Raw genomic sequence first — 115,343 nt, 5'->3', positions numbered from 1 at the left:
CTTAACGGAACCATTTCCATTAATATTAATAACCAAAAGCTCAGACAACCTAAATGGCAAGCACCGTTAGCAGCGCTTACTTATCATAAAGGTGGAGCCGCGATTGCGACCGTAAACGAAAATAATATTCAATTTCAAAAAATAAACATCGTTTCACAATCAACCGAACGCTTTATATTTGTTAGTGAAATTCGTCCTAACAACACGGTGATACTCAACCCGAACGCCTTATTGGACTATATAACTCTCTGATATTTTAGATCTTGTACATCAATTATTTAAGTATTAGTTTAATAGTCCGTAGCCATAATGAACAATTTAAAGCCAAAAGCATATATTCTTGTAGCGATAGATTAATGTTGCTTTTGGTATCGAAACGAAATGATTTTAAAGGTAAATCAATCCAAAAAATGTCCGCTGAAGGCTCATAGTGACTGCTAGATATATTGATTCAGCTCTTAATTTATGACCGCTTACAGCCCAAAAGATGTCGATAGGTGCTAAAACCTTAGGTCTTCAAAGTGGCAAAAGTGAATGTTCAGATACGAGTCGTCAACGGCAGCTTTGAGCTTGCAGGAGCCATTAAACCTCAAACCCTGAGACTATCCCTTTGACAGGCGAGTTAGCCACCAAACCCGTCATTGAGACTTTAAATTAAAGTGACAACCCTTCCGATAAAGCAGCACTACAGGAAATCTTAAAGTCGTTCCAGTTTCTCAGCGTGAAGTTTGAACACTTAATATTTAATATTGATTTAAATTACCGAAAGCGGACATTCAATTCACATGATTCTTATGTACTAAACCTTTAATAGTACTATGCCGGTTTGGGGCACATTGCGCCACAGGATTTAGGAGCACTTTGTGCGCAAATCGGAAGTAATATTTTGAAATTGAGAGTGTTTGTCGAGATCAACTTAGTACCAGTTAGTTGACCTAATATAACCGACAGCAGAATTGAAAATTGAAAATTATTGGAAAAGCGGACGTTCCTAAAATCGGTTTGAAATAAACGGCTTAAAATATTCATTTAATAACCAAAGGAAAACCATTAAAAGGCAACAATTGATGTTGGTGCGGTAAGTTTTTACCACACCATAACTTATGTCACTTGACCAGAACGTCTTGGCTAATGATATATCGTGTTAATACGAGATACTTGAGTGTTGATGCTTATTAATGTTGTGACAGAGACTTTTTTATTTGATTTCAACTACGCTTTTAACTGTAAAATTCGACGAGCACCACTTAATACAACAAGGGCAATTATAAATCCAATAACAAGATCTGGATAACGCGATCCTGTCAGTGTTACCAGTAGTCCTGCTAATATAACGCCAACATTTGCAATAACATCATTAGCTGAAAAAATCCAACTAGCCTTCATATGAGCGCCATTTTCTTTACTATCAGATATTAAAAACAAACATGTAACATTGGCAATTAACGCAAGTGCACCAAAAATCATCATTAAATTTGATACGGGTTCACTTCCGTATATAAATCGCCTTAACACTTCACTTAAAGCACCTAACGCAAGGATAACTTGTAGCAATCCCGATATGTGGGCTGCTTTGAGTTTCATCTTAATACTTTTCCCAACCGCATATATCGCTAATCCATATACAGCAGCATCTGCAAACATATCTAACGAGTCAGCAATCAGTCCAGCGGATTGAGCAATCCAACCCGCGATGAATTCACAAAAAAACATGAACCCGTTAATGATCAGTAACCACTTAAGAATAATGGTTTCTTTCCCTTCATTTTCTTTAGCAGATACTTTGGCTTGGGTTGCTTCAACACTGCAACTTTCTCTGGTTATTTCTAACGTAGCACCTAAATTCAATGATTGAAGCTTCGTAGTTATCTCATCCAAATGAGCATCATGAAAAACTTTAACTAGCCGATTAGGAATATCAAATTTTAATCCAACAGATGGCTCAATACCGTCGAGCGCTAACCTTATCAATCGTTCTTCAGAAGGACAATCCATCTTAGGCACTTTATAATCAGTGGTGAAACGCCCATCAAAAGCATCAGTATTTTTAATACTAGAGTCAGTAACAACTGACTCACATTGGCCACTACATTTATTTGACATAAAAAACCTTGCTAAACACATTTTTACAAAGTATAAAGTCTATGGTAACTATAGAGTCAACAAAGAAATTTAATATTATGAAAATTGGCGAACTAGCAAAATTAACAGATTGTTCAGTACAAACGATCCGTTATTATGAAAAAGAACAACTCTTGAAATCCCCAGAGCGAAGTGAAGGAAATTTTCGTTTATATAATAAATCGTCACTTAAACAATTGATGTTTATTAAACAATGCAGAACGCTCGATTTAACCTTATCGGAAATTCGTCAACTGCTTGAGTTACAAAGTTCACCCTCGATTCAATGCAACTCAGTTAACAACATGATCGATAGTCATATTCAGCAAGTTGAACAACGTATTAAAGAACTTAATAGCCTAAAAGAACAATTAAATTACTTAAGTAACACATGCTCAAATAATGGAACAATTGAGCAGTGTGGTATTTTACAAAAGCTTACCAGTGACGTAGCTAAAAATGTTTAGATACAATGCTGATCTTAAATCATTATTTGTTTTCTTCTAGATCTATACATATAGGCTATAAATAAAACCAATATTGTCAACTGTGCCATTATGCCTTCCCAAGTAGACCCAACACCAATCCAATCAACCTCTACAGTAATTGGCAATGGAGAAATTCCAATAATGGCAGCCTCTTGTAATGCTGAAACTGCTTTTCCCATCAATATAAATGACAGTGCTAATAAGAGATATGTTGTTGTTGAAAAGAAACGAGCAATTGGCAATTTTACAGAATATTTAAACATTCCCCATGCAATAATCGATAACACAGCTATCCCGAATAAAAGTCCACCGATAACAAATGAGTATTGAGTCGTTGAGGCTTGTGTTAACAGTGATTGATAGAATAAAACCGTTTCAAAAACCTCTCGGTAAACAGCGATAAATGAGAGCACGGCTAATCCCCAAAGTGTACCTGCTTCTAATTGTGTATTAATGTGCTTTTGAATGTATGCCTGCCAGTGTTCAGCATTCGTTTTGCTATGCATCCAGATCCCCACATAGAACAACATTAACGCTGCAAGCATTGCAGCAATACCTTCCATGACTTCTCGACTTGCACCACTGATATTGATCATTGACTGGGCTACCGCCCAAGTAGCAAAACCCGCTAGTAGCGCACTGAGCCAACCAAAATGGACATATTTTAAGGCATCATGACGTTTAGTTCGAATTAACACTGTTATCAAAGCCAGCACAACCAGCAAGGCTTCTAAACCTTCTCTTAGCAAAATAACTAAGCTTGCAGTAAAAAGAGCCTCATTTGATAAAGTGGTTTCTGTCAGAAGTTTTTCCGCGTCATTGAGTTGCCTCACAGTAATTTCCATAAGGCTTTCAAGTTGATTAACCTGTTGTGCGTTACTTAACACTTGACGAAGCTTAATCAAGTTTCCTTCGATGCTTTTACGTAAATTTTTGTCTCGTGCATCCAAACTATTTTCAATTAATTCAAAACCATCTAGATAAGCACTCACAGCAAGTGTTTTGGCCTTCTCATACTCTTCATTTTTATACGCAATGCTTGCGGCAGCTAATTGAGTTTTGGTTATAGCTAAAGGACCACTTTGATTGGTAAACAATAATTTTGGATCGGCTCTTAACCCTTCAATTTCATTTTTCGTTAATCCGTCAGTTTCTGTAGATAATTTTAATGGACTATAATTTATCCAGTTTTGTAATGAAATTGATTGCGATGGTTTGATGAATTCGCTTGATGATTGGAATGCCAAACCACCGACATAAAATGCAAGGGACCATTTCTGCTGTTCTTTTAGTTGTGTAAATGCAGGCATAGCCGTATCATCAAGCCCATTAGATATGGCATCAAACAAGCCTAAAAGTGAACGGTTTTCTGCACGGTTTTTATCGGTAAAATCGGTAGGTGCAGGCTCTAATCCCGATGCTAAAACACCATTTCCTTGACCTGAAAGACCGTGGCAACTCGCACAGTTATTTTCAAATAAAGAAAACGTCGCCTCTTTAGACAGTAATCTTTTAGGGAGAGGTAACTCAGGCATCATAGCCAATAATGAAATTCGCAGTTCAGAAGTAAATTGCCTGACAATATTTACATTTTCTTTAGTTGAAATAGCCTTTTGTAAGGCCGATGCTTTCTCATTGAGAGAGTGCATAACATAATTATCACTTGACGTTTTATCAACTATCAATTGAGAGAATTCAAGCATTTCCTGATATTCATCATCGTTAATTACTTGGCCATTATCAACCGCTGATGCGTAATCGACCCCCACATATTCTGCCAACTGTGCTATCTGGCGTAGTTGAGCAACCTCATCAACCGTTGACGCTATACTCAATGTCGAAAATAAAATAGTCGCCATCAACACTAAATAGAATGATGATTTTATTCCTATATGTTTTTGACTTATTAATCGCACGTTCCAAAAAAATTGCATACTATGAACCTTAAATATTACAGCCTAAATGATAATTATTATCAATTGCAATACCTGTAGTTACTATAGAGTAAAGTATTAAAAAATATTTTTATAACTGGGTGTTATCAATGAAAATGTAGAGAACATTAGAAAAATCGCTGACTAATGGTTTTAAAATGAACATTGAAAATATCTATCTAGCTAATTCTGTCAATTCATCCTTGACCCTATAGTTACTATAGAGATTATAGTGTTGATGTGTTGACCTATAAGCTGTTAATAACAAGATAAATAACGAGCATATATTAATGACTATTGCTCGTTTTAGCCAGCAACTGAATTAGTAAAGCAGAATCCTATGAAATCACATATATATTTAAAGAAATCGAATATTCTAGATTACGATACCCCTCTAATTACAGACTTGATTAAAAATAGAGGCTGGAATTCTCTTGATGATTTTGAAAAAATAGGGGCTGCTTACAGTTTTGTTAAAGATGAAATAAAGTTTGGGTATAACAGTCGTGATGATATAAGTGCGAGCTTTGTTTTAGCTGATGGGTATGGTCAATGCAATACTAAAGGAACTCTTTTAATGGCTTTATTAAGAGCATTGGATATTCCTTGTAGATTTCACGGATTTACTATTGAGAAAAGCTTACAAAAAGGTGCTATACCCAATTACATTATGTGGCTTGCTCCAGAATTCATTATTCATAGCTGGGTTGAAGTGCTTTTTGAAGATAATTGGATCAATCTAGAAGGCTTTATTATTGATGACCCATATCTAAAATCTATTCAATCTAAGTTTAAAAATGTGAAAAATAATTTTTGCGGATATGGTATTGCAACAAAGTGTTTATTAGATCCACAAGTGGAATGGTCAGGCAAAGATACGTTTATTCAAAAAGAAGGTATACATGATGACTTTGGTATTTTTAACACCCCAGATGAATTCTATGAGAAATATGGCACTAATTTGTCTGGCATTAAAAATTGGCTATATAAAAATGTCATTCGACATCTAATCAATAAAAATGTAGAAAGCATTAGAAAACTAATTAAATAATCATTATAAAATGAAAAAAGGGTTATCTAGCTAATTCTGAAAATATTTCTTGACTCTATAGCTACTATAGATGTTATTGTTGTGCGGTTATTTTGAATATTCTTAAATTTAATTATTTTCTAAATACCTTCTCAATAAATTTGTGTTATGTATCCTTAAAGGTCTTTGCTGTGAAAAATGTGCTTTTGAATTTTACTTTAGTCATTTTGATTGTATTACAATCATTTGTAGCTATTGCAAATTCACAAGAAATTCATGAAATTGATATTCAGCATATCCAAATTGAACATTCACATGAATCTGATCGCTTTGTAGCTGACAAAGAATTACCAACAGACAATGAACATAATGCTAAAGATTGTCATCATTGTGGTCATTGCCATGGATCTCATATTCAGTGGCTCGTTCAAGCTCAAACCTTTACTGAGCGTCCAAATCAAATAGGACATCAGTATGGGTATTTATTTCAATATTCAAGCCCTCCTCACGATAACCCAATAATCCCCCCTATAAGTTAACTCTATTAGAATAGCTCAGTTTAGCTGAGCATCTTTATATTCGTGTCTACTACGATTTCACTGTCGTTAGTTAACACTATTTAAATAAATATGAGTTTAATTTATGAAAATATTTTTTCAAAAAAATATTGGCGCTGTGCTATGCGTCAGTATGTCTTTGGCTATTTTAATTAATATACAAAGCGTAAATGCACAAACAACATCGACATCTTGGTTATCGATGCAAATAAACAAACATCCCGATATTATTGCCGCCAAAGAAGAAATGAATGCTGTTTTTTCAAATGCTGAAGGAAACAAGCAACCACTTTATAATCCTGAATTAGAGACAGGTTATGAACGAGAAGGTGACGCTAATAATTATTCTATTGGTATTAATCAAACGATTGATTGGTGGGATAAGCGAGAAACGAAAGAGCAACAAGCTAACTTTAGTTTAACCCAAGCAAGCAAACACTTTGACTTTCTTGTTCAAGAAAAGACAGCGCAAGCTTTACAAGCGTTAATTACTTGGCAAGCAGCTAAAAAACAAGCGGTTATTGCCCAAGAGCAAGAAAAGCAGTTAGAAACCTTACTTGATATCGTTAAAGACCGTCAAAAAGCAGGAGATCTAGGGCAAGTAGATGCCGAACTTACTTTTTTAAGTTTATCCCAAATGTTGAATGTTACCGCAAAGGTACAAGTTCAATTAAAACAAGCCGAAGCCCAAACCAAAGAGCTATTACGAGATTGGACGCCAGATAAAGAGGTTATACCTGCGCAAGGTTTAACTATCACTAATTATCAACTTTCACCTCAATGGCTTGAACAACATCCCTTAGTCTTAGCGGCAAAAGCACAGTGGCAAATAACTAGAAGTGATGCTCAACTAGCTTTGTTAGAAACTAAAGCTGACCCAACTATAGGTTTTAACGCAGGAAAAAATGATAGGGAAAACGTGTTAGGCGTAACTTTTTCAATGCCTTTGAATATCCGTAACAATTATTCAGCACAAGCAAGAGCTGCGAATCAACAAGCAATAGCTGCTGAAGCAAATTTTCGCTCCGTTATGCGCAAACAGAGATTTGCTATCCAATCAAGCACTGACACCTTAATCACTTATCAAAAAAACTATCAACGATGGCAACAATTGATGGATGGAAGAGGAAAACGTAGTGGCGATTTACTGCAAAAGCAATGGCAAAGCGGTGATGTAAGTACTACCGAATATTTACTTGCATTACAACAACGTGCTGAAGGTCTTAATGCTGGTATTGAATTACAAAGTCAATTTCAATTAAGCCAAATCGACTGGCTATTACAGGTAGGCCAAATTAAGGCCGCGACTCTGCAATTATCTCAGCTTTGAATATTAAAGGCATTATCAAGAATCAATTAATAGTCAATGAACCAATTTTGGAAAAACATATGAATAAGCAAATTAAATTAATAACACTTGCCGCACTATTTTGTGGAATAACAACCATAAGTACTTCGACATTTGCAAATGTTCAATCAGCAGAAAAAACCGAAAAGCATGTTGAAGCAAAAGATGATGGACATGGGCATGAAGATAAAAATGAGCACGAAGAAGAAAAAGACGATGGGCATGGACATGAAGGTAAAAATGAACACGAAGAAGAAAAAGACGATGGGCATGGACATGGAGGTAAAAATGAACACGAAGAAGAAGGTGCGGGAGTTAAACTTTCAAAGGAACAATTAAATTTAGCTGAAATTAACATAACCGTACTAGAGCCTCAGGCGATGACTTACAGTATTTATGCTCAAGGAGAGATAAAAGCGAATGACTATACCAGTTATTTGGTCTCGCCAAGAGTAGATTCGGTGATACTAAAACGCCATGTTGCTTTAGGTGATCATGTTGAAATCAATCAACCGTTAGTCACCCTATTTAGTGAGTCAATGGCTGAAGCACAAGCCAGCTATAGGCTCGCTGATTCAGAATGGAAAAGGGTTCAAAAACTTGGTCGAAAAGCAGTAGGTGATAAACGCTTTATAGAAGCTCAGACCGATTTTGAGGCTGACTTAGGACGATTATATGCGTATGGCTTATCTGCTGACGCTATTACCTCTTTGGCTACCAACACTAAAAAACTTGGACAATACACCCTAAACGCAGAGACTTCTGGCGCTGTATTATCTGATAATTTCCGTCAAGGACAACGCATAGAATCCGGCGGTACTTTATTTGATCTGGCTGATGAGGATACGTTATGGGTTGAAGCACGTTTAGCGCCATCAATGGAATTGGACTTACCCAAAAATTCAAAGGCGCAAGTAAATGTAGGTAACAATACATACATAGCTACGGTCACTCAAAAAGCTCATACCATAGACCCAGTAACTCGCACACGCATTATACGTTTACAGGTTCAAAATGACGGCCATAAGCTTCATCCAGGATTATTTGCCGATGTCTATTTTTCCCTTGAAACTGACAAAAAGGTCCTGGCTGTACCTGAAGAAGCATTAATGCGAGGTAGTGATGGTGATTGGATGGTGTTTGTTGAAGAAAATGGCGAATTTAAAGGTGTTGAAATCGAATTGGGACGACAACTGGGAATATTACGTGAAATTCATGGTTTGCCAGCAGGCTCAAAAATTGTCACAACTGGTGCTTTTTATGTTGCCGCGGAAATTGCCAAAGGCAGTTTTGACGCACATAACCATTAATTTATTGATAATTGGAGAACTAACACATGTTAAATCGTTTGATTGACTGGTCTGTCGCTAACCGATTATTGGTGATACTTGCCTTGGTTGCGTTAACGGCTACGGCCATTTTTACTATTCCACGTTTGAATTTGGATGCATTTCCAGATGTTACCAACGTGCAAGTTGCCATAAATACTGAAGCACCTGGTTTAGCTTCGGAAGAAGTAGAGCAACTAATTACTTTCCCCATTGAAGCGGTAATGTATGCATTACCTGATGTTGAAGAAGTACGATCTATTTCTAAAACAGGGCTGTCTGGTATTACGGTTGTCTTCAAAGAAGGCACCGATATTTATTTTGCTCGTCAATTGGTTTTTGAGCGATTGCAATCAGCAAAAGAATTAATACCAGAAGGTGTTGGAACACCTGAAATTGGTCCAAACACCTCTGGTTTGGGGCAGGTATATCAATACTTACTACTCGCTGATGAAGATTCTGGTTATGACAGTACGTCACTTCGAAGTCTAAACGATTGGGTGGTTAAATTATTGTTAATGCCTGTAGATGGTGTTACAGATGTCTTAGCATTCGGCGGAAATGTTAAACAATACCAAGTAAATATCAACCCTTCTCGTTTACTTGCTTACCAATTGACCCAAGAAGATATCGCTAACGCATTAGAAGACAATAATGATAATGCGGGTGGTTGGTATATGGATAGAGGCCAAGAGCAACTAATTATACGCGGTGTCGGTTGGCTAAGTAGTGATGAAAAAGGTATTGAAGAACTAAAACAAATCCCTGTTAAAACAATTGAAGGTACTGTTGTCTACCTTTCTGATGTGGCAACTGTTGAGTTTGGAAGCGAAATTAGACAAGGCGCTGTCACAATGACTAAACGTGTCGGTGCTAATGGTAGTAAATTCCTAGGTGAAGTTGTTTCCGGTATTGTTTTAAAACGTATGGGCGCAAATACTAAAGTTGCCATTGATGGCATAAAAGACAGAATCCCGCTCATTCAACAAGCCCTGCCAAAAGGTGTAACGTTTGAACCTATTTATGACCAAGCAGATTTAATTGAAAAAGCAGTTAGCACAGTCGCTCAAGCATTGACAATGGCTTTTATCTTTATTGTTATTGTATTGGTACTTTTCTTACTCAATGTACGCGCAGTTTTACTGGTTCTTATTTCTATTCCACTTTCTGTTGGTATGGCATTAATGATCATGGCTTACAATGGCTTGTCTGCGAATTTAATGTCTCTGGGTGGTTTAGCGGTTGCGATTGGAATGATGGTCGATGGTGCAGTGGTGATGATGGAAAATATTTTCAAACATCTCAGTCAGCCCGATCGTCGTCACGAACATAGTCATGAAGGAATGCATGACAGTGAGAATCCTTTTGATGTCGAAAAAGATGTCGATGTTAGTTTACGCATACAAATTGCCGCTAGAGAAGTAGCTAAGCCAGTATTTTTTGCAGTAACAATTATTATGGTGGTTTTTGCCCCTTTATTTAGCTTAGAAGGGGTTGAAGGCAAACTATTTCAGCCGATGGCTATTAGTATTATGATTGCAATGGTTGCGTCTTTAGCCGTATCACTCATTGTTGTACCTGCGTTAGCCAGTTACCTGTTTCAACGAGGTTTTAAAGCTCGAACCAGCCCTTTCGTTAGTGTGCTAGAAAAGCTTTACCGTAGTAGTTTAACAAAAGCGATGAACGCTAAAAAAGTAGTTCTTATCGGGGCTGGAGCCTTGCTTGTTGGTACGTTATTTTTAGTGCCAAATTTAGGCACTGAATTTGTGCCAGAGCTTGAAGAAGGCACTATTAATTTACGTGTAACCATGGCCCCATCAACCAGCTTAGCGACTGCCCTTTTAGTATCCCCTAAATTGGAAAAAATATTACTTGAATTTCCTGAAGTAACTTATGCTACCAGTCGTATTGGCCGAGCAGAAATTGGTGGTGATCCTGAGCCAGTGAGTAACATTGAAATCTATATTGGTCTCAAACCAGTTGTAGAGTGGACCAGCGCTAAAACACGCCATGAACTACAAGGTTTAATGGAAGTAAAACTTGAGAAATTCCCCGGTTTACTACTGAATTTTTCTCAACCTATCGCAACAAGAGTAGATGAATTACTTTCTGGTGTTAAAGCGCAGTTAGCCATAAAACTATTTGGTGCTGATCTCGATGTCCTTGCTCAGCAAGGTCAGGCTATAGTTAATGCTATTCAAGGTGTTGATGGTGCAAGGGATGTCGCTATGGAGCCAATCGCAGGTGAATCTCAGTTAGTCGTTAGACCAAACCGTCGTCAATTATCTCGATACGGCTTATCGGTTGGTGATGTAATGAGACTTGTGCGAAATGGTATCGGTGGTCAGGAAGTAGGACAAGTCATTAATGGTAATGAACGTTATGATATTTATCTACGGATAGACAAAGAGTTTAGAGATCAGCAACAAACTATTGCTGACTTACGGCTACAAGCTCCAACAGGTGCATGGGTACGGTTAGGTGATGTTGCAGATATTGCCATTGAATCGGGTCCCCCTCAGGTACGCCGAGATGATGTCCAGCGACGCGTCGTTATTCAAGCCAACGTACAAGGACGAGACATGGGGAGTGTCGTTAAAGATATTAGAGCAGCAATTGCAAGTAAGGTTGATTTACCTCCCGGTTATTCTGTTGATATCGGTGGCCAATTTGAAAATCAACAAAGAGCACAGCAAAGACTTGCTATCGTTGTTCCACTTTCTATTGGTATTATTGCGTTGCTACTATATTTTGCTTTTACTAGTGTTGGTCAAGCTATGCTCATACTCGTCAATTTACCCTTAGCTATGATTGGTGGAGTTGTCGCCTTGTATATTTCTGGTCAATACTTATCTGTCCCAAGTTCAATTGGTTTTATTACCTTATTTGGTGTCGCTGTTCTCAATGGTGTGGTTATGGTTGAAGCGATTAATCTACGCATTGAAACAGGTATGGAAAGTATTGCCGAAGCCGTTTACGAAGGCGCTATATCAAGGCTTCGCCCTGTATTGATGACAGCGATTACCTCCGCTCTTGGTTTGATACCTATTATCATGTCAAATGGTGTAGGCTCTGAGATACAACGACCATTAGCCACTGTAATTGTTGGTGGTTTGGTTACAGCAACGTTCCTTACTTTATTTGTCCTCCCCGTACTTTATGGTTGGTTTTCTAAAGGTCGGATTGAAGAAATGAGAAGGTAGTGCTGTTTGGCTAAAGCAAATATGACGGTTTGCTTTAACTCGATATCCCGTAGGTATTCGCTGCGGGATATCAATTTATAGGAGAAAGTAATGTCCGACAAATTACATCAACATCCAACTAGCGATGGACACAGTCATATTCCTAAAGATATGTCTTCAAGTCGTATTGGCTGGGCATTTATACTAAATGTTTGTTTTACTATTATCGAATTTATTGGCGGCTGGTTAACCAACAGTACCGCAATCATGGCGGATGCGGTTCACGATTTAGGAGATAGTTTATCCATCGGTCTCTCATGGGTATTAAATAAACTCAGCAAGAAAAACCATGATGAAACGTTTAGTTACGGCTACCACCGTTTTTCTTTACTTGGTGCGCTTATTAACGGCGTTGTCTTAATAGCGGGGTCAATTTATGTGTTAACCATTTCATTCCCTCGATTGTTATCGCCAGAGATGCCTGATGCTCAAGGCATGTTATGGTTAGCGATATTAGGGGTGATTGTTAATGGTTATGCTGCCTTCAAATTAAGTGACGGGAAAACATTAAACGAACGTGTACTTAATTGGCATTTACTGGAAGACGTTTTAGGTTGGGTAGCTGTGCTAATTGTTGCTATCGTCTTAATGTTTGTCGAACTGCCAATACTTGATCCCATACTTTCAATCGGATTTACCTTATTTATTCTTTTTAATGTCTTAAAAAACCTCCGTACTGCAATACGTCTGTTTTTGCAGGCAACACCAGAGCAAGCCATTCAAGAAAAAATAAAAATTGAATTATCAACATTGAAATTTATTGAAGATATTCATCATTTTCATTTGTGGTCCCTTGATGGTGAAAGGCATGTACTTACTGCTCATTTAGTAGTGAACCATTATTTTGATCAACAGGAATATATTGCAATAAAGCATGAAATATCAACACGACTAAGCCCGTTTCATCTTGAACATACAACGTTGGAATTTGAGTTTGTAAACGAAATATGTAGAGATTCAAAAAACAATTAGAAATACTTTCAAAGATGAAAAGACATTTTAACCAAACCTGTTGCAGGCTCGTTTTTTTGAGAGACCCCATTTCTCTTACTAGTGCGGAAGCCTTTAGTGTTACTACAGCGGAATGCTGACAGATTTATTTTACGTAAACCCAAATCTGACGGATGACTATGATGATTAGCTATTACAGCAATCTTGTCCTTCTTGAATTGGTGGGCATTTAACAGTTCCAAAAGAACAGAAAACGCAGCAATCACCTTTTAAAGGCTTTAATAATACTTTGCATGATTCACATTTATAGAACCACTGACAGGCATTGGTTGGCATTTTTTCTGTTTTACTATGACCACACTCAGGACAAGTTATTGTTGAGTTTAATTTTATACTTTGCATACTCGCACCTTTATAGGTTTTACAATATCTAATACTGACATTACAATCATTAAACTTATGCCAAAGTAGAATAAATAGGTACTCCAACCATATTGCCAGAGAAGATAGGGGTTTTGTGACCATCCCCTCGATATTAACCTTACTTGCGGTAAGGTACTGAAAAACCTAGTGACCTTGGGTTTAATATGAAATTAGCTAGTTTAGTCAAAACTCTTATAGCATTTTGATAATTTAATTATGAGAGCACTTTTGATACATATTTATTGCCAACATCATTAAGTAAACCTTTTAATAATTGTTTACCCCTCAAATTACTGTTTAAAAAACAGGCTTAAGGTTAATTTCGAGGGGATGGGCAACAAACCTCTAGTTTGACACCAAACTTACTACAGATTTAAATCTACAGAGCCTTTTCCGTTGCTATTTCCAAATTACGCAAGTCCAAAATAGTTTTCACACAGCCTGAGCTTGAAGGGGGCGCTAACTCTCTTGGGGGGCGAAAGCGCCTTAGACTTAATACTCTAAATTCGTTTGAAACTTGAATAATGGAAATGTCCGCTTTGGGAATTTGAGATCTAGCTCCATGCAAAAGTGTTAGGTAAAACTTCAGTTGTAAATGGATGTAATTTTTTAAGTGAAAATTGCAGTTTTAGGCTCAAATTTCACATCAAGTAATGAAAGTTCAACGGCAGCTATGAGCTTGAAGCAGTCATACAATGTAAAAAATACGACTGACCGCTTATCGCTCAAAGCCGACCTATAGAGTAATTACTTTAACACGTCTTGGGGCAAAAGCTTGTTAGAACAAAAGGCAGACTGCGACAAATAGCATCGAAAAGTTTCGAACTTTATTGTCATGGTTTTAGTATTTATTGTCGAGTTTCATACTTTAATGTCCTCCGACATTTGAGCTTATTAATGGCTCAATTTACTCTCATAGTAGCATTGTGCCAATTATAATCTTTGGACCTTAATAACAAGACTATAGAATAACTCCAACAGCCAAAATCAATTAAAAATCGGGTTCTTGAATCAACTCTGAGCGCGCTTTTAAAACATTAAGCAATGCATTTAGAGCTCATAATAGACAGTTTTTCTTAAAAAATAGAAATTCTATATCTTCAACGTTCAATTAAACGCCAACTGTTTTTGTTCTTGTTTAATTTCTCGTTAGGTTTTTACTCACGTACATGGGTTCTTAGCAAAGCTTTACTGCCATCTAAGTTTTTAACTAAGAATGGTAATATTGCATCTGTTTCTTTATCCATTAGTTTTTTCGCTTTATCTGCTGGGCAGCCTAGGATTTTGCAACCATCAAGTTCAATAACTAATTGACCAACTTTAATCCCTGCTTTTTCTGCAAGGGATCCAAAATGAACTTTATAAATTTTAAACTTGGTTATTTTAATTTTAGGGCTAAAGAATCCATCAACAGACACACCGACGGCAATCCCAAGTTTTCCTTTTGCGAAAGCAACAAATAGAAAAAATAAACTAATCGCCGTTTTAAGCGGCTTGCAATTGTTTGCTAAAATATGAAACGAAGTAGAATCGGTTAAAAGTCTGACTTGAAAACTCTATAGCTTTTTCCTTTTTCCCGACAAAGGCCTTACTTTAACTTGTAAAGTAGTTTAAAGACCGGCTAATACAAAAATGTTTTTATTAAAAAAGCAAACGCGACACCCATTGTCGGTATTACCCACTAAACCTTACCTTCTAATTTAATTAGTATCGAAAATACAGATTGAAAGTTGGCACTGTAAATTCACAGTGCCAATTTTAATAAGATTAGAAGTCGTTCTTCGATTTTACATCTAGTAGCTGACCATTTTTAGTTATTTTGAAATAAACCTGTTCATCGTCATTTAACGCTTTAATAACATAATAATTATCGCCCTCACTTACGACTGAGAACACTTCTGAAGAAATATTTTTCCAAGAATCATTTAGCTTTCCAACTTCAAAACCATAGTCTTTAAAAGTCAGTTTTTTTATTGATTTAGCTGCGATGCTAATCGCTTGCTGATCACTAACGTGACCATGATCGCTATGTGCTAAAACACCTGTACTCATTAACGTAATACATACTAATACTATTGAGATTAATTTATTCATTATTTTCTCCTGTTAAATTTTAAGTTTATTTTTTTAAACCAATTACTTTATATTGGCCTTTTACTAAAAGCTGTATAGCCACGGGGTTATTTGAGTTGTTTTTCCAGTACCAGCCATGCGAGCCCGCAAATGGGGCGGTAAAGCTGCCCTTCATTTCGCTTAAACTGGCAATTGTATAGCTTTCGAAATAACCGGTTGTGTCTCCTGCTGGCTCTCCGTGTAAATCAAAATGTAAAGAAGCGCCATCGGTCATCCATTCGTAGGTCATTTTTTCATATTGTTGCATCTCAAATTTATATTCAATCCCGCGATTTGCAGGGATAGTAACTTCAATTGTTTGAAACTCATCACTGCCCACTTGCAGTGAGTCTGGTGCTTTAACTGATTTTTGCGCTGATGCTTGGGCTATTTTAGTAACGCCTAGTTGTTTACCGAGTCCGGTTGGATCAATGTTATATTCGGCCGGAAGAATAAATAGCACAAGGACGATTGTCGCGACTAATAAAGCGGTGATACTGGCTTTTATAAGTGTTTTTGAACTAACTGTATGTTGCATATATTTCTCTAAATTAATTAATCATATAACCGGTTAACTGAAAGCCGACTAGCATTAAACCGGCACTCATTAATACACCGTTGGTGAATGTTGAAAAACGTTGAAATGACGGCAGTTTACGCCATGCATTAATGGCAATTAAAATAACTGCGAGCGCTAAAAATTGGCCAAGCTCTACACCAATATTAAAGGCGATTAGGTTTGTCAGTAATCCATCTTCGGGTAATTGAAACTCTTGCAGCTTAGTTGCTAGACCAAAGCCATGAAACAAACCAAAAACAAGCACCGCCATTTTTGTATTTGGCTGCCAATTAAAACAACGCTTAAACCCACCTAAGTTATCAAAGCCTTTATAAATAACTGAAAAACCGATAATAGCGTCAATTAAATAGGCATTAATCTGAATATCGCCAAGCACACCTAATAGTAACGTTGTGCTGTGGCCGATGGTGAACATAGTTACATACAGCAAAACCTCTTTACTGCGATACAAAAAGAAGATCACACCGATTAAAAACAATATATGGTCGTAACCGGTGATCATGTGTTTTGCACCAATATAAATAAATGGTACAAACTGTACGCCTTGGTTTTGTTCTAAAAAAGCGCGAGTGCTGTCATCAACTCCATGTGCCAATGTCTCAAAGCTCAGAAAAGCCAAAACAAGCACCGTAATCATTATGCTAACGTTTATTATTTTAGTTGGCATCATGTTGCTCCAACGTTTCACTTTCAGTCAAAGTATACTCCTTTTCATTGTGTAAAAGTCGATACAGCGCGGGGATCACAAATAATGTTAGTAAGGTCGATGAAATAATGCCACCAATTACCACGGTTGCTAAAGGTCGCTGTACTTCTGAGCCAATCCCTGTATTAAGTGCCATAGGAATAAATCCTAATGAGGCAACCAATGCTGTAGTTATCACTGGGCGAAGACGTGTTAATGCCCCCTCTGTTATCGCTTGATTAAGGTCCATTCCTGAGCTGCGTAATTCACGAATAAACGATACCATTACCAAGCCGTTTAATATGGCAATTCCGGATAAAGCAATAAAACCGACCGCTGCAGATATTGAAAATGGAATATCACGTAACAGTAGTGCTGCAATTCCGCCGGTAAGCGCTAAAGGCACACCGGTAAAAATAATCGCAGCATCTTTAAGTGAGCTTAAAGCTAAAATAAGCAAGCCTATAATCATTAACAATGTAACGGGCACAACCACACTTAAACGCTCAGAGGCCGATTGTAACTTTTGATACGTTCCTCCGTATTCAATCCAATAACCAGCAGGAATAGTGACTTTATCTTCAATAATTGTTTGAATATCTCCAACAAAGCTCCCTAAGTCACGTCCTCGTACATTGGTAGTCACTACAATACGACGTTTAGCATTTTCGCGATTAATTTGACTTGCGCCATTAGTGAGTTTGATTGTTGCTAACTCTTGGAGCGGCACAGCGCGACCATTAGGTAAATTAATAGGTAAGTAACCTAGCTCTTGCACATTATTACGCTGCTGCTCTTCTAAACGTACAACAATATTAGAGCGGATATCCCCTTGATAATACTTACCTGCAATAGTCCCCCCTAATGCGGTGGCTAACTGTGACTGAATGTGTGCTTTGCTGATACCAAACTGGCTTAGTTTTTCAACATTGGGCACAATTTCAAGCATTGGCAATCCCGTTGTTTGCTCAACCATTAAATCAGCTACACCGTCAACATTTCCAATAGCAGATTCAATCTCTTTACCTAACGCAGCAAGCGTTTCAAAGTCATCACCAAATACTTTAATTGCCAGCTCAGCGCGTACACCTGCTAATAATTCATTAAAGCGCATTTGAATTGGTTGTAAAAACTCATAGCGGTTACCTGGAATTGGCTTAACTAAGGCTGCTAACTCTTCAACAATTTGTATTTTTGACTTGTCAGGGTTTGGCCATTGTTCTCTTGGTTTTAAAATAATAAAGTTATCAGCTACGCTAGGTGGAACTGCATCTGTTGCTACATCTGCTGTGCCAATTTTTGCAAATACGCGTTCTACTTCAGGCATCTGCGTAATTTTTTCTTCCAACACTTTTTGTAGCTCAATCGCTTGACTTAATGATGTACCAGGAATACGAAGCGCATGCATGGCAATGTCACCTTCATCAAGATTTGGTGCAAACTCGCTGCCTAAGCGTGTTGCTTGATAGCCAAAAAATGTTACGAGTAAACAAGCTATTAGCACCACAGTCCAGCGGCCTTTTAATGCTAATACGAGTACTGGTTTATAAATATAGCTTAACCCAAGCATAATATGATTAGGTTTTTCTTTAACCGGTTTCTTAAATAATAAAGCCACCATTGCGGGCACAAATGTGATTGAAAGCGCCATTGAGCAAAGCAGAGCGATCACAACGGTTATTGCCATCGGATGAAACATTTTACCTTCGACACCTTCCAGCGCAAAGATAGGTAAATAAACTACGGTGATAATAAATACACCAAATAAAGCGGGTCGTATGACCTCGCGCGTTGCTGTAAAAACGACCTCCAAACGCGCTTTTAACGAAAGAGGTGCATCGCCTTTCATCCCTAAACGCCGTAAGCAATTTTCGACTATAATTATCGTACCATCAACCAGCAGACCAAAATCTAAAGCTCCTAAACTCATCAAATTTGCACTGACACGCGTGTGTACCATACCAGTTATTGTCATTAACATTGCAAACGGGATAACTAAGGCCGTTAAAAATGCGGCTCTAAAATTACCCAGTAATACAAATAATACAACAATCACTAAAATGGCTCCTTCGAGCAGATTAGTCTGAACGGTTGAAAGTGTTTTATCTACAAGTTTGGTGCGGTCATACACCGCTTTTGCGACAATGCCTTCGGGTAAACTGCCATTGATTTCTTTTAACTTTTCACCAACGCCTTGTGCAACTGTGCGACTGTTCTCACCTATTAACATGAACACAGTGCTCATCACCACTTCGCGGCCATTTTGTGTAGCAGCACCAGTACGCAACCCTTTACCATCACTTATAGTAGCAACATCTTTAATAAACACTGCACTGCCGTCTATAGTTTTGATGGGTAAATTAGTGATTTCAGTTAAACCAGCAACCTGACCTGGGACACGAATTAACCATTGCGCACCGCTTTTTTCAATAAATCCGGTGCCTTGGTTTTGGTTGTTTTGACCAATAGCATCAACAACATCTGCTGAGGTAAGATTATAAGCCAGTAGTTTTTCAGGTTTAAACGCAACGAGAATTTCACGCTCGTAACCACCAATAGGGTTTACTTCAACAACACCAGGCACCCGCATTAATTGAGGGCGAATTGTCCAGTCATGTACTGTTCGTAAATCAATGGGGGTTACATCACTACCGTCGGGATTTTTAGCGCCAGGCACAGCATCAACCGTAAACATAAAAATCTCACCTAATCCAGTAGCAATGGGGCCAAGCTCAGGTAAAAGGTTTATCGGTAACTCCGAACGTGCACTAGACAGCCGCTCATTAACCAACTGACGAGCAAAGTAAACATCGGTATTATCAGCAAAAATAGCAATAACCTGCGATAAACCATAACGAGACACTGAGCGTGTGTTTACAAGTCCTGGTAGCCCCGCAAGTGCGTTTTCAAGTGGAAAAGTAACTCGTTGTTCAACCTCTAACGGCGTATAGCCTGGCGCTTCGGTGTTGATCATAACCTGAACATTGGTTATATCAGGTACTGCATCAATAGGCAGTTTAGTAAAATTCCATAAGCCTAATCCTGCAATGGCAAATACCATCACAAGGACAAAAATATTGCGCTTTATAGCAAAGCGTAAAATCGATTCTAACATTACGCTCTCCTAGTGATCATGTGACGCGCCAGATTTTTCAATATCGGCTTTAATGACATAGCTATTCTCAGTAACATACTCAGTACCTACGGGCAGTCCACCCAGTACTTCTATCCATTTCGCATCTGAGCGACCCAGCTCAAGCATCCTGACTTCATATTCATCGCCTACTTTTGCATACACGACCGTAAAATCACGAAAGCTCTGTAAGCCTATTTTCTTTATCGCTAAAGGAACTTCAAAAGAAGCCGTTTCAATATCGGCTTTAACAAAACTCCCTTCCAGCAAAGGCTCAGTCTGTTGTGCCAACGTCACCCACACCATTCTTGCCTGATCGTTTCTAACTTTTGGCTCTATAAATGATATCTTACCAGTAATATTTACAAGACTACCTTCTGGTTTAATGCTCACTGGAGTGCCTTGAGATACTTTGCTGTAATCGCTCGGGTAGACTGCTAATTTAACGACAGATTGACTCGCGTCTGTGATAACAAGCAGTTCACGGTTATTCGTTTGCTCACCTGAATTAGCCATTTGTTTTGCGACAAAACCAGCAATAGGCGATTTAATCTCATAGGGGTTTAAACTTTCATTACTTTCAATCGTCATTAAAGTTTGGCCTTTATTTACTTTATCGCCTAGCTTCACATTTAAGTGTGTAATAACACCTTCAAAACGAGCAAAAACAGTGCGATACGCACTCGGCGGCAACCAAACCTGCCCATAAGCCGGGATCGTTTGATGGAGCACTTGCGGCTTTGCAATTGCGGTTTTAATTGCCATTGCATCTGCTACTGCGGGTTCGATTTTTGTTCGCCCCTCTAGATTGTCGTATTGCCAACGATATGTTTTGCCTTGGTAGCTCGCATTTACTGTGACAATAAAAGAGTGCGGTTCGTAAATTTCCATATCCCCACGTAAAAAGTCACTTTGGCTAGTAAAGTTAATATTATCAATCACATCACCTAATCGGGTTAACGTAACCGTTAATTCAACATCGTCGGGGTTAATTGGGTTTTTATTATCAGTTAACCACACTCTAAACTCGGGGGGAACGCCCGTTTCGAATATAGCTAACTCCAGTGCGAAGTTCCCTTCACGAAGCATGCGACCATTATGCGGTCCTTTTTCAGGCTCTGCTTGTTCAATAGCAGGCTTTGATACTGCACTGGCGGGTAAGTGCACCCCAGCGCTAAGGCCGAGCAATACGGCAACGGTTATAGATGGAATAAAATTTGTCGTTTTCATAAATAATCTCATTGTTCTATTGATGCGCCAGTAAGACGCTGAATTTCAATATGCTGTAAATGTAAGCTTTCATAAGCGCTAAGTAGTTCTGATTGCGCGCTTAATTGCGCCTGACGCACGCTGCTCCACTGGTTGTAGTTCAATTTACCAACGTTAAATGCTTGTTTTGCTTGCGTAAGCGCGGTTTCTAGCGTGGGAATGATTTTATTTTTTGAGGTAGCAATCACATGAGCAGAATGCTTAACTTCTTGAAGTAGGACATAAAGCTGGCTATTAGTTTGTTGAGTTAAACTATTCGCTTGCGCTGTTAATACATCTTGTTCGGCACGTAACTTAGCGACCGTTCCAGCATTACTGTCAGATGAACCCCATGGAATAGAAATACCAGCCACGAGTCCATAGTCATCCGTTGATTCATAACGGCGTAACCCTGTTGTAAATTGCCATTGCGGTTTTGCTTCAATTTGAGCTAATTCAATATATGACTGTGCAATACGCTTTTGACTTACTAACTGCATTAAGCGGGGCGCATTTTTAAAACGCTCGAACTGTGATTGAAAATCTACAATTTTAGGTAACTGTAATAAGTTACCTGCAAGTGTAAAGTCAGTGCGAGGCTCTGCCCACAAAGCAGAAAGTTGATATTTTCCGCTGACTATTTCATGCTCAAGATCTTCGACGAGTAATCTTTGTTTAATTAATTCAGCTTCGGCTAAATATTTATTAATTAACAAAGACTTACCTATACGGACCCGTTTATCAATTGCATTAACAACCTCACTCGCTTGCCTTACTGCCATTTTATTGAGCTTTAGTGCCTCTTCTTTCACCAGTAATTGAATAAACTGCTTCGCGGTCATCGCAGCTAAATCAAGTACTAGAATTTGTTTCTCTATACGTAATTGCTCAAGTTCAGACTGACTTGCTTTTACGCGACTATCAATTTGCTCTTGTTGCATCAGCCAAGAGAACGTTAAAGTTGATTGCATGTTTTGCAAACCACTGTGCTCACCTGTACCAAAAGCATCTTCAATCATTAAACCTATTTGTGCTCTTTGGCCTATATTTGCTTGCTTTATCCTACCTTGCTGCGCTTTGTCGCGATAAAAAAAACCTTGTAATTGTGGATTGTTAGCAAGCGTGAATGAGATGGCTTGTTTTAGGTTTAATGTTTGATAAGCCTCAGAACTTGCAAAACACGGCAACGCTGAGAAAGCCATAAATAGGCCTACAAAAAACCGATTGCCAATCGGTTTTTTGTAGGCAAAATGACGACTGAATAATTTCATTTTAATCCTTACTTAGTGGATGAAAAAAGTTTCTATAAGGTGGTGAACACTATCGACAGTCGACAGTGTGAATAAAGTGATAACCACAAAACTAAACAACGTGACAATTAAAAGTAGTTTAGGCGTAGTGGGAATTGGTGTTAACAATGTTTGTATACGCTGAGTTATTTGCTCATTACTAAAATGACTCATATATATATTGTCATTAATGCTATGTTGTTGTCGTTGAAATCGAGCAACATTAATAAGCGCTTGAGCCACATCTAAACCATCAAAATGCTGCGTGGCACCGACATCAGCAATTTGCTCTGTTAAAGCCGTATAAGATTGCTGTAACGCCGCGCGCGTTGGCGCAGGGAAACACCAACAAAATAAACTAAACAGAGTTTTAAAAAGCGGATCTCGGGCTTTTAAATGTGCTAGTTCATGCTGTACGACTATTTGTACTGTTTTTTCATCGAGTACTTGTAAACCACTGGTTATATAAACTTTTGGATTGAAAAAACCTACAGTAAATGCCTCTGGTACAAGGTGTTCAATAACGTACACAGACTGGTTTGGATAATCTCTGTGAGGTTGAGCGTTTGATAAAGCCAATAGGCTGCTCATTGCTGTACGATGCCTATTAAGACTAAAGAATGCATGTAAGCTAGCACTTGTCATCAAACAAACAACCGATATAAGCAATACCGAATGCCAACTATATACAGAGAAAACCTCAAGGTGATGCCAGTGAGCTACTCCTTGCCACCAATTAGACATTGGATTTTGTTGTACCTGAAAAAACACAAGCGTAGACAATAATGAGATCCACCAAGGGCAGCTAATAGTTAACCAAAGCATGAATTTACGATCGGTAAATTGGAAAATGGCAAGTTTTTTACAAAGTGATGTGTGAAAAAAAGAAATCAATACGACTACACAGATAAAAGCGGTTACCGCTGCGCTTGCTAAATTTAAAAAAACGGCCCAATTTCCAACAATCATGTTTACACTTTTCCGCTTCGTAGTTTTCGCTGTCGTTCTATGAGTCTTTCTAGCTCATCTAACTGTGTATCATTAAAATTAGTAGAAGTAGAAGAAAATGCAGCAATTAAACTGTTTTCACCTTCTTCAACAAAGTCAGCCGTAATATCATTTATTAAAGTAGCCATAAGCGAGTTACGATCAACTTTAGTGCGGTAATTATAAGCATGACTCTGCTTAGTTCTGCTAAGAAGTCCTTTTTTATAAAGTCTTTCAAGGGTGCTTTGAATAGTATTAAGGGAGCAACCACGTGCTTCACCTAAACGACTGTGCACATGCTTTGCATCAGCTTCTTTATAAGACCACAAGTATTGAAGTACTAATTTTTCTAATTCACCTAACTGCATAGTTAAATATCTCTTAACAACGTAGGAATATAGTGGCAGAAAAAAAACCGACTGGCAATCGGTTTTTATTCTTTTATTTACACAGGTGAGTAAAATATGGGTTGGATAATTTTTAAATACTTAGTAACTGCAGCAATTATAGTGGCGGCTTCAGAGGTCGCAAAGCGCAGCGATAAACTTGGCGCTTTAATTGTGGCACTTCCATTAGTGACTATTTTAGCAATGATTTGGTTGTACGTTGAAAAACAACCAACGGAGAAAATTGCGAGCCATGCTTGGTACACCTTTTGGTATGTCGTGCCTACCTTACCGATGTTTTTAATATTTCCATCATTGCTGCACCGATTTGGTTTTTGGCCATCTCTTGGTCTTAGCGCCTTAATAACTTGTTTTCTCTTTGGTGTGTTTGCATTCGTCGTTAGTAAATTTGGAATAAATTTAATACCCTAAAAGGTTGTTCCTGAAATTTGTAGTAAGCCCTAAATATTTTGCTTAGAACGGTTATTTTTCCTACCCCGTCTGTTATTAAAGCTTATCGCATTGTTCAAACATGTTGTGGGCCATTTAATCTGTGGTTGGCGATAGCTTCTACAAGCTTATCTGTATCATCAAATGGCATACCAAAGGCGATTAATAGATACGGATTTTCTTTAATAGCAACAATGGAGTTTGCGTTAAGGTGCTTTAGTCGTCGCTGTTGTGTGGATGAAGGGTTATAACATTCTGACATTCAGCTACACACACTTAGATAATAGCTAATAGGGAGCAGAATGAGAAAAGTATATAGTCAAAATTTATATGCTTTTATAATAGAAATGGCAATCGATCTAATAAATAAAAGTGTATGTAATAATAGTATGTAGTATTTATGATGTTAATAATGGTTAGGTGTTTGTTTTTGTTCGCATTTATAATGGTCTACATAAAGATATTACATTTTCAAGCTTCTTATAACTATAATTGATTCACTGCGTGAGCCAATGGAAACCGGTACGGTTACTATTTCACGTGCAGCTAGGCAAATGGAGTTTCCGGCGCAGTTTCAGCTTATTACAGCATTAAATCCAAGCCCAACAGGGAGTCATACAGATAAGCGGGCAACTCCCGATCAAGTTATGCGTTATTTATCGCGTGTGTCGGGGCCTTTTATTGACCGTATTGATTTGCAAATAGAACTACCTCGTTTAACGAGTGTTGAACTACAAAGTACTCAGCCGGAGGAAAGTAGTGCTGAGGTTAGAGCAAGAGTTGAAACGGCTTATTACCTACAACTAAAACGTCAAGGTAAGGTTAATGCGAGGCTTAATAATAAAGAAATGAGTGTGCACTGTGTACTAGCGCCAGCAGAGTTGCAGTTTTTAGCCAGAGCAAGCGAGAAGTTGTCTTTATCGCCACGCTCTTATCATAGAGTGATTAAAGTGGCGCGTACTATTAGTGATTTAAAAGGCGCTGAAAACATTAGTTTAAATGAGCTTAAAGAGGCACTTAATTACCGCGCATTTGAGCGCCTTATTGCGCAATTAACTAAGTATTAAATAGAAAGCATATACCCTTTACCGCGTACGGTAACAATGCGTTTTTGATCTTTTTCGTCATTTAATTTTTTACGTAAACGACCAATCAGCACATCAACAGTACGATCGTTTGGACTCCAATCGGGCTGGCCTATTTCTTCTGATATTTTTTCACGGGATGTGGCTTTACCCGCATTACTAATTAAGCAAATAAGCACTTTATGTTCGGCTTCAGTTAAGCGTGATTCAACGCCTGCAGCAGTAATTAGTGTGCGGTTATCGGGGTGAAGCTTAAAGTCAGCATATTCTATAAATTCTTCGCTTTCGTCGTCTTCTAGGTTAACGGCAACACGCTTATAGAGCGCGCGCATGCGAAGTTCTAACTCAAGTAAATCGACAGGCTTACAAATATAGTCGTCAGCACCTTGTGCAAGGCCTGCAATACGATCGGCTTGGGAGTCACGACTCGATAATACAATAACGCCAATATCGGTAAGTGTGTTTAATTCTTTTGCCAGCTGAAGCCCATCACGCTTTGGCAAAACAATGTCAATTATGGCTAATGATATAGCACCGCGCAGGTTTACCCGCTGCCTTACAATGTTAAGTGCATCAGCGCCAGTTGGGTCTACCTCTATTGTAAACTCGGTATCTGCAAAGTGATTTTGGATGCGTTTAACGAGTAGTTCATCGTCTTCAACCAATAAAACATTAATAGCCATAGTACTTTATTTTGAATGCTTATAGCTCTGTATGGTAGCACCATTAGGTAAATGCTGAGAAGGGGGTTTATTAGTTTTAAGTAACTTAATATTTCAAAGGTGTATAAGACGTTATTAGAGGATGAGGTTAGCACCTTTAAACTAATTAAAAGGTGCTAAATAATTAATACTACTATTAATAAATCTGTATTAAGTCGTTATTTTAAAGGTTCAGGCTCAGTCATTTTTATACATTGAGTCCCACCATTGAGGTTCATCTTTTAGCTTTTTATCAAAGTATGCGAGCATGGTGTTCCACCAATCAAATCGTTTATCGCGTGCAAAAATTTGGTGGTCGGCGCCTTTGTATTCTATCAACTCTACGTCCTTATTAAGCAGTTTAAGCGCAGTGTACATTGTTAAGCTTTCGCCAACAGGTACATTGGTATCACTATCACCATGAAGAAGTAGCATAGGTGTTGTTACTTTGTCGGCATGAAATACAGGGCTATGTTGGCTGTAAAGCTCAGGGTTATTCCATGGGAAGCTATTTTTTGATGCTTCGCCAGAATATAAGTAGCCCCACCAACCTTCACCCCAATACGAGGTAATATTAGAAATACCCGCATGAGCTATTGAAGCACTAAATATATCGGTTTTAGTTGCCAATAACATGGTCATGAAGCCACCGTATGATGCCCCTAAATTCCCTACCTTTTCACTATCAACATAGTTGTATTTTTTTAAAAAGGCTTGCGTGCCTTCGATGATATCGTCTGCGGTGAAGTCGCCCCAGGCATTAACATGTTGCGCTGAAAACTTTTGTCCAAACCCTGTTGCGCCAGTAGGTTGTACTACATAAACAACGTAGCCATTTTCTGCCCATAAGTTAAACGGGTAACGACCTGTAAAACCACGCGTAACTGGTGAAGTACCGCCGTAGTAATACACGAGCGCAGGGTGCTTTTTAGTTTTATCTAAGTTGCTAGGAATGTACACACGACCAGTTATTTCGACACCATGTTTATTTTTAAAATTAAACTCTTCTAATGTAGGGAGTCGTGTATTTGCATAGCTACTTGGTTTTGAATCCCATATTAAATCTGTTTTATTTTTACTTACGTTAAGGCGCTTTAGTTGTTGTGGAGCTAAAGCGTTGGTACCACCTAGTAAAATTTCGGTATTACGGTCGTATGAGTAACTAAATTGTTCAACAATATCCAATCCCGTACTTAACTTTTTAAAGCGCTGTTTACTTAAATCAAATAGGTAAAGTGGTTGAGTGTCTTGCTCTGTTACTTTAATGAGCGCATCGCCGTTTTCTAAAACTTGCAGTTGGCCAATAGCGGGGTCGAACTGTTTACTAAGTGCTTTTACGTTTTTACCGCCTTCAGTAAGTAGATAAAGTTGCCCGTCGTAGTTATTGGCAAGCATTGCTTTTGGTAGAGCTCTGCCTGCGCCATTTTTAAAATCGGGGCCTGCAACTACATAAATGTCTTTATTTGCATATTTAGCTAAATTAAACGTTTTAAATTTACCAAGCGATGAAAGCTTATTTGATTTTAAATCGAGTTCGACTAACTCTGTTTCAGGGTGGGTTGATGCTTGTATTGCCATTACTGGGCGGCTCATTAATATTTTGCCACGGTTACTATTTGAATCTTCAAGGCTGTAAGAAAGAGGACCTTGGCTAAGTGCTTTTGTTAAACCACTTTTAGTATCAAACATATAAATTTGGCTGGTGGTACGTGCATACGACCAGCGATCTTGTAGACCTTTATAGTGCTTAGTTAAGCTGTTAGTGCTCTCAGGTGATTTGGTCCAGCTAAACAAAAGGCTGGTGTCGTTATAAAAGGTAAAGCCATTGGCTCCTTCTAAATCGTTTGCTAATGTTTTTATTGAGAAGTTTTTACGGCTAAGTTGTTTAAGCTCACCATTTAACAAATACACTAAATATTGGTTATCTGGACTCCAAATAATGTTACTTGGTTGGCCTGCTTCGAAGCGATAAAGCATTTGATTATCTGAATCTTTAAGTACTGTAACTGTATTTGCTTGGTTTTGTGTTTTATCGCTATAAGTGCGAGTAGTAGTAACGTACTGCTTAGCATTAGGTGCGAGTGATAATTGGCTGATTATAGGGGCATCAAACAATTGTTTTGCAGATAAGCGTTTTGTTTTTGAGGCGCTAAGCGTAATTTTATCAACGTCGCTTTTAGGTGCAAAATCAAGCATTACGTCGTGCCAATTAGCTACTTGTTGGGCTACTATTAAAATAGAGTGAGTACTGTTATTTAAAGCTAACTTATAGCTATTTTTATCGCCTGTTTGTAGTTCGCCATTAATAAATAACTGACCTTGCTCAATCCCTTTTAAGGTAAGCGTACCTTGTGTAAAGCGGGTTGTTTCAATATTAAATTTTAGTGCCTGTAACCCACCTAAAGTGAGCGCATTGATTTTATTAAACGGCTGCCAGTTTTGTTTTTTCCCAAATACAGAAAAACTATCTGAGTCTGCTTGTAGTTGCGGCAATAGGTTATTAATAATGGCATTGCCATGAGGTGTTTGAAAAGGCTTTAACTGCATGTCTTCGGCAAGTGGGCCGATAAACTGAATTTTTGATTTATCCAATGGTGCAGCTATTGCAGCAAAGCTTAAGCTGCTAAGCGTTAAAAGAGTCGCTGCATGCTTAAATAGCTTATTTTGATGACACCATGGTGCGCTAAATTTCATTATTATGCCTATTATTATTGGAAGTTTGGCCAAATATAGCATGTATTGATACCATGCTCACATATCCAATATAGAGGAGAGAAAGTGACTTTACTGATAGTTTATATGGTAGTGGCGATTGTTATTTCGTTTTTATGTTCTGTGATGGAGGCTGTGTTATTAAGTATTTCGCCCAGCTATGTTGCATCACTTAGGAAAGAGCACCCTGAGCTGGCTAAACAGCTCGAAAAGCTTAAAAACAATATAGATCAGCCTTTAGCTGCTATTTTAACTTTAAATACGGTTGCCCATACTGCGGGTGCTGCTGGGGTAGGCGCACAGGCAGCTGTCGTGTTTTCCGATGCGGCTGTAGGTATTGCATCAGCCATTATGACATTCCTCGTATTAATACTTTCTGAAATTATCCCTAAAACCTTGGGGGCTAATTACTGGCGAGCTCTAACGCCAAGTGTTACTTACGCTTTGCGGTTTTTAGTTATATCGCTAAAGCCTTTTGTATGGTTTGCACAAAAGCTAACAAATTTAATGGGTCCAAAGCACGATGAGGCTTACTATATTCGTCAAGAGATAGAGGCAATGGCTGATATAGGTACGGAGTCGGGTGCATTACATCAGGATGAGTCCGAAATAATTCGTAATTTATTGCATTTTAGGCATGCAAAATTATGCGACTTAATGACGCCTCGAACTGTAATTTTTAAAATCCACAAAGACTTAACAGTGAATCAGTATTTAAACGATCACGGCTCGTCGTCATTTTCTCGTATATTGGTATTTGATAAAGACAGCGACGATATTGTTGGGTTTGTGCATAAAAACGATATTATGCTGGCATTTCACCGTTTAGGTACCGATTACAAAATTAGCAAATTGATTAAGCCTATTTATACGGTGCCGAGTTCTCAAAATGTATCGTCGTTACTGCAAACTCTTTTAACAAAGCGCACGCATATATGCCTAGTTGTAGATGAGTACGGTGACGTGCAAGGTATTGTAACGCTAGAGGACATGATTGAAGCTTTAATGGGGCTAGAGATTGTAGATGAGCGTGACCAATCTACTAATATGCGCGCAGTAGCAAGGCAGCGTTGGCACAAACGTTTAGCAAGTAGTGCGCATATAGTCAGTGAAGAAGATAAACACACTCGGGGTGATAATTAGTTAACCAGCCCCGATTAAATATTAATACCTCTTTAAGCTGGACTGCCATCAGTTTTCAGCCAATCTTTAGCCCAAGATATAAATTCGTCTTGTGGTTTAGGGCGGCTAAATAAAAAACCTTGTATGGCTAGTTTTCTTTTATAATGCCTTAAATAAACGAGCTCTTCTGGTCGTTCAACACCTTCTGCCACTAAATCTAAATTATCTTTACTCGTAATGTTAAATAACGAACTTACAACCACTTGAGAAAATAAATCTGTTTCTATATGGCTAATGAGTGAGCGGTCTATCTTAATTTCAGTAAAAGGAAGGTTCCGAAGTTGATTCATATTAGTAAAACCAACACCAAAGTCATCTAGCGATATACCAAAGCCATGCATTCTTAATCTGTTTAGTGTTTCTAATTGCATGAGGCTTGAGAGTGCATGTTGTTCTGTTATTTCTATAATTATATTACTAGGCGTGAGTTGATTTAGTTCTAAAATGAGCAGTAATTTATTAGGGCAGTTTAGGTCGTCGAGCTGAGTTGGCGATAAGTTAAATGCCATCTTAAAATCATGACCTAGTTGCGCTTTCATATTTTTGAATTCGCTGGTGGCCTTTTCAAAAAGAGAAAATGTAATTTGATTAATTAAGTTATGTTGTTCGGCAATACCTATAAAACGGTTAGGTAAAATAATATTGCCGTCTTTACTTGATAAAATACGTGCTAAGACTTCAACGCTTTCAATTTTATTGTTATCAGCGTTTATTTTTGGTTGGTAAAAAGGCGTTATTTCATCGTTTTTTAATGCATCAATAAGCTCATCTTTTGAAATGGCCGACTCTTTTAATAAAGTGTGACTGTTTAATTGCGCCACTTTAATAAGTAACCTACTAACCTGAGACAGTTGCACTGGCTTTGAAATATTACCAATGAGGTGAGCGTTATGTTGTTTCGCGAGATTGGCAGCTAAGCTAATAACTTTATGGTCCATTTCAGAAACAATTATAATACCGCCTTGATAATGTAGCCCTCCTAAGTGGCGGATTAATTCCATACCATCCATTTCGGGCATATTAAGATCAGTAAAAATAGCATCAAAGTAGTTTATATCAGAAGCAACTTTTTCGAGGGCTTCAGCAGCACTCAAGCAGGTGACTACATTATCAGACATATTTAATTCATTTAATATGGCTTCCATAACAATCAAAATCGCTTTTGAGTCGTCAACAACTAAAATGTTAGGCACTATTTTGTTCACTGTTATCCCTTTCAATGTATAGCTTATGGTTACTATAAAAGTAGTAGTGTTTTTTTATTTTGTCAGTATCAAATGCTTTTATTTTGAAAATAGTTATAGAACACCTTTACTCGTGTTTTTAAGTTGATTAGGTATACTAGCGCCATTATTTTAAATGGTCTTAATTATGATAAGAATAGATCTTACTTTAGCCGAGCAGCCATTTTCGCTTATGGTGTCTGGGCAAAAAATTGTGCAGGTGTTTCATGCACAACAAGCCATTACCTTTGAAAACACTCGTGAAAACTACTATCAGTTTACTCACGACAATAAAATAATAGGTATTGATACAACGGCAGTCGAAGAGCAAAGCATTTCGCTCTTTGTTGATGATCAATTTGCAACACAACTTGCGCTACAAGCACCTACAAATGGCTCACCTAAAAAAGGCTTTTTAGGTCTGGCTGCATTAGGTTTTAAGCTTTTTAAAAGCGCTAAGGTAATTAAAGTAGTGCTTGCAGGTGCCTCTGTGGCAGGCTATGCGTGGTTATTCAGTATTGAATTTGCACTAATGCTAATTGGTTGCTTAGTTGTACACGAATACGGCCATGTGCGAGCAATGAAATACTTTGGCATAAAAACCAAAGGTATTTACTTAATCCCGTTTGTTGGAGGGCTTGCTGTCAGTGACGATAAAATAACGACTCGTTGGCAAGATGTAGTTATATCGCTAATGGGACCTGCATTTGGTTTAATTACCTCGGTACTGGGTGTCGTTTTATACTACGCCACCGAGATGGAGATATTTGCAGGTGTTGCGGTGCTTAGTGCGTTATTAAATTTATTTAACTTGTTACCAATTTTACCGCTTGATGGCGGGCATGTATTAAAAAGTATTAGCTTTTCAATGCGTTCATGGATTGGTTTAAGCGTATGCTTATTAGGCGTACTATTTGGCTTATGGCTGAGCTACACCTTTGGCTTAATGTTATTGGTATTCTTTTTGTTTGTAGGTGCGCTGGAAATTGTATTTGAGTGGCGAGGCCGTCACTATTCACATTTAATGCCACTAGATAAATATGGCCAAGGCTTTTCAGCGGTTATGTATGCAGTTGTAGTAGCTGGGCATGTAGCTGTAATGATGCACTTTGCCGATTCAGAAAATCCAATATTGAGTCTGCCGATGACTATTTTATCGAGCTAGTATTTTTATTTTTTCTAACTAAATAAGTTCATTTTTTGCATTAATATTTTATTTTTTGACTTTTATGTTTATTTATTGTTAACTGAATTCTAGTGTAATATAAATTAGAACAATCTTAGCGGATCAACTGGATGTTATTTAGAAAGGAAGCTGTCGCTCAGCAAAGAGAGCGTTTAACAGGAGTGATTACGCTCGCACAACCACTATCAATAAAACTTACCGTATTTATTTTGGTATGTATTTCGATTGTAGTGATAGCCTTTTTATTTACAGCAGAATATTCACGCAAGGAAACAGTTCGGGGGTTTTTAATACCCAATAAAGGGATAATCCAAAGCTTTGCTAATCAAGGTGGTATGATTGAGCAGCTATTTGTACAAGAGGGTGATGCCGTTGCTAAAGGTCAGCCGCTGGCGACCATTATTGTGCAGCAAAATAACAGCCAAGGCATAGCTTTGAGTACCCAGCTTGTTGAGCAGCTAAGTATGCAAATACAGTTGCTCAATGATGAGATAACACAAAACCATACCCTAAAAAAGCAAGAGTCACTTAACTTGCAAGCGCAAAAACGTGCACTTACTAATGAGCAAGCTGCATTACAAAGTCAACTAGCTCTGGCTGATGAAAAATTAGGGCTACTTAACCGCCAACAAAGCAACCTTAATCAACTTAATAAAAATGGCTTTTTATCAAACATCGAGCGAGAGCAACAGCAGCAAGCCCTGTTAGATGCTAAGCAAGAAAAACAAAACCTAGCGCGCTTGCTGATGCAGCAAGAAAACCAATTAAGTCAACTTAGCTTTAATATTGCCAATGTGCCCCAGCAGTATACTTTGCGTATAAATAGTCTTAGACGCCAACAAGCGGATATTCAAAACCAGCTCACACAAATTAAAAGTAACTATCAATATACCATAACAGCCAGTAACAGCGGTGTTGTCACCGGCATTCAAGTAGTAGAAGGTGAAACACTCACTCAAACTAAACCACTACTACATATTATTCCCGAAGGTTCCGAGTTGGTGGCTGAATTACTATTACCTACACGTTCAGCAGGTTTTATTGCGCTTGGTAACGATACGCGCCTGCGTTTTGATGCTTTCCCTTATCAACGCTTTGGTTTTATTAACAGCAAAATTATCCGCATCGACAAAGCACTCATTACCCCAAATGAAATACGTTTGCCCATTGCACTGCAAGAGCCTGTGTACCGTTTGCGAGCAACACTCAGTCAACAGCAAATGCAGGCCTATGGTAAGGCGTTTGAGCTGAAAAGCGGCATGTTGTTTGAGGCGGATATTATGTTGGAGCAACGCACATTAATCGAGTGGTTACTCGAGCCACTGTACAGCCTAAAAGGGCGCGTAAGTTAAGTGTAGCGTTTTATAAAATAAAGAAAAATTTGAAAGTTTTGGTGGTTTGCTAAATGCAAACAACCGAAAAAGACGGCCAGCTTTAGTTAACTTTAGCGAGCAGCTAAAGCTAGCCTATTAACCGCTCACCTTTATTGAAGGGGAGCATATTAACAACCCGATGACTTAATTAAAAAGCATCGGATTTATGGAGTATAACATTATGCGTGAATTAAACGTAAATGAAATTAAAGACGTAAATGGTGGTAATCCTATAGTTGTAGCACTTATTGCTTATAGAATTTATAAAATAGTTAAAGCAGGAACGAAAGCTACGGCTGCTGCTACAGCTTTAGGCGGTGCTGGTGTTGTAGGTAACGAAGTTGGAAAAGCTTTAGCTAATTAATAAGGGACTAATTATGAGAGAGTTAACCAAGAAAGAGCAAAGTAATGTTAGTGGTGGTTTTCCTATATTAGGAGCTATAGCTGCTACTTTTATTGCAGGGGTTATTGTTGGCTATGCACATGAAAAGTACAAACAATACCAAAGTTCTAAAGAAACAAAACAAGCAGGGTGTGAACCGACCTGTTAACTAGCATATTTAGCTGAAAGAGGTAATAGAGTAGCTTTTTAAAGCTGCTCTAAAAAGCCGCAGGAAAATGTATGAATAATATTCAAAAAATTATCTTATCTTTACTTTATATTTTATTAATTCATTTGATCTTTAATATTTATGAAAAAATAATAAGTCCTGATTTATATTATCCATTATATATAATATTTTTAATGATCCCATCTTATTATTTATATGAATATTTAAAAAATATTAGAAAATAAAACTACTTTAGTTTCGTTGGCAGTTACTAAGAGGAGTTTTATCGTAAAGGTTGAGGCTATTAATGATACTTTTTCAGCTAGACAGAGGGATTAGAAAGTATTTCTAATCTGAATACACGTGTCGCCAAAATAGATATTTTAGTTGTAATTATTGAGATAGCGTCAGTTTTTATTTGTGCATACATATCTAGAAGAAAGTAAAACTATATAGAAAACTTCTTAGTTGTACTTCCATTCTGCCATCTTATTTATAGTGGTAATAATATTAACAACGGAAAATTTACCCTTTATCATGCAAGCTACAATAGAATTTAAAATAAACATGTCAGTTCCTCTAATTCTCCAATCCGAAATAGCTGAATGCGGCCTAGCCTCTGTGGCAATGGTGGCAAGCTATCATGGTCATAGGCTGGATATGCCAGCCATGCGTAAGCGCTTTTCGGCTAATTTAAAGGGGATGAACTTACAACAGCTGATTGAGCTGGGTGATAACTTGGGGCTCGCCAGTCGTGCATTGCAATGCCCTATTGATGAAGTCCATAAACTACAAACTCCGTGTATTTTACATTGGGATATGAATCACTTTGTGGTATTGACCAAAGTCTCTGGCAAAGGTGCAAAGGCTAAATTTGCTATTAACGACCCTGCTGTTGGTAAGCGTAGTTTAAATAGTAATGAGTTTAGTAAACACTTTACCGGTATTTGTTTAGAGCTGACTCCAACCAGTCAGTTTGAAGCCAAACAAGAACAAGCACAGATGAAGTTTACCCAACTTTGGAGCTCAATGAAGGGCTTAAAAGCAGGGCTAATAAAACTGATTGCGTTGTCACTGGTATTGCAATTATTTGCTTTGATGACCCCTTATTATATGCAGTGGGTGGTGGATGAAGTACTCATTAGTTTTGATGAATCGTTATTAACGGTACTTGCCATGGGTTTTGCTCTGATTGCGATAATTTCAGTGGTGACTAATGCGGTACGAAGTTGGCTAATTTTACGGCTTTCGAGTTTGCTCAATATGCAAATGGGCGTGAATTTGCTCAGGCACTTATTGCGCTTGCCAATGAACTATTTTGAGTCCCGCCATATTGGCGATATTGTCTCGCGCTTTGGCTCATTAGCGCAAATACGGGAGCGCATAACTACAGGGTTTGTAGAAACACTGGTCGATGGCGTAATGGGCATTACCGTATTGATTATGATGCTAATTTATTCGCTAAAACTCACTGCGGTAGTTGTTGGTGCAATTGTGCTGTATACCTTGGTACGTTTAGCGCTGTATCGTCCACTACATCAAGCCACCGAAGAAATGATTCAATCATCTGCCACAGAGCAATCGAACTTTTTAGAAAATATTCGGGGTATGCAAACTATAAAATTGTTTGGTAATGAATCGCAGCGCCAAGGTATTTGGCAAAACCGTTATGCAGAGGTAATAAACAGTGAAATTCGTTTAGGGCGTTTAAACATTAGCTTTGATTCATTTAATAAGCTGTTATTTGGCCTTGAAAATGTATTGGTGATTTACTTTGCTGCATTGCTAGTTATGAGCAATAGCTTGTCTGTTGGTATGGTACTGGCGTTTATTGCTTATAAAAACCAGTTAACCAGCCGCTTTGCCAACTTAATTGAGCAAATTATTCAATTCAAAATGATGCGGTTACACTTAGACCGTATTGCAGATATAGCACTCACGAAACAAGAAGCTAATCGTGACGGTGAAATGGCCTATACAGGTGATGACGAAGGTAAAGTGAGAGGTCAGCTTACGCTCGAAAATATTTGCTTTAGTTACAGTGAAGAGCAAGCGCCTATTTTAAACACCGTTAACTTAACCCTGAATACCGGTGACTCGATTGCGATTACGGGTCCATCTGGTGCGGGTAAAACTACGTTGATGAAAATAATGCTAGGGTTATTACAGCCAACCTCAGGGACTGTGTTGCTTGATGGCAAAGATATCACTCAGCTTGGCCTTAAAAACTACCGCAAACAAATAGCTGCAGTAATGCAGGATGACACATTGTTAGCTGGCTCAATCGCCGATAACATCAGCTTTTTTGACCCACAGCCCAATTACTTAAAAATAGAGCAATGTGCCCGACATGCGGCTATTCATGATGATATTACCAAAATGACTATGGGTTATAACTCATTAGTAGGTGATATGGGATCAAACTTATCTGGCGGTCAAGTACAGCGTTTACTCCTTGCTCGCGCATTGTATCAATCGCCCTGCGTGTTGTTTATGGATGAAGCAACCAGCCATTTAGATAAGGATAACGAGGCGAAAATAAGTGAGCAAATTCAGCACTTACCCATCACACGGATTATGATTGCTCATCGCCAAGAAACCATTAACATGGCCAGCAAAGTCTATCAACTGAAAGAGGGTAGGTTGGTGGAGCTACAACAGCAGAGCGAGAGTGCATAAAATGACCAGTACTTGTGTTTTACACGCCTTTTTATTATGTTTACATTTAATAAAAGCTCAATACCAGCGATATAAAAACCCCTGTCACAAACAACTGCACAACACAAAACCCCATAATATCTTTTGCTTTTAGGCCTGCTATAGCCAATACGGGCAACGCCCAAAAAGGTTGAATTAAATTAGTCCAGGCATCACCCCATGCAACAGCCATTGCAACGCGCGATATATCAGCACCTAGCTCTTGTGCTGCAGGTATTACAATAGGTGCTTGTACAGCCCATTGGCCACCGCCAGAGGGAACAAACATATTAACGAGCCCTGCACTTATAAAACTAAAGAATGGCAAGCTATCAGCATCTGCAACGGCAATAAAGCCACGTGATATCTGTTGTGCTAATCCGCTATCAACCATTACCGCCATGATGCCGGCATAAAAAGGAAATTGAATAACAATGCCAGCCCCGCTTGGAATTGCTTGTTGCAGACTGTTAAGTAAATTATGGGGTGTTTGATGCAGCGTAATAGCTAAAAACAAAAATACGGCAATAACGCTATTAAGGTTTAAGTTTCCGCCAGCAATAAAAAAGTAATAACCTAAATATGCCAAACCTAATAAGCCAATTGTCATACCGAGTAGTTTACTTTGTTCCAAATGTTGGGCGGGTCTGGTTATTGTTGTGGGCTTAGGTGTTGTCTCTTGTAAAAGAGCTGGGTCGATATATACGCTTTCTTGCTCGCTTGGCAGCATATAGCGATTAACGAGCGGCATAATAATGAATAAACCAACTAATATGGCTATATTAAAGCCCGCAAATAAAGTGTGCTCTGTACTAATAATACCAATGCTGGCCTCTGAGAAGTGACCATCGGTTGCGATAGTTAAAGGAATCGAACCGGCTAATCCGCCATGCCATACAACAAAACCTGAGTAAGCGCTGGCTACTAATAATCGATAATCAACACGAGTATGTTTAGCAATTGCCTTGGCAAAAAGGGCACCAATAACTAAGCCAAATCCCCAATTTATCCAGCTCGCTAAAAGCGAAATAAGCGTTACCAATATAATTGCTTTAGGTGCTGTATTTGCGAGTGTTGCTAGTTTTTCTAATAACTTACTTATAGGCGGCGTACTTGCCAATATGTAGCCTGTAATTAACACTAGTAGCATTTGCATAGCAAAACTTAATAAGTTCCAAAATCCACCTCCCCACGCTTGTAATACTTCAATGTTGGTTGCGGTTGTAAATAAGCTCGCACTAATAAGAGTAATTATTGTAAGTAAAATTACAAATATAAAAGGGTCGGGAAGATAGCGCTCTACAATTTTAGTAAAAGGGCGGGCTATTTTATTAAGCATAAGCACAACTGTTTTGGTTATTATTTTAACGCTAATTAATCATGAAAAATCACCATTGGCAAACAGCATTTAGTCTTATATTTGTGGTTAAAAGCTTAAACATTGCTTAAAAGCATCGCTTACAGTAACGTACTGTTTATAGATAATTTACTAACGAAGACTTTGTATTATGCCGGTGATATTTAAAAGGCTAGCGTTACTTGTTCGCGCTCATATAGATCAGTTGAGTTGGCAAGCAGTGGCATTAGCTATTTTGACTCATATGCTATTAACATGGAGCTTACTATTTATAGCGAATGAGAAAGCGTTAACCTCGCTTACTACCTTTTTTTACTATTACACGGTAACAACATCAACAGTGGGATATGGTGACTTTAGTCCAACTACTGATCTTGGTCGTTGGGTGGTAGCATTAATACAAATTCCATTTGGTTTAGCTTTATTTGGTGTTTTGCTAGGAAAAGCAGGACAAACTGTTACTTACTTAATTAGGCGCGCTATGACTGGTGATAAAAACTTTGCCCACAGTAACCACCATATTATTATTTTTGGTTGGCACGACACTCGTACAAAAAAGATGATTGATTACATTTTGGCAGATACGAAACGTACTGACCGTCGTATTTTACTCGCGGTAACAGAGCAAATGGATCATCCTTTTTTAGCTAACGAAAGCGTTGATTTTGCACGTTTAACGAGTTTTACTAATTTAGCTGAACTAGAGCGGGTAGCTATTCGTAGTGCTGATAAGGTGATTATTGATGGTCAAGATGACGACCAGACATTTACGACAGCCCTGCGCATAAGTCGCTTAGTAAAAGATGATTGCCATATAAGTGCTCACTTTTTAGATGAAACTAAAGTTGAGATGATGTTAGAGCATTGCCAAAATGTAGAATGTAGTAGTGCAAAATCAGCTGAGATATTAGTACGCTCAATGCAAGATCCAGGTTCGAGCCGTGTGCAAGAGGAGCTGCTATCTACTTTGCACGGCGATACACAATTTAGCTTGAAAGTACCAAGTGGCTGCAAAGATATGGAGTTTGGTACTTTGTTTCATCATTTTAAGCTTGAGCATGATGCAATACTGTTAGGTGTTGCTCATAATTTAAGTGCGCAAAATATGGATTTAAACCCACCATTAGATTACAAAGTAAGTGAAGGCGATATTTTGCACTATATATCGGTAGATCGAGTATTAAGTAGTGAAGTAGACTGGTCGAGCCTAGAAAAATAATGAATGAAGTTGTATTTTTAATTGTTGTTTTAAGTGCTTACATATTACCTGTCGTTATTGTACTTAACAGTAAGCGTACACAGGGTCATGAAAAGAATGGCTGGCTAATGGGAATCATTATATTTTCTTGGTTAGGTTTAATGATGTACTTTACCATTGTGCCCAAGCATAGGCACAAAAAGAAAAAGGCTAAATAGAGTAGTTAGCCTTTATAGCCGTTTTCGTTGGAATAATTACTCTTCCAACTGTTTGAGTTTATGCTCAATTAGAGGGTCGTCAGGTAGAAGTTGCTGGGCGACTTCTAATAGCTGAATAGCATCATTAGGGTGCTCATCTTGGTGCTTAAGTGCCACATCTATTAATGGCTGAATATCAATTTTTGCTTGATGCTCTTGCACATACACTTCTTTTTCATCAGCTAAAATTTTATGCGCTGTACTCAATAATGCTAAACGATGAGGGGAGTCTGCATTAGCCGTATTGAGACTTTGATAATAATCTTCTTTTAAGCGTAAGGTTTTGGTTTGCAGGCGAAACTGTGCAATATCGATTTGCTGATGTTGAATGAAATCAACGGCTACTTGCTTATAAAACCCAAACTTATTCAAATATGTAGCGTGTGTGCCATGTCCCATACCAAATACTCGCAAGTGAGTTAACTGCTTATAGCGCTTGGCGTGCATTCGGTCTATACGATTCGTAGGATCGTAAATAATATAGCCTTGAGCATCTCCTAAATCTAGATCGTGATAATCTTGTTGCCAGTCAAACTGCTGAGCTATATCGGTACTAGAGCGGTCATCCCACGGTACTAATTCTTTATTTTTAGTACTTACCGGGTGAAAGAACAGTACTTGGTTTAGCTTTAATAGTTTAGCAAAAGCGCCAACAGCAAATCCGCCACGACTTAAACCATAGCCAAGTCGACAGTCAAATGGAGTGATTAATGTTGATAATTGCTCGAGAAAAAAGATTAAATTACGATTACGAAACCAATTACTTTTACCTAAATGCTGAAAAGCGATTACGTTTACGTTTTGTTTTTGAGCTAAGTGATAACCCCATGGTGCAAAATCAGGATTGAGATCTTGTTCTTGCACATTAGTACCAGCAGGAGAAAAAGTAAAAAGCAGGGGCTTATTAACGTCAACAAATTCATACTTAACAAATACATCGCCGAGTAAATCACTACCCGTCATGGGTAATCGAGTTTGTTGCTCATTGCGCGGGAGAGCCAACCATTCATCTAACCAATACAGTAATTTCATTAATCCTCCAGCTATAAGTCAGCATAGATCATATCAAACTCAATGAAATTAGGTCAAACCGAGAGGGTGTTACTGCGCCATTTTGATTATTTCATCCCAGTCATTTTTAGTAACAGGCATTATTGATAGTCGTCCGCCTTTTTTAAGTGCGATTTCAGTAATATTATTATTGGCTTTAATATCTTTAAGGCTAATTAATTTTTTTAAATGGCTTTGGTAAGTAACCTCAACAACAACCCAGCGTGGTTTGTCGCTGGTGGCTTTTGCATCGTAATAGTCGCTACTTAAATCAAACTGAGTAGGATCTGGGTAGGCATCGTGTGCCACTTCGGCAATACCCGCTACACCTACGTGTTTACAGCTTGAATGGTAAATCATCACTGAATCACCGACCTTAACGCCATCACGCATAAAATTGCGTGCTTGATAATTACGCACGCCTTCCCAAAGAGTCGTTTGTTTTGGTGCGTTTTTTAAATCATCTAATGAAAACGCATCGGGTTCAGTTTTAAATAGCCAGTAAGCCATAACAGTATTCCTAACAAATATTTACTTCCCACTATTGTATAGTATCATTTGCATACTAGGGTAATGAGGAAGAAGTAATGAGCCAAGTATTAGATGATTTATTGTCGTTGTTAACACTTGAAGAAATTGAGCAAGGTTTATATCGAGGACAAAGCCAAGATTTAGGCTTTGGTGCTGTGTTTGGCGGTCAAGTTATGGGGCAGGCGCTTTCTGCCGCTAAAGAAACTCTACCTGAGGGGCGTATAGTTCATTCATTGCATTCTTACTTTTTACGCCCAGGCGATCCAGCTAAACCGATTGTTTATGATGTAGAAACTATTCGCGATGGAAAGAGCTTTAGTACTCGCCGAGTAAAAGCGATTCAGTACGGTAAGCCAATCTTTTATATGACAGCGTCATTCCAAGGTGAAGAAAATGGTTTGTCGCATCAAGCAACAATGCCTGATGTACCCGCACCTGAAGAGTTACGTTCATCACTTGAGTTTTATCAAGATAACGCTTCGCATATCCCTGAAGTCATTCGTAATAAGTTTACGCGTGAAATGCCAATTGAAATGCGACCAGTTACTTTTCATAACCCATTTAAACCAGAAGTTATGGAGCCAGTAAAGCATATTTGGTTTAAAGCTAATGGTGAAATGCCAGACGATCAGCGCATCCACAATTACTTATTAGCATACGCCTCTGATTTTGAGTTTTTACCAACAGCATTGCAGCCTCATGGTGTATCGTTTATGCAGTCAAATATGCAAGTAGCTACTATAGATCATGCAATGTGGTTTCATCGCCCATTTAGAATGGATGATTGGATTTTGTATTCAATTGATAGTCCAAGTGCGAGTAATGGGTGTGGTTTGGTACGCGGGCAGTTTTTTGATCGCCAAGGCAACTTGGTTGCCTCAACAATGCAAGAAGGGGTTATGCGTCAGCGCTAACCCCCTTTTATGGATAGAGTACTAGTTACACTGATCTTGTACTATATCGCTGATTGACTGCCAGACGCGTGCTGGCAGTAATGTTTTAAGGTGTGCGTAGGTTTCGCAAAGTTGTGTACTGCCTACTAAGCCTTTATCACCATCTGTTATTAACGACTCGCCACGTAAGTTTTCGATAAAACTAACAAGTACTTTTTTATCAAAAAATTCAGGTGTTTTAATACCATGCAGTGTGCCTAAACGTTGTGCAAGCACTTGGCTCTCTCGTTCTAATTCTGCTTTTTCAATGCCATCACTTGTTTGAATAAAACCAATCACAATAGCGTAACGTTGTAGAGTAAAACTAAGTGCTCGTCCAAGCATTTCTAGCTTAGCTAAGCAGTCATTACTGTTCGTTATATGAATGTTATCGCCATCAAACTCAATTAAATTTTGATCAGCAAAATTAGCTAAAATACGCGTTATATAGTTTTCATCAAGAGGCTGTAAATACCATTCTTTAGCAAATAACGGATAAAACGTTTTTACAAGTTGCTGGCATTGCTCAATAGTTGTGCTGTGTTGTTTGAATAGATGTAGTGCAATTAAGCTTGGTACTGCAAACAAGTGCAAAATGTTGTTTCGGTAGTAATTAAACAGTACTTTTTCTTTATCGCTAATAGTAATAATTTCGCCAAATTCATCACTGATAACTTCAAACTTATTCAGCTTTAATGCATGCGTTAGTAATTGCTCTGGTGTTTCGTCTGGCGCGGTTACTTTATCGCTATAGCTTGCATCGCGCTGTAAGCGCAGATAAAAATCAAGTTGTGCTAATAGCTTTGGTTTACTCAATGCTTGTTTATCGTTAACCAGCAATATCATCGCTAGTAAGTTAACCGCATTAAGCGCGGCCGCATTATTAATTTTAACCATTACTTGGTCGGCAAGTTTAGTTACTTGTGGCGCTAACCATTGTGGCTTTTGCACATCGGTAGGGTGTATTGAATCACGCCAATCAGGTTGGTTATCGTTTAAGTATTGGTTAATCGAGATTGGATCACCAAAGTTTAAATTACCACGACCGTAGTTTTTAAGGTTTTTGATTGCCTTAAAAATACCAAATATAGATTCGCCTTTTTTATCTTTTCCATCCAGCTCTTTAAGGTAGGTGTTAATTTCCATGACGTGCTCGTAGCCAATGTACACAGGAACGATAGATATTGGTCTGTCTATTCCGCGTAGCATTGCTTGTAATGTCATAGATAGCATACCTGTTTTAGGTGGAAGTAAGCGCCCAGTTCGGCTTCGACCGCCTTCCGTGTAAAACTTAACAGAGTAACCTTTAATAAACAGTTGGCTTAAATACTCTTTGAATATGGCAGAATAAAGTTTATTGCCTGCAAACGAGCGACGAATAAAAAATGCCCCGGAGCGTCTAAATATGCCACCGGCAGGGAAAAAATTAAGATTTATACCTGCCGCTATATGTGGTGGAACTAAGCCTAAATGATAAATAGAGTAAGTAAGCAGTAAGTAATCCATATGACTGCGATGACAAGGCATATAGATTATTTCATGGCCTTTATCTGTTAGTTCATGAATTTGTTCTGCGTGTTTAATATCAATACCGTTATAGAGCTTATTCCACAACCAAGTTAAAAATCGCTCGGCCACACGTATCATTGCTTCAGAGTAATTAGCAGCTATCTCATCAAGTAGCTTAAGTGCATTTTGGCGGGCTTCTGTTTGGCTAATGTTTTTAGCTTTAGCTTCATCTTGAATTGCTTTTTTTATTGTAGGTGACGCTAATAATGAATTAAATAATTGTTCACGAGAGGGCATTTTAGGGCCTGTAGCAGCTAGCTTTTGGCGCTTAAAGTGAACACGTGCTACACGTAATAATTTATGTGGTAACTCGCTTACATCGGCTTTTTCATTAACTAAAAGCGATAAGTCGAGTGGTTGGCTAAAGCGAATAAAGTTGTCGCGTCCTGAAAACAACACCACAAAAAACTTTCTAAACCAGCTAGGAGTTAGAGAGTGCGTAATTAAAGTTCGTAGCCCCGGCTTTTCTTTACCCGGGTCGCGACCCCATAAAATAGTAACCGGAACCACTTGTACGTTTTGCTGCCCACTTTGTATTAGGTATTCAATAATTTGTTTACCTTGAGCTAAAGCATTGGTTGGCTTAGCTTCATCACCAAACAGTGGTGGTGGATTTTTAATACCAATAAAACGGTCTAAATCTTGGTTACCTAATACTTGCTCTTCAGTTGGGCTAGGTAGACCATTTTTTTTACACGCATGTGCGAGAGCCGCTAAATCAAATCGTGAATTTAAACGCACTATATAAAATGTAGGATACTCAGGGTTTAGATCATACTGTTTAATAGGATTTTCTGGCAGCACTTTGCTTTTTACAAATAAGCGGCTAAATCCAGCAGACATAACATTTAAACAATAATTAAAAATACGCATCGACTCACCATATTGAGAGTATTAAGGGCAAAATTAGCGCAGTAGGATACCATAATATCTAAAAATCACTTAGTTTGCGTAATTAAGGTGTTAACTTGTTTATTGACTAGCAAGTAGAGCTATTAGTTCAAGTATAGCTAATAAGCATGTATGGGCGCTTATTTAATCAAATTTACAGCCATTGTATTGTTTCTAAATAGTTGTTGCATTTATCACCAATACCTCTATAATACGCAGGCTTTCAAAATTCCTCTGGGAATTAGAAAGGATAAATTAAGCTTGGATTTCAAGCTAATAAACAGGAGTTCCGATTTGGAACTCAACGTAGATATAATCAAACAGCCGACATCTTAAGTTTTAAGATTGTTTCGGTCGTTTTTTTATGCTCTTTTATATGCTCTTTATATTGAGGTTAAGAATGTCAAATCAACGCATTCGTATTCGCCTAAAAGCTTTTGACCACCGTTTGATTGACCAATCAACGGCAGAAATCGTGGAAACTGCGAAACGCACTGGCGCACAAGTACGTGGTCCAATCCCACTACCTACACGCTTTGAACGTTTTACTGTACTAACTTCACCGCACGTTAATAAAGATGCGCGTGATCAGTACGAGATCCGCACCCATAAACGTCTGATAGACATCGTAGAACCAACTGACAAGACTGTAGACGCGCTTATGCGTTTAGATCTTGCTGCTGGTGTTGATGTTCAAATCAGCCTGGGTTAATCGAAAGATTAGAGAGGTTTTAGGAAAATGGCATTAGGTCTAGTCGGTCGTAAAGTGGGTATGACACGAATCTTCACTGAAGATGGTGTATCTATCCCTGTGACAGTTATTGAAGCGACACCTAACCGCATTGCTCAGATCAAATCTGACGCAACAGACGGTTATAACGCGCTTCAAGTAACCGCAGGCACTAAAAAAGCAAGTCGTGTAAACAAAGCTAAAGCGGGTCATTTCGCTAAAGCTGGTGTTGAAGCGGGTCGCGGTCTGTGGGAATTCCGCCTTAACGGTGGTGAAGGCGATTTTGAAGTAGGCGCTGAGCTTACTGTTGAATTATTCAACGAAATCAACAAGGTTGACGTAACCGGTACTTCTAAAGGTAAAGGTTTCCAAGGTGGTGTTAAGCGCTGGAATTTCAGCATGCAAGACGCTACACATGGTAACTCTCTATCTCACCGTGCTCCTGGTTCAATCGGTCAAAACCAATCACCTGGTAAGGTGTTTAAAGGTAAGAAAATGGCCGGTCATATGGGTGCTGAGCGTGTAACGACTCAAAACTTAGAACTAGTTCGCGTTGACGCTGAGCGTAATTTGCTTTTAGTTAAGGGTGCAGTACCTGGAGCTATTGGCGGTGACGTTATCGTTAAACCAGCTGTTAAAGCATAAGTCCTGGAGATTTAGTGATGGAATTAGCAATTAAAGACGCTTCTGGCGGTCTTGAAGTTTCTGAAGCTACTTTTGGACGTGAGTTTAACGAAGCATTAGTACATCAAGTAGTTGTTGCATACGCAGCAGGTGCTCGTCAAGGTACTCGTGCTCAGAAGACACGTTCTGAAGTAAGCGGTGGTGGTAAAAAACCATGGGCTCAAAAAGGTACTGGCCGTGCACGTGCCGGTACAATCCGTAGCCCAATTTGGCGTTCAGGTGGCGTTAGCTTTGCAGCTAAACCACAAGACCACAGCCAAAAAGTAAACCGTAAAATGTACCGTGGTGCGATTAAAAGCATCTTATCTGAATTAGTTCGTCAAGAGCGTTTAATCGTTGTTGAAAGTTTTGCTCTAGCAGCACCAAAAACTAAAGAACTAGTTGCTAAGCTTAAAGAACTTGAGCTTAAAGATGTTCTTATCGTGACTGAAGAAGTAGATGAAAATCTTTTCTTATCGGCACGTAACCTTTATAAGGTTGACACACGTGATGTAGCTGGTATCGATCCTGTAAGCTTAATTGCTTTCGATAAGGTACTTATTACAGCCGCTGCTGTTAAGCAACTTGAGGAGGCGCTAGCATGATTCGCGAAGAACGTCTTTTAAAAGTGATCCTTGCTCCACATATCTCTGAAAAAAGCACAATTGCTGCTGAAGAAAACAATACTATTGTTTTTAAAGTAGTAAATGACGCAACTAAAGCTGAAATTAAAGTAGCAGTTGAGAAGCTTTTTGAAGTAGAAGTAACTGGTGTTCGCACACTTAACGTTAAGGGTAAAACAAAACGTACTGGCGCACGTTTCGGTCGTCGTAGCGACTGGAAGAAAGCTTACGTTACTCTTAAAGAAGGCAGCGAGCTAGACTTTGTCGGCGGCGCCGAGTAATAAGGGGATAGAATTATGGCACTTCAAAAGTGTAAGCCTACTTCTGCGGGCCGTCGTCACCTAGTTAAAGTGGTTAACTCTGATCTACATAAGGGTAAGCCATACGCACCACTTTTAGAGAAAAACTCTAAATCAGGTGGTCGTAATAACAATGGTCGTATTACGGTTCGTCATATCGGTGGTGGTCATAAACAACACTACCGTTTAATCGATTTTAAACGTACTAAAGATGGCATTCCAGCTACTGTTGAACGTTTAGAATACGATCCAAATCGTAGCGCAAACATCGCTCTTGTATTATATGCAGACGGTGAGCGTCGTTACATTATCGCACCTAAAGGCTTAAAAGCTGGCGATGCAATCCAGTCTGGTGTTGATGCACCAATCAAGCCTGGTAATGCATTACCAATGCGTAATATGCCTGTAGGTTCGACTGTTCACAACGTAGAATTAAAACCAGGTAAAGGTGCTCAAATCGCACGTTCTGCTGGTGCATACGTTCAAATCCTTGCTCGTGATGGTCAATATGTAACATTACGTCTTCGTTCAGGCGAAGTTCGTAAAGTTGAATCTGATTGTCGTGCGACTCTAGGTGAAGTAGGCAATGCTGAGCATATGCTTCGTTCACTTGGTAAAGCAGGTGCAAATCGCTGGCGTGGTATTCGTCCGACAGTTCGTGGTGTTGCCATGAACCCGGTAGATCACCCACACGGTGGTGGTGAAGGTCGTACATCTGGTGGTCGTCATCCTGTGTCTCCATGGGGTAAACCGACTAAAGGTGCGAAGACGCGTAAGAACAAGCGTACGGATAAATTTATAGTACGTCGTCGTACTAAGTAATATTGAGGAATAGCCATGCCACGCTCTCTCAAGAAGGGTCCTTTTATAGACCTACACTTGCTGAAGAAGGTAGAGAAAGCTTTGGAAAGCGGTGAGAAAAAGCCAATTAAAACTTGGAGCCGTCGTTCAATGATCATACCTAACATGATCGGATTGACCATTGCTGTCCATAATGGTCGCCAGCACGTACCAGTTTTCGTTTCTGACGAAATGATCGGTCACAAACTAGGTGAATTTGCACCAACTCGCACTTACCGTGGCCATGCTGCGGATAAGAAAGCGAAGAAACGATAAGAGGGGAAGATAAATGCAAGCATTAGCTAAACATAAATTCGCCTCTGGTTCGGCGCAAAAAGCACGTCTAGTTGCAGATCAGATCCGCGGGTTACCTGTAGATCGCGCACTAGAAATCCTGGCGTACAGCCCGAAGAAAGCGGCTGTATTAGTTAAGAAAGTACTTGAGTCTGCTATTGCTAACGCAGAGCATAACGAAGGTGCTGACATTGATGAGCTTCGTATAACAACGATCTTTGTGGACGATGGTCCTACAATGAAACGTATTATGCCTCGTGCTAAAGGACGCGCAGACCGCATCCTTAAGCGTACAAGCCATATCACTGTTATGGTTTCAGATAGCTAGGAGTATAAGTAATGGGACAAAAAGTTCATCCTACTGGTATTCGCCTAGGTATATCTAAACCTTGGGTTTCTACCTGGTACGCGAGTTCAAAAGATTTCTCTGCACAGCTTTTTGGCGATCACAAAGTTCGTACATTCCTTACTAAGGAATTGAAAACGGCTTCTGTGTCTAAAATCGTTATTGAGCGTCCAGCAAAATCAATCCGTGTAACAATTCATACGGCTCGTCCGGGTGTTGTTATCGGTAAAAAAGGCGAAGACGTAGAAAAATTACGTCAAGCGGTAACTAAAATCGCTGGTGTACCTGCTCAGATTAATATCTCTGAAGTACGTAAACCAGAACTAGATGCACAACTAGTAGCAGACGGCATTGCCTCTCAACTAGAACGTCGTGTTATGTTCCGTCGCGCTATGAAGCGTTCGGTACAAAATGCAATGCGCATCGGTTCTAAAGGGATTAAAGTTGAAGTTAGCGGTCGTCTTGGCGGCGCTGAAATCGCACGTTCAGAATGGTATCGTGAAGGTCGTGTACCTCTACATACTCTTCGTGCTGATATCGATTACGCAACTTCTGAAGCCTTAACCACTTATGGTATCATTGGTGTTAAAGTTTGGATCTTCAAAGGCGAAGTTATTGGTGGTTTACCACTAGTACAAGAGCAAGAGAAGCCAGCTAAACGCGCACCAAAGAAAGCCAAGAAAAGTGCTAAGTAGAGGTAGCGACTAATGTTACAGCCAAAACGTACAAAATTCCGTAAAATGCACAAAGGCCGCAACCGCGGTTTAGCGCAAAACGGTAACAAAGTAAGCTTCGGTACTTTCGGATTGAAAGCAACTGGCCGTGGCCGTATGACTGCTCGTCAAATCGAAGCAGCTCGTCGTGCTATGACGCGTCACGTGAAACGTCAAGGTAAAATCTGGATTCGTGTCTTCCCTGACAAACCGATTACAGAAAAACCTCTTGAAGTTCGTATGGGTAAAGGTAAAGGTTCTGTTGAATATTGGGTTGCTGAAATTCAGCCTGGTAAAGTACTTTACGAAATGGAAGGTGTTTCAGAAGAGCTTGCTCGTGAAGCATTCGACCTTGCTGCTCGTAAATTGCCATTCAAAACAACTTTCGTAACTCGGACGGTAATGTGATGAAAGCTAGCGAACTAAAAGACAAAAGCGTAGAAGAGCTTAATGCTGAACTTCTAGGACTACTTCGTGAGCAATTTAATATGCGCATGCAAGCTAGCACTGGTCAGTTAGCTCAGACACACACGCTAAGAACAGTACGCCGCGATATCGCGCGTGTAAAAACAGTTATTAACCAGAAGGCAGGTCAATAATGAGCGATAAAATTCGTACTCTTCAAGGCCGTGTAATCAGCGACAAGATGGAAAAATCTTTCACTATCGCTATCGCACGTTACGTGAAGCACCCAATCTATGGGAAATTCATTAAACGTACGACTAAGTTACACGTACATGACGAAAATAACACAGCAAAAGCGGGTGACGTAGTTACTATCCGTGAATGCGCACCAATTTCTAAGAATAAATCTTGGACTTTAGTAGACGTTATTTCTAGTCCAAAACAAGCTTAATTTTTTAATTAAGTTAGTTTTTTAAAAAAGCCTCGGCATTAGCTGGGGCTTTTTGTATTTAAAGCACCTGCAAACAGTAAACTAGGGTGAGCGGGTCACCTGGATTAGTCTTCTATCTGAAAATACAAAGTTATCTTGGGGAGTAGTTGAGAGTTTCATGTACCAGTTACTTTTTTGCTAGCAGAACCATCTACTGAATCAGAAGAAGTTAGATAATAAACTTACATATCTCAGTTAATTTAATGCCAACATGGGGTCATCTAATTCGTGGTGTTACTTTTCTTTTACAGTCTTTTAGTTTGAGAACTCACTTACCTTATTTTATTACAATGATACAGTTTCAAAGTATCGAAAATAGACATCCATACACAACTTTCATCATCAGCTTATCTGGTTTTTTTATGTCTAAAACCTCAATTTATCGCCTTAAATTAATATTCTGGTATGATTAGCAAATATGCGCTTTTGAATGAATTTTTGAGGTAGTAATGACGCGTAGTTTTGAATTTCATTTGACTGATGAAGTAGCCACGGTTGCAATGGGTAATCGCGTTGCTGATATTATAGAGCAAGGTGCGGTTATTTATTTACATGGTGATTTAGGCGCTGGTAAAACAACGTTTACAAGAGGGCTAGTGCAAGGCTTTGGACATACAGGCAAAGTTAAAAGCCCAACGTATACACTTGTTGAACCTTATGAACTCGAGCGCGCAAATGTTTATCATTTTGATTTATACCGCTTAGGTGACCCTGAAGAACTAGAATACATGGGAATACGCGATTATTTTTCACCAGATGCAATTTGCGTTGTTGAGTGGCCTGAAAAAGGTGGTGAATTTATTCCTGTGCCTGATTTAGATATTACTCTAAGCTATATGGGTAACGAACGTAAAATTGTTATTAATAGCGCCAGTGAGTGTGGTGTAGCAATTGTCGAAAAACTAAATAACAAATAATAATATAGTTAAGGCAGTAATTATCAAATGAGCCGAGGTGTAGTTAAACTCTTTATTTACCTTATGGTTATTACCATAAGCTTGCCGCTGTGGGCCAAAAATACAATTAATAGTGTACGCGTATGGCCGTCCCCTGATAGTACGCGTGTGGTATTTGATTTAAATGATAAGCCTGACTTTAGCTATTTCATGCTTAAAAACCCAAGCCGCCTAGTAATTGATTTAGAAAACACTAGCGAGTTAAAAATACTACCAGGTGTACCACCAAAACATCAAATAGTGAGCAAGCTACGCTACTCAAAACCTAAAAATAAGCACAGTGTTCGGTTAGTGTTTGAATTAAACGCACCAGTAAAGCCAGTTGTATTTGCTTTAGCGCCTACAGGCCCTTATAAAAACAGGCTCGTTGTTGATTTATACAATAAAAGCCAAGCTGCCACAGTTGTTTCTCCTGCTCAAACAGCAGCTAAAAACCGCCAGTTAAGCCAAGAACGCGATATTGTGATTGCAATTGATGCGGGTCATGGCGGCGAAGATCCAGGTTCAATTGGTCCCTCTGGCACGTACGAAAAAACAGTAACACTGCAAATTGCAAAACGTTTAGAGCGCATGATTGATGGCGAACGTGGGATGATTTCGCGCATGGTACGAAGCGGTGACTACTTTGTAAAACTTAATACGCGTACCAATCGTGCTCGTGAAAAAAAGGCCGACTTTTTTGTCTCTATTCATGCTGATGCATTTACGAGCCCGGGACCAAATGGTGCCTCTGTTTGGGTGTTGTCGTTAAGGCGTGCTAATTCAGAGATAGGTAAATGGATAGAAGATAAAGAAAAGCACTCTGAGCTTTTAGGTGGCGCTGCGGATGTAATGAAAGATGCCGCTAACGAAAAATACTTAGCGCAAGCATTACTTGATATGTCGATGGATCACTCTATGAAAACCGGCTTAAACGTAGCTGACGAAGTGGTTAAAGAGCTACGTAAAGTTGCTAAGCTGCATAAAAAAGATCCCCAACATGCGAGTCTTGCTGTACTTAAATCACCAGATATCCCATCAATTTTAGTAGAAACAGGGTTTATATCTAACCCACGAGAAGAAAAGCTGCTTAAAAGTGCAAACCATCAAGAGCGTTTGGCTAAAGCTATATTTACTTCAATTAAAAATTACTATTTAAAAAATCCACCTGATGACTCTTTATTTGCTAAATTAAAGTCGCAATATCCCACAAAGCACAAGGTACGCCCGGGTGAATCTTTAAGTATGTTGGCGAGTCGCTATGGCATTACAGTCACTGAATTAAAACAAGTTAATAAGCTTAGCTCTAATACTTTGTTTATTGGGCAAGAGCTCGATATACCACAAAGTTAGTCATTATTATTAGCGCAATGCTTGCTAGGAAATCTCATGAATATTGAAATATTACCCGCGCGTTTAGCTAACCAAATTGCCGCAGGCGAAGTGGTTGAGCGCCCAGCGTCGGTAGTAAAAGAGCTAGTCGAAAACAGTTTAGATGCTGGCGCTACACGTATTCAGATAGATATAGAGCGTGGCGGTCATAAGCTTATTCGTATACGTGATAACGGTTCAGGGATAAGTAAAGATGAGCTAACGCTCGCGCTTTCTCGTCACGCTACGAGTAAATTAAAATCTCTAGATGACCTTGAAAATATTTGTTCACTTGGTTTTAGGGGGGAAGCGCTTGCGTCAATTAGCTCTGTATCGCGTTTGACGCTGAGCTCAAAACCAAAAGATCAAGAAGCTGCTTGGCAAGCATTTGCAGAAGGTCGCGATATGGCCGTGCAAGTGAAGCCAGTAGCGCACCCTGATGGCACAACCATTGAAGTAAAAGATTTATTTTTTAACACCCCAGCTCGTCGTAAATTCTTGCGTACCGAAAAAACTGAATTTAGCCATATTGATGAGTTGATAAAGCGTATTGCGCTTAGTCGCTTTGATGTCTCTATTACACTAACTCACAACGAAAAAGTAGTAAGGCAGTATCGTGCGAAGACAGATCCCTCTCAGGCTATTACACGTGTAGCGCAAATTGCAGGTAAGGCTTTTGCTGAGCAAGGTTTGCATATTCAATCAGGAGAGGGTGGCTTACAGCTGCATGGTTGGGTGCTACCTGTAGGTTCAGCTAATACGACTCAGTATACTTATGTTAATAATCGTATGATGCGCGATAAACTTATTCTGCATGCTATACGCCAGGCATTTGAAGAAGTAAGCGGAACACAAGAATTACCCGGTTTTGTCATTTATATTGATATAGACCCTCGGCAGGTTGATGTAAATGTTCATCCAGCTAAGCATGAAGTGCGTTTTCATCAAGGGCGCTTAATTCATGACTTTATATTACAGGCTATTAAGCAAGTGGTAGTGCCGCTGCAAGGTGAGTTTACGAATGAACCGCTTAGCTCTGAGGTGGAATCTGCGCCTGTGTTTATGGGGTCAGCGCATAGTAGTTCTAATGATACAAAAGCGGATGGAGTATTTGATTACCCTAAATCGCAATTACAGCCCTCTTACTCTGGAAGTGCTGGTAGTTCGTCATCAGGTACTAGAAGTGTTGGCGGTGGCGGGGCATACCGTGCTACACCAAGTACAAGCCATCATGATGTAAACGCGTTTTATCAAGGTGTGAGTGAGCAACACGCTGCGCATTTTGATAATGTAGCAAACATACCTATAGCACAACACCAGTTAGAGTCTGCGCATAATGTTTTAAAGACAGTTTCAATCATCAGTGTTAATGAAGGTGCGTGTGTATTTAGTGTTGAGCAGCAATTGTATTGCTCACATTTCAAATATGTATTGGTAGATGATTGGCATAATCAAATTAAAGAGTCCGGAAGTTTAGAAGGGAAAGCCCTTTTGCTGCCCGTAAGAGTAAACTTATCAAAAGAAGATTGCTTACTTATAGAAGCTCAGCAATCGTGGTTTACTTTACTTGGTTTTGAACTCGTAATAGAAAAACAGTTTGTAATGGTTAAAAAATTGCCAGCGTGCTTATATTTACTTGATGTAAGTACAGCGATAGGTGAGCTACTTGATGGGTGTAAAGCAGGGCTTGAAAATATAGAGAATTGGTTAGAGTGGCAGATAAAATGTGTACCTCCCCGGTTTTATTTAAGCAATGTGTTTTTAGCGCAACAAATGCGCTTACAAAATAATCCGCAAACTATTGAACGCTTACGCGAAAAAGCAGTTAAAATAGAGCTAAATCACTATTTAATGCAATTAGATTAAGGTATCAGTGTTGAGTAATTTACCAGTCATATTTTTAATGGGTCCAACTGCTGCTGGTAAAACAGCATTGGCAATCTCACTGTGCGAGCATTTAAATACAGAAATAATCAGCGTTGATTCAGCGTTAGTGTATAAAGATATGAACATTGGTACTGCAAAACCCGATGCAGAAGAACTTGCTAAAGCTCCGCATCATCTGATCGACTTACTTGACCCGAGTGAAACATATTCAGTTGCTGATTTTAGGCGCGATGCAGTACAAAAAATTGACGAATTTCATAGACAAGGTAAAGTACCTGTATTAGTTGGAGGTACAATGTTGTACTTCAAATCTTTAATTGATGGTTTATCGCCTTTGCCTGAAGCAGATACAGTAATAAGATCAGAGCTAGAAGCACAAGCTAAAGAATTTGGCTGGCCTCATTTATATAAAGAATTAGTTAAAGTTGACCCAAAAGCAGCCGAAAAAATAAGTGAAAATGACTCACAAAGAATTAATCGAGCTTTAGAGGTTTACAGGTTAACTGGTAAGACCATGACTGAGTTGCAAAAGCAAAAGCAGCCGGCTTTACCTTATACTTTTCATCAATTTGCGATTGCACCGCAAGAACGCAGCGAATTACACAGCCGAATTGAAGAAAGGTTTAAAATAATGATTGATCAGGGGTTTGAAAATGAAGTTTCGACCCTATATCTACGTAAGGATTTACACCCCAATATGCCTTCTATTCGTTGTGTTGGTTATAGACAAATGTGGGATTACCTTGCGGGTGAAACAAGCCATGATGAAATGGTTTTTCGTGGCATCGCAGCAACACGTCAATTGGCAAAACGTCAGTTAACGTGGCTTCGTAGCTGGCCTGATGTTACTTGGTTAACAACAGGTGACGAAGAAAACTTGCATCGTGTAGTAAGTTCGCTAAGCTAGTAGTAGTTGAATGTTTTTTTATCAAATAAGTTCAGCCACTTAATTATAATAACACCTAGAACGAAGGAACAATAACATGGCAAAAGGCCAATCGTTACAAGACCCATTTTTGAATGCACTACGACGTGAGCGCATTCCAGTATCAATCTTTTTGGTAAATGGCATAAAATTACAAGGCAAAATTCAGTCATTTGACCAATTTGTTATTTTACTAGAGAACACCGTAAATCAAATGGTTTATAAGCATGCAATTTCAACAGTTGTCCCTGCTCGCGCAGTTAACTTCCAAGCAGTTCAAGGGAGTGAAGAAACTGAAGAGCCAGAAGCTGGTAACTTTTAATTAGGAGCATAATGTTTGTTTGACCGCTATGAATCCGGCGAACAGGCAATTTTAGTTCATATCGACTTACCTAAAGAAGGGGATCGTGAAGATCTTCATGAATTAGAAATGTTGGTATCTTCTGCTGGTGTTAGTAGTTTGGCGGTTGTGCAAGGCAGCCGTCAAGCACCACATCCGAAACTATTCGTCGGTACCGGTAAAGCAGAAGAAATAGCTGAGATTGTCAAAATCCACAATGCAGATGTCGTAATTTTCAATCATCAACTCAGACCGTCACAAGAGCGTAATTTAGAGCGTGTTTGTCAGTGTCGTGTGCTTGATAGAACGACGCTAATTCTTGATATTTTTGCCCAACGTGCACGTACCCATGAGGGTAAGCTGCAGGTTGAATTGGCACAACTTCGCCATATGTCTACTCGATTAATTCGGGGCTGGACCCATCTTGAACGCCAAAAAGGCGGGATTGGTTTACGTGGACCTGGTGAAACCCAACTTGAAACAGATAGACGATTACTTCGTGCCCGAATTCAAAATATCCGTGCGCGTTTAGCTAAAGTAGCAGTGCAACGCGAACAAGGTAGGCGAGCTCGTACTCGTAACGAAATACCTACGGTATCGTTAGTTGGCTATACCAATGCGGGTAAATCTACATTATTCAATCGAATTACGAATTCAGATGTATACGCGGCCGATCAGTTGTTTGCAACGCTTGACCCGACTCTACGTAAGCTTGAATTAGGTGATGTTGGTCCTGTTATCTTAGCTGATACAGTGGGCTTTATTCGTCATTTACCGCACGACTTAGTTGCTGCTTTTAAAGCAACGCTAACTGAAACTCGTGAAGCTGATTTACAGTTACATGTAATTGACGCAGCAGACTCTCGTCTTCAAGAGAATATTGAACAAGTACAATCGGTGCTTAAAGAAATTGAAGCCGATGAAGTACCACAGCTATTAATTTATAATAAAATTGATGCGCTGGATAACGTAAGCCCACGTATTGATCGAGATGACGAAAGCCAACCTATAAGAGTATGGCTTAGCGCTCAGACTGGTGAAGGGTGTGAATTACTTAGTGAGGCTATTAGTGAACTACTTGCTAAGAAGATGTTTAACGAAACATTATTTCTTACGCCATTGTATGGTCGCCTAAGAGCTGCATTGTTTAGTTTAAATGCAGTACATGAAGAGCGATTTGATGAGCAAGGTAATTGGCTGTTAGATGTTAGAATGCCAATGGTTGAGTGGAATCGTTTAATTAAAGAATTTGGTCCTGAAATTGCTGGTTTTATCAACCGTAATTAAAAATTGACGTTTTAATGTCGGTTTTTGTATGAGAAACGCGGTAGATTTGTTAGATTTAACACAATTTCCTAATTTATTTAGATAACAATGGAGTATAGCTATGGCCTGGAATGAACCGGGTAATAATGGCAATGACAAAGATCCGTGGAATAATAAAGGCGGACGTGATCAAGGCCCACCTGATTTAGACGAGGTGTTCCGCAAGTTTAGTAACAAGTTCGGCGGCTTATTTGGCGGGAAAAAATCCGGCAATGGTAGCGGCGGTGGACTTGGCGGAGCCGGTATTTCATTCATACTTATTATCGCCGTTATTGTATGGGCGTTAAGTGGTATTTATACGGTTAAAGAAGCCGAGCGTGGTGTGGTTCTTCAATTTGGTAAATATGACCGAATTGCTGATCCTGGTCTGCGTTGGAAAATGACGTTTATTGAAACGGTAATCCCAGTAGATATTGAAGCAGTTCGTTCATTATCGGCTTCTGGTTTTATGCTTACTGAAGACGAAAACGTAGTGAGCGTTGAGTTTCAGGTGCAATACCGTGTTATTGACCCATACCTTTATGAATTTAGCGTAACTAACGCTGATAGTAGCTTAGAAGAAGCACTAGATAGTGCACTACGTTACGTTGTGGGCCATGCAAAAATGGACCAAGTATTAACTAATGGCCGTGAGGTTGTGCGTCAAAATACATGGGATGAGCTTAATAAGATTATCGAACCATATAACTTAGGTTTAATTGTTACTGACGTGAACTTTAAAGACTCTCGTCCGCCAACTGAAGTTAAAGATGCATTTGATGATGCGATTGCTGCACAAGAAGATGAAGAACGTTTCATTCGTGAAGCAGAAGCATATGCTCGTGAAATTGAACCGCGTGCTCGTGGTCAAGTAACGCGTATGACTCAAGAAGCGGAAGGTTACCAAGAGCGTATTACATTAGAAGCACAAGGTGAAGTAGCTCGTTTTGAAAAGCTATTACCTGAATATCAAGCAGCTAAAGAAGTTACTCGTGAGCGCTTATACATTGATGCAATGGAAGAAGTGTTAGGGAGTAGTTCTAAAATATTGGTTGATGTTAAAGGCGGTAATAACATGCTTTATTTACCACTTGATAAGATCATGGATAAGCAAGGGACAGCAACACGTGTTGCACTTCCAAGCTCTAGTGATATTCAAGATTTACGCAATAAAGTAAATACGTCGCGCAATAGCTCTGTTAATAGTGGCAATGACCGCTTTAACAACGACCGCTTCAATGATGGGAGATAATCATAATGAAAAACTTTAGTTTAGTAATACTATTAGCTGCCATTGTTATGTCTTTCTCATCGGTATTTGTTGTACCTGAAGGGCAAAAAGCAATTGTAATGTTATTCAGTAAAGTACAAAAAGACAGCGACGATCAAGCGATTGTATATGGCCCAGGCCTACAATTTAAGGTGCCATTTTTTAGCCAAGTACGTCGCATTGATGCACGTATTCAAACGCTAGATGGTGCGCCGGACCGCTTTGTTACTAGTGAGAAAAAAGACTTAATTGTTGATTCGTTTGTAAAATGGCGTGTTAATGACTTTAGCGCTTTTTACTTGCGTGCCCGTGGCGATAAGCAATATGCTGAAACGCTACTTAAACAAAAAGTAAATAATGGTCTTCGTACAAACTTTGGTACACGTACAATTCGCGAAATTGTATCGGGTGAGCGTAGCGAGTTGATGGAAGAAGCGTTAGTACAAGCTTCTGAAAGTGCACGTGAGCTTGGTATTGAGGTGCTAGACGTACGTGTTAAGCAAATTAACCTACCACAAGAAGTGAGTAGCTCTATTTACCAACGTATGCGCGCTGAGCGTACTGCTGTTGCAAAAGAGCACCGTTCTGAAGGTCAGGAAAAAGCCGAGACTATTCGTGCGGGTGTTGACCGTCGTGTAACAGTAATGCTTGCCGATGCAGAGCGTAATGCGCGTTCTGTACGTGGTCAAGGCGATGCTGATGCAGCAGGCATCTATGCAAGCGCGTATAACAAAGACCCTGAGTTCTTTAGTTTTGTGCGTTCGCTCGAGGCTTACAAAAAGACTTTTAAAAATAAGCAAGACGTTATGGTGCTTTCACCAGATAGCGACTTCTTCCAATATATGAAAGGCGCTAAAGCTCAATAGGCTTTACGCTAATTATTTAAAAGTTAAAAAGCCTCGCATTTGCGGGGCTTTTTGTTAAACACAGTCTAGTGCTTTAAATCACTGTTATTTATGTGGTTATTAGCTAATATTTGGATATAACAAATGCGCGCAGAAAAAATAAGCTGAACAGGGGTGATCTTTACTTTAGTTTTCTGGTAAAATCTCGTCCTAATTTTCTCTAAGTGAATTTACGATGGGTAAAAACGTTGTTGTATTAGGCACCCAATGGGGTGACGAAGGAAAGGGTAAGGTAGTTGATCTCCTTACAGACAAAGCATCTTTAGTAGTTCGTTATCAAGGTGGCCACAATGCGGGTCATACTTTAGTTATCGAAGGTGAAAAGACGGTTCTACACCTTATTCCATCGGGTGTATTACGTGACAATGTTAAATGTGTGATTGGTAATGGTGTAGTTTTATCACCAGAAGCGCTAATGAGAGAAATTGGCATGCTTGAAGAACGCGGCGTACCAGTACGCGAGCGTCTTTTAATAAGTGAAGCATGTCCGCTAATCTTGCCTTTCCATGTTGCATTAGATGTAGCCCGCGAAACTGCTCGTGGCGATAAGCCAATTGGTACAACTGGCCGTGGTATTGGTCCTGCGTACGAAGATAAAGTGGCTCGCCGTGGTTTACGCGTAGGCGATTTATTTAATCCTGAATTATTTGCAGCTAAATTAAAAGAAGTTCTTGAATACCATAACTTCACTTTAGTTAACTACTACAAAGTAGACGCTGTAGATTTCCAAAAAACGTTTGATGATGCAATGGCTGTTGCTGATATCTTAAAAGCAATGGTTGTAGATGTAACTGAGCTTTTAGATCAAACGCGTTTAGCAGGCGAAAACATTTTATTTGAAGGTGCACAAGGTACGTTACTTGATATCGATCACGGTACTTACCCTTATGTAACATCTTCAAATACTACAGCTGGTGGCGTTGCTACTGGTGCAGGTTTTGGTCCATTAAACCTTGATTACGTTTTAGGTATTATTAAAGCGTACACTACACGTGTTGGTTCAGGCCCTTTCCCTACAGAGCTTTACGACGGTCTTGAGAAACAAGATCCAGTTGGTAAGCACTTAGGTGATAAAGGCCATGAGTTTGGCGCTACAACAGGTCGACTTCGTCGTACTGGTTGGTTAGATGCAGTGGCTATGCGCCGTGCGGTTCAAATCAACAGTATTTCAGGTTTTTGTTTAACTAAGCTTGATGTTTTAGATGGCTTAGAAACGCTTAAAATCTGTATTGGTTACAAGCTTGAAGATGGCACAGTTACTAACGTAACACCATTAGCAGCTGAAGGTTACGATAAAGTAACGCCAGTATACGAAGAAATGCCAGGTTGGTCAGAAAACACTGTTGGTGTAACGAGTCTTGACGGTTTACCAAAAGCTGCGATTGACTACATCAAGCGTATTGAAGAAATTACGGGTGTTCCAATTGATATTATTTCTACAGGTCCAGACCGCGTAGAAACTATGGTACTTCGCAACCCGTTTGCGTAATTACCATTAGATTAAAAAAAGCTGCCTAGTGCAGCTTTTTTTGTATCTAAAATTCACCTTGGAACGATCTTTGTATATATTTTAATAAGTTTATTTTTATAAGTGGTGAGCATGCGTTTATTTTACCGTAATTGCGTATTAAGGCTTTCGTTAATTCCGCTGTCTTTATTTATAGCAACCAACAGCTTAGCTACAGAAAGCCCTGCTGCTGTACCGCTGTATACAGAATCTGAGCTAATTGCGTTAATAAATAAAAATACGCATTTAGCGCGGGTAAAGGCAGATGATTGCCAGTTAGTGCAAGATATAGAAGCACGAGCCAATAAAATGGCATTGCCGTCTTATCAATTTTTATACGGCGATATGCTGGCTTATAACGTGTGCGTGGATCGTAATGTAGAGTTAGGTGTGTATTACATGCGAAAAGCGGCTGAGCAAGGCTTAGCGGCAGCGCTAGAGCAGTTAGGGCGTTACTACGACACTGGGCGTTTAGTCCAGCAAGATAAAGCAATGGCAATTACGTATTTGCGTGAAGCGTCGTCGCAAGGCAATTTAAAAGCACAACTACGTTTGGTTAAATTATTTAATGATGGCTATGGCAGCCCGCGAGATTTTGAAGATGCATACCGTTGGCTATTTAATTCTATGGTGGCAGATAAAGCTACTCATAAAAAAATTGAGCGAGCGTTGACTAAGTTAGCGCAAAAAATGCCAGATAGTGTGGTTGCGCGAGCTCGTCTTCCTATTTAATGGCCCTTAAAAACAAAACCCTAACTTTTTAAGTTAGGGTTTTTGAGTTTTTACTACCTGTAAAAGTGTTTAACTTTCTTCTTTAGCCTTTGTTTGCGGGTCTTTTAAAACCGACATTTTAGGCGGCTGTAATGCAACAACACGTTCACCTTCTTGCGGTGGTTTTTCCATGTTGATTGTAAACGGTCTTAGCTTAATAGGCGTATCGTCGTCGCTGTCTTTATCACCTTTAAGAATAAACAAAGGGATAGCCTCAGGGTTCATTTCTAGGTATTGCTCCCAGCTAAACTCATCCGAGATACGTGTTGAACTAACCTTACCGCCTTTAGCTATAATACTGCTTAAACGTGCATACGAGCCTTCGTCTCCAAACAATATTTGTCTAGATAAAAACGTTGCACTGTCTTTATTTGCTTTAGCATGCGACGTTGATGAGCGAAGCGAAAATACATTTTTTTCATTAAGTAAATGCGAAAAGTATTGAACGCCTAGCGCATTATGATGACGGTTTGGCGATAGCGCTAAGACACTGCGAATAGTTGTTAGAGGTAAGTAGCGTTCTGCATGCTCTGATTGCGGGTTACCATAATAACAAGCTAAGCCATCCATACGTGCCATTCTGCAGTTTTCCCATGCAGGATCTGAAAGGTGAACCGGAATATTCTGCTCTTGTAAGCCACGTCCAATTGCACGCGATACATGGTTTGCACCAATAATTAATATTGTGTTTGGCGATGGTTGGCGTACACCTAATAGCTTGGCAACAGGGATGGCTGTTAAGCTTTGCAGCACAACCGTAATGATGATCACCGTAAATATAAGTGGCACCATCTTTTCAGCATCAGCAACGCCAGCTTCCATCATACTTAGTGCAAATACCGACCCAACTGCTGCGGCAACTATACCGCGTGGAGCAATCCAGGCAAGTACCAAGCGAGACTTCATTGGTAAGTCAGTACCAAAGGTCGAAATAGCAATACACAGTGGGCGTGCAACAAAAAGCACAATAGCTAAAAATATAAATACATCGCTGTCGAGCATCATCAAATCAGAAAGCTGTAAACGTGCTGCAAGTAAAATGAACAGCGTTGATATTAATATCATCGACAAGTCTTCTTTAAACTCAAGTACAGAATCTATTTCTAAATCGTCTTGGTTCGCAAGCCAAATACCAAATACAGTTACTGCTAATAAGCCTGATTCATGGCTTAAATAATTTGATACAGAAAAACTAATAAGGACTAGTGCTAAAATCCCAAACTTATGTAATTCAAATGGCAGCCACTCGCGACGCATTAATAGGGTTGTTAGCCAACCTGCAGCAACACCAATACTTAAACCGACACCTAGGGTTTTAACTAAAGCAATAATAGTATGACTAAATACTTCGCCTTGGCCTACAAGCATTACAGCTTCAAATACCAATACAGCAAATAATGCGCCAATTGGGTCTATTACAATACCTTCCCAGCGAAGTATACGGTCTATGTCTTGTGTTGGGCGCATTGAGTTTAATAGCGGTGCTATAACGGTAGGGCCAGTAACAACGAGTACTGCGCCTAGTACCGCAGCAACACGCCAGTTAAGCTCAAGCAACCAGTAGGCGCTTAGGCTAATAATAATGCAGGTAGTAAGCATACCGATTGAGCAGAGATTCCTTACAACTTTTCCTATCCCTTTTAATTCTCTGAAATGCAGAGTTAAGGAACCTTCAAATAAAATGATGGCAACGCTTAGTGATACTACTGGAAACAGTAAATCACCTAAAAGTGCATCAGGGTCTAAAACACCACTAAATGGTCCAAGTAAAAGACCAGTAAGCAATAAGAAAAGAATAGCGGGTACTCTAAAAGCCCACGCGACCCATTGGGCAAGCACAGAGCAAAGTGCGATACCGGCTATGTAAATTGCTGACATAGATTAAGAATTCCTTATTTATGACGATATGTTTAGAAAGTATAACTTTTGTTAATTATTAATACAGGGGTATACACCGGAAACTCAAATATTACTAATCAATTTTAGCTGCTTATAAAAGATTAGTAGGCTTAAATTATTTAGCGAGAACTTAGCCACCTTATTTTAAAGTGTATTAATTGTTTAATTTATTGAATTTTAATAACAATATAAAGGGTATGAGTGTTTTGTATTAACTTAGTTCGAATTTTAACCTTGATTTTAAAGGGGTATTTGGTGTATTATACTTCGTGTTCTAATAATTAGTCATCTAACGAAGTTTATTGAAGATAAAACAGGCTTGTTAATCTTAACGTCATTTTTAATCTTTATAATCATGTGTTAGTGATGTTTCTAGTATTTGAGCATTACAAAATATCATTTGCCGAATTCTTGGTATGGTTTTGCCAAACAAGTTTATTTAATTATTTAAGTAAATAAAGGTTTGAGTTGAACTATTACTTTCAATATTTAGCCCCCCATCGTGGCGGTTAAATCTCGGTCCTTTGGTCTTCACCCTATCTGTTGGTGTATCAGACTTTAGAGGCTCTATGTATGTTGTTAATAAAAAAGCCACACACAGCTTTTTACAGCGATGCATAAACAACACTTTTAAATTTTTTGATTAGTGCTGCTCAATATTATTGGGTTGTTGCTACTTTTACTTAACCTCAAATCTAAGCTTCTTGTTTTAGATATGGTTTTTGCGTGTGTGTAAAAAAGTGTTGCCTAAATGAAAAGAAAAATTCGAAGCTATGTTTTAAACCTAGCTACTTAGTTTTAGCTCGTCTAATTAAGATGAGCGCAGATAAAATGGAAAGTTGAGCATTTATGCAAAAGTTAAATTGGCGACGTATCGTACTTAAAGTAGGTAGTGCATTAATTGCACCAGATCAAGATGGCTGCCGTTCGCGTTACATATTAACCATCGCACAGTTCATTGTTCGTTGTCGTGCCCGTGGAATCGAGGTGATTTTAGTATCATCGGGTTCTGTAGCGGCTGGAGCGCATTTATTCCCATCAGACAAACCTCGCTCTGTGGTGATGAAAAAAGCAATGGCGGCAGCAGGCCAAACAGAAATGATCGCCATGTGGGACCGCTTTTTTGACTTTCCATCTGCGCAGTTATTATTAACGCATGGCGATTTACGTGACCGCGAGCGTTATCAAAGTATTCGCGAAACAGTGTTTACTTTACTTGAGCATGGTGTTTTTCCTATCATTAATGAAAATGATGCTGTAACTACCGACGACTTAAGAGTGGGTGATAACGACAACTTATCAGCAATGGTCGCAGCAGCTGCCGATGCCGATGCTTTATTAATATTCTCAGACGTTGATGGGCTGTATGATAAAAATCCTAACTTGCATGATGATGCTGTGTTACTGCCTGAAATAAAATCAATTGATGAATCTATTTATGCTATGGCAGGATGTGCTACAAGTGCCGTTGGTACTGGTGGCATGAAAACCAAAATAGAAGCGGCAGAAAAAGCAACGTCACATGGTATAGCGACTTATATTATAAACGGCTTTAAAGAAGAAACATTTACAAAACTGCTAGCTGGGGAAAATCCTGGCAGCATATTTTTACCGTACGAAAAACCGATGCAGGACTCTGTACATTGGATGACACACACAGCAAATGAGCAAGGTGAAGTTGTTGTTGATGGATCATTTGATGAATCCCTTGAAGGTGAAAGTGGATGTATTCGCGGTGATGAAATCATGGAAGTCCATGGTGAATTTGCTGTTGGTGATACCATTTTAGTACGTAGTGAAGACGGTACGCGTTTAGCTAAAGCGACCGCAAATTATAGTAGCTGTTTGTTAAACTTTATTGCAGACAACGAACAGAGTGAATTCAGCGAAAAAATGCAGGATTCAATTGGACCAGTTATATCTGAAAAACATATCGCATTATTGGAGAAGTCATGAGTTTAATTACGGACATTTCACGCCAGACAGCTAAAGCTGCCCATACACTTGCTTTACTCGATACCGAGACTAAAAATCAAGTACTCGTTGAAATGGCAGCGGCACTAAGAGAGCAAAAAGCATTTATAATCAAAGAAAACGAAAGTGACCTAAGCGCAGCACGCGACAATAACTTAGCAGCCTCAATGATCGACCGCTTAACGCTAAACGATGAGCGTATTGAAGCAATGGCAGAAGGCATTGAAGTAATCGTAAGCCTGGACGATCCTGTTGGTCAGCTACGTGATATCACAGAGCGTCCAAATGGCATTAAAATTCGTAAAATGCGCGTACCTCTTGGCGTTGTATGTATGATTTACGAAGCACGCCCAAATGTAACAGCAGATGCTGGCGCATTATGTTTTAAATCAGGTAATGGCGTAATTTTACGTGGCGGTAAAGAAGCACTTAAAAGTTCGCAAGCTATCGCAAGTGTAATGCACAGCGTACTTGAAAAGCATAACTTACCAGTATCACTTATTTCAGTGATTCCAGATCCAGATCGTGCACTATTAATGGAATTGATGCAGCAACGTGAAAGCATTGATTTAATAATTCCACGTGGCGGTGAAGGCTTAATTAACTTTGTTACTGAAAACAGTACGATCCCAGTAATTCAGCATTACAAAGGCGTTTGTCATCTATATGTAGATAAAGATGCAGACCTAGAAATTGCGCTTAACTTACTACTTAACGGTAAAACGCAGCGTACCGGTGTTTGTAATGCACTTGAGGGCTTAGTAGTTCATCAAGATGTTGCAGATGAGTTTTTAAATCTGTGCGCAGTTGTATTACGCCAAGAAGGTGTAAAAATAAATGCTGACAGCTTTGCAGCTAAATACTTTGATAATGCAACTGTGTTAGCCGATAACGAATTTGGTGAAGAATATCTAGACCTAGAAATCGCTATTCGCGTTGTACCAAACTTTACGGCAGCGGTTGAACACATTGCACAGTTTGGATCAAACCACACTGAAGTAATTTGCACTAAAAACGCAGCCGCTGCAGAGTTATTCCAGCGTAGTGTTGATGCTTCTGTAGTTATGGTTAATACATCATCTCGCTTTTCTGATGGCTCACAGCTGGGTCTAGGCGCAGAGATTGGTATAGCAACTTCTAAGCTTCATGCATACGGCCCTATGGGACTTGAGTCACTGACTACTGAGAAGTACTTAGTGAATGGTGAAGGCCAAGTTCGCGAGTAACCGCTAAAGCTTAATTTCATTAAAAAGCCGAGTATGGAAATACTCGGCTTTTTTGTTTTTTCAGACTACTCTGTAATTAATTTAGTTTTTCAAGCCAGTCGCTTGCAGGTTCAGGCCTGTGTAAATAATAGCCTTGAAGAATAACTTCTGGATATTCCTGCAATAAATCAAAGTGGGACTGGTTCTCAACACCTTCAGCAACTATCTCGAGTTCAAATAAACGGCCTAAGCTTACAATCATATCAATAATTAACTTATCGTTATTATCAGTCGGTGCTTCCAATACAAAAGAACGATCAATTTTAAGTTCTTGTATTGGTAGTTGTTTAAGATAAGTTAAACTCGAATATCCAGTACCAAAGTCATCAATTGATACCCTAATACCTAGCTTCTTGAGAAAGTGAACAGCCTCAATAGCCGCTTCCATGTGATTAAGTAATGTACCTTCAATTATCTCAATAGTGAGTTGCTGAGGATTAATGCTATGTTGCTTTATTTGTTGGCTAATAAAGCTTAAAAAACGCGCTTCATGAAAGTGCCTGCCACTTACATTAATTGATAGGTTTAACTTAGGGTGAGTTTTACTAAGTTGCGTTAATATTTCAAGTGCATTTGAAGTTACCCAGCAATCTAAGTCATAAATTATATCTGATTCTTCAGCTATAGATATAAACTCACCAGGGCTAATAAAGCCTTTTTGAGGATGCTCCCATCTTAATAAAACCTCAGCGCCTTTAAGGGTTTGGCTTCGGTCAAATTGAGATTGTAAATATAGGGATAACTCATTATTTGAAATAGCTTTACGTAAATCTTGCTCTATTTCAAAACGGCGTTTTGCTTGCTCGCCAAATGAAGTATCAAAAAAGGTAACCCTATTGCCGCCTTTCTCTTTTGCCTTGTAGCAGGCAGCTTCACAGTTACGAATTGTTTCAATAGCGCTTTCCCATTGATCATCTCGTGGAAAAATATACGTACCAATACTTACCGTTAAGCTAACCTCTTGCTCATCCACTTTAAATGGATAGTTTATACCTATAAGTAGCTCTTGGGCTTTATTTTCAGCCATAGCTTGAGCTCTAGCTCTGCCAACGCCTTTTTCAACTGTACACAGTACTGCAAATTCATCACTGCCTAAGCGAGCAATAACATCTTTTTTACTCACCTTAGAATGAATTCGTTTAGTTAATTCTTTTAAAATGTTATCGCCAGCGAGTAGGCCTAATCCATCATTTATTGAGTGGAAGCTGTCTATGTCAATAATATAAATATAGGCATAACTATTTTCGGTACTACAAACCTGAAGTTGCTGCTCTAACTGCTTTAAAAAACCATTTCGGTTGGGCAAACCTGTAAGTTCATCATGCCATGTGAGGTAGTGAATTCTTTCTTGCGTTATCTTAACGCTAGAAATATCACTAAATACACCAATATAGTGCACGTTGGTATCTTGCTCGCTTTTTACCATACTGAGAGTTAGCAGCTCAGGGTAAAGCTCGCCATTTTTTCGTCTAGTTACAAGTTCTCCACTCCAATAGCCTGCTTGGCTAGCATGTTCCCATACTTGATCAAAGCTAATACTAGGGTGGTTATTTTGTTTAATATCGTGCAACTGCATTTGCAGGGAGTCAGATTCAGAGTAACCTGTAATCCGGCAAAATGAAGGGTTTACGGCAATAATTTTTCCGTTACTGTCGGTAATAACAACGCCATCAGCGGTTCCCGTTAGGGCTTGATAAAATAACTTTTGTTTTGAGGAGAGTTCTTTTAATTCTTCTTCACGCTGACTTAATTCTTTCGCCAGTGACTCTATTTCAAGTAGTTTGTCGTGCAGGTCGAAGTTTTTTTCTATAAGCCTATCTAGCATGCCTTGAGCGGTAATATGAGTGCGAATGCGTGCTCTAACGAGCGCTAGCTTGTAAGGTTTGTGTATGTAGTCAATTGCGCCCATAGCAAAGCCTTTTTCTTCAGACTCTTCCTCGGTAAGCGCAGTTACAAATATGACGGGGATGCCTTTGGTATTTTGTTTCGCTTTGAGTATATTACATACTTCGTAGCCGTCCATGCCAGGCATCATTATGTCTAATAAAATCAAGTCAGGCCGAGTTGACTCAATAAAGATCAAAGCCTGCTCACCACTAGTAGAAATACGTACATCGTAGTCAGTTAAAAGTCCTTCTACTAATACGTGTAAATTACTAGGTTCGTCATCAACAATAAGAATTAAAGGTTTATGCTTTTGTTCTGTGGTTAATCCATTATTGTTTGCGAGGTAATTTGAATGCACTATCTGTCCTTCTCTGCGTTCTTTACAATATTAAATCTAGTTCAGGTTAGTGGTTATGCCTAATTTTTATTATCGTTTCTATACTTATCAATAAGCTCAATTACTAACGCGTAGTTAAAATGATCAATTGCTTCTTTAAGCTTAAATAGGGAGTGGCCTCTATCATATTGATTCATTTCTAGCTGTCTAACCAAACTGCTAGGTACGGGGCGAGCCGTTAATGCTAATGAGTATATATTATCAATAACCGAGTCTTCGTTTTCTAGTTCATGTTGCTGTATATGTTCTTTTTTAAAGCTGTCAGCTATCAAAAATTGTTTTACAGCAAAAAGTGTAAGTATTAATTGCTCATTAAAATGAGATAAATTAATACTTTTCTTATCTATTAAGCTTTTCTCAACACTTTGCGCACTTTGTTGCAGTAGCTCAAAGCCTAATGTGCCGGCCAAGCCTTTGAGTGTATGCACTAGTCGAATTAAGCTTTCTAACTCTCTATTTTTGATTAATATATCAGCTTTAATCGAAAAGTCATTGTAATCGTTAACAAACTGAGTAAATAATTTAGCTAACAATTCGTCATTGCTTTCTAGGTTTTCTTTTGCTAAAGGCAGGTTTATAGTGCTCAGAGATTCGCTACTTTGCAGATGCTTTTCTATACTTTCGTAAAGCGCATCAAAAATAATCGGTTTTACTAAAAAGTCATCCATACCCGCTCTAAACGCTGCTTTTTTATCATTAGGATCTGCGGCTGCCGTAATTGCAATTATGGGAGTTTTGTAGCCTCGCTCTCTTAATATGCTTGTTGCTTCAAGCCCATCCATAACTGGCATTTGAACATCCATAAAAATAATATCGATGTCATTTATCTCTACTTTATCTAATGCATCATGTCCATTGTCAGCAATGATCACGGTCATATCTAATCTTGCTAAAAGGGCGGAGGCTATTTCTTGGTTAATTCTATTATCATCAACAACTAATGCATTAAAACCCGAGAATTTAGGGTGAGGCTTTAATTGCTTTTCTTTAAAATTATTTGGTGAAAGCTTTCTTAAAATTTCAACTTCACTATTTTTATTACCAATAATTATAATGTCTATATTTTCATTTTTTGCAATTGGCTCAGGAGACTCTTCATCGGTAATTAATAAAATCAGTGTCAATTTTTCATTAACGTTTTTATTTTGAGCGTACAGTTGTTGTAAAATAAAGTTATCGTTGAGCTCTTTTTTTTCTATCGACATTATTACAATACTAAATGGGCTACTAGGCTGAGACATTTTTGCAATGGCTCTTAATGGTTCTTGTGTTGTTTCTGTCGTTATATTTATATCACTTAGTAAGTCCATTAATTTTTTAATTTGCTCATTATCAGGGCTAATTAATAAGGCGTGTTTTTTAAGCTTTTGTTGCTCAGATAAAGTAAAGGGTAGAGTAAAGAAAAACTCGCTACCTTGATTAATCGTGCTCCTTACTTGTATATCTCCGCCCAGCAATTTAGTTAATTGTTTGCTTATAGTGAGCCCTAAACCGGTCCCACCATACTTTCTTGTTGTGCTTGAATCACCTTGCGAGAAAGACTGGAATATAATTTTTGATTGCTCTTGCGTCATCCCAATACCCGTGTCTTTTATACTAAAGCGAAGGTTTATTGTTTTTTCGTGTTGAGATGTCGCTTCTATAATTAATGATATTTCACCATGCTCAGTAAATTTAATTGCGTTACCTACACAGTTATTTATTATTTGGCTTAAGTGCATTGGGTCGCCAATAAGTTCAAGCCCTGCATCAACGTGTAAAGTAAAGTTTAATAACAAGCCTTTTTGCTTAGCATTTGTTGAGAATAAATTTTGAACGTTAGAAACTATAGTATGTAAGGTAAAAGGGATTTGTTCTAACTGAACTTTTTCCGATTCTAGTTTAGAAAAATCTAGAATATTATTTAAAATCTGCAATAAATTTTGAGCACTTGAAAAGGCTTTATCTGCATAGTGTTTTTGCCTTGAGGGAAGCTCACTGCTTTGTAAAAGTTGCAACATACCTAATATGCCATTCATTGGGGTGCGAAGTTCATGACTCATATTGGCTACAAAATCTATTTTTGTTTTATTGGCTTTATCGGTTTGCTCCATAGCACTCGTCAGGTCGGCATTCATTGCTTCCATTTGGGAATTTAATACGCGGGTTTTATTGAGTAGCTCTTTGGTTTGCTTATTTTTTAAATATAAAGCGTTAGCTGCTTTTATTACCGATGCTATTTCAGTTTGATTTTGGCTGTTATTTGAAATAGTCACTGGCTTTTCGCTATTCATATCTTTAAGTAATAAAGTGAGCTGAGTAATTGGTTTTATAACCGATCTAAAAATAAAATAGCTTAAAAATAAAATGATTAACATAATTAAAACGGCAAATATATTTGCCTGTTCTGTATTTTTTGTTAAGTGGCTACTTAGTAGCTCTTCTGTTTTGATTAGTTTATTTTTTTCTATGTTTTTAATTTCATTAGTTAAATACAGCAATTCGTTTTCTATGCCTGTAAGCACTACATTTACAGAAAAAGTGTAGCTACGGGTGAGTAATACAAGTTGGTTATAAGCTTGTTTTAAGCTTGTTGTTTTATTGGAGAGGGATTCATTTATTACAGAGGTGCTCGTTAGTTTTTTATGTAAGTGATTTAAGTTTTGTTTTACATTTTGTGCTTCATCAAAATTAGGTTTATAGAGATAGCTTATAATTGCGTGTTTTAAATTACTTATTGTGAGTAAAACATCGTTAAAAATAACTTTATTATCATTGTTTGAAGACCCTTCTAAATCACTAATTGTTACCTGTAGGTCATCAATAGGCTGTTTGAACTGAGTAGTGTAAAGGTGTTCGCGTTTTTGTCTGTTTACGACAACTTGGCCAAATGTATCTTGGTAATTATTTAGATACTCGCCAAGGCGTATTAGTGAGTTTTTGTACTGTGGTGTATGGTTTTGAGTGTTTGCTTTTAGTTGCTTAAGATCTAGATTTGCCTTATTTAAGTAAAAATTAAATTTGGTAATCGTATTTTCATTTGCATTGTCAATAAATGAAACTGCATGCCCTTGCAGGGAAATAATATCGTTTTCTAAGTGATTCACAGCTTCACTTTGAATAAGCGCGTTATGCTGCGACTTTTGCAAGTTAAGTAAGGACGTTTGTGAATAGTTAAACAAATAGCTTTGTAAAAGAAGTAATCCAATCAGCGAACACAAAGCTAATATTATTTTTGATTTAATTGAATTTATTATCATTATCGGCTAATCAACTCATACCATTTTTGTAGACTGTAGTCATAGGTTGGCATAACTGTATTCCATACTGCTACATTGCTAAAGCGTTTATGGTAACTACCGCCATTACGTTGTCCACCTGCTTTTACTGCTACGTCGCCATTTGTATTTAATAAATCTATGCTTGTTACTTTTCCACCGTACCAGTAATCCCATTCGGCCGGCGATAAGAGTAGTTTAGAGCGTTGTGGGTTACTAATGTAATAACCTTGGCGAGCAATAAATGCACCAGGCCAACCCGAAAGCCACCAGTTCATATAATCGTAAGCTGCATCTTTTACGCTACTTTGTGTTTGTGACGATAAACACATAACACCATGCCAGCCTCGGTAGCCTTCTTTTGGCGCGGCAAATCGTACATTAATATTTTGGCTGTTTAATGCAGACACGGCAGGCGAAAACATACTTTCTATATGGGCTCGTTTACTTTTCATAAATTCAATCGACTCAGGAACCGAGTTCCAATAGCCACTAAAGTGACCTTGGCGTTTAAAGTCGAGTAATATACTAAACAATCTATCAAGTTCTGAACGGGTCATTGCACCTATATTGTTAAATTTTATAAGTCCTTTACTTTGTGCTGCTAGGGCTAGATCAAATAATCCAATGGTAGGCGCATTTACGATAGCTACTTTACCTCTGTTCTCGTCATCAAGCAGCCAACTCCAGCTTTCTGTTTCGTATGCTATACCGGGCTTAATAAAGTCGGTGTTGTAACCAAAAGAGTCAACATTATGCACATAAGGTAAAAAGCTAATATGATCGCTTTCTTGTGCGCTTAACGTGCCATCGGGTTGAACATTTAATAATTTATAGGGGGCATCACCTGCACCAATACTTGCAGTTTCGGTTAGTTTTCCCGTTTTAGTAAGTGGATTTATTTCGTTAAAGTAGGTGAGTCGTTTTTTTTCTATTGGCTGAATGGAACCTGCATCCCAAAGCACATTAATGCTGTTTGACCACTGTTCGTATAAATCAAAGGAGCTAGGGTCCATTGATGCCTTTTGCAAAACAGCAGCGCTGCCTGCGGGAGTAAATTCTATATTAATACCCAAGTCACTCATCGCTTGCTTGCGGATAGCCTCTTGGAGTGTTACATGCGTACCAAGCACTCTTAATGTGACTTTTTTTCTGGCAAAAACATAAGGCGCATGTGTTATTGCACCTGCTGTTAAACCTATTGCAGCTAGCTTTTTTAGCGTTGAACGCTTAGGGTTGTCCATGTTAAGCCTAAAGTACTAATGTGTGACATTATGTATAGCTAAGAACTTGTAAAGACACAAGTTGAATGGATAAATTTAAAATTATATAGAATGAAAAATTAGAATAGTAGGGTGTCAAAAAACAATAAAAACAATGGAAAAATAGAAGAGTAGAGCGAATTTGAAAAGGAGTAGGAAAGTGGTGGAGCTAAGCAGGATCGAACTGCTGACCTCCTGCGTGCAAGGCAGGCGCTCTCCCAGCTGAGCTATAGCCCCACATTCCTAAGTTACATATAATGTAACTGCTTGACTGCTGAGTTCCAAGCGGGACGAACTTTAAGTTTTTTTATAAAATTGGTCAAGTATTTTTTCGTAAATTTTCACTGTTTACGTCAATTTTTGTTAGACTCGGCTTAATTCAAAACTAAAACGATAAAAAACAATGAAAAAATGTGTTCTAGCGCTTATGGTTTTACTCGCTGGTTGTGCCTCAAATGACGAGCCGCCTTTTGAAATAAATAATAAACAGTTTCACGAAAAGCAAGATGAGCAAGGTAATAAACTTTTTGCTTATGTTGTTTCGGTAAAAGCTAAGCATCGTGAAAACTTTAACCTTGACCGTGGTCCTAACAAGAGACCAAGCCGTGGTGAGGTTAAGCAGTATATTGAACAAGAGCATTTTGAAGAATCGAGCATTCTAAAGTTACAGCTAGAAGATCAAGCAGTTGAATTATTAAATCAAGAGCTAAAAGAGCGTGAGTATTGCGATAACAAACATGAAGTTAATGATGTTTTATGGCGAGATTTGAGCGTACAGCTAAGAGGACGTTGCTTGTAATATGTTGGCTGATAAAACGAAGTTAGCAGAGCTTTTAGTGCGCCTCGATATTACTTACGATGCAATAGAACATCCGCCGCTACATACTAGCTTAGCGGCTGATGAGTTTATGATTGAGCGCCCAGGTACTCGTCTTAAAAACCTGTTTTTACGCGATAACGAAGGCAAGCGACACTTTTTAGTTATTACAGCGCACAATAAGCAACTCGATTTAAAGGCACTATCAAAGCAACAAGGGCTTTCGCGTTTAGGGTTTGCATCAAGTGAGCGGCTAGCTAAATATTTAAAAGTGGCTCCTGGGTGTGTATCTATGTTGGCTCTTTTAAATGACAAGCAAAACGAAGTGAGCTTATGGGTCGATCAAGATATTTGGGGTGGTGATTTGTTTCATTGTCATCCGTTTGAAAACACCCAAACATGGTTGCTTAGTAAAGCTGATTTAGAAACATTTTTTAATCACACAAAGCATCAACCGCGCGTTGTATTTTTACCTTCAAAATAAGCCCACATAATTAACGATAAACCACATAAACAAACCGCAAGCAGCGTAAACATAAACGCTGTTTGCCCATGATGTTGGTATACCACACCGGGTAATAACGACCCCAATGCACCGCCACTGTAATAAAACGATACATATCCGCCATTGGTTACGCTTGGCGGGGCTTTACTTATTTTATTAACGAGCGGTGCGGCAGTTGAATGAATCACAAACATAGCACCACAAAACAAAGTAAATGCGATTAAAAATAAGCTAAGCTGGTGGCTCATTAATAAAATAATACTCACACTATAAAAACTAAATACCGCAGTTAATAAATGCCAAGGCGAAGGGACTTTTTTAAGTAACCAAGGTGCAGCAATAGAGGCGAGGGCACCAACTAAATAACCACTGTAAACTAAACCTATGTCACGAGTATTGGTAATTAAAAACGTGTTTTGTAATATAAACGGTAAGTAATTAAGTAATGCAGCAAAACAAAAAAACATACAAAAGACGGCACCGTACACTTTAAGGATAGCGCCTTCTTTAAGTTGTTTAATGTAATCCAGAGGGGAGAGCTGCGACGGTGTAGCTGGGTTTGTAAAGCGAGAATGCTTAATTGTCAAAGCTAAGCAAATAAGCATAAAAGCAATTACGTAATAAAAACTCTGCCAATTCCATAAGTCGCTAAACAAAGCTGCGAGCACACGACCAAAGTAACCACCAACTATACTGCTACCAATATATAGGGTCATGTTTTTTTGAAGTGTATCAGCGCTATAGCTCATACCTATATAGCTAGTCATTGCTGTTAAAGCTGCGGGGAGCGTTAAACCTTGTAAAAATCTGACTAATAATAAAAGCTCAAAGCTAGGTACATAAATAAAAAGTAAGCAGCTAAGGCCTAAAAGCACCATTGCAATACGTAATATAAGTAGTGGATTTATTTTTGCTAAAAATAAACCATAAACGAGCGGGGCAATGGCTAAGGGCAGCATAGTTGCAGTCATTAAGCTGCCAGCTACCGCAGGTGCTACATTAAATTCGCTCGCAAAAAGGCTAAGTAGGGGTTGGGGTGCATAAAGCACAAAAAATATAAATACCGAGCAAACGAGTAGATGAGGTAAACGCATTATGTGGCTTGTGCATTTGCTGATTGGTTGCGTGGTATTGTATTAAAAATTGCTTTTAATTCATAATTAAAACCATAGCCATTGCGCTATATCATGGTTTGTTTTAACTAGTTTGCTAGATTAATGTCGATAGCGCTGTTATTTGAACTCGTTGGTGATTAAAATAGCGATAATATTAGTTTTTAGTGGAACAAAGTCATGGGTTCATTACAAGACCAATTGCTTCAAGCAGGATTAACAACATCGCATAATGCTAAAGTTGCTAAATCAGAAAAGCGTAAGCAACAAAAAAAGCAAAAGAAAGGGGCTACTAGCAACCCAAGTGATCTGCAAAAGCATATTCAACAAACCAAGCTAGAGCAGCAAAAAAAAGCTGAAGAGCTTAACCAAACACGCCAAGTGAGCTTAAAGCAGCGCGAACAAGAAGCGCGTGTTAAACAAATTTTAGAGCACCACAACCAAGACGCTATTCGTGGTGAGCGCACATTTAATTTTACTTATCAAAATAAAGTAAAAAATATCGACGTGAACGAGAAAACGCAAAAAGCGTTATCGGGCGGTCGTTTAGCTATTTGTGTACTAGAAGGGCAGTTTTACGTACTAGACGACGAACCAGCACGCAAAGTGGCTGAAGTTGACGAAAAGTATATTGTTTTTCATGTAGAGCCAGAAAACAAACCAAAAGATGAAGATGACCCATACGCAGACTTTGAAGTACCAGATGATATAGTGTGGTAATAAGTTATTAAGGGTAAGCTCATTTTTATTTGCTAAAGTATATGAAAGTGAGACAGAAACGAGTTAGCGGTTTTTGGTTAAGTTGATCGTCTAGCGTCGTTTCGTACGTATGCTTTTTATTTGATTGTTTACTACAATCAATAGAACAGTTTTTCTAACCGTCAAAAAAGAAGAGTAAATACAATGAGCAAGATGAAAACACTACTATTAGGCGCGGGTATTACTTTAGCCGCAAGCTTCTCGTTTAATGCAGCTGCTGCCGATGGCGCTGCACTTTATACCGCTAAGAATTGCCAAACTTGTCATGGCGCTGAAGGTAAAGCACCAATTATGGGTATGTACCCTAAACTAAACGGTCAAAACAAAGACTACTTAGTAGCGCAAATGAAAGATATTAAGTCAGGTGCACGTAATAACGGTATGACCATGGCAATGAAAGCAATGGTTGCAACGGTAACTGATGAAGAGTTTGAAGCAATTGCAGATTACCTAGCTAACGTAAAATAATTTACGCAGTTATACCATTTTAATGCAATTGGTATTTTAGTTTTATAAACAGCCACACAATAGTGTGGCTGTTTTGTTTGGTGTTTGCTATAAAATAGAGACTGCTTTAGACTTCTAAACATCTGTTCGTACAGGTTAATAATGTACGTTTTTAAAAGGCTTATTATGTTTGATTTACCCCAACTCGATTTAAAAAATAAAGTATCAGCACAAGAGTGGCAACTTCGTGTTGATTTAGCCGCGTGTTATAGACTGGTAGAGCACTTTCGTTGGGGGGATTTAATCTATACGCATTTATCAGCACGTTTGCCTGGCACAGATCACTACCTAGTAAATGCCTTTGGTTTAACCTTTGATGAAGTAACTGCGTCTAATTTAGTAAAGGTCGACTTAGACGGTAACATTATTGACGATACGCCATTTAGTATTAATCCAGCTGGTTTTACTATTCACAGTGCGATTCACGAGGTACGCGAAGACGCTCATTGTGTTATTCACCTTCATACTAAAGAAACAATCGCAGTCGCTACACAAAAAAATGGTTTATTACCGCTTAGCCAATATTCAATGTTTTCACTGCCATCGCTTTCTTATCATGGCTACGAAGGGCTTGCAGTAAACGACGACGAGCGAAAAGTGCTGCAAGATGATTTGGGCAGCACTAACCATATGTTATTGGTAAATCACGGTGGCTTAACAGTAGGCCCAACGGTAGGCGATGCGTTTATGCGCTTTTATGATTTACAGCGAGCGTGTGAAATTCAACTAGCGCTACAATCAAGCTCGCAAGAGGTGATTGAAGTACCGCAACCTATAATCGACAATATTTATAATCAAGCAAACGTAGTACACAGTGGCAGCACCGGCGGGCAACTTGCGTGGCCTGCAATGTTACGAAAAGCGTATCGACTTGACCCTAGTTTTGCAAAATAACCCATAGCGGTTAATAAGGAATTTTAATGAAAGTAAATCGCGTTGAAGTATTTGATATTCACTGTCCTGATAGACCTTCTTGGACACCTGTGTTTGTACGAATTCATACTGACGAAGGTATTAGTGGTGTTGGCGAAGCCGGCCTTGCATACGATTTAGGTCACAGTGCTGCAGCGGCTATGATTAAAGAAATGGCCGACGCCTTTTTAATCGGCCACGACCCGTTTCAAACAGAAAAACTATGGTCTCGTATGTTACGTGAGAGCTTTTGGGGCTTAGGTGGCGGACCTGTTGTTTATGCTGCAATGAGCGCAATTGATACCGCACTTTGGGATATAAAAGGTAAAGCGCTTGGTTTACCTGTATACCAGTTATTAGGCGGTAAGGTTAACGACAAACTACGCACTTACGCTTCGCAATTACAGTTTGACTGGGATAGCGAATTTAAAGCGCTAGTACAACCGCAAGAATATGCAGAAGCGGCTTTAAAGGCGATGGCCGAAGGTTACGATGCAGTAAAAGTAGATCCAATTCAGTACGATAAAGACGGCAATACTTATTATGACCGTACAAAAATAATCTCACGTACTGAAATGAAGTTATACCGTGCACGTATGCAAGCTATTCGCGAAGCGGTAGGTGACGAAGTAGATATTATTTTTGAATGCCACAGCTTACCTGGTGTGACAACAGCTATTCAGTTGGGTGAAATTGCAGAAGAATTTGACTGCATGTACTTTGAAGAGCCAGTTAACTATTTAAACCATTCATTACATGCAAAAGTAGCAGATAAAGTTAATGTGCCAATTGCTGGTGGTGAGCGTTTGTATAATCGCTGGGGTGTGCGCCCGTATTTAGAAGATCAAAGTATTGATGTACTACAGCCAGATATTGGTTTATGTGGTGGTTTTACCGAAACTAAAAAAGTATGTGATTATGCTGATATTTTTGATGTGCGTATTCAAGCTCACGTATGTGGCGGGCCTGTTGCAACAGCAGCATCACTACACTTAGAAACGGCTATCCCTAACTTTTTGATTCATGAGCACCACACTTATGCGATTAAAAAGTGGAACCGCGAGTTATGTTTACAAGACCCTCAACCTAAAAATGGTTTCTTTGAAGTGTCAGAAGAGCCAGGGTTGGGTATTGAATTAAATGATGAGATTGTTATGCGGTCTCAACGCGTAGAAATAAAATAATAGCCTTTTAACCTAACTTTAGGTTATGCATTAAAAAGCCGGTAAGTGATTAGTCACTTACCGGCTTTTACTTTTTTGGGGGGAGGTAAAGCTTGTTATAACTCGTTAATTTTACATTCTACGTCTTTAAGCTCAATAGTGGCTTTACTATCAAGGTGGCGTATATAGCATTGCTTGCCTTTAATCATCAATTCAAACTGATCGGGTGTATTGCGACTTTGCGTGTCGATAATATTATTACCATCCACATTGCTAAGGGTTACTGTGCTGCTGGTAGTAAATACATTATCAGCTAATTGAGTTTCTTGTATATGTACAAGTGTTTTAATTGCTTTGCTAACGGCTGTTTTATTTGGCTTTGCCAGTAGAGCATGTTGCAGCTTAGGTGTCGGATCTGGATTTTGAGATATGCAGCCATTGAGAAAAAACGCAGAAAATACAAAGATTAGTAAAAAGTACATTTTCATAAATTGGCCGTATTATTATAAAAAGAGAGTTTAATATAACTAGTTTTACTTAAACTTGGTAGTAGTGCTTAGCGTTTGCATAGCTAAGGTTATGCCATGTCTTATCGTTTGAGCATAACACCTTATGGGAGTGCCATAGGGTGTTGTAGCTTGTATTTATTTGGCACACAGGAAAGTTGCTTGCAAACATAATACGCTGCTGGCCAAAGTGATTAAAAAGGATATTAAAACACGCTGCTTGTTGCTCACTGGTAAGTTGTAGTAATTCAAAACCAGAGAATTTAATTGCTATGTTGTCGTGCTGAGCAAGTAACTCAACACCTTGTCGCCAATCATTTAAATTACTTGGCAGTCCTGCATGATTAATTATAATTTGAAGCTGCGGTAGCTGCTTAGCGTAGTAAGCTATTTGTTTGGTTATTTCGCTATTTTCAATATCAAATTGAGCTTCAAAATGCAGTTTATTTGTAGCCAATAAATTAAGGTTATTAATACAATGAGGGCTTTTTAGTCTCACTGCATCATCGTCTTCGGTTATATCTCTTATACCACAAAGGCTTGAATGAGCCAGTGCATTTAGCGCGTGATTAAATTGCTCTGCGGGCGCATCAATTTGGTTGTAACTAATAGCCTTAAATGAAAGGTTTTTTAAATGCGAGCTTAGCCAGTTTAACTCGTTTATAGGTGATTGATTATCAAACCCAGCCTCAATGTGCACAATACCCGCAAGTTCAAAATCAGTACTTTTAACAAGTTGCTCTGCACTTATTGGTTGTTTGATTTTTTCTAAATTTGGCCACGCTGGTGGGTTAGCACCTTGTAGCCATGAGTATTGACCTTCTACTAAATTAAAAAAGTGTACGTGTGGGTCAATAATTTTTAGGCTCATTGCACATTACTCATTGGGCAGTGTAGCCACCGTCAATGCTTTGTAAGCTGCCAGTAATAAAGCTGGCATCGTCGCTTGCTAAAAAGCTCACAAGGGCAGCAACCTCATCGGCTTGACCTAATCGGTTAAGCGGTTGAAGACTTGCTTCCTCGGCAACTATTTCAGCTTTGTTTGCGCCACTTTTTGCGCAGTACGCATCTATTGCGTTATGAAATAGCGGGGTTTCTATTGTGCCAGGGCATACCGCATTTGCTCTAATATTAAAACCTGCGTAATCAAGCGCTGTTGTTTTAGCCATTGAGGCAAGGGCATGTTTTGTTAGGTTATACGCAAAAGAGTTTTGCTTACCTATAATTGCCTGATCGGAAGCGACTAATATAATAGCGCCGCCATTTTGCGCTTTCATGCTTGGCAATACGCTTTGTATTGCGGCATAAGCGCCTTTAACATTAAGCGCAAAAAGTGCATCGAGAGTTTGCTCGTCGGTGCTTTCTATATTTGCGCTTAAGTGTTTTCCAGCATTAGAAACAAGTACATCAATACGTTTGCTTTGTTCACAGATAGCGTTGATACAGCTTTGTACCGCCGATACATCACTTACATCACACTGATGAAATATACCGATTTCGCTCAGCTCTATATCAAGGTTATGTACTTCATAGCCATTGTTTAGCAAACGCTTTACTACGGCTAAGCCAATACCTTTTGTACCACCTGTAACGACTGCAACTTTAGACATACTTACTTCCTTTATTGCTAACTAGTGAGAGTGACCACAGCCGCCTTCAGCGTGCACATGTCCGTGAGAAACTTCTTCACTTGTTGCTTCACGTACCGATATAACTTCAACGTCAAACGTTAGCGTTTTACCAGCAAATGGGTGGTTTAAATCACAATCTGCGTTAAAACGACCAACCTTAACAATAGTAACCTGATGACGACCTTGGTTAGAGCTAACCATTGCTGTCATACCAGGTTTCCATACTTTAACATCGCCTTGTAGATGCTTAAGCGGAATACGCTGAATTAAGTCATCAACACGCTCGCCGTATGATTCACTTGGCTCTAGAGTTACACTAAATTTTTCGCCAGCTTCTTTGCCTTCAAGTGCTTTTTCTAAACCAGGAAGCATGCCTTCGCTGCCATGAATGTAAGTAAGTGGCGCTTCGTTTGTGCTACTTTCAATTTGCTCGCCCGCTTCGCTAAGGGTGTAATGAAATTCAACTGCTGAATTTTTGCTAATTTGCATGCTTGTCTCTTCAAATAATAACTATGTTAGGGCGCAATTTTACGCGAAATATACTTGTTTATAAACTTAACGTGGCTGATTTAGTGTTTTTTGTAAATTTAGCAGAAAATCTTTTTTTGTTGGGGCTGCTTTTTGCTTCTCAGCCTGTGGTATAAACAGCACTAATTGAGTGCCTGGCTTTAAAATACTTGATGCAGAGAGTTTGTTCCATTTTGCCAAGTCGCTATGAGGTACATCGTAAAGCTGACTTATACTCCAAAGGCTATCGCCCGACTTAACTTCGTAATCTATTTCAATGGTGGGAATCGCAATCTCTTGGTGTTCTAAATAAGGGCTAATTTTGTAATCAACTGTTAATGTGCTTGGCAGGGTTTTAGGTTGTCCAACTAATAACTTTTCTCCAACGCCTATTAAATTATTATTTTTGTTATTAAGTTGTTTTAAAGCTTTTACCGACATACTAAAACGTCTAGCAATACCGTAAAGCGTGTCGTTTTGTTTAACGATGTACTCTCCAGCAAAGTTTGATTTAAAAAACTGACTTTTTAATAAGGCCTCTTGCCCTATAGGCAGCAGTAAAGTATGCGGCCCGTTAGGTGAGCTTTGATTTTTTAAATATCCCTGATTAATCGCGTGTAACTGCTTTGAACCTATACCAGAGAGCTTAGCTATAACCGAAAAGTCGAACTGCTGGCCTATATTCATCTGTGTTGTAAATGGCTTATATGCAAGCTTTGGGCGTTTAATGCCCTTTAGTGGATGCTTAACTAAATAGCTTAAAGCGAGTAACTTGGGTACGTAGTCGGCGGTTTCTTTTGGCAGGCTAAGCGACCAGTAATCGGTGCTTTTACCGCGTTTTTTGTTTTTTTCGATTGCGCGTTTAACGCGGCCCTCACCGCTGTTATAAGCGGCCAAAGCATGTAGCCAATTACCATCAAAGCGTTTATGTAAGTAGCTTAAGTAATCAAGTGCTGCATCGGTTGAAGCAAGTACGTCTTGGCGACCGTCGTACCATTGGTCTGACTTAACTCCAAAGTGATGCGCTGTTGCGCCAACTAACTGCCAAACACCAACAGCTTGCTGTGATGAGGCTATTGTTGGTCTAAAATCGCTTTCTACAAATGGTAGTAAAGCGAGCTCCATAGGTAGTTGCTTTTGCTCAATTTTTTTTACGATATGATACAGGTAAGGCGCTGCGCGTTTACTCACAGTTTGTAAGTAGTTAGGTTGCTTTGCGTACCAGCTGATACGCTTTTTTAACGCGCGATTTTGATAAACCGTAAAGTGTAGATTGTTGGCTATATGCACCCACAGATCGGTGGTTCTTGGTGGGCGCTTTTTTACGATTGTTTTTTTGAATTGAAGTGACGTAACGTGCTCACTAACTTGGGGCGATTGAGCTACTTCTTCTTCAATATCATAAGTATAGTCAGGCTCAAAATGAGTAAATATTTGTGGAGCTTCTTGTGGTTCTTGCTCCGTTGATTGACAACCAAATAACAAAATACCCAAACAACATAAAACCAAACTGCGCATAGTGATCACTTTTGTAAATTCCTTTTATTATTTTAACACAATCCGTTGTGTTGAGTTATTCTGCGCTTTTTGCGCGATTTAGGCCAGCTTGTAAAAAGAAGTTACTCGATTTTATATTAAGCGCTTCTTGTTTATAAGGCTCAATAACTGATTCAGGAAACGATAGCATTAACTGCTCAATACTTTGATCTTTATTGTTTTTAACGTGCTCTATTATGGCTGTTAAAAATGATAGAGGCTGTTTCAGCTGCTCTTTTGTTAATGTGCCGCCGTGCCCAGGTAAAATAATAGTGAGCTTTTCGTCGTTAATATATTGCTTAAGCAACGTTTGCCAACTTTTAAGTTCACCGTGTCCAGGGTAAGGAAGCCAGTCAACGATATCGCCACCAATCAGCACACTGCCATTATTAGTAGTAATAGTTAAATCGCCGTTAGTATGGGCTTGTTGCGGCTCAAGCGTTACCTCAAAATCACCAAGGTCGATAACTTTACGACTATCAATTACTATTTCGGGTTTGCTAAGCTGATACTCCTGCCAGCGAAAAAGTCGTTTTTTTGCAAGTTCTAACTTATTTCGCCATTTAGCTTGCTCTTCTTTGGGCACATTCGCTAATCGTTGGTAGCTCAGCTCAATGCTCTTTTCATACGTGTCTAGTTTGTCGGTATATGCTGTTTGATAAAGGTTAAAATTTTTATTTACCTGCTGATGAACAATGAGCTTAGCATCAGGGTAAAAATTTTGCATAACCGCCATACCTAGCAAGTGATCGTCATGGTAGTGGGTAGCCACTAAATAGCATAAAGGTGTTTTAAGGCGTTTCTTTAAATCTTCAGCAAGTTGTTCAACTGCGGCAAAATTGGCGCTCGTATCAACAAGTAGGGCACATTTTTCGCCTTCAATTAATACTTGGTTAGAGTCGTAAAAGCGAAGCTTGTCTTGTTGCTTTAAAAACTGAATATGAGGGTTTATTGTATTCCAAGTGACGGCAGCATAGGTGCTAGGTACTATTGATAATAAAGTGCATGCTAATAGTAAGTGCTTACATGAAGAGGCTATGTTTGAAAGTTTTAATTTCATTTATTATCTCTACGCTGATGTTTAATTACTTTAATAATAAACAAAAAGCGCAGTATGCGCTTTTTATTTTTGGTGTTTGGGGTCATTTGCCAAATGCTGACTGAGTTTATCAATCATTTGGTCTTGATGCTGTTGCTCAACTGTAGCCTGTGTTTTTGCTTCTAGCAATTCGTGGCTTAAGTTTAATGCTGCCATTAGTAGGGCTTTTTGATCGTTTCTAACGGTTGAGCGTTGCTTCATTTGCTCAACTAAGTCATTTAGATTTTTAGCTGCTGCTATTAATGCATCTTCCTGCCCTTCAGGGCAAGCAAATTGCTGCTCTTTACCTAGCAACTCAACAGTGACCCGCTGGTTTTGCAGCTCAGACATTAGCTAGCCTGTTGTGCGCTTTGTAACTTATCAAGAAGACCAGATAAAGTAGTGCTGGCATCTTTTTGCTTTTCTTCATTTTCTAAAGCTTCAAGTTGTAGCAATTCGTTGTCATCGCTTAGTTTAGTGTTCTGTTCTTTTAAAGTAACAACATCTGTTTGTAATTGGTTATTACGTTCGATTAAAGAATCGATCAGTTGTTCGAGTTGTTGAAGAGTAGTGTTATTCATAAAGGCGCTCATATAACTGTAATTAATGTCATGCAAATGTAAAGCAAAGTGTGTTGATTTGCCAGCATTTACGGTGGTTTTAGCTGATTTTTCTTTTGCGTTAAGGGATAATTCAGCATATGGGCTTTTTCATTCAGAAATGGTTCACTTAAACACTCTCTTATCTTGGTGTAAGTTGCCAAAGCCTAGTGCTTATGGTTCACTTACGATATTAAATTGCGTATGGCGAAAATAAATAATGCTTAGTTACAGACACTCATTTCATGCGGGTAATCCTGCCGATGTACTTAAACACTTAGTACTGGCACAAGTGCTAAATTATCAAACAATTAAAGATAAACCGCTTGATTATATAGACACACATTCAGGTGCTGGCTTTTTTGAACTTGCAGCTGCCGATGCGCAAAAAACGCAAGAGTATCAAGATGGTATTGAAAAACTTTGGCATCATAAAAGTGAGCATGCTGAGCTTAATGAATACATTGAATTAATTAAGTCATTTAACGACACTGACGAACTTGCGTTTTATCCAGGTTCACCAAAAATTGCAGAGCACTACTTACGCCGCCAAGATAAGGGTTGGTTTTTTGAACTGCACCCTCGCGATTTATTATTACTTGAAGAAAACATGCAAGGTAAGCGATCTATTCGTGTACGTGGAGAGGATGGTTTTGCAGGTTTAGTTGGTTTATTACCACCAGCATCTCGCAGAGCGTGTGTGTTAATTGACCCTCCATACGAAATTAAAGATGACTACGAAACGGTTGTAAAAACCTTAGTTAAAGCTCATCAGCGTTTTGCTACAGGTACTTACATGATTTGGTATCCGGTTGTAGATAGAGAGCGCATTGATAATATGGAGCAGGGCTTAATTGATTCAGGAATGCGCAACATTCAGTTATTTGAATTAGGCACTGAAGCGGATACTGACGTACACGGTATGACAGCATCGGGCATGATTGTAATTAATCCTCCATGGAAGCTAAAGCAAACAATGGATGCAATAATGCCTGAACTTGTTAGTTTGTTAAGTGAGCCAAGTGGTTTTTACAGAAGTGAACAACTCGTTGATGAGTAACTTTAAATAGCGCTTATAACGAATAATAAAATGCCCAGCTTTGCTGGGCATTTTATTTAAAATCAATACGAATGTGTTAGGTAATATATATAAGGGAGCTAAATATTAATTAAAATAAACCGCACTAAAAGTAGCAAGCGTATTACCGCGACTGTTTTTAAGTTTTAGTGATTCACCTGTTATTTCCCACTTTGAAGTTTTGCTAAGTACGTCAGACATAGCCGCTTCTTGGCTCATATTATCCGAGCACATCTTTTTTGTACTTGCTAGCTGACTAAGTGTAATTGTTTGCTGCTCGGTACTATAGCTTCCGCTAAAATTATTACAGCCTAAAAAGCCATTAACGCGGTGGTCTTTATTGAACTGAATGAATGGTTCTTTAGTTGTAACATTCACAGTTTGAGCATTTATTGTTATTGCTTTCCAGTAAGTATTTGTGAGTGTTACATCGGGTTTTTGAGTCGACACTTTTGAAAGCTCAATTTTATAGGGGGTAGTTAACTGTGATTCTGCAAACGGGTCATGATTTGTTGTACTTGTGTAAAGCACTTTGTCTTTATTTATAATTCTGGCGCTTAGGCTATAGCGATGTTTATCGCTAATTTTGCTGGCATCATAAATTAGCTCAACGGTAAATGGCGGGGCTTGGGTTACATCAATCACTTCTTGTGTGATTATATCGGCTTTTACATCCATTTTAGATACATTGTAAAGCGTAACTATTAATTGCGAGCCAGGGCGAAGCATACTGCGATCTTTGTAGCTAGCTTGGATAGTTAGGCTGGTTATTGCTTCTGCAATTTCTGTGTTTTCAGTCGATTTAGTTTGCTCACCGCAGCCAGTTACTGCAAAAGCGCTAAGCGCCAATAAGCCAATCCCTGCAACTGCCTTTTTACGCGAAGATACTGCTTGATGCTTTTCCATGTTGGTTATCCTTACTCAATATTATGTCCTTAGTGTATTACCTAGTTACTTAATCATTCCTTAACTTATTTTAAACATAAAAAAAGGCGCATTAGCGCCTTTAATAATTAAAAACAAACGATTATTTTTTAACAAACTTAGTTAAAATAACAATGCGCTGGCCGTCAACTCGCCCTTCAATATGTTCAGGGTTGCTGGTTAGGCCAATATTACGAACAGCTGTTCCACGTTTAGCGGTAAGGCTACTGCCTTTAACGTCTAAGTCTTTAATTAGGGTAACAGTATCGCCTGCTTGAAGTACTACACCGTTGCTATCTACATGCTTTAAATCGTCATCTTCGGCAAGTGCTTTTTTAGCCCAGGTTAGCGTGTCTTCTTCAAGGTAAATCATGTCTAGCGCATCTTGTGCCCAGCCATTATCAGGCGCTAAACGCGAAAGCATTCTGTAAGCTACAACTTGTACTGCAGGAGTTTGGCTCCACATGCTATCGTTTAAACAGTGCCAATGTGTAGGCGTTATTTCGCTGTTATTCTCGATTTGATCTTTACATGTTTGACACGTGTAAATACATTTATCTGAGTGGGTTTCAGTTACCGGTGGTACTTCATAAACAGATAAGTTCTCGGTGGCTGCACACAATTCACATTGATTATTACTACGTTCGATTAAGGCTTTTTCAATACTCATGGGGCTCTTTCTGATTCTGGTCGAGTTAACATTTGCTGCTATTATACTCCAAAACACGAGCTCTGCGCCATTAGTCCCTTAATTTTGTGTGGGTATATTACTCATATACTTATCTTCAATACTTTTTATATATCCTTGAGCGTGAAGGTTTTTAATTGCTAGGTTTATTTGGGGCAATAACCCTTTATGTTTGCTCAATAAACGAATTCTTAAAAAACCATGGGAATGCTGTGCGCCAAAGGCAATGTTTATCCCTAACTGCTTTGCCCAATAGAGTGCAGTTAACTTACCTACTAGTGTAGCTTCTACACGGTTTCTTGAGAGAGCGGTCATAAGTTCTTTCTCGGATGGAAAGTCAACGCGCTCAAAGGTGTTGTCATTAAAGTAATAGTAACCTAGTACTGTTCCTATATATTTGCCCTTTAAGCTATCAGCGCTTTGCCAGTTCTGGGCATTTTGAGGCAAGGTAACAATCATTTCTGTGGCATAAATAAGCGGCTCTGAAAAAACATAACGAGAGTCATTTCTCTCATCCTTTGGGAGCCATTCTAATGAAATAACATCAAAATCGATTATTTCATCTTGTAAATATTTGGTAATACGCTTTGTGGGTAGGTCGATATGAGAAGCTGCAATATTTGCATCATCGAGTGCTTTTTCAATAATTTCGGGTAATACACCAGGCTTTTCTGGATCATTTGTATAATATGGATAATGACTACCTGACGCGCTAACATTGTATTTGAGGGGAGTAGGGTTAATGCTGGCATAGCTAAAAAATACAAATAGCAGAGGGCTCAGTACTAATAACCGAATAAAGTTAGCCAAATCTCCACCTTTTATATTAATATTTTTATATTAGTGTTATGTAATTTTAACATTTTTGCAATGACGACTATGTTTATCTTATGCGAGTTGCATTAAAGTACACATATTATTGGCTGTTTTGCCATCTCTTATTTATAGGTTTAGAGCCAAGTGAAATTAAATAACATACCTGATGAGGTACAAAAAATAACTCAGTTTGTCGCGCGGCAACCTATTTTTGATATAGACCAGAATGTTTTCTCGTACGAACTGCTCTATCGAGACTCAGCCAACAATGCGTTTCCTGTGGGCACTTCTGATGTGCATGCGACAAGCCGCCTGTTTTTTAATGCATTAATGTTGGTAGGTTTAGATAGACTTACCGCGCATCATTTAGCTTTTATAAACTTGTCATCAGAAACTATTCTCGATAACTTTCCCAAACTTTTATTGCCAGAAAATAGTGTTATTGAAATAGTAGAGCGCACGGGCAATATTCCTGCGGTTGCTGAGCGTGTGCAAGAACTTAAAAAAGAAGGGTATGTTTTTGCACTTGATGATTACGATGGCGATCCAAAATGGGAGCCTCTATTAGCACATGTTGATTACATAAAAATTGAGATAGATGATCCGGTTATTAAAACCAATATGCGCATTAAAAAAATAAAACGCGCAAATCCACATGCAAAAATAATTGTTGAACGAATAGAGACACATGAACAATTTAATATATTAAAATTGGCAGGCTGTGATTTATTTCAAGGGTTCTTTTTCTCTCGCCCAGAAATGATTACGTATAAAGGTGTAGAGCCTTCAAAGTTAACTGTATTTGATCTATTGCGTTTTACGGCAAAAGAAACACTTTGCTTTAAAGAAGTTCACCAACGTGTGGCCAGAGATGTAGCCATAACAGCCAGAGTTTTAAAGCTGGCTAACGCGCGTTCAGGCAAAGCAAATTTAGTCATTACTTCTATTTCACAAGCGGTTATTTATTTAGGTGAAGATACAATAAGGCAATTTGTTCGCGTATTAGCAATTAGTGAGTTGGGGGTCGAAAAACCAACCGAATTAACTAAGCTTGCTTTAACGCGGGCTCAATTTATGTCGCTTATTTTAGAGCAAAATAATAAAGAGCTGACCGAGCAAGGGTATCTAGTGGGTTTGTTCTCGGTGCTTGATGCTATTTTAGATGCTGATTTAAAAGACATAGTTAAAGAGTTTACCTTAGATGCAGCTATATCTGATGCGTTACTATTAGAGAGCGGCATCTTAGGGAGCTGTTTATCGCTTATAAAAGAATTTGAATTAGATAATGTAGATGAAGCTATGGTCCATTTGGCCAACATAAACTCAGAGCTACACATTGGCGATATATTTAATTTTTTACTGGATGCTGTTTTATACAGTGATGACATTATTGAGGCAATAGCAGAATAAATATGCGTAATTGGTTGTCGGTTATAAGTGTAGTGGTTGCTCTTTGTTTATTGTTTCCTGGTATTACAAAACCAGTATTAACAATAGAGGGCAACATAGATAAATCAAAACTAGCGCAAGCGGGTATTGAGATGCTGGCTGAAGAGGGCGATGGTCGAACTCGCAGTATGCTAATGATGTTCTCGAACATGCTAGGGCTTGATAAGTTAGAAGGTGAGATTAGCGCCTATAACAAAACACAAAGTATTTTAGGCACAGTTAAAGAGCTTGCTAGCAATAATAATTTATTTGTAGCCGCTTTAGTGGGGTTGTTTTCTATTGTTATTCCAAGCTTGAAGCTGCTATTACAATTGCTTTATTGTTGCCTACCTTTGAATGGGTTTAAGCAAAAGCTCGGTCTGGTTATTTGTGCATTAAGTAAGTGGAGCATGGTTGATGTATTTGTTATTGCATTAATAGTGACTTACTTAGCAGGTAACGCCCATGGTAAAAGTGGTGAGCTACTTGTTATGAATGCACAATTTGGTGAAGGGTTTTGGTATTTTAGCGCATATTGTATATTTGCAATTATCGCGAGTAACTTAATTAAAACACCTGATAAACCGCAGTCTACATAATTAAAGTATTTGTGGTTGCCGTTAGGTTGCCTTACAATCATTTTAAAGTTTATTAAAAGGCATAATGTTGCAACGTTTTTACTCTAGTTTACTCATGATAACTTTACTGCTCACTTTTGTGGGTCAGGCAGTTGCGTCTGTAGCTATGGTATGTGAAATGCCACATATGCCAACTAAAACAGCAATGCATGCCCAAATGCCAATGACACAAACTAGTGATGCAACAGCTGTCGCTAGCATGTCTGAAAATATGATGCAGATGGATTGTTGCGACGACGAAAGTACGCCACAAAATGACTGTAAATGCCCTATGAGTGGCTGCGCTGCTAATTCAATGCTTAATGTTGATACTTTATTTAGCGTTACTTTACTTGAATCTGAAAAAGTAAATGTACGTGTATTTACTACACAAATTAATATACCTCGTTCACTCTACCGCCCTCCTATGTCTGCTTAATAGCAGGATAGGTGTATGTAAAAATTGCGGTAACCCCGCTTATTGGTAACTCCTAAACACCTTTTTTGCTTCCTAATTTAAGATTTTCTTTTATTTTTAGATGGAGCAGGTGATGAACCACGCTGTAAGTATTAAAGTCGTATTATGTAGTGTTGTGTTATTTAGCACAGCTGTTAATGCGCAAAACAATCAAAATAACCTAAATACCGAAATACTAAAGCAAACTAGTTATGAGCAAACGCTTAGCTTAACGCAAGCGCTTAATTATGCGCTAACGCATGAGCCATGGCTAAAAGCGAGTGGCTACCAAGAAGATGCAGCAATAGCGCAAAGCATTGCCGCAGGCACCTTACCCGATCCTGTTTTAACGGTTGGCTTACTCAACTTACCTACTAACGGTTATGCGTTTGACCAAGAAGGGATGACGCAGCTTAAAGTTGATTTGAGCCAAAAGTTTAGCCGAGGGAATAGTTTAGCGCTTAGACAAAAAGCATTAGCACAGTCTGCTCAACAATACCCTTGGCAGCGCGCCGATCGCTTAGCACAAGTAAAAGCAATTGTGATTGAGTCGTGGTTAAACGCGTATCGTGCTCAGCGAAGTATTGCTTTAATTGAGCAAGATAAAGGGCTATTTACTCAACTTATTGACATTACCGAAGCAAGCTACGCAAGCACCTTAGGTAAAACACGTCAGCAAGATATTATTCGTGCGCAATTAGAACTCACCCGTCTTGAAGATAAGCTGGTTATGCTTGAGCAGCAATTTGAAAGTGCTAAAAACCGTTTAGCACAGTGGTTACCTATGAATATGCTTATGCAGCCTTTAAATACTGAGTTTACTAAAACCGCAGGGCTGGTTGATTTTTCGAGCCTTGAATTTGATGAGCTAATACAGTTACTTATGGCGCATCCCGCAATTATTGCGATAGATAAAACCGTAACGGCAAAGCAAACCGAAGTTGCACTCGCTAAGCAAAGCTACAAACCTCAGATGGGCGTTAATGTGGGTTATGGTTACCGAGATGATACCCCGATGGGTGAGTCGCGAGCTGATTTACTCTCTGTAGGGTTTAGTATTGATTTGCCATTGTTTACTGATAACAGACAAGATCAACAAGTTAAATCGGCTATTGCTAGTGCAGAAGCTACTAAAACACAAAAGCTGGTGGCGCTTCAAAAACTCAAAGGCATGTACTTTAAGGAGTTTAGTCAACTCGCTCGTTTACAAAAACGCGATGCGCTTTATCAAAATACGTTATTACCGCAAATGTCAGAGCAATCTCAAGCAACACTTAATGCTTATACGCGCGACGATGGGGATTTTTCTGATGTGATGCGCGCTCGCATTAGTGAACTTAACGCCAAAATTGATGCACTGAATATTCAAGTAGATCAACATATTATTACCGCCCGCCTTAATTATTATGCAAGTAGCTTAGACACCCAAGTAATGAGCGAGCAAACTGGAGAATTACACAATGAATACTAATTTAAAGTTACTTGTTGCCGCCTTAGTTGGCGCAGGCGCCTTTGGGTTAATAGGCGCCTTAGTTATGCAATTTTTACCTAGCAACTCGGCAATGAATGAACAACAAAGCGCTGACAAACAGCCCTTATATTGGGTAGCCCCTATGGATAGTAATTACAGGCGTGACGCGCCAGGGCTTTCGCCAATGGGAATGGATTTAGTACCTGTGTATGAAAACGCTAGCAAGGCTCAGGATGGACCAGGTGCTGTAACTATTTCGCCTGCAGTAGTTAATAACTTTGGTGTAAGAACTGCCAAAGTGCAGCTTAAAACACTTCACAGCGATATAAATACTGTGGGTTATGTGCAATATAACCAAGACCAACTTATTCACATTCATCCGCGTGTAGAAGGCTGGATTGAAAGTTTATATGTTAAAGCACAAGGTGCAGAAGTTAAAGCCGGTGAGCCTTTATATACATTGTATTCACCACAATTGGTGAACGCACAGGAAGAGCTTTTATTGGCAGTTAATCGTAATAATACCGTGTTAATTCGCGCTGCAAAGGCGCGTTTAGAGTCGTTAAATGTGTCTGATGGATTTATCGAGCGCTTACAAAAAAATAAAAAGATAATGCAAAATATTACTTTTTACGCAAAGCAAAGTGGTGTGGTAGATGAGCTAACAGTACGAGAAGGCTTTTACGTTAAACCAGGCACATCAATGATGAGTATTGCCCAGCTTGATGAAATCTGGGTAGAGGCACAAGTGTTCGAGCGCCAATCAGAACAAGTGAGTGTTGGGTTGCCCGTTACAATGACGCTTGATTACTTAAAAGGTCAAAAGTGGGAAGGTAAGGTTGATTACATTTACCCCGCGCTTGATGCTAAAAACCGGACTCTGCGTGTAAGGCTTAGGTTTGAAAATGCAGATCATCGGTTAAAACCAAATATGTTTGCACAAGTGAGCATTCACGCTAAAGCGAGTAAGGCGCAATTTACAGTCCCTAAAGAAGCGGTAATTCGCACGCAGCATCAAAACCGTGTGGTTATTGCATTAGGTGAGGGTCGTTTTAAATCGGTAGAAGTTGAAGTTGGGCAAATTAATAGTAATGAAGCTGTCATTTTGTCAGGTGTAATGACAGGTGACACGGTAGTGACTTCAGCGCAATTTTTAATAGACTCTGAATCGAGTAAAAGCTCCGACTTTAAACGAATGGAAATGCCTAGTTCTAGTATTAACTCAGGTATGAGTTCGGATTCTGGTTCAGACTCAAATATGAACATGGATATGCAGCCACAAAATGCGACTGTTAACGGTACTATTAACGCCATAGATACACAAAATCGCATTATTAATATTAGCCGAGAAGCCATTGAAAAATGGAATCGAGAACCCGCCACAATGGACTTTGTATTAGCGCCAGATATTGATATTAGTCAGTTTGAAAATGCCCAGTATATTAATTTTACTTTTAGCATTATTAACGATGAATTTGTAATTACTAAAGCGCAAAACGCAGAGCCGATTGATCATTCTACTATGCAACATAGTTCTCACTAGGAGCCATTATGATAACTGCCATTATTCGCTGGTCTGTTAGCAATCGCTTTTTTGTGTTGTTGCTTACATTAATTTTACTGGGTGGAGGGTTGTTTGCTGTAAAAAATACTCCCGTGGATGCCTTGCCTGACTTATCTGATGTTCAGGTCATTATAAAAACCACTTACCCGGGGCAAGCGCCGCAAGTAGTGCAAGACCAAGTTACATTTCCGCTCACCACAGCAATGCTTTCTGTGCCGGGTGCACAAACTGTAAGGGGTTTTTCGTTTTTTGGAGACTCGTACGTTTACGTTATTTTTGACGAAAAAACCGATTTGTATTGGGCGCGTAGCCGAGTACAAGAATACCTAAGCCAAGTAGCGAGTAGATTACCCGATAGCGCTACGGCAGAGCTTGGCCCTGATGCAACAGGCGTAGGTTGGATTTACTTATACGCACTAATTGATAAAACAAATAAACACGATATTAGTCAGCTACGAAGCTTACAAGATTGGTTTTTAAAGTTTGAGCTACAAACTGTGCCCGGTGTATCTGAAGTGGCTGCTGTTGGTGGCATGGTTAAGCAATACCAAGTCAATGTAGAGCCCGATAAATTACGCGCATATGGTATTCCGCTTAGCCTCATTCAAACCGCTATTCAACAAGGCAACCAAGAGATGGGCGCCTCAGTAGTTGAAATGGCTGAAGCAGAATACATGGTAACAAGCACAGGCTACATTAAGAGTGTTGCCGACTTGGAAGCTATTCCGCTTGGTGTAAACGCCAACGGTACTGCGCTGCAATTACGTGATGTAGCCGATATTAGAGTCGGACCGCAAATGCGCCGTGGTATTGCAGAACTGAATGGTGAAGGCGAGGTAACCGGCGGCATTGTTATTATGCGCTATGGCGAAAATGCACAAAAAACCATTGAGCTCGTAAAAGCAAAGTTAGAATCGCTTAAAAAGGGATTACCAGAGGGCGTTGAAATAGTCCCTGTGTACGATCGCTCCAACTTAATAAATAACGCGGTAGATAATTTAACAAGTAAGCTAATTGAAGAGCTTATTGTAGTTGCCTTAGTGTGTGTGGTGTTTTTGTTTCATGTGCGCTCATCACTTGTAGCGATTATTACGTTACCGCTTGGAATTTTAACGGCATTTATAATTATGTATTGGCAGGGGATTAACGCCAACATTATGTCTTTAGGAGGAATTGCAATAGCGATAGGCGCAATGACCGATGGCGCTATCGTCATGATTGAAAATATGCATAAACATATGGAAAAAACGCCCCTTACCAACGAAAACCGCTGGGAAGTTGTGGCTAAATCGGCGAGTGAAGTGGGTCCTGCATTATTTTTTAGTTTATTAATTATTACCGTCAGCTTTATGCCGGTATTTATTTTAGAAGCGCAAGAAGGGCGTATGTTTGCGCCACTCGCTTACACTAAAACCTATGCTATGGCAGCGTCTGCTGGGCTTGCGATTACCTTAGTGCCGGTATTGATGGGTTACTTTATTAGAGGTAAAGTTATTTCGGAGCAAAAAAATCCAGTTAACCGATTACTCGTCGCAGCGTATCGACCACTACTTAACTGGGTGCTTAAATTTCCAAAAATGACACTGGTACTCGCGGTGGTTGTTTCTGTTATTGGCTTTTACCCGGTAAATAAAATAGGCAGTGAATTTATTCCGCCACTCGATGAGGGCGATTTAATGTATATGCCCACAACGTATCCTGGTTTATCGGTAGGTAAAGCGCGCGAAATACTACAGCAAACCGACAAGTTAATTGCCACACTACCCGAGGTTAAAACAGTATTTGGTAAAGTTGGGCGAGCAGAAACTGCAACAGATCCTGCGCCGCTTACAATGATAGAGACGTTTATTCAGCTAAAGCCAAAAGACGAATGGCGCGAGGGTATGACTCTTGAAAAACTTAAAAAAGAACTCGACGGTTTGGTTAAGTTTCCTGGGTTGACGAATGCGTGGGTAATGCCAATTAAAACGCGTATTGATATGCTTGCAACGGGTATTAAAACCCCTGTGGGAATTAAAGTTGCGGGACCAAAGTTGAGTGAAATTCAAAAAATTGGTCAACAAATAGAAGTGCTTTTAAAAGATGTGCAAGGCACCGCATCGGTTTACTCAGAGCGAGTAGCCGGTGGACGTTATATAAAAGTAGATATAAATCGTGAAAAAGCCGCGCGTTATAGCTTAAACATCAGCGACGTACAGCAAGTTGTATCTACTGCAATAGGTGGTACAAACGTAACACAAACGGTAGAAGGGCAAGAGCGTTACCCTGTTAATTTACGTTATCCGCAAGCATACAGAGACTCGCCAGAAGAGTTAATGTTGTTACCTATTGTAACGCCTACAGGGCAGCGTATAGCACTTGGTGATGTAGCCGATGTATTTATTGAAGATGGACCGCCTGGTATAAAAAGCGAAAATGCACGTTTAAACGGTTGGAGTTTTATTGATATAGATGGCGTTGATATTGGTACTTACGTTGAGCACGCTCAGCAAGTGCTCGATAAAGACCTAATACTACCTGCTGGCTACTCAATTACGTGGGCTGGGCAGTATGAATACATGCAGCGCGCTAAAGAAAAACTGACTTATGTATTACCACTTACATTAGCGATTATTATTGTATTGCTTTACCTTAATTTTAGAAGCTTTGCTGAGGTCACTATTATTATGGCTACGTTGCCACTGGCAATGATTGGTGGCGTATGGCTAATGTATTTAGAGGGCTTTAACTTTTCAGTTGCAGTAGGTGTAGGCTTTATTGCCTTAGCTGGGGTAGCGGTAGAAATTGGGGTCATTATGTTGGTGTATTTAAACCAAGCCTATCAAGAAAAGTGCCTCGAAGCAGAGCAAGCCGGAAAACCGCTTAGCTTAGTGCAATTACAGCAAGCTATTATTGAAGGAGCAGGGCTTCGAGTACGCCCAGTTATGATGACTGTCGCGACAATTATTATCGGTTTATTACCTGTACTTTATGGCACGGGCACCGGAAGCGAAGTAATGAGCCGAATAGCAGCGCCTATGGTTGGCGGTATGGGCAGTGCAATTGTACTCACCTTACTTGTTATTCCTGCGGTTTACCTACTATGGCGCAAACAAGGACTTAAATAATATAAAGCAACAGACGATAGAGCAATGCTGTTACTACCCACGCATTGCTCTATAAAAATTACCTATAATTTGTAAGTTGTTCTATTAAATAGCTAGTTATTACTCACATTTAAATTAACTAACTGTTTTTAAATAGCTTTTTAATTGGCATGCTTTACGCAGTGTATTACCTATACAGTCAACTAAGTAAGGAATGCACATGCAAGTTAAAACAATTAAAGAGGTATACGATTGGACCGTTTTGTTTCATACGCAAATGGCGGCTAATTTTTATAGCGTAAAGGATTTACTCGATGAACATAATGCAATGCTGGTGGACTACTACCTAAATTACGAAAAAAAACTCGCCGAAGATTTAGTCGGGTTTAAAGCGATAACTGAAATAAATACGCTCGATACGTACAGTTATGAATACTTTGCTAAAAATCCCGAGCTAATTACTTTTGAAGACATTAGTAAAGATCAGCAATTCGATGAAGAAGTCATTCAAGGCTATTTAGCACAGCAACATCAAAAAGTGATTGAGTTATATGAATACTTACTTGAACGCGCCGAAACCGAAAGTGGGCAAGAAAAGCTTCAACAAATACTAGAGCTTGAAAAGCAAGGTATAAAGCAAATGATGCAAAGTACTAATCGTCATATGGATATGTAGCTTTATAAAAGAGCGGGATTACTGAGTTTATCTTGCTCTTATTAGCTTTAAGGTGATTATTTAAAATAGCTGATGCTTGCATCGGCTTATTTTATGTCTGCGTTAAATAATCTGCAGAGCATTTTGATGGACTAAAATGGTATGCGTGTCAGTTGTATGGCACGCATAAATGGAGGTTAAACTTCTTCCGTATCTACAATTAAATCACTTGTAATTGATTCTAATGCTTCAATAACTTCGTCTTTATCCATACCATTTGGCAAAGTAACGGTAGCAACAGCGCTAAAAATAGGCACTCCCCAATTAGGTGCACTTTGTTGTCTTGAATTTAAGTGAGTAATATTAGCGCCTTTATGACGTATTACACTTGCCAGTTCTTGAACAATACCAGGACGGTCGTTACCTGTTATAACTAGATTAATTTGCTCTAGTGTTGATGGTTCAATCTCTGTGTTTCCGGTTTCAATACGAACGTCTAACTTAGGTAACTTATTTAAAGCACTTTGTAATGATTGAAAATGCTCCTCAGCAACTTCAAGTTGAATAATACCTGCAAAATGACCTAATAAATGGCTTAAGTTACTACTAAGCCAGTTGCCATGATTTTGTAATACGACTGATGAGATGCTCTCTACTAAACCAGGGCGATCTTTCCCTAAAATAGTTATAACCAACTGCTTCATAAATAATTCTCTTTTTAAGCCCAAAGAAAGTAAATGCATAGGCATTAAGTATGTTGTCTAATTTAAATTGTGTGTTGTTGCACTTTTTTATAAATCTTTGATTATAAATTAAAAAAATGGATATAGTTGTGTTGACTATACGCAGTATTAATAGTCATTATTATTTACTAAGTACTCTTTTAGTATTGACCTCGATAAATACTTTGTCCAATTATTTTATAATTTAGTTCACTTATAAATCACCTATTTGAAGCTAATTTAGACTTTTCCCTCGTTAGTTTTATTTAAAGCTGTTTTAGAGTGCTTATTATTACTGCTGTAACATTACTGTCATCTTGATGAAATATAATTTATGCAACGTTAAGATTTAAGGGTGTTTTGATGACTTCAAATCCGAATAAGCCGACTTTTAATACGGATCGAAGCCGTCTATTTAAAGATCGGTTTGCCAAGTTTGGCATAACCGCTGGTGGGATAATGGTATTGGTAGCACTGCTATTAATATTCTTTTACCTTCTTTATGTAGTACAGCCAATTTTTGAATCAGCAAAAGTAGAAAAACGCGATAGCTTTCATGTTGCTAATTCACAGCAAATAGCAGGCTTAGGTGTAGAAGAGCAAACTGAAGTTGCTTATTTACTAAGTCAGCAAGGTCAGGTTGATTTTTACAGTGTTGAGTCAGGTAGTTTTGGTAAAAAACTCAAAACACTTAATGCAGATTTACCAAGTGATGCAACAAGCTTTGCAACAAGCGCGCCTTTTCAAGGGCATTATGCGTTTGGTTTAGAAGATGGCACCGTAATGGTTGTTGCACCTAAATTTTTAGTTACCTTTCCAAACAACGAGCGTAAATTAACACCTCGCTTAGGTTTTCCTCTAGGGGAAATGGCTTTAGAAGTAGATGAACAAGGTGCAGCTATTAAACGCTTTGCATTTAGTCACTATGAAGACAAAACAGCGGTTGTAGCTCTTACAGAAGATAAGCGTGTATTATTTAGCAGCTTTATTGCTGAAGAGAATATGTTTACCGGTGAAGTAGAGTGGGTTGTTGAGCGCACAGAACTTGATGTTAATGGACGTGTAGACGAGTTATTAATGTCGCCAGATACAACACGTACTTTTGTACGTTCTGCTAATCAAGTGTATGTATACGATACGCGTGACCCAAGTGATGTAGAGCAAATTCAGTTGCTTTCGGCTAACGAAGAAAATGCAAATATTGTATCTGCACAACTGCTAGCGGGCGCAAACTCACTCATGCTTGCTAATGATAACGGCGAGATTTCGCAGTGGTTTGAAGTAAACACTGACACAGGCCGTGAATATCAAAAAATTCGCTCATTTGAAACAACTAAGCAAAGTAAATTAAATATATTTACTGAGTTTTACCGTCGTACTTTTTTTACTACTGGCAATAATGGTGAGCTAGGTGTTTATTACACAACGAGTGAAGCAAAATTATGGCAGGGGAAAGTAAGTGAAGGCGCAATAGAGAACTTTGCAATTGCACCACGTTCAAATGCTGCGTTAATTTTAGCGGATAATAAGCTAACAGTATTAGACATTCATAACGAGCACCCAGAAGTTACTTGGTCAGCACTTTGGCAAGAAGTGTGGTACGAAGGTTACCCAGAGCCAGGTTATATTTGGCAGTCTACATCAGCCAGTGACGACTTTGAATCTAAGTTTTCACTTGTGCCAATTTCGTTCGGTACATTAAAAGCAGCACTTTATGCGATGTTGTTTGCTGTACCAATCGCGCTTTCGGCGGCTATTTACACGGCATACTTTATGTCGAGCAAATTACGTAAAGTGGTTAAGCCTACCGTTGAAATAATGGAAGCATTACCAACCGTTATTTTAGGTTTTTTAGCGGGTCTTTGGTTAGCCCCATTAATAGAAGAGCACTTACCTGCAATTGTTGGGTTACTCATATTATTACCTTTAGGTATGTTAGCGACAGGTTTAGCCTGGACTAAATTACCAACAAAAATACGCCATAGAATTCCTGATGGTTCGCATTCAATCATCCTTATTCCGGTCGTTTTACTTATTGGTTGGTTTTCGTTTGCTATGAGCGAATTTGTTGAACTTTGGATGTTTGACGGCAATGTGCGTCAGTACTTAACAAATGAGCTAGGTATGACATTCGATCAACGTAACTCGCTTGTTGTAGGTATTGCGATGGGTTTTGCGGTTATTCCTACTATATTCTCAATTGCAGAAGACGCGGTATTTAGTGTTCCAAAGCATTTATCAAATGGCTCATTAGCATTAGGTGCAACGCAGTGGCAAACACTAATACGTGTTGTATTACTAACAGCAAGCCCAGGTATTTTCTCTGCGGTAATGATGGGACTTGGCCGAGCAGTTGGTGAAACCATGATTGTACTTATGGCAACCGGTAATACACCGATTATGGATTGGAGCATTTTCCAAGGTATGCGTACGCTTGCAGCAAATATTGCAGTTGAAATGCCAGAGTCAGAAGTAGGTAGTTCGCACTATAGAATATTATTCTTAGCAGCCTTTGTATTATTCATATTCACATTCATTTTTAACACAGTCGCTGAGTTTGTTCGCCAGCAACTGCGTGAAAAATACAGCTCAATGTAAGCGGAGAGACATGACATGGTAAAGCAGTGGTTTAAGTCTGGTTCTCCTTGGATTTGGATGACCGGTGGTGCAGTGAGCATCAGTTTGATTTCAGTTTTAGGCTTATTAGCAATGATAGCCTGGAAAGGGTTAAGCTTTTTCTGGCCTTCAGAAGTTGTACAGTTTGAACTTGAAGGGTCGATTGCAAAGCAAACTGTTATTGGCGAAGTTTACGACCGTGAATTAGTACCAAAAACGCGTTTAGCCGCCACAGGTATTGATGTTAGCGGATTTGAAAAAGAAGAAATAGAGCGCTTACTTATTAAAACAGGTAACCGCGAATATGTAGACTTAGATTTTCGTTGGATATTAGAAACCGACATAACAAATAAAACAGCACCAGCGGCGCTTGCAGTATTTGAGCGTAGTAAAAACGGTAACTTTTATGGTTATGTGCAAAACGTTATTAAAGACGGTCAACCGGTTAATGGCGATAAAATAGAAGCGCTACATGAGCTTGTAGAGCGTGCGGTTGATTTAAATGACGAAGCACTTGATTTGCAAAATGGTGACATTGGGCATATTAACTACGCACTTGAACGCTTACGTTTAAAAGAAAAAGGCTACTTACTTGATAACGCTCTCACTGATGAGCGTGTTGCTGAGCTTGCTCAAGCACGTGCTGAATTACGTGCAGAGTATGGTGTACTTGAAAAAGATTTATTTGCACTACGCAAACAAGCTAAACGTGACCACGTAACTGTAAAAGATATGCGCGGTGAAGTTGTTACAATTCCTATGTATCAAGTACTTGATGTTTGGTTTCCAAACGATATGGGCTTTTTTGCAAAGCTAGGCCACTACTTTGTGCAACTAGGTAAGTTTGTATCCGATGATCCACGTGAAGCAAATACAGAAGGCGGTGTTTTCCCTGCTATATTTGGTACTGTATTTATGGTTATGCTGATGGCTGTAATTGTGACGCCGTTTGGCGTTGTTGCTGCAATTTACTTACACGAGTACGCCGCAAAAAATGCAATCACTAAAATGATTCGTATCGCAGTGATTAACTTGGCCGGTGTTCCTTCAATTGTATACGGTGTATTTGGCCTCGGCTTTTTTGTATACATGTTAGGTGGTAGCTTAGACCAATTATTTTATCCAGAATCGTCGCCAACGCCAGTATTTGGTACGCCAGGTGTAATGTGGTCGGCATTAACGCTCGCTATACTAACGTTGCCAGTTGTTATTGTATCGACTGAAGAAGGTTTATCTCGTATTCCAAGTACCGTACGCGATGGTTCACTAGCGCTTGGCGCAACAAAAGTTGAAACGTTATGGCGCATAATTATTCCAATGGCAAGCCCTGCAATTATGACAGGTTTAATACTGGCAGTTGCGCGTGCTGCAGGTGAAGTTGCACCGTTAATGCTAGTAGGCGTTGTAAAAATGGCTCCTACATTACCACTTGATGGCAACTTCCCGTATTTTCACTTAGATAGAAAGTTCATGCACTTAGGCTTTCATATATACGATGTTGGCTTCCAAAGCCCTAATGTTGAAGCGGCACGCCCGCTGGTATACGCAACGGCCTTTTTATTGGTGTCGGTGATTATTACCCTAAACATAACGGCCATTGGTATACGTAACCATTTACGTGAAAAATTCAGATCGCTTGAACACTAATTAGTAAAGATTTTATAGGTAACAAAAATGATTACAGTCGCTCCAAAAGTAAACCAAGCTAATATAGGCCAGAAGTTAGACCTAGAAAATTTAACGGATGACCAAAAAGCGCTAGAGATTAAAGATCTCGATCTTTACTACGGTGATAAGCAAGCGCTTAATAAAGTAAATATGAACATTCCAAAAGGCCAAGTAACTGCGTTTATAGGACCATCGGGCTGTGGTAAATCAACTCTATTACGTTGTATTAACCGCATGAACGATTTGGTTGATATTTGCCGTATTGAAGGTGAAATATTACTTCACGGTCAAAATATTTACGATAAGAGCGTAGATGTAGCAGCACTTCGTCGTAATGTAGGTATGGTGTTTCAGCGTCCTAACCCATTTCCTAAATCAATTTATGAAAATGTGGTTTATGGCCTACGCTTACAAGGCATTAAAGAGAAGCGTAAGTTAGACGAAGTGGTAGAGCAATCACTTCGTGGTGCTGCTTTATGGGATGAAGTAAAAGACAGATTACACGATAGCGCGTTTGGCTTATCGGGTGGTCAGCAACAGCGTTTAGTTATTGCTCGCTCAATTGCAATTGAGCCAGAAGTTCTTTTATTAGATGAACCTACATCAGCACTTGACCCTATTTCTACTTTGGTAATCGAAGAGCTAATAAACGATTTAAAAAACCAATTTACCGTTGTTATTGTTACACATAACATGCAACAAGCAGCACGTGTATCTGATCAAACAGCCTTTATGTATATGGGCGAATTGATTGAGTACTCAGACACAAATACCTTATTTACTACACCAACGAAGAAAAAGACCGAAGATTACATTACCGGTCGTTACGGTTAATTAGCCCGTTGTAGCGTGTTGTGCAAGATTAAGAGAGAAGGTAACTATGGAACATAATATTAATAAACATATTTCTGGGCGTTTTAACCAAGAACTAGAAAATGTACGTAATCATGTATTAAGCATGGGTGGCTTAGTTGAGCAGCAGTTAAATAGTGCGCTTGATGCTGTGAGCCGTAACGATGCAGAGCTTGCTCAAAAGGTACGTCAGAACGATTATAAAGTGAATGCTATGGAAGTAAGCATTGATGAAGAGTGTACGCGTATTATTGCTCGTCGTCAGCCTGCAGCAAGTGACCTGCGTTTAGTGATTGCAATAGCTAAAACAATCGCTGATTTAGAGCGTATTGGCGATGAAGCTGAGCGAATTGCTAAAGTTGCACTAGACTCATTTACCAAAGATCAGCAAGATTTATTAGTAAATATTGAAAATATGGGCCGCCAGGTTTTAAAAATGCTACACGACGTACTGGATGCATTTGCGCGTATGGATGTGCAACGTGCATTTCAAGTACATAAAGAAGATGCAAAAGTTGACCGCGAATATGAAGCTATCACACGTCAAATAATGACTTACATGATGGAAGATCCACGCTCAATCCCTAAAATCATGGACTTAGTTTGGTCTGTTCGCTCATTAGAGCGTATTGGTGATCGCTGTCAGAACATTGCTGAATACATTATTTATTTTGTTAATGGCAAAGATATTCGCCATACATCTCAAGAAGATATAGAAAAATCACTATGATTTTTTACCCATCATGCTTTTCTATTAAAGCGGCTTAGTGTCGCTTTGTGTGTTGCAAGCTTTAGTGAAGTAATAAAAAGCGTTCACAATCTTGGTTAATACTGTAAAATTCATGCTGCAAAGCATATCAATTTGATTAAAGGGTCAGTTATGCCTACAAACGCGTTTTTAGGAGTATTTGCAAAATCTCCTATCAAACCAATGGAAGAACACATCAAGAAGGTTCATCAAGCAAGTAAAGCTTTGATACCTTTTTTTAATCACGTATTTAAAGAAGAGTGGGTACAAGCAGAAGAGCTTCGCATCACTATTCGCAATTTAGAACGTGAAGCTGATGATATGAAAAGAGATATACGTTTACAATTACCGCGTGGTTTATTCATGCCGGTAGAGCGTACAGATCTTCTCGAACTAGTAACTCAACAAGATAAGATTGCTAATAAAGCGAAAGACATTGCAGGGCGAGTGATTGGTCGTGAAATGACCATTCCAAAAGTTATGCAAGCTGATTTCTTAGCTTACTTAACCCGTTGTGTAGATGCGACTAAACAAGCATCTAAAGCAATTAACGAATTAGAAGAATTGCTAGAAACGGGTTTTAAAGGTCGAGAAGTCACCTTAGTAGAAAAAATGTTAGTTGAATTGGATGCCATAGAACAAGACACGGACGAAATGCAGATAAAAGTACGCCGCCAGCTACGTGATGTAGAGGGTGAGTTAAATCCAATTGATGTTATGTTTTTGTACAAAATCATTGAATGGGTTGGCGAGCTTGCAGATATTGCAGAGCGCGTAGGATCACGTCTTGAGCTGATGTTAGCTCGTTAATTTAAAATCAGTTCAAACACGAAAGATTAAGGTTTTACAATGGATATCATTGCATCTTACGGCACGGTATTAATTTTAATTGCCGCAGCAGTCGGCTTTTTTATGGCTTATGGTATTGGCGCGAACGACGTAGCGAACGCCATGGGCACATCTGTAGGTTCAAAAGCGCTAACAATCAAACAAGCTATTTTTATAGCGATGATTTTTGAATTTGCAGGCGCTTACTTAGCAGGTGGTGAGGTTACATCAACAATTCGTAAAGGAATTATCGATGCCGCACCATTTGCAGACATTCCTGAACTTATGGTTCTGGGTATGATTTCGTCTTTATTTGCAGCGGGTGCTTGGTTATTAATGGCCTCGTTCTTGGGTTGGCCAGTATCAACGACTCACTCAATCATTGGTGCAATCATTGGTTTTGCGTTAGTTGCTGTTGGTACTGAGGCGATTCAATGGGATAAAGTAGGTGGTATTGTAGGTAGTTGGATTATAACGCCCGCCATATCAGGCTTTATTGCATACTTAATATTTATGAGTGCACAAAAACTTATTTTTAATACAGATGCACCACTAAAAAATGCTAAACGCTATGTACCACTTTATATGGGTTTAGCAGGTTTTATAATGGCCTTGGTCACAATTAAAAAAGGCTTAAAGCATGTTGGTGTTGATTTAGGTGCAGCCGAAGGGTACGCCTTAGCAATAGCTGTAGCAGTTGTCGTTGCTATAATTGGTAAAATTGCTATTTCTCGTTTAAATATCGATCCAAAAGCAGATAAACAAATGCAATTCAACAATGTTGAAAAAGTGTTTGCTGTTCTTATGGTATTAACAGCATGTTGTATGGCCTTTGCACATGGTTCTAACGATGTTGCTAATGCAATCGGTCCACTAGCTGCTGTTGTAAATATTGTTGAAAACAATGGTGAAATTGCTAAAAAAGCGGCTATTGCTTGGTGGATTCTACCTCTAGGTGGTTTTGGTATTGTTGCGGGTCTTGCTATTTTGGGCAAAAAAGTAATTAAAACGATTGGTGAAGGCATTACACATTTAACGCCTAGCCGTGGTTTTGCTGCTGAACTAGCCGCTGCTTCTACCGTTGTTATTGCATCAGGTACTGGTATGCCAATCTCTACTACTCAAACCTTAGTGGGTGCGGTATTAGGTGTAGGTATGGCACGTGGAATTGGTGCACTTAACATGGGTGTTATCAGAAACATTGTAGTTTCTTGGGTAATTACATTGCCAGTTGGCGCTGCCCTTGCTATTGTTATTTTCTACGTACTAAGAACCGCATTTGGGGTTTAACAAAAAAGTACTCAAAGACTTTTAGCTTGAAAAGATCTCAATGCCCTAGGTGTTGGGGTCTTTTTATTTGTGGAAAGAAAAAATGACCAATCTTCCAAGTATCAAACAGCTACAGTATTTATTAGCTGTTCATCAACATCAGCACTTTGGCAGAGCTGCCAGTGCCTGTTTTATTGGGCAATCTACTTTAAGCAGTGCTATTCAAAATCTTGAAGAAACTTTGGGTTGCCAGCTTATTGAACGCGAAAATCGCAGCCTTATGTTTACCAGTATTGGTGAAGAAGTTGTTGAGCGCTCTCGTAAAATAATTAACGATACAATTAGTTTAAAAGAGCTCACTAAAAGCTTTTTAACACCACTGAGTGGTAAATTAACGGTGGGTGTTATACCTACAATTGCTAGCTTTATAGCGGCTCCTCTGTATCACTTTTGTAAAGAAACCTTTTGTGATTTAGAGCTGGTATTAATAGAAGATACGAGTGATAAGCTACTGGATAAACTTGAGCATGGGCATATTGATTTAGCGCTACTTGCACTGCCATACGAAACCGATAAATTTCATACACAAGTATTGGCAAAAGATCAGTTTAGTTTAGTGCACCATAAGGATTACAGCGCTGCAAAGGGCGTAGTCGACTTTAATCTATTACCAGAGGCTAGCGTATTCTTACTCGAGCGTGAGCACTGTATGACAGGCCATGCGCTCAGTGCATGTCATTTAAATCGTGCTAGTTGTATTAACCCATTTGAAGCAGCAAGCTTGCATACATTATTGAGTATGGTTGAGCATCAGCTCGGAGTGACTTTTTTACCACAAATGGCGATTAACGCCGGAATTTTAGATAATAAAAATATGGTGGCAACACCATCACAAAGCGATGCATATAGAGATATTGGCATATTGTGGCGTAAAACTACGGGGCGGATCCGCGACTTTAAGTTATTTAGTCAACAGCTTGAGATATTTTTAAAGCGCCAATGTAGTTTAGATTTTTCTAAATAAGAATAGGAAATGAATGAAAGCAGCCTATAAAGGCTGCTTTTGATTTTGAAGATGGCTTTCAAAAGGCTCAAGTTCGGGTAAAAATAGTAAATAAATCCATACCACCAAGTTAAAGTAAGGCACGCAGCCTAATACAGTAAAAACCTTAACTGGGTAGCCTTTAATATTTGCGTAACGATAACACTGATACGCGATTGCAAAATGTATAATCAGTAATAACATAACTAGCTGTGTCATACCTTTCTCCTTAAAAGCTTAAATAGCTTTGAAACCCACTATAAATATCAGTACTACGTCGCCAAAAGGTAATGTCATGTTTTTAAAGTGAAATACATTAAAAGGCACGACATTTTTTATTTGATACTGAAAGTATAGGCAAGAAAGGTAATATTGGTAGTAACAAATTGTTTAATTTTGTTTATTTTGGGCTAGCTTGTTGTTGGTAAAACGTTTTATTTTTTGAAATTTTTTCAAGTTCATCTTTTACTTTTTCAACAGGTACTGGGCGTGCAATAAAGTAGCCTTGTCCATAATCAACACCTATCTCTTTTAGTGCAAAAAATATCTCTTCGTTTTCAACGTACTCAGCTACAGAGCGCTTATCGAGAGACCGACTAATATCATTTATTGCTTTTACTAACGCTAAGTCTATAGGGTCATTAAGCATGTCGCTTACAAATGAGCCATCAATTTTTACATGCTGTGCTGGAAGCTGCTTTAAATAGTTAAATGTACTAAAGCCAGTTCCAAAATCGTCAATAGAAAAATGACAGCCTAAGCTATTAAGCTTCTCAATCATTTTACGAGTCGCTTTTAAGTTGTTAATACTTGCTGATTCAGTTATTTCAAAAATTATCCGCGAAGGGGGCACGTTATACTTTTCAAGGTTTGATTCAATTAATGGCAATAAGCGTTCATCTAAGAATGATTGTGCTGACAAATTAATAGCAACTTGGTTTAACTCTGGGTGCTTAGACACACAAGCAACGGCATTACGTATAACGCATTGATCCATCAAAAATGTGTCGTTAAGCATCTCTAAAGAGGGAATAAATTGATTTGGGTACACAAGTTTACCTTTGAGTTTTAAGCGTAAGAGCGCTTCAAAATAAGCAACTTTACACTCTTTAAAATCCCAAATAGGTTGGTAATGCAGTTCAATATTATCTTGCTGCAGTGCTTGTCGAATTTCGTGACCCCATTCAAGCCCAGTTTGAAGCGTATTGTTTTGAGCGTCCTCTCTTGAGTAGCAATGTACTAAGTTACGCCCTAAATTTTTGGCAATATACAAAGCAATATCGGCTTGTTTTAAACATTCATTAGGATCATTGTTTTGTGTCGTAATTTGAGTTAAACCAATAGAGCAGCTAATTGTGTATATCTGATCTTCTGATTTAAAAGCATGTTTTTCTATTGCGCTGCACACACCTTCAGCAATAAGGTGTGCATCCAGTAAATTCATATCGGTAAGTATGACTGCAAACTCATCGCCGCCTATTCGGCACACCAAATGGTCTTCGCCAATATTTGCTTTAAATAATTGCGCCACTTCTTTTAATACTATGTCACCTTGGTGGTGACCTTTGCTGTCGTTTATTATTTTAAAGTGATCGAGGTCAATATAAATAACAGCATGCTCTATGCCATCATACGTGTATTTATCTTGGCATATTTTATTAAGCTGTTGATCAAAGTAATAACGGTTATGTAAACCAGTTAATGGGTCATGGTGTGCTAAATGACGTAGTTGGATCTCTGCTTGTTTACGTTCGTGTATGTTGTCGATAGTGGCGGTTATGGTCGCGTTATTACGACTATTTTTGATTAGCTGTAATCTGCATTCGACCCAGATTAAATTGCCATTTTTATGGGTGAGCTTTACTTCTATTTGTTGCTGTTGCTCGCCACCATGTAAAATGTCATTAATAGTATAATTTAGTCTTCCTTTATCTTCGTTATTACAATAAGCGCTTAATGGGGTTTGTAGTGATGATTTAACACCAAAACCGCTCAATGCCTCCCATGCAGGGTTAATAAAACGAATATGCCCTTGCTGATCAAGCTCTAAAACAACCGTATTCAAATGCAATAAAATACGCTGATGAGCCGAAAATAACTCTTTGTAACGCACTTCGCTCACGCTTAGCTGCTCTACTTTGTAAGCAAACTCAGCATAACTCACCATAAAATCTTCACGTCGTGCGGCGTGGTCACACACTTTATTTAAAAATGAAGGGTCGTATGGGGCTCTAATAAAATCGGTAACACCAGACAGCAAAAGCTGCTCAGCGTAATCAGCATCATCACTTTCTATAATCGTAACAATAGCTTGTTTAGAATTGTGCTGTAGGATTTCTTCAACGAGTACACTCGAGCTCTCTGCACTTGATGTAGTGGCATCGAGTAGCACAATTGAAAACTGCTGTTGGTTGTAAGCGTTTAGTGCTGCTTTGGCTGAGGTAACGTGAGTAATAGCAAAGTTTAACTTTAACTGTTCACTTATTTTGTCGGCCGTATTTTGAAGTGGCTCTAATAATAATAAGTTTAGCCGGCTACTTTTTTCTAAGTGAGTAGATAAAACATTCGCAAGTACTTGAGGGAGCATGTCTTTATGTTCAAACGGCAGTACAGCATCTATCCCGTAGCTTCGGGCTGTTGTTTCTGCAATACGCTCACAGTAAATTGGCGGAATAAGTAAAATTGGGGTGTTTTTTGGTGTTTTTAATAATCCTGAGCGGATCATCCTCGAAAAGCGCCAGCCGTCAATTTTTCCAACATTAATGCCCGTTATTATAATATCAACAGGGTGTTGTTTTAAAAGCTTTAAAGCTTGTTGGCTATCTTGCGCATCAATAAAGGTAAATACATTTAAGCTATCTAAAGTGCCTTTAATCGCGCGACGTTCAGCACTACTTGCGTTTAATATTAGCAATTTAAGCTGGTTTGGCACGTGTTGAACACCCCTAATGTAACTTATAATAATTCAGCCGAACAAGAATAGTGACATTTAACCATAAGAACAAGAAAATTTAATGAGAAACACGCAAACAAGACATTATAAGTTTGGCTGATTTCTTGAGCTTAATACCCGATACATATACACTTGGCGCGATTTTAAATGATGTGGATTACTAATTATGCGCGTGGCTGACTTTAGCTTTGACTTACCTGATGAATTAATAGCTCGTTTTCCTAAAGCGGACAGAACTAGCAGCCGTTTACTTACTTTAGATGGCCCAAGCGGAACTCTAGAACATAAAGTGTTTAGCGACATACTTGATTTAGTAAACGAAGGCGATTTGTTAGTCTTTAACAATACACGCGTTATTCCAGCACGTATGTTTGGTCAAAAAGCCTCTGGCGGCAAAGTTGAGGTGCTTGTAGAGCGAGTGCTAGATGAACATCGCGTACTTGCGCACGTACGCGCGAGCAAGTCGCTTAAGGGTGGTAACGAAGTTATTCTTGAAGGCAAAGCCAAGGCAATAATGGTTGCACGCCACGATACATTATTTGAGCTTGAGTTTGATCATAGCCAAAACGTGCTAGATATACTTAATGATATTGGTCATATGCCACTGCCTCCTTATATTGACCGACCTGATACCGAAGCTGATCGCGAGCGTTACCAAACTGTTTATGGAGAAAAGCCAGGTGCAGTTGCTGCGCCAACAGCGGGCTTACATTTTGACGATAAGTTAATGACGGCACTAAAAGATAAAGGTGTAAACATGGCTTTTGTTACTTTGCACGTTGGCGCCGGTACTTTTCAGCCAGTACGAGTGGATAGTGTTGATGAGCATGTAATGCATTCCGAGTACATAGAAGTGCCCGATGATGTAGTTGCTGCCGTTGCACAAACCAAAGCAAGTGGCGGGCGTGTAATTGCGGTTGGCACAACTTCAGTACGCTCATTAGAGTCGGCAGCTAAAGTTCACGGCGGCAAGTTAGATACGTATTTTGGTGATACCGATATATTTATTTTTCCGGGTTACCAATTTAATGTTGTTGATGCCATGGTCACTAATTTTCACTTACCTGAGTCAACACTCATTATGTTAGTAAGTGCTTTTAGCGGACAAGACAATATTATGGGCGCATACAATACCGCAATTGAACAAAAATACCGCTTTTTTAGTTACGGTGATGCGATGTTTTTAACACGTAAGTAACCATTTATTATTTAATACTCAGTAAAAAACACTAAAAACCCCAGCAACGAAGCTGGGGTTTTTGTTTAGCATAATAAGCAAAACTGAATTTATCGCAGCTAATAGTATTAATGAGGCAAAAAGGGTAGAATCGAGCGGTTAAATTATAGCTTGTTGGACTGTTTTTCTGACATTGAGGATGATATGAAATTTGAATTAGATTGTACTGACGGAAAAGCGCGCCGCGGCCGCTTAATTTTTGACCGTGGTGTAATAGAAACACCTGCATTTATGCCTGTTGGTACTTACGGTACTGTAAAAGGTATGACGCCAGATGAAGTAAAAGCCACTGGTGCGCAAATATGTTTAGGTAATACCTTTCATTTAATGCTTCGTCCAGGTACTGAAATCATTAAGCAACATGGTGATTTACACGACTTTATGAATTGGGATTTCCCAATTTTAACTGACTCAGGCGGTTTTCAAGTCTTTAGCTTAGGCGCAATGCGTAAAATCACTGAAGAAGGCGTATTATTCCAATCTCCAGTAAATGGTGATGAAATTATGATGTCGCCTGAAAAGTCGATGGAAGTACAGCGCGACTTAGGCTCAGACATCGTTATGATTTTTGACGAGTGTACGCCATATCCAGCAACTGAAAAAGAAGCTAAAGATTCTATGGAGTTATCTCTTCGTTGGGCTAAGCGCTCAAAAGAAGGGCATGGCGACAATCCATCTGCTTTGTTTGGTATTATTCAAGGTGGTATGTACCCAGAATTACGTGCACAATCGCAAGCAGGCTTAGAAGAAATTGGCTTTGATGGCTATGCATTAGGTGGTCTATCAGTAGGCGAGCCTAAAAACGAAATGATGAATATTCTTGATCATTGTGCGTTTAAAATGCCAGAAGACAAACCACGCTACCTTATGGGTGTAGGCAAGCCAGAGGATTTAGTTGAGTCTGTTCGCCGTGGTATTGATATGTTTGACTGTGTTATGCCAACACGTAATGCGCGTAACGGCCATTTATTCATTACCACAGGTGTAGTTAAAATACGTAACGCAGTACATAAAACAGACACAGGGCCACTTGACCCTGAGTGTGATTGCCATACGTGTGGAAACTATTCACGAGCTTATTTGCATCACCTTGATAAATGTAACGAAATTTTAGGTGCGCGACTAAACACAATTCATAACTTACGTTACTATCAACGTGTTATGGAAGGTTTACGTAATGCAATTAGCGAAGGTAAATTAGAAGAATTTGTACAAGATTTTTATGCTCGCCGAGGCCAAGACGTGCCAGAGCTAGTAGATATAAAAAATTAAACTTTAAAATTAAAGAGGAAGTATCATGAGTTTATTTATTTCAAATGCACACGCAGCAGCTGGTCAACCTGCGGCAAGCGGTGGTTGGGAAATGCTAATAATGTTAGCTATTTTCGGTTTGGTTTTTTACTTTTTAATCTACCGCCCGCAAGCTAAGCGCGTTAAAGAGCACAAAAGCTTAATGAGTATGATGGCTAAAGGCGATGAAGTACTTACCCAAGGCGGTTTAGTGGGTAAAATTGTGAAGATTTCTGAAGAGAAAGATTTCATCGTTATCTCTTTAAACGAGCAGGCAGAAGTAACAGTACAAAAATCTGCAGTATCTGCAGTATTGCCAAAAGGCACAATGAAGTCGCTATAAAAATAATAAGGACGACCCCGTGTTAAACAAGTTTCCAGTTTGGAAGTATTTACTTGTTTTAGCTGTGGTAGCCATTGGCCTTTTATATGCCTCTCCAAACTTGTATGGTCGTGATCCGGCTATACAAGTTTCAGGTGCTAAAGGCGCTGATGTAGATCTCAGTGTTGTAGACAAAGTAAACGCAATCCTTGAAAAAAATAATGTAACCGCTAAATCGACAATACTTGAAGATGGGCAAATTTTAGTTCGTTTAAAAAATGTTGAAGAACAGCTTAAAGCGCATGACTTACTGCGTGATTCGCTGAGCGACGATTACATTTCTGCTATTAATATGGCACCTGCTCAACCAGCTTGGTTAAAAGCGGTTGGTGGTAACCCTATGAAGCTAGGTCTTGATTTAAGTGGTGGCGTACATTTCACCATGGAAATCGACATGGCAACAGCGGTTGATAACCAGCTTGAGCAAATGGAACAAGATTTTCGTAGCGACCTGCGCGAAGAAAAACTACGTTACCGTAGTGTTCGACGTGTAGCCGGCTCTGAGCGTATGCGTGTAGAAATGCGTACCGAGGAAGATAAAAATGCAGCTGAAAGCGTTTTAGAAACTCGCTACCCACTAAACGTTTACATTGATGACAGCAGTAACGATAAAGCATTTTTTGCGACGATGAGTGAGCAAAAACTCAAAGGAATTCGTGACTACGCTATCAAGCAAAATGAAACGATTATTCGTAACCGTATCAACCAAATTGGTGTTGCAGAACCTAACGTACAACGCCAAGGCGCTGAGCGTATTATTGTTCAACTACCAGGTATTCAAGACACAGCACGCGCTAAAGAAATTTTAGGCGCAACAGCAACACTTGAATTTCGCGAAGTAGACGAAAACGCTGATATCAGCACTGCTGCTCAAGGTCGTATCCCAGCGGGTACTGAAATGATCATGAGCCGCGACGGTTACCCTGTTGTACTTAAAAAGCGTATTATTCTAGAAGGCAGTCATATTACTGGCGCGCAATCTGGCGCTGATGAATACCAACGCCCGCAAGTGAGTATTACGCTCGATAGCAAAGGTGGGGCAAAAATGAATGCCTTTACCAAACGTGCTATTGGTAAGCGTATGGCAACGGTATTTATTGAATATAAGCCATCAGGTAAAAAAGATGCAGACGGTAAAGCGCTTCCGCCTATTAAGGTTGAAGAAGTTATTAACGTAGCAACAATTCAAGCACGTCTTGATCGCTCGTTCCGTATTACAGGTATCGATAACCCAGCTGAAGCACATAACTTAAGTTTGCTACTTCGTGCAGGTGCGCTTGTAGCACCAATTCAAATTGTTGAAGAGCGCACTGTAGGTCCAAGTTTAGGTCAAGAAAATATTGAAGCGGGTATGACTGCGGTTGCACTTGGTTTTGCGTTTGTACTTGTGTTTATGCTTGTGTACTACAAAGGCTTTGGTATGGTTGCAAACCTTGCTCTTGCGGCTAACTTAGTACTGATTGTTGGTGTTATGTCTTTAATTCCAGGCGCTACACTTACGCTACCTGGTATTGCCGGTATTGTATTAACGGTAGGTATGGCGGTTGATGCTAACGTACTTATTTTTGAACGTATCCGTGAAGAGCTAGCCGATGGCCGAAGCCCTCAACAAGCAATTCATTTTGGCTACGATAGCGCATTTAGCACTATATTCGATGCCAACATCACCACGCTAATTGCTGCCATTATACTGTTTGCAGTAGGTACCGGCCCAATAGCGGGCTTTGCAGTAACACTTGCGATTGGTATTTTAACTTCAATGTTTACAGCCATCGTTGGTACCCGTGCGGTAATCAACTTATTTGTTGGTGGTAAACGTATTGATAAACTTTCGATTTAAGGAGCTGACATGCAAATTTTAAGTTTGGGTAGTAGAACCCTTCGTTTCATGTCTCTTCGAAAAGTGGCTATGGGTTTTTCGACGTTATTAATTTTAGCGTCGTTTGCATCAATTTTTGTTAAGGGCCTAAACT

The 115,343-nt window shown here is 39.0% G+C and carries 106 protein-coding genes, 1 tRNA gene and 1 pseudogene (2 of these 108 running past the window's edge); 68 read left to right on the top strand and 40 right to left on the bottom strand.

Annotation, left to right across the window (positions count from 1 at the left end; all coding sequences use genetic code 11):
- Positions 1–252, top strand: the 3' portion of a protein-coding gene (locus AAEY62_RS05540; protein WP_024592052.1) for an efflux RND transporter periplasmic adaptor subunit. The gene continues 870 nt to the left of window position 1, outside the view; the window shows 252 of its 1,122 coding nt (coding positions 871–1,122); the start codon falls outside the window, past its left edge; the stop codon is at positions 250–252.
- Between the two features lie 960 nt (positions 253–1,212).
- Here the strand turns inward: AAEY62_RS05540 and AAEY62_RS05535 are convergent.
- Entirely contained in the window at positions 1,213–2,103 is an 891-nt protein-coding gene (locus AAEY62_RS05535; RefSeq protein WP_024592053.1) for a cation efflux transmembrane domain-containing protein, read from the bottom strand.
- A gap of 77 nt (positions 2,104–2,180) precedes the next feature.
- Here AAEY62_RS05535 and cadR point away from each other — a divergent pair, with 77 nt between their 5' ends.
- Positions 2,181–2,588 (top strand): Cd(II)/Pb(II)-responsive transcriptional regulator, encoded by a 408-nt coding sequence (cadR, locus tag AAEY62_RS05530; RefSeq protein ID WP_024592054.1) that lies wholly within the window; start codon positions 2,181–2,183, stop codon positions 2,586–2,588.
- Between the two features lie 14 nt (positions 2,589–2,602).
- On the opposite strand, the gene AAEY62_RS05525 is transcribed toward cadR, so the two are convergent.
- Complete coding sequence (locus tag AAEY62_RS05525) at positions 2,603–4,543, bottom strand: cytochrome c/FTR1 family iron permease (RefSeq protein ID WP_024592055.1); 1,941 nt, start codon at positions 4,541–4,543, stop codon at positions 2,603–2,605.
- Between the two features lie 340 nt (positions 4,544–4,883).
- Between AAEY62_RS05525 and AAEY62_RS05520 the strand changes: the two genes are divergently transcribed.
- The 6 genes from AAEY62_RS05520 (at position 4,884) to AAEY62_RS05495 (ending at position 13,020) form a co-directional block, all read left to right on the top strand.
- A complete protein-coding gene (locus AAEY62_RS05520; RefSeq protein WP_024592056.1) occupies positions 4,884–5,594 on the top strand; it encodes a transglutaminase-like domain-containing protein in 711 nt (236 codons plus the stop codon).
- Between the two features lie 170 nt (positions 5,595–5,764).
- Positions 5,765–6,112 carry a hypothetical protein gene (locus tag AAEY62_RS05515; RefSeq protein ID WP_024592057.1) on the top strand — a complete coding sequence of 116 codons (348 nt, stop codon included), beginning with the start codon at positions 5,765–5,767 and terminating at the stop codon, positions 6,110–6,112.
- Between the two features lie 103 nt (positions 6,113–6,215).
- Positions 6,216–7,460, top strand: coding sequence for a TolC family protein (locus tag AAEY62_RS05510; RefSeq protein ID WP_024592058.1), 1,245 nt, complete (start codon positions 6,216–6,218; stop codon positions 7,458–7,460).
- A gap of 59 nt (positions 7,461–7,519) precedes the next feature.
- The gene (locus AAEY62_RS05505; RefSeq protein ID WP_350608927.1) at positions 7,520–8,788 is read left to right on the top strand and encodes an efflux RND transporter periplasmic adaptor subunit; all 1,269 of its coding nucleotides are present in this window, start codon (positions 7,520–7,522) and stop codon (positions 8,786–8,788) included.
- A 26-nt stretch (positions 8,789–8,814) separates the two neighbouring features.
- Positions 8,815–12,009: an efflux RND transporter permease subunit gene (locus tag AAEY62_RS05500; protein ID WP_024592060.1), complete on the top strand. Its 3,195-nt coding sequence runs from the start codon at positions 8,815–8,817 to the stop codon at positions 12,007–12,009.
- Positions 12,010–12,099: 90 nt separating this feature from the next.
- Positions 12,100–13,020, top strand: a complete 921-nt coding sequence (locus tag AAEY62_RS05495; RefSeq protein ID WP_024592061.1) for a cation diffusion facilitator family transporter — start codon at positions 12,100–12,102, stop codon at positions 13,018–13,020.
- A gap of 165 nt (positions 13,021–13,185) precedes the next feature.
- On the opposite strand, the gene AAEY62_RS05490 is transcribed toward AAEY62_RS05495, so the two are convergent.
- The 10 genes from AAEY62_RS05490 to AAEY62_RS05445 form a co-directional block, all read right to left on the bottom strand.
- Positions 13,186–13,401 (bottom strand): GDCCVxC domain-containing (seleno)protein, encoded by a 216-nt coding sequence (locus AAEY62_RS05490; protein ID WP_076915486.1) that lies wholly within the window; start codon positions 13,399–13,401, stop codon positions 13,186–13,188.
- A 1,178-nt stretch (positions 13,402–14,579) separates the two neighbouring features.
- Positions 14,580–14,840, bottom strand: a complete 261-nt coding sequence (locus AAEY62_RS05485; protein ID WP_350544902.1) for a hypothetical protein — start codon at positions 14,838–14,840, stop codon at positions 14,580–14,582.
- Between the two features lie 349 nt (positions 14,841–15,189).
- A complete protein-coding gene (locus AAEY62_RS05480) occupies positions 15,190–15,516 on the bottom strand; it encodes a DUF6488 family protein (RefSeq protein ID WP_350544905.1) in 327 nt (108 codons plus the stop codon).
- Positions 15,517–15,541: 25 nt separating this feature from the next.
- Positions 15,542–16,072 carry a hypothetical protein gene (locus AAEY62_RS05475; protein WP_350544907.1) on the bottom strand — a complete coding sequence of 177 codons (531 nt, stop codon included), beginning with the start codon at positions 16,070–16,072 and terminating at the stop codon, positions 15,542–15,544.
- A gap of 13 nt (positions 16,073–16,085) precedes the next feature.
- Complete coding sequence (locus AAEY62_RS05470) at positions 16,086–16,781, bottom strand: HupE/UreJ family protein (RefSeq protein WP_350545004.1); 696 nt, start codon at positions 16,779–16,781, stop codon at positions 16,086–16,088.
- Positions 16,771–19,914: an efflux RND transporter permease subunit gene (locus AAEY62_RS05465; protein WP_350544910.1), complete on the bottom strand. Its 3,144-nt coding sequence runs from the start codon at positions 19,912–19,914 to the stop codon at positions 16,771–16,773. The genes AAEY62_RS05470 and AAEY62_RS05465 overlap by 11 nt, the downstream gene beginning before the upstream one ends.
- Before the next feature lie 9 nt (positions 19,915–19,923).
- A complete protein-coding gene (locus AAEY62_RS05460; RefSeq protein WP_350544913.1) occupies positions 19,924–21,162 on the bottom strand; it encodes an efflux RND transporter periplasmic adaptor subunit in 1,239 nt (412 codons plus the stop codon).
- A gap of 8 nt (positions 21,163–21,170) precedes the next feature.
- Positions 21,171–22,451, bottom strand: coding sequence for a TolC family protein (locus tag AAEY62_RS05455; RefSeq protein WP_350544916.1), 1,281 nt, complete (start codon positions 22,449–22,451; stop codon positions 21,171–21,173).
- Between the two features lie 12 nt (positions 22,452–22,463).
- Entirely contained in the window at positions 22,464–23,438 is a 975-nt protein-coding gene (locus AAEY62_RS05450) for a M56 family metallopeptidase (RefSeq protein ID WP_350544919.1), read from the bottom strand.
- A gap of 2 nt (positions 23,439–23,440) precedes the next feature.
- On the bottom strand, positions 23,441–23,824 hold the full coding sequence (locus AAEY62_RS05445) for a BlaI/MecI/CopY family transcriptional regulator (RefSeq protein WP_350544922.1): 384 nt from the start codon (positions 23,822–23,824) through the stop codon (positions 23,441–23,443).
- A gap of 96 nt (positions 23,825–23,920) precedes the next feature.
- Between AAEY62_RS05445 and AAEY62_RS05440 the strand changes: the two genes are divergently transcribed.
- Positions 23,921–24,274: a DUF3147 family protein gene (locus tag AAEY62_RS05440; protein ID WP_350544925.1), complete on the top strand. Its 354-nt coding sequence runs from the start codon at positions 23,921–23,923 to the stop codon at positions 24,272–24,274.
- Positions 24,275–24,368: 94 nt separating this feature from the next.
- On the opposite strand, the gene AAEY62_RS05435 is transcribed toward AAEY62_RS05440, so the two are convergent.
- Entirely contained in the window at positions 24,369–24,554 is a 186-nt protein-coding gene (locus tag AAEY62_RS05435) for a hypothetical protein (protein ID WP_350544928.1), read from the bottom strand.
- 226 nt (positions 24,555–24,780) lie between these two features.
- Here AAEY62_RS05435 and AAEY62_RS05430 point away from each other — a divergent pair.
- Positions 24,781–25,359 (top strand): annotated as a pseudogene (locus AAEY62_RS05430) (magnesium chelatase subunit ChlI family protein); the annotation flags it as partial.
- On the opposite strand, the gene AAEY62_RS05425 reads toward AAEY62_RS05430, so the two are convergent.
- Positions 25,356–26,060: a response regulator transcription factor gene (locus tag AAEY62_RS05425; protein WP_002957913.1), complete on the bottom strand. Its 705-nt coding sequence runs from the start codon at positions 26,058–26,060 to the stop codon at positions 25,356–25,358. The pseudogene AAEY62_RS05430 and the gene AAEY62_RS05425 sit on opposite strands and share 4 nt — an antisense overlap.
- Positions 26,061–26,276: 216 nt before the next feature.
- The gene (locus AAEY62_RS05420; protein WP_350634708.1) at positions 26,277–28,772 is read right to left on the bottom strand and encodes an alpha/beta hydrolase family protein; all 2,496 of its coding nucleotides are present in this window, start codon (positions 28,770–28,772) and stop codon (positions 26,277–26,279) included.
- Positions 28,773–28,856: 84 nt separating this feature from the next.
- Between AAEY62_RS05420 and AAEY62_RS05415 the strand changes: the two genes are divergently transcribed.
- On the top strand, positions 28,857–29,933 hold the full coding sequence (locus AAEY62_RS05415; protein ID WP_101217615.1) for a hemolysin family protein: 1,077 nt from the start codon (positions 28,857–28,859) through the stop codon (positions 29,931–29,933).
- 32 nt (positions 29,934–29,965) lie between these two features.
- Here the strand turns inward: AAEY62_RS05415 and AAEY62_RS05410 are convergent, their stop codons facing one another.
- Complete coding sequence (locus AAEY62_RS05410; protein ID WP_350634707.1) at positions 29,966–31,177, bottom strand: EAL domain-containing response regulator; 1,212 nt, start codon at positions 31,175–31,177, stop codon at positions 29,966–29,968.
- Positions 31,178–31,343: 166 nt separating this feature from the next.
- Between AAEY62_RS05410 and AAEY62_RS05405 the strand changes: the two genes are divergently transcribed.
- The 5 genes from AAEY62_RS05405 (at position 31,344) to AAEY62_RS05385 (ending at position 36,984) form a co-directional block, all read left to right on the top strand.
- The gene (locus AAEY62_RS05405) at positions 31,344–32,360 is read left to right on the top strand and encodes a metalloprotease (RefSeq protein WP_350634706.1); all 1,017 of its coding nucleotides are present in this window, start codon (positions 31,344–31,346) and stop codon (positions 32,358–32,360) included.
- A gap of 131 nt (positions 32,361–32,491) precedes the next feature.
- Complete coding sequence (locus AAEY62_RS05400) at positions 32,492–33,733, top strand: beta-barrel domain-containing protein (protein WP_350634705.1); 1,242 nt, start codon at positions 32,492–32,494, stop codon at positions 33,731–33,733.
- A 202-nt stretch (positions 33,734–33,935) separates the two neighbouring features.
- Positions 33,936–34,118: a hypothetical protein gene (locus AAEY62_RS05395; RefSeq protein WP_133120273.1), complete on the top strand. Its 183-nt coding sequence runs from the start codon at positions 33,936–33,938 to the stop codon at positions 34,116–34,118.
- A 13-nt stretch (positions 34,119–34,131) separates the two neighbouring features.
- Positions 34,132–34,305, top strand: a complete 174-nt coding sequence (locus AAEY62_RS05390; RefSeq protein ID WP_155945840.1) for a hypothetical protein — start codon at positions 34,132–34,134, stop codon at positions 34,303–34,305.
- A 567-nt stretch (positions 34,306–34,872) separates the two neighbouring features.
- Positions 34,873–36,984 (top strand): peptidase domain-containing ABC transporter, encoded by a 2,112-nt coding sequence (locus tag AAEY62_RS05385; protein ID WP_350634704.1) that lies wholly within the window; start codon positions 34,873–34,875, stop codon positions 36,982–36,984.
- A gap of 46 nt (positions 36,985–37,030) precedes the next feature.
- Here the strand turns inward: AAEY62_RS05385 and AAEY62_RS05380 are convergent, their stop codons facing one another.
- Positions 37,031–38,341 (bottom strand): short-chain fatty acid transporter, encoded by a 1,311-nt coding sequence (locus tag AAEY62_RS05380; protein ID WP_350634703.1) that lies wholly within the window; start codon positions 38,339–38,341, stop codon positions 37,031–37,033.
- 169 nt (positions 38,342–38,510) lie between these two features.
- Between AAEY62_RS05380 and AAEY62_RS05375 the strand changes: the two genes are divergently transcribed.
- Entirely contained in the window at positions 38,511–39,578 is a 1,068-nt protein-coding gene (locus AAEY62_RS05375) for a potassium channel family protein (RefSeq protein ID WP_007587041.1), read from the top strand.
- Positions 39,578–39,775 carry a PLDc N-terminal domain-containing protein gene (locus AAEY62_RS05370; protein ID WP_007587044.1) on the top strand — a complete coding sequence of 66 codons (198 nt, stop codon included), beginning with the start codon at positions 39,578–39,580 and terminating at the stop codon, positions 39,773–39,775. The genes AAEY62_RS05375 and AAEY62_RS05370 overlap by 1 nt, the downstream gene beginning before the upstream one ends.
- A 36-nt stretch (positions 39,776–39,811) precedes the next feature.
- Here AAEY62_RS05370 and AAEY62_RS05365 read toward each other — a convergent pair whose 3' ends face one another.
- Entirely contained in the window at positions 39,812–40,846 is a 1,035-nt protein-coding gene (locus tag AAEY62_RS05365) for a hypothetical protein (RefSeq protein WP_024590562.1), read from the bottom strand.
- A 69-nt stretch (positions 40,847–40,915) separates the two neighbouring features.
- Positions 40,916–41,374, bottom strand: a complete 459-nt coding sequence (locus AAEY62_RS05360; RefSeq protein ID WP_024590563.1) for an EVE domain-containing protein — start codon at positions 41,372–41,374, stop codon at positions 40,916–40,918.
- 77 nt (positions 41,375–41,451) lie between these two features.
- Here AAEY62_RS05360 and tesB point away from each other — a divergent pair, with 77 nt between their 5' ends.
- Positions 41,452–42,309 (top strand): acyl-CoA thioesterase II, encoded by an 858-nt coding sequence (gene tesB / locus AAEY62_RS05355; RefSeq protein WP_024590564.1) that lies wholly within the window; start codon positions 41,452–41,454, stop codon positions 42,307–42,309.
- A gap of 21 nt (positions 42,310–42,330) precedes the next feature.
- Here tesB and plsB read toward each other — a convergent pair whose 3' ends face one another.
- Positions 42,331–44,769, bottom strand: a complete 2,439-nt coding sequence (gene plsB, locus AAEY62_RS05350) for a glycerol-3-phosphate 1-O-acyltransferase PlsB (RefSeq protein ID WP_024590565.1) — start codon at positions 44,767–44,769, stop codon at positions 42,331–42,333.
- Positions 44,770–45,187: 418 nt separating this feature from the next.
- Between plsB and rpsJ the strand changes: the two genes are divergently transcribed.
- The 21 genes from rpsJ (at position 45,188) to AAEY62_RS05245 (ending at position 61,367) form a co-directional block, all read left to right on the top strand.
- Entirely contained in the window at positions 45,188–45,499 is a 312-nt protein-coding gene (gene rpsJ, locus AAEY62_RS05345; protein ID WP_002957900.1) for a 30S ribosomal protein S10, read from the top strand.
- Between the two features lie 27 nt (positions 45,500–45,526).
- Entirely contained in the window at positions 45,527–46,162 is a 636-nt protein-coding gene (rplC, locus tag AAEY62_RS05340) for a 50S ribosomal protein L3 (protein WP_002957898.1), read from the top strand.
- A gap of 17 nt (positions 46,163–46,179) precedes the next feature.
- A complete protein-coding gene (gene rplD / locus AAEY62_RS05335; RefSeq protein ID WP_002957897.1) occupies positions 46,180–46,785 on the top strand; it encodes a 50S ribosomal protein L4 in 606 nt (201 codons plus the stop codon).
- On the top strand, positions 46,782–47,084 hold the full coding sequence (gene rplW / locus AAEY62_RS05330) for a 50S ribosomal protein L23 (RefSeq protein ID WP_002957896.1): 303 nt from the start codon (positions 46,782–46,784) through the stop codon (positions 47,082–47,084). The genes rplD and rplW overlap by 4 nt, the downstream gene beginning before the upstream one ends.
- A gap of 15 nt (positions 47,085–47,099) precedes the next feature.
- Positions 47,100–47,924: a 50S ribosomal protein L2 gene (gene rplB / locus AAEY62_RS05325; protein WP_002957895.1), complete on the top strand. Its 825-nt coding sequence runs from the start codon at positions 47,100–47,102 to the stop codon at positions 47,922–47,924.
- Between the two features lie 15 nt (positions 47,925–47,939).
- Positions 47,940–48,218, top strand: coding sequence for a 30S ribosomal protein S19 (gene rpsS / locus AAEY62_RS05320; protein ID WP_004588689.1), 279 nt, complete (start codon positions 47,940–47,942; stop codon positions 48,216–48,218).
- A 13-nt stretch (positions 48,219–48,231) separates the two neighbouring features.
- Positions 48,232–48,564, top strand: a complete 333-nt coding sequence (gene rplV, locus AAEY62_RS05315; protein ID WP_002957892.1) for a 50S ribosomal protein L22 — start codon at positions 48,232–48,234, stop codon at positions 48,562–48,564.
- 11 nt (positions 48,565–48,575) lie between these two features.
- Positions 48,576–49,277: a 30S ribosomal protein S3 gene (rpsC, locus tag AAEY62_RS05310; RefSeq protein ID WP_002957891.1), complete on the top strand. Its 702-nt coding sequence runs from the start codon at positions 48,576–48,578 to the stop codon at positions 49,275–49,277.
- A 12-nt stretch (positions 49,278–49,289) separates the two neighbouring features.
- Positions 49,290–49,703, top strand: a complete 414-nt coding sequence (rplP, locus tag AAEY62_RS05305; protein ID WP_002957890.1) for a 50S ribosomal protein L16 — start codon at positions 49,290–49,292, stop codon at positions 49,701–49,703.
- A complete protein-coding gene (gene rpmC, locus AAEY62_RS05300; RefSeq protein WP_002957889.1) occupies positions 49,703–49,894 on the top strand; it encodes a 50S ribosomal protein L29 in 192 nt (63 codons plus the stop codon). The genes rplP and rpmC overlap by 1 nt, the downstream gene beginning before the upstream one ends.
- Positions 49,894–50,151 (top strand): 30S ribosomal protein S17, encoded by a 258-nt coding sequence (gene rpsQ / locus AAEY62_RS05295; protein WP_002957888.1) that lies wholly within the window; start codon positions 49,894–49,896, stop codon positions 50,149–50,151. Before rpmC ends, rpsQ begins: the two co-directional genes overlap by 1 nt.
- 488 nt (positions 50,152–50,639) lie before the next feature.
- Positions 50,640–51,107, top strand: coding sequence for a tRNA (adenosine(37)-N6)-threonylcarbamoyltransferase complex ATPase subunit type 1 TsaE (tsaE, locus tag AAEY62_RS05290; protein ID WP_350634702.1), 468 nt, complete (start codon positions 50,640–50,642; stop codon positions 51,105–51,107).
- Positions 51,108–51,134: 27 nt separating this feature from the next.
- Positions 51,135–52,478: an N-acetylmuramoyl-L-alanine amidase gene (locus tag AAEY62_RS05285; protein WP_024597271.1), complete on the top strand. Its 1,344-nt coding sequence runs from the start codon at positions 51,135–51,137 to the stop codon at positions 52,476–52,478.
- A gap of 36 nt (positions 52,479–52,514) precedes the next feature.
- The gene (gene mutL / locus AAEY62_RS05280; protein ID WP_350634701.1) at positions 52,515–54,362 is read left to right on the top strand and encodes a DNA mismatch repair endonuclease MutL; all 1,848 of its coding nucleotides are present in this window, start codon (positions 52,515–52,517) and stop codon (positions 54,360–54,362) included.
- A 10-nt stretch (positions 54,363–54,372) separates the two neighbouring features.
- Positions 54,373–55,290, top strand: coding sequence for a tRNA (adenosine(37)-N6)-dimethylallyltransferase MiaA (gene miaA, locus AAEY62_RS05275; protein ID WP_024590568.1), 918 nt, complete (start codon positions 54,373–54,375; stop codon positions 55,288–55,290).
- A gap of 76 nt (positions 55,291–55,366) precedes the next feature.
- Positions 55,367–55,630: an RNA chaperone Hfq gene (gene hfq / locus AAEY62_RS05270; RefSeq protein ID WP_024590569.1), complete on the top strand. Its 264-nt coding sequence runs from the start codon at positions 55,367–55,369 to the stop codon at positions 55,628–55,630.
- 15 nt (positions 55,631–55,645) lie between these two features.
- Positions 55,646–56,935 (top strand): ribosome rescue GTPase HflX, encoded by a 1,290-nt coding sequence (gene hflX, locus AAEY62_RS05265; protein ID WP_350634700.1) that lies wholly within the window; start codon positions 55,646–55,648, stop codon positions 56,933–56,935.
- A 100-nt stretch (positions 56,936–57,035) separates the two neighbouring features.
- Positions 57,036–58,205, top strand: a complete 1,170-nt coding sequence (gene hflK, locus AAEY62_RS05260) for an FtsH protease activity modulator HflK (RefSeq protein WP_010554352.1) — start codon at positions 57,036–57,038, stop codon at positions 58,203–58,205.
- A 5-nt stretch (positions 58,206–58,210) separates the two neighbouring features.
- Positions 58,211–59,089 (top strand): protease modulator HflC, encoded by an 879-nt coding sequence (hflC, locus tag AAEY62_RS05255; protein ID WP_010554353.1) that lies wholly within the window; start codon positions 58,211–58,213, stop codon positions 59,087–59,089.
- Positions 59,090–59,303: 214 nt separating this feature from the next.
- Entirely contained in the window at positions 59,304–60,617 is a 1,314-nt protein-coding gene (locus tag AAEY62_RS05250) for an adenylosuccinate synthase (RefSeq protein WP_010554354.1), read from the top strand.
- Positions 60,618–60,728: 111 nt separating this feature from the next.
- Positions 60,729–61,367, top strand: coding sequence for a tetratricopeptide repeat protein (locus tag AAEY62_RS05245; RefSeq protein WP_007586412.1), 639 nt, complete (start codon positions 60,729–60,731; stop codon positions 61,365–61,367).
- Positions 61,368–61,436: 69 nt separating this feature from the next.
- On the opposite strand, the gene AAEY62_RS05240 is transcribed toward AAEY62_RS05245, so the two are convergent.
- The gene (locus AAEY62_RS05240) at positions 61,437–63,284 is read right to left on the bottom strand and encodes a cation:proton antiporter (protein WP_007586413.1); all 1,848 of its coding nucleotides are present in this window, start codon (positions 63,282–63,284) and stop codon (positions 61,437–61,439) included.
- Between the two features lie 870 nt (positions 63,285–64,154).
- On the opposite strand from AAEY62_RS05240, the gene proB reads away from it, so the two are divergent.
- Both proB and AAEY62_RS05230 read left to right on the top strand, forming a co-directional pair.
- On the top strand, positions 64,155–65,261 hold the full coding sequence (proB, locus tag AAEY62_RS05235) for a glutamate 5-kinase (RefSeq protein ID WP_024608190.1): 1,107 nt from the start codon (positions 64,155–64,157) through the stop codon (positions 65,259–65,261).
- Positions 65,258–66,505, top strand: a complete 1,248-nt coding sequence (locus AAEY62_RS05230) for a glutamate-5-semialdehyde dehydrogenase (protein ID WP_007586417.1) — start codon at positions 65,258–65,260, stop codon at positions 66,503–66,505. The genes proB and AAEY62_RS05230 overlap by 4 nt, the downstream gene beginning before the upstream one ends.
- A 76-nt stretch (positions 66,506–66,581) precedes the next feature.
- Here the strand turns inward: AAEY62_RS05230 and AAEY62_RS05225 are convergent, their stop codons facing one another.
- From AAEY62_RS05225 to AAEY62_RS05210, 4 genes are all read right to left on the bottom strand, one after another.
- Positions 66,582–68,789, bottom strand: a complete 2,208-nt coding sequence (locus AAEY62_RS05225) for a two-component system response regulator (protein ID WP_350634698.1) — start codon at positions 68,787–68,789, stop codon at positions 66,582–66,584.
- Between the two features lie 59 nt (positions 68,790–68,848).
- Positions 68,849–72,067, bottom strand: a complete 3,219-nt coding sequence (locus AAEY62_RS05220) for an ATP-binding protein (protein WP_350634697.1) — start codon at positions 72,065–72,067, stop codon at positions 68,849–68,851.
- The gene (locus AAEY62_RS05215; protein ID WP_350634695.1) at positions 72,067–73,329 is read right to left on the bottom strand and encodes an ABC transporter substrate-binding protein; all 1,263 of its coding nucleotides are present in this window, start codon (positions 73,327–73,329) and stop codon (positions 72,067–72,069) included. The genes AAEY62_RS05220 and AAEY62_RS05215 overlap by 1 nt, the downstream gene beginning before the upstream one ends.
- A gap of 179 nt (positions 73,330–73,508) precedes the next feature.
- Positions 73,509–73,584, bottom strand: a tRNA-Ala gene (locus AAEY62_RS05210).
- A 166-nt stretch (positions 73,585–73,750) separates the two neighbouring features.
- Here AAEY62_RS05210 and AAEY62_RS05205 point away from each other — a divergent pair.
- Together AAEY62_RS05205 and AAEY62_RS05200 are read left to right on the top strand one after the other, a co-directional pair.
- Entirely contained in the window at positions 73,751–74,146 is a 396-nt protein-coding gene (locus AAEY62_RS05205) for a putative periplasmic lipoprotein (protein ID WP_024607891.1), read from the top strand.
- A 1-nt stretch (position 74,147) separates the two neighbouring features.
- Complete coding sequence (locus AAEY62_RS05200; protein WP_101164331.1) at positions 74,148–74,648, top strand: prolyl-tRNA synthetase associated domain-containing protein; 501 nt, start codon at positions 74,148–74,150, stop codon at positions 74,646–74,648.
- Here AAEY62_RS05200 and AAEY62_RS05195 read toward each other — a convergent pair.
- Complete coding sequence (locus AAEY62_RS05195) at positions 74,615–75,763, bottom strand: MFS transporter (RefSeq protein WP_010554361.1); 1,149 nt, start codon at positions 75,761–75,763, stop codon at positions 74,615–74,617. The genes AAEY62_RS05200 and AAEY62_RS05195 overlap by 34 nt on opposite strands.
- A gap of 198 nt (positions 75,764–75,961) precedes the next feature.
- Between AAEY62_RS05195 and AAEY62_RS05190 the strand changes: the two genes are divergently transcribed.
- From AAEY62_RS05190 to AAEY62_RS05175, 4 genes are all read left to right on the top strand, one after another.
- On the top strand, positions 75,962–76,501 hold the full coding sequence (locus tag AAEY62_RS05190) for a DUF2058 domain-containing protein (protein ID WP_002957867.1): 540 nt from the start codon (positions 75,962–75,964) through the stop codon (positions 76,499–76,501).
- Positions 76,502–76,684: 183 nt separating this feature from the next.
- Positions 76,685–77,008, top strand: a complete 324-nt coding sequence (locus AAEY62_RS05185) for a c-type cytochrome (protein WP_002957866.1) — start codon at positions 76,685–76,687, stop codon at positions 77,006–77,008.
- A gap of 165 nt (positions 77,009–77,173) precedes the next feature.
- A complete protein-coding gene (locus tag AAEY62_RS05180; protein WP_010554363.1) occupies positions 77,174–77,941 on the top strand; it encodes a class II aldolase/adducin family protein in 768 nt (255 codons plus the stop codon).
- Between the two features lie 26 nt (positions 77,942–77,967).
- The gene (locus AAEY62_RS05175; RefSeq protein WP_007375956.1) at positions 77,968–79,143 is read left to right on the top strand and encodes a mandelate racemase/muconate lactonizing enzyme family protein; all 1,176 of its coding nucleotides are present in this window, start codon (positions 77,968–77,970) and stop codon (positions 79,141–79,143) included.
- A gap of 95 nt (positions 79,144–79,238) precedes the next feature.
- Here AAEY62_RS05175 and AAEY62_RS05170 read toward each other — a convergent pair whose 3' ends face one another.
- From AAEY62_RS05170 to AAEY62_RS05135, 8 genes are all read right to left on the bottom strand, one after another.
- Positions 79,239–79,610 (bottom strand): hypothetical protein, encoded by a 372-nt coding sequence (locus AAEY62_RS05170; RefSeq protein ID WP_350634692.1) that lies wholly within the window; start codon positions 79,608–79,610, stop codon positions 79,239–79,241.
- A gap of 49 nt (positions 79,611–79,659) precedes the next feature.
- Positions 79,660–80,499, bottom strand: a complete 840-nt coding sequence (locus tag AAEY62_RS05165) for an amidohydrolase family protein (protein ID WP_350634691.1) — start codon at positions 80,497–80,499, stop codon at positions 79,660–79,662.
- A gap of 10 nt (positions 80,500–80,509) precedes the next feature.
- Positions 80,510–81,238 (bottom strand): SDR family NAD(P)-dependent oxidoreductase, encoded by a 729-nt coding sequence (locus AAEY62_RS05160; RefSeq protein WP_010554366.1) that lies wholly within the window; start codon positions 81,236–81,238, stop codon positions 80,510–80,512.
- Between the two features lie 21 nt (positions 81,239–81,259).
- Positions 81,260–81,748, bottom strand: coding sequence for an FKBP-type peptidyl-prolyl cis-trans isomerase (locus tag AAEY62_RS05155; protein ID WP_007586440.1), 489 nt, complete (start codon positions 81,746–81,748; stop codon positions 81,260–81,262).
- A 66-nt stretch (positions 81,749–81,814) separates the two neighbouring features.
- Positions 81,815–83,284, bottom strand: a complete 1,470-nt coding sequence (locus tag AAEY62_RS05150) for a LysM peptidoglycan-binding domain-containing protein (RefSeq protein ID WP_350634690.1) — start codon at positions 83,282–83,284, stop codon at positions 81,815–81,817.
- A gap of 55 nt (positions 83,285–83,339) precedes the next feature.
- The gene (locus AAEY62_RS05145) at positions 83,340–84,362 is read right to left on the bottom strand and encodes an MBL fold metallo-hydrolase (protein ID WP_024592487.1); all 1,023 of its coding nucleotides are present in this window, start codon (positions 84,360–84,362) and stop codon (positions 83,340–83,342) included.
- Positions 84,363–84,425: 63 nt separating this feature from the next.
- Entirely contained in the window at positions 84,426–84,731 is a 306-nt protein-coding gene (locus AAEY62_RS05140; RefSeq protein WP_007586447.1) for a cell division protein ZapA, read from the bottom strand.
- Entirely contained in the window at positions 84,731–84,961 is a 231-nt protein-coding gene (locus AAEY62_RS05135) for a hypothetical protein (protein WP_007586448.1), read from the bottom strand. Before AAEY62_RS05135 ends, AAEY62_RS05140 begins: the two co-directional genes overlap by 1 nt.
- 238 nt (positions 84,962–85,199) lie before the next feature.
- Between AAEY62_RS05135 and AAEY62_RS05130 the strand changes: the two genes are divergently transcribed.
- Complete coding sequence (locus AAEY62_RS05130) at positions 85,200–86,039, top strand: 23S rRNA (adenine(2030)-N(6))-methyltransferase RlmJ (RefSeq protein WP_007586449.1); 840 nt, start codon at positions 85,200–85,202, stop codon at positions 86,037–86,039.
- Positions 86,040–86,144: 105 nt separating this feature from the next.
- Here the strand turns inward: AAEY62_RS05130 and AAEY62_RS05125 are convergent, their stop codons facing one another.
- The 3 genes from AAEY62_RS05125 to AAEY62_RS05115 form a co-directional block, all read right to left on the bottom strand.
- Positions 86,145–86,963 (bottom strand): META domain-containing protein, encoded by an 819-nt coding sequence (locus AAEY62_RS05125; protein WP_350634689.1) that lies wholly within the window; start codon positions 86,961–86,963, stop codon positions 86,145–86,147.
- 121 nt (positions 86,964–87,084) lie between these two features.
- Positions 87,085–87,651 carry a PhnA domain-containing protein gene (locus AAEY62_RS05120; RefSeq protein ID WP_007586451.1) on the bottom strand — a complete coding sequence of 189 codons (567 nt, stop codon included), beginning with the start codon at positions 87,649–87,651 and terminating at the stop codon, positions 87,085–87,087.
- Between the two features lie 78 nt (positions 87,652–87,729).
- The gene (locus AAEY62_RS05115) at positions 87,730–88,479 is read right to left on the bottom strand and encodes a substrate-binding periplasmic protein (RefSeq protein ID WP_350634688.1); all 750 of its coding nucleotides are present in this window, start codon (positions 88,477–88,479) and stop codon (positions 87,730–87,732) included.
- Positions 88,480–88,629: 150 nt separating this feature from the next.
- Between AAEY62_RS05115 and AAEY62_RS05110 the strand changes: the two genes are divergently transcribed.
- The 7 genes from AAEY62_RS05110 (at position 88,630) to AAEY62_RS05080 (ending at position 97,784) form a co-directional block, all read left to right on the top strand.
- Complete coding sequence (locus AAEY62_RS05110; protein ID WP_024607884.1) at positions 88,630–89,895, top strand: EAL and HDOD domain-containing protein; 1,266 nt, start codon at positions 88,630–88,632, stop codon at positions 89,893–89,895.
- A gap of 2 nt (positions 89,896–89,897) precedes the next feature.
- Positions 89,898–90,512: a paraquat-inducible protein A gene (locus tag AAEY62_RS05105; protein WP_010554372.1), complete on the top strand. Its 615-nt coding sequence runs from the start codon at positions 89,898–89,900 to the stop codon at positions 90,510–90,512.
- Between the two features lie 94 nt (positions 90,513–90,606).
- Positions 90,607–90,969, top strand: a complete 363-nt coding sequence (locus AAEY62_RS05100) for a hypothetical protein (RefSeq protein ID WP_350634687.1) — start codon at positions 90,607–90,609, stop codon at positions 90,967–90,969.
- Between the two features lie 112 nt (positions 90,970–91,081).
- Positions 91,082–92,458, top strand: coding sequence for a TolC family protein (locus AAEY62_RS05095; protein ID WP_350634686.1), 1,377 nt, complete (start codon positions 91,082–91,084; stop codon positions 92,456–92,458).
- Positions 92,448–94,001 (top strand): efflux RND transporter periplasmic adaptor subunit, encoded by a 1,554-nt coding sequence (locus AAEY62_RS05090; protein ID WP_350634684.1) that lies wholly within the window; start codon positions 92,448–92,450, stop codon positions 93,999–94,001. Before AAEY62_RS05095 ends, AAEY62_RS05090 begins: the two co-directional genes overlap by 11 nt.
- A gap of 8 nt (positions 94,002–94,009) precedes the next feature.
- The gene (locus AAEY62_RS05085) at positions 94,010–97,129 is read left to right on the top strand and encodes an efflux RND transporter permease subunit (RefSeq protein WP_350634682.1); all 3,120 of its coding nucleotides are present in this window, start codon (positions 94,010–94,012) and stop codon (positions 97,127–97,129) included.
- A gap of 199 nt (positions 97,130–97,328) precedes the next feature.
- The gene (locus AAEY62_RS05080; protein WP_007586459.1) at positions 97,329–97,784 is read left to right on the top strand and encodes a hypothetical protein; all 456 of its coding nucleotides are present in this window, start codon (positions 97,329–97,331) and stop codon (positions 97,782–97,784) included.
- Positions 97,785–97,960: 176 nt separating this feature from the next.
- Here AAEY62_RS05080 and AAEY62_RS05075 read toward each other — a convergent pair whose 3' ends face one another.
- Positions 97,961–98,467 carry a glycine cleavage system transcriptional repressor gene (locus AAEY62_RS05075; protein WP_007586460.1) on the bottom strand — a complete coding sequence of 169 codons (507 nt, stop codon included), beginning with the start codon at positions 98,465–98,467 and terminating at the stop codon, positions 97,961–97,963.
- A gap of 381 nt (positions 98,468–98,848) precedes the next feature.
- Between AAEY62_RS05075 and AAEY62_RS05070 the strand changes: the two genes are divergently transcribed.
- The 7 genes from AAEY62_RS05070 (at position 98,849) to AAEY62_RS05040 (ending at position 107,490) form a co-directional block, all read left to right on the top strand.
- Positions 98,849–101,083: an ABC transporter permease subunit gene (locus AAEY62_RS05070; protein WP_024590590.1), complete on the top strand. Its 2,235-nt coding sequence runs from the start codon at positions 98,849–98,851 to the stop codon at positions 101,081–101,083.
- Between the two features lie 15 nt (positions 101,084–101,098).
- Entirely contained in the window at positions 101,099–102,748 is a 1,650-nt protein-coding gene (gene pstA / locus AAEY62_RS05065) for a phosphate ABC transporter permease PstA (RefSeq protein ID WP_024590591.1), read from the top strand.
- 27 nt (positions 102,749–102,775) lie between these two features.
- Positions 102,776–103,603, top strand: coding sequence for a phosphate ABC transporter ATP-binding protein PstB (gene pstB, locus AAEY62_RS05060; protein ID WP_007586464.1), 828 nt, complete (start codon positions 102,776–102,778; stop codon positions 103,601–103,603).
- A gap of 46 nt (positions 103,604–103,649) precedes the next feature.
- A complete protein-coding gene (gene phoU / locus AAEY62_RS05055; protein WP_007586465.1) occupies positions 103,650–104,351 on the top strand; it encodes a phosphate signaling complex protein PhoU in 702 nt (233 codons plus the stop codon).
- Positions 104,352–104,501: 150 nt separating this feature from the next.
- Positions 104,502–105,179, top strand: coding sequence for a TIGR00153 family protein (locus tag AAEY62_RS05050; RefSeq protein WP_002957838.1), 678 nt, complete (start codon positions 104,502–104,504; stop codon positions 105,177–105,179).
- A gap of 39 nt (positions 105,180–105,218) precedes the next feature.
- Positions 105,219–106,487: an inorganic phosphate transporter gene (locus AAEY62_RS05045; protein ID WP_007586466.1), complete on the top strand. Its 1,269-nt coding sequence runs from the start codon at positions 105,219–105,221 to the stop codon at positions 106,485–106,487.
- 82 nt (positions 106,488–106,569) lie between these two features.
- Entirely contained in the window at positions 106,570–107,490 is a 921-nt protein-coding gene (locus AAEY62_RS05040; RefSeq protein WP_007586467.1) for a hydrogen peroxide-inducible genes activator, read from the top strand.
- 24 nt (positions 107,491–107,514) lie between these two features.
- Here the strand turns inward: AAEY62_RS05040 and AAEY62_RS05035 are convergent, their stop codons facing one another.
- Both AAEY62_RS05035 and AAEY62_RS05030 read right to left on the bottom strand, forming a co-directional pair.
- Complete coding sequence (locus AAEY62_RS05035; protein WP_002957835.1) at positions 107,515–107,727, bottom strand: hypothetical protein; 213 nt, start codon at positions 107,725–107,727, stop codon at positions 107,515–107,517.
- 181 nt (positions 107,728–107,908) lie between these two features.
- On the bottom strand, positions 107,909–110,440 hold the full coding sequence (locus AAEY62_RS05030) for a two-component system response regulator (RefSeq protein ID WP_350634680.1): 2,532 nt from the start codon (positions 110,438–110,440) through the stop codon (positions 107,909–107,911).
- A 187-nt stretch (positions 110,441–110,627) separates the two neighbouring features.
- Here AAEY62_RS05030 and queA point away from each other — a divergent pair, with 187 nt between their 5' ends.
- The 5 genes from queA to secF all read left to right on the top strand — a co-directional run.
- Positions 110,628–111,659: a tRNA preQ1(34) S-adenosylmethionine ribosyltransferase-isomerase QueA gene (queA, locus tag AAEY62_RS05025; protein WP_350634679.1), complete on the top strand. Its 1,032-nt coding sequence runs from the start codon at positions 110,628–110,630 to the stop codon at positions 111,657–111,659.
- Positions 111,660–111,842: 183 nt separating this feature from the next.
- Positions 111,843–112,970 (top strand): tRNA guanosine(34) transglycosylase Tgt, encoded by a 1,128-nt coding sequence (gene tgt, locus AAEY62_RS05020; protein WP_007586471.1) that lies wholly within the window; start codon positions 111,843–111,845, stop codon positions 112,968–112,970.
- A gap of 25 nt (positions 112,971–112,995) precedes the next feature.
- A complete protein-coding gene (yajC, locus tag AAEY62_RS05015) occupies positions 112,996–113,331 on the top strand; it encodes a preprotein translocase subunit YajC (RefSeq protein ID WP_007586472.1) in 336 nt (111 codons plus the stop codon).
- A 19-nt stretch (positions 113,332–113,350) separates the two neighbouring features.
- Entirely contained in the window at positions 113,351–115,210 is a 1,860-nt protein-coding gene (gene secD / locus AAEY62_RS05010) for a protein translocase subunit SecD (protein ID WP_350634678.1), read from the top strand.
- A gap of 9 nt (positions 115,211–115,219) precedes the next feature.
- A protein-coding gene (secF, locus tag AAEY62_RS05005) for a protein translocase subunit SecF (RefSeq protein WP_024590595.1) crosses the window boundary here: on the top strand, positions 115,220–115,343 show its start. The gene runs 824 nt beyond the window's last position; 124 of the gene's 948 nt are visible here — the first part of the coding sequence; it begins with the start codon at positions 115,220–115,222; its stop codon lies off the right edge, out of view.

This window comes from Pseudoalteromonas sp. GW168-MNA-CIBAN-0100 (assembly GCF_040309225.1).
Taxonomy (GTDB): Bacteria; Pseudomonadota; Gammaproteobacteria; order Enterobacterales; family Alteromonadaceae; genus Pseudoalteromonas; species Pseudoalteromonas arctica.
Note: the sequence above shows the minus strand (reverse complement) of the source record. Positions and strands in the feature narration are given on the sequence as shown.

Coding starts and splice junctions, on each gene's coding strand:
- pstB (WP_007586464.1), top strand. CDS start 102,776: ATGATTACAGTCGCTCCAAAAGTAAACCAAGCTAATATAGGCCAGAAG.
- AAEY62_RS05075 (WP_007586460.1), bottom strand. CDS start 98,467: ATGAAGCAGTTGGTTATAACTATTTTAGGGAAAGATCGCCCTGGTTTA.
- AAEY62_RS05095 (WP_350634686.1), top strand. CDS start 91,082: ATGAACCACGCTGTAAGTATTAAAGTCGTATTATGTAGTGTTGTGTTA.
- AAEY62_RS05510 (WP_024592058.1), top strand. CDS start 6,216: ATGAAAATATTTTTTCAAAAAAATATTGGCGCTGTGCTATGCGTCAGT.
- AAEY62_RS05105 (WP_010554372.1), top strand. CDS start 89,898: ATGCGTAATTGGTTGTCGGTTATAAGTGTAGTGGTTGCTCTTTGTTTA.
- phoU (WP_007586465.1), top strand. CDS start 103,650: ATGGAACATAATATTAATAAACATATTTCTGGGCGTTTTAACCAAGAA.
- AAEY62_RS05230 (WP_007586417.1), top strand. CDS start 65,258: ATGAGTTTAATTACGGACATTTCACGCCAGACAGCTAAAGCTGCCCAT.
- rplB (WP_002957895.1), top strand. CDS start 47,100: ATGGCACTTCAAAAGTGTAAGCCTACTTCTGCGGGCCGTCGTCACCTA.
- AAEY62_RS05285 (WP_024597271.1), top strand. CDS start 51,135: ATGAGCCGAGGTGTAGTTAAACTCTTTATTTACCTTATGGTTATTACC.
- AAEY62_RS05490 (WP_076915486.1), bottom strand. CDS start 13,401: ATGCAAAGTATAAAATTAAACTCAACAATAACTTGTCCTGAGTGTGGT.
- AAEY62_RS05100 (WP_350634687.1), top strand. CDS start 90,607: ATGATAACTTTACTGCTCACTTTTGTGGGTCAGGCAGTTGCGTCTGTA.
- rpsS (WP_004588689.1), top strand. CDS start 47,940: ATGCCACGCTCTCTCAAGAAGGGTCCTTTTATAGACCTACACTTGCTG.
- AAEY62_RS05400 (WP_350634705.1), top strand. CDS start 32,492: ATGTTATTTAGAAAGGAAGCTGTCGCTCAGCAAAGAGAGCGTTTAACA.
- AAEY62_RS05220 (WP_350634697.1), bottom strand. CDS start 72,067: ATGATAATAAATTCAATTAAATCAAAAATAATATTAGCTTTGTGTTCG.
- hflC (WP_010554353.1), top strand. CDS start 58,211: ATGAAAAACTTTAGTTTAGTAATACTATTAGCTGCCATTGTTATGTCT.
- AAEY62_RS05205 (WP_024607891.1), top strand. CDS start 73,751: ATGAAAAAATGTGTTCTAGCGCTTATGGTTTTACTCGCTGGTTGTGCC.
- proB (WP_024608190.1), top strand. CDS start 64,155: ATGCAAAAGTTAAATTGGCGACGTATCGTACTTAAAGTAGGTAGTGCA.
- rpsQ (WP_002957888.1), top strand. CDS start 49,894: ATGAGCGATAAAATTCGTACTCTTCAAGGCCGTGTAATCAGCGACAAG.
- AAEY62_RS05185 (WP_002957866.1), top strand. CDS start 76,685: ATGAGCAAGATGAAAACACTACTATTAGGCGCGGGTATTACTTTAGCC.
- AAEY62_RS05175 (WP_007375956.1), top strand. CDS start 77,968: ATGAAAGTAAATCGCGTTGAAGTATTTGATATTCACTGTCCTGATAGA.
- AAEY62_RS05420 (WP_350634708.1), bottom strand. CDS start 28,772: ATGAAATTTAGCGCACCATGGTGTCATCAAAATAAGCTATTTAAGCAT.
- AAEY62_RS05190 (WP_002957867.1), top strand. CDS start 75,962: ATGGGTTCATTACAAGACCAATTGCTTCAAGCAGGATTAACAACATCG.
- AAEY62_RS05425 (WP_002957913.1), bottom strand. CDS start 26,060: ATGGCTATTAATGTTTTATTGGTTGAAGACGATGAACTACTCGTTAAA.
- rpmC (WP_002957889.1), top strand. CDS start 49,703: ATGAAAGCTAGCGAACTAAAAGACAAAAGCGTAGAAGAGCTTAATGCT.
- AAEY62_RS05140 (WP_007586447.1), bottom strand. CDS start 84,731: ATGTCTGAGCTGCAAAACCAGCGGGTCACTGTTGAGTTGCTAGGTAAA.
- tesB (WP_024590564.1), top strand. CDS start 41,452: ATGAGCCAAGTATTAGATGATTTATTGTCGTTGTTAACACTTGAAGAA.
- hfq (WP_024590569.1), top strand. CDS start 55,367: ATGGCAAAAGGCCAATCGTTACAAGACCCATTTTTGAATGCACTACGA.
- AAEY62_RS05465 (WP_350544910.1), bottom strand. CDS start 19,914: ATGTTAGAATCGATTTTACGCTTTGCTATAAAGCGCAATATTTTTGTC.
- AAEY62_RS05135 (WP_007586448.1), bottom strand. CDS start 84,961: ATGAATAACACTACTCTTCAACAACTCGAACAACTGATCGATTCTTTA.
- AAEY62_RS05520 (WP_024592056.1), top strand. CDS start 4,884: ATGAAATCACATATATATTTAAAGAAATCGAATATTCTAGATTACGAT.
- AAEY62_RS05080 (WP_007586459.1), top strand. CDS start 97,329: ATGCAAGTTAAAACAATTAAAGAGGTATACGATTGGACCGTTTTGTTT.
- AAEY62_RS05495 (WP_024592061.1), top strand. CDS start 12,100: ATGTCCGACAAATTACATCAACATCCAACTAGCGATGGACACAGTCAT.
- AAEY62_RS05160 (WP_010554366.1), bottom strand. CDS start 81,238: ATGTCTAAAGTTGCAGTCGTTACAGGTGGTACAAAAGGTATTGGCTTA.
- AAEY62_RS05170 (WP_350634692.1), bottom strand. CDS start 79,610: ATGAAAATGTACTTTTTACTAATCTTTGTATTTTCTGCGTTTTTTCTC.
- AAEY62_RS05360 (WP_024590563.1), bottom strand. CDS start 41,374: ATGGCTTACTGGCTATTTAAAACTGAACCCGATGCGTTTTCATTAGAT.
- AAEY62_RS05505 (WP_350608927.1), top strand. CDS start 7,520: ATGAATAAGCAAATTAAATTAATAACACTTGCCGCACTATTTTGTGGA.
- rplV (WP_002957892.1), top strand. CDS start 48,232: ATGCAAGCATTAGCTAAACATAAATTCGCCTCTGGTTCGGCGCAAAAA.
- plsB (WP_024590565.1), bottom strand. CDS start 44,769: ATGCGTATTTTTAATTATTGTTTAAATGTTATGTCTGCTGGATTTAGC.
- AAEY62_RS05450 (WP_350544919.1), bottom strand. CDS start 23,438: ATGATTGTTGGAAATTGGGCCGTTTTTTTAAATTTAGCAAGCGCAGCG.
- AAEY62_RS05440 (WP_350544925.1), top strand. CDS start 23,921: ATGGGTTGGATAATTTTTAAATACTTAGTAACTGCAGCAATTATAGTG.
- AAEY62_RS05395 (WP_133120273.1), top strand. CDS start 33,936: ATGCGTGAATTAAACGTAAATGAAATTAAAGACGTAAATGGTGGTAAT.
- AAEY62_RS05090 (WP_350634684.1), top strand. CDS start 92,448: ATGAATACTAATTTAAAGTTACTTGTTGCCGCCTTAGTTGGCGCAGGC.
- AAEY62_RS05370 (WP_007587044.1), top strand. CDS start 39,578: ATGAATGAAGTTGTATTTTTAATTGTTGTTTTAAGTGCTTACATATTA.
- AAEY62_RS05035 (WP_002957835.1), bottom strand. CDS start 107,727: ATGACACAGCTAGTTATGTTATTACTGATTATACATTTTGCAATCGCG.
- AAEY62_RS05475 (WP_350544907.1), bottom strand. CDS start 16,072: ATGCAACATACAGTTAGTTCAAAAACACTTATAAAAGCCAGTATCACC.
- AAEY62_RS05435 (WP_350544928.1), bottom strand. CDS start 24,554: ATGTCAGAATGTTATAACCCTTCATCCACACAACAGCGACGACTAAAG.
- AAEY62_RS05155 (WP_007586440.1), bottom strand. CDS start 81,748: ATGCAAATTAGCAAAAATTCAGCAGTTGAATTTCATTACACCCTTAGC.
- AAEY62_RS05245 (WP_007586412.1), top strand. CDS start 60,729: ATGCGTTTATTTTACCGTAATTGCGTATTAAGGCTTTCGTTAATTCCG.
- AAEY62_RS05500 (WP_024592060.1), top strand. CDS start 8,815: ATGTTAAATCGTTTGATTGACTGGTCTGTCGCTAACCGATTATTGGTG.
- AAEY62_RS05145 (WP_024592487.1), bottom strand. CDS start 84,362: ATGAAATTAAAACTTTCAAACATAGCCTCTTCATGTAAGCACTTACTA.
- AAEY62_RS05390 (WP_155945840.1), top strand. CDS start 34,132: ATGAGAGAGTTAACCAAGAAAGAGCAAAGTAATGTTAGTGGTGGTTTT.
- AAEY62_RS05180 (WP_010554363.1), top strand. CDS start 77,174: ATGTTTGATTTACCCCAACTCGATTTAAAAAATAAAGTATCAGCACAA.
- rplW (WP_002957896.1), top strand. CDS start 46,782: ATGATTCGCGAAGAACGTCTTTTAAAAGTGATCCTTGCTCCACATATC.
- tsaE (WP_350634702.1), top strand. CDS start 50,640: ATGACGCGTAGTTTTGAATTTCATTTGACTGATGAAGTAGCCACGGTT.
- AAEY62_RS05250 (WP_010554354.1), top strand. CDS start 59,304: ATGGGTAAAAACGTTGTTGTATTAGGCACCCAATGGGGTGACGAAGGA.
- rplP (WP_002957890.1), top strand. CDS start 49,290: ATGTTACAGCCAAAACGTACAAAATTCCGTAAAATGCACAAAGGCCGC.
- AAEY62_RS05385 (WP_350634704.1), top strand. CDS start 34,873: ATGTCAGTTCCTCTAATTCTCCAATCCGAAATAGCTGAATGCGGCCTA.
- AAEY62_RS05365 (WP_024590562.1), bottom strand. CDS start 40,846: ATGAAATTACTGTATTGGTTAGATGAATGGTTGGCTCTCCCGCGCAAT.
- AAEY62_RS05200 (WP_101164331.1), top strand. CDS start 74,148: ATGTTGGCTGATAAAACGAAGTTAGCAGAGCTTTTAGTGCGCCTCGAT.
- rplC (WP_002957898.1), top strand. CDS start 45,527: ATGGCATTAGGTCTAGTCGGTCGTAAAGTGGGTATGACACGAATCTTC.
- AAEY62_RS05525 (WP_024592055.1), bottom strand. CDS start 4,543: ATGCAATTTTTTTGGAACGTGCGATTAATAAGTCAAAAACATATAGGA.
- AAEY62_RS05120 (WP_007586451.1), bottom strand. CDS start 87,651: ATGAGTATTGAAAAAGCCTTAATCGAACGTAGTAATAATCAATGTGAA.
- AAEY62_RS05045 (WP_007586466.1), top strand. CDS start 105,219: ATGGATATCATTGCATCTTACGGCACGGTATTAATTTTAATTGCCGCA.
- AAEY62_RS05165 (WP_350634691.1), bottom strand. CDS start 80,499: ATGAGCCTAAAAATTATTGACCCACACGTACACTTTTTTAATTTAGTA.
- AAEY62_RS05150 (WP_350634690.1), bottom strand. CDS start 83,284: ATGCGCAGTTTGGTTTTATGTTGTTTGGGTATTTTGTTATTTGGTTGT.
- AAEY62_RS05125 (WP_350634689.1), bottom strand. CDS start 86,963: ATGGAAAAGCATCAAGCAGTATCTTCGCGTAAAAAGGCAGTTGCAGGG.
- AAEY62_RS05050 (WP_002957838.1), top strand. CDS start 104,502: ATGCCTACAAACGCGTTTTTAGGAGTATTTGCAAAATCTCCTATCAAA.
- queA (WP_350634679.1), top strand. CDS start 110,628: ATGCGCGTGGCTGACTTTAGCTTTGACTTACCTGATGAATTAATAGCT.
- AAEY62_RS05455 (WP_350544916.1), bottom strand. CDS start 22,451: ATGAAATTATTCAGTCGTCATTTTGCCTACAAAAAACCGATTGGCAAT.
- pstA (WP_024590591.1), top strand. CDS start 101,099: ATGGTAAAGCAGTGGTTTAAGTCTGGTTCTCCTTGGATTTGGATGACC.
- AAEY62_RS05405 (WP_350634706.1), top strand. CDS start 31,344: ATGATAAGAATAGATCTTACTTTAGCCGAGCAGCCATTTTCGCTTATG.
- tgt (WP_007586471.1), top strand. CDS start 111,843: ATGAAATTTGAATTAGATTGTACTGACGGAAAAGCGCGCCGCGGCCGC.
- rpsC (WP_002957891.1), top strand. CDS start 48,576: ATGGGACAAAAAGTTCATCCTACTGGTATTCGCCTAGGTATATCTAAA.
- AAEY62_RS05240 (WP_007586413.1), bottom strand. CDS start 63,284: ATGTCAGCAATTTACATAGCCGGTATCGCACTTTGCTCTGTGCTTGCC.
- AAEY62_RS05085 (WP_350634682.1), top strand. CDS start 94,010: ATGATAACTGCCATTATTCGCTGGTCTGTTAGCAATCGCTTTTTTGTG.
- AAEY62_RS05460 (WP_350544913.1), bottom strand. CDS start 21,162: ATGAAAACGACAAATTTTATTCCATCTATAACCGTTGCCGTATTGCTC.
- AAEY62_RS05130 (WP_007586449.1), top strand. CDS start 85,200: ATGCTTAGTTACAGACACTCATTTCATGCGGGTAATCCTGCCGATGTA.
- AAEY62_RS05470 (WP_350545004.1), bottom strand. CDS start 16,781: ATGCCAACTAAAATAATAAACGTTAGCATAATGATTACGGTGCTTGTT.
- cadR (WP_024592054.1), top strand. CDS start 2,181: ATGAAAATTGGCGAACTAGCAAAATTAACAGATTGTTCAGTACAAACG.
- AAEY62_RS05535 (WP_024592053.1), bottom strand. CDS start 2,103: ATGTCAAATAAATGTAGTGGCCAATGTGAGTCAGTTGTTACTGACTCT.
- AAEY62_RS05375 (WP_007587041.1), top strand. CDS start 38,511: ATGCCGGTGATATTTAAAAGGCTAGCGTTACTTGTTCGCGCTCATATA.
- AAEY62_RS05380 (WP_350634703.1), bottom strand. CDS start 38,341: ATGCTTAATAAAATAGCCCGCCCTTTTACTAAAATTGTAGAGCGCTAT.
- AAEY62_RS05215 (WP_350634695.1), bottom strand. CDS start 73,329: ATGGACAACCCTAAGCGTTCAACGCTAAAAAAGCTAGCTGCAATAGGT.
- AAEY62_RS05070 (WP_024590590.1), top strand. CDS start 98,849: ATGACTTCAAATCCGAATAAGCCGACTTTTAATACGGATCGAAGCCGT.
- yajC (WP_007586472.1), top strand. CDS start 112,996: ATGAGTTTATTTATTTCAAATGCACACGCAGCAGCTGGTCAACCTGCG.
- AAEY62_RS05480 (WP_350544905.1), bottom strand. CDS start 15,516: ATGAATAAATTAATCTCAATAGTATTAGTATGTATTACGTTAATGAGT.
- AAEY62_RS05445 (WP_350544922.1), bottom strand. CDS start 23,824: ATGCAGTTAGGTGAATTAGAAAAATTAGTACTTCAATACTTGTGGTCT.
- mutL (WP_350634701.1), top strand. CDS start 52,515: ATGAATATTGAAATATTACCCGCGCGTTTAGCTAACCAAATTGCCGCA.
- AAEY62_RS05040 (WP_007586467.1), top strand. CDS start 106,570: ATGACCAATCTTCCAAGTATCAAACAGCTACAGTATTTATTAGCTGTT.
- rpsJ (WP_002957900.1), top strand. CDS start 45,188: ATGTCAAATCAACGCATTCGTATTCGCCTAAAAGCTTTTGACCACCGT.
- hflK (WP_010554352.1), top strand. CDS start 57,036: ATGGCCTGGAATGAACCGGGTAATAATGGCAATGACAAAGATCCGTGG.
- rplD (WP_002957897.1), top strand. CDS start 46,180: ATGGAATTAGCAATTAAAGACGCTTCTGGCGGTCTTGAAGTTTCTGAA.
- AAEY62_RS05195 (WP_010554361.1), bottom strand. CDS start 75,763: ATGCGTTTACCTCATCTACTCGTTTGCTCGGTATTTATATTTTTTGTG.